The sequence below is a fragment of the Salegentibacter salinarum genome (genome assembly GCF_900168115.1).
Taxonomy (GTDB): domain Bacteria; phylum Bacteroidota; class Bacteroidia; order Flavobacteriales; family Flavobacteriaceae; genus Salegentibacter; species Salegentibacter salinarum.
Genome location: NZ_FUZC01000014.1, coordinates 1 through 83,035 on the forward strand (window position 1 = coordinate 1; position 83,035 = coordinate 83,035).

Consider the following 83,035-nt stretch of genomic DNA (forward strand, 5'->3'; position numbering starts at 1 on the left):
TCTTGTTTCAACCATAGGCTCATACACTGTTTCACCTATGTCTGTGAGATCTCCCGCGGTAAGACATATCACTTTCATTCCATATATCCGCATCATCTACACCCTGATCTCCGTATAGCTTTAGGACTTCGCTTTGTATGGCAAGCTCATCCAGATCAGCTATGCCTTATATGATGTTCGTGTTCCTCGGACCGGAACTTTGCCGCAGGCTTCCTTCAGATTCCACCTCACGATGGACACCCTTGCCTTTGGCTAATGATAGGTAGCTATAAACCCCCATAACGGACTTGCACCGTCAAGTGATATGCCATGCACGGCACACCACTAAAAAACCCGAAGCTTTCACTTCGGGTTTTCACGCACTAATACTACTAAGATGATAGGCTTATCGTAATCGGTCCACAGATTTTACGAGATCTTCGTCCTTTTTAATGGCCTTATTGGCCAAAACAAGAAAAACGATAGAAATGATTGGAAGAAACATCCCAATACCCTTCTCTGAAATATCCATTTCTCCAGGTAAACTTAGCGACCAATAAACAAACACTCCTAGTAAAAAAAAGTTTAATAAAATATTTAGGCGCCCCAATACAAATTGAAGCTTTCTGTTTTTGAACATAAAAATACTCACCAAAGATAATAAAGCTGAAGCAAGAAATGCAATAAAAACCATAAGATAATCTTCTGCAAACATTGCCACACCTTCAGAATTTTCCCAAAGTGAAAATACGAAAATAAGTCCGCCACTTATAATGGCAGCAATAAGTAAATATACTGTTTGTATTCTTTGTAGCATAACTTCTGGTGGAATTCGCGAACAAAAATAAAGATTCTTTTTAGAAATGCTATTTAAAATATTAAAATAAAGTTGTATACTTGCAGGAACATTTCGTAACCAATTCAAAACAGGTTACTTAAGTCTCCAAATTTTTTTCGATTCTTCCTCGAGAAGTTTAACAATCAACCCAAACACAAATTTATTCTTAATTATTCATGTTTGAAATTTCAGAATTAAAAGCTAAAAAGCTGCCTGAGCTGCAGGATATCGCTAAAACTTTAAATGTTCCCAAATTCAGGACTTTAAAAAAACTAGACCTTGTATATCAAATCCTGGACTATCAGGCTGCAAATCCTAAAAAAGCTAAAGAAGCATTAACCGACGATACTAAAAAGGAAGAAACTCCTAAAAGTGACGAGCGCAATAAAACTGCAGAAAAGCCACAGCCTAAGAAAGGCGGGAAAGTAGGAAGCAATAAAAAACCACCAAGGGCTGCTGCAACGGCAGAAACCAAAGAGCCCCGCCCTGCCCCTGCCAGAAAGGAAAATTCTTCTCCTAAAAAAGAAGATACACCGGCAAAAGCCAGGGAGCCTAAAAAGCAGGAACAAAAACCAAGAGAAGACAATAGCAATTCTTCTCACGCAAGTAAAAACAATCCTCGCGATCAGAAAAAAGATACACGTAGCAATAGCAGTAACAAAAGCAATGGAGGCCGCGATGTCGGCAACCGTGACGGACGAAACCGCTACCGTGAACCTGATTATGAGTTTGACGCGATTATAGAAAGTGAAGGTGTACTGGATATTATGCAGGATAACTACGGTTTCCTTAGATCTTCAGACTACAACTACCTTACTTCCCCAGATGATATTTATGTATCCCAGTCACAAATTCGTTTATTCGGATTAAAAACCGGAGATACTGTTTTAGGGCAAATTCGACCTCCAAAAGAAGGCGAAAAATATTTCCCCTTAATCAAAATCAACAAAATTAACGGATTGGATCCGCAGGTAGTGAGAGACCGTGTTTCTTTTGAGCACTTAACTCCGCTTTTCCCTAAGGAAAAATTCAATATTGCTGAAAAGCAAAGCAGCATGTCTACCCGTATTATGGACCTCTTTTCCCCTATTGGAAAAGGCCAACGTGGTATGATTGTTTCCCAGCCTAAAACCGGTAAAACAATGTTGCTTAAGGATATTGCAAACGCAATTGCGGCAAACCATCCTGAAGTTTATCAAATAGTTTTACTAATTGATGAACGTCCTGAAGAGGTTACCGATATGCAACGTAACGTACGTGGTGAGGTAGTAGCTTCTACTTTTGATAAGGAAGCACACGAACACGTGAGAGTTGCCAATATTGTTTTAGAAAAAGCAAAACGTTTGGTAGAATGTGGTCACGATGTGGTAATCCTTCTGGATTCTATTACACGTCTGGCGCGTGCATATAACACGGTACAACCTGCCAGTGGTAAGGTTTTAAGTGGTGGTGTAGATGCCAACGCCCTTCACAAACCAAAACGATTCTTCGGTGCTGCCCGTAATATTGAAAACGGAGGTTCGCTTTCAATTATAGCTACCGCCCTGACCGATACCGGTTCTAAAATGGACGAAGTGATTTTTGAAGAATTTAAAGGAACAGGAAATATGGAACTGCAATTAGACAGAAAAATTGCAAACCGTAGAATTTTCCCTGCAATAGATCTTACTTCTTCAAGTACACGTCGCGACGATCTTTTATTAGACGAAGCTGCACTGCAAAGAATGTGGGTATTGCGTAAATATCTTGCCGATATGAACCCTATTGAAGCCATGGAGTTTATAAACGACAGGATTAAGCAAACTAAAAACAACGAAGAGTTTCTAATCTCGATGAACGGATAAAACCTTTTTTAGTTATAAATATAAAATCCGGAAGCTTTACAGTTTCCGGATTTTTTTATACTGAAATTTTAACTAAATAATCTTTTCGCTCCTCCCCTTATTTCCAAAGGGAGCCCGCCTGAAAGACTAAGTCGGGCAGGGTGGCCGCAGGGGTTGTTTCTATTCTTCTAAATTATTCACCCCTGTATCAACCAACCTGAAATTTTCAACTTTTTTACCTTTTAAATGTTTGTTCCATTTTTCTATTAGTGGGGCTTCCAGTTTTAATTCCCGGTATTCGTCTGGATTCATAATTGGAATGCCCTTTATTATTGGATAAATACGTTTACATTTCTTACAACTTAAAAAACCTTCTATAATTTTTCCTTCAATATCCTTTGAAATTGAAGTGAGTTCCAGGTCATTTTTATCAAAAGGGCAGCATAATTTATCTATTGTGGAAGTTCTCATTTTTTATTTTTTTAAATTCTGAATTATAATTTTCTGCTGAAATTGAAGGATTTTCGGCATTCATTATTCCTGAGATCACCGCAACTCCTTCAAAATCTAATTCTTTAAGTAAGTGCATATTGGAAGGTTTAATTCCTCCCGCCAGGAAAATAGGCATTTCGGTAATTTTCCGGGCTTCCTTAATAATCTCAAAATCTACTAAGTCACAACTATTGGCGGTTGAAGAAGGAAAAATTGAACAAAATGAAATATAATCCAACTTATTGATCGCGGCCCATTTTACAGTCTCAAGGTTATTATTACAGGTTAATCCCATTAAAGCATTTGATGAAATGTTTTTTTTAATCTCTTTGAAATTACTTGGGATCTCATCAAAATGCACCCCATTTGCTTCAGTTTGATTTAAAAGATTCCCGTTATTATTCAGTAAAACCGGAACCTGGTAGTTTTTAAAAATTTTACAGATTTCATTTATAAGCGAAATTTGATTCTCAATATTTTTAAAATTATCCCACACCTGGACCGCGGCAATTTCACTTATATCCACAATCTGCTTTAGTTTGCTTATTAAAACAGTTTTCTCCATTTGCGGATCTACAACGAGGTATACTCCTTCTTTTATTTGTGGCTTTTTTATCATTTCCAACCAGATTTAATCGCGGTAAAAAAGGCTTTCCAGTAAGGATCTTCGGTTTTATATTCTAAACTTTTAATCTTATCAGCCTTAGCGATCTTAACACCCTCTTCTTGAGCTTTAATTACTCCAACGGCTGTGCAATTAATATTTTCCGCTTTTAAACGAGAAATAACTTGTTCTTCTTTTCCCTTTTCACAGGATATTATCATTGAACCCGCGCCTATAATCTCCCTGTAATCCAGTTTAAAAAGTTTACAAACTTCTTTTTGCCACGAAGTTACCGGCAAAGCTTCGTCATAAATAAGGGCGCCTTTACCCGAAGCTTTAACCATTTCATATACTGCCCCAAGCACACCACCTTCAGTAACATCGTGCATAGCGTGAATTTCCGGAAATTTATCCCCGGCTCCTACGGCTGCAAGTCCGTCTTTTAAAGAAGAGGTTTGCCAAAACATTTCACAGCCTGTCTCATAGGTTTGTGGTCCTAATTTGTTTTTTATGGTTTCAGGAAAACTCATCGTTAATAATGCAGAAGAAGAAAGCGCACAGGTTTTGGTTACCAGAATTACATCATTTTCCTCTGCGCCATTAGAAAGAATAATCTCTTTCTTGGGAGCCACGCTAAAAAAAGTTCCCCCGCCCGAAATTGTTGAATTCTGACCTTCTACAAATCCGGTATGTCCACCGGTTATAGCCACTCCAATTTCTTTGCAGAATTGATGAATATAATTCCAGTAAGTTTTAAAATCTTCCCTGGAAAGTGATGCCGGTAAGTTTAGCACCATTTGTGCATATTGGGGTGCAAATCCGGTAGTTGCCATATCGTTGGCCATAAGATGTACCGAAAGCCAGGCAGATTCTTCTAAGCCGAGCGTGGGAATAAGCGACAATGGATCACTTGTGGATATTAAGGCTAAGTTATCTGGTAAATCTACTAATGAAACATCTACCCCAAACCCGGGTTTTGTGCTGACTTCCTTACGAGTATGCCCACAATTTTCCAGGATAAATCCTTCTAATTCTGCTTCGGCTATTTTTCCTAATTTTTCACCCATCATTTTACATCTTTAAATTCTACATACAACCCGAAAAAATCACCATATGGTAATCCCCATTGCTGAACCGGGAACCATTTTGGCAAGCCGGTGCATGACCATTCTATACTATACTCCCGTCCCTGGAGGGCTTCCTCTATGATTTTAGTAAGTTTTTTAGGCGTATAAAAAGTGGCGGTAAGATAAAATGGGTTAGCGCCAAAAATTTCCTGGACCCGCCGACGAACTACTTTGGTAGAATTCCTGTTCATCATTCCCAGGGCTATACCGTATTTTCCAACCCTGGCTGCTTCGCGAATAACTTTTACCGGATCTTTGTAATATTCAAAAGTGGTTATAAAAGCCAGTGAGTCAAAAGTATGATCTTTAAAAGGCATATAGTGAGAATCTGCCATGACAAGATCTCCTTCAAATAAATGTACTGCCTGCGAAAGCATAAGTGGAGAGATATCGCCACCGGTAGCCTCGATTCCTATTTCTTTCCACCATCTTGTGAAGCGCGTGGTCCCACAACCAAACTCTAGCAAGGTTTTTACTCGTATATCTTTAGAAACAAGTTGTTCCATTACCTTTTTCTGCCAGACCTCGGCACGCTTGTAACGGCCTTCGTACCACTGCTCGTAGGTGTCTGTATGTTTGCGGTTAAAAAACCATTCTTCCCTGTTTTGCCAGTTCTGATGATTTACGGGGAGTAATTCAAATCGGCTGCTCTTTTCAATTTCCATCTTTATTTTTTAAAAAAGAAAAACTCCACGCTACCCGGAAAATGCCGAAAACATGGAGTCTTAAAATGGAAATTTTAATCCTGCATCCCTACGTTGGCATTATCCAAATCAGGTTTTCGGGTGTTATCTCAGCCTTGCGGCACCCCGTGCGTGAGTTTATCTGGTTATATTAACTCTTTATATTATTTATTTGACGAATTATCTGAAGGGAAAATACAAAATAAAGCAGGAAGAGGAAAGTTTTTCTCTGTTTGAAAATAATATAATATCCTATATTTTTTCTTCTTATTATCAAGGATGCTACCACCCCTTTTGGAAACGGATGGCAGCCCGTAGGCCGTAAGAGTTTAATTTCGTCAAACTGAACTTGTTTCAGTTTCTAATATTTTACTAATTTTCACAACTTAGATCCTGAAATAAATTCAGGATGACGTAAAAAATTATATGGGACAGCCGGATCAAGCTCTAACCAGGGGCAGGCTTCTCACCCGGTGGTTTTCTTTTCATTCTTTTTATAAAAAAACCAACTTTTCTGTTGAGATTTTCTTTAGAGCGGGAGACCGGGTTCCCCGATATTACGCCCTACCGGCTTCAATCGGGATAAATTTCTCACCCCATGGGTTTCTTTTCTCATTCTCTTCCATAAAAAAACCCCAACTTTTCTGTTGAGGTTTTCCCTAGAGCGGGAGACCGGGTTCGAACCGGCGACATTCAGCTTGGAAGGCTGACGCTCTACCAACTGAGCTACTCCCGCCTGCCCTGCAAATATAAAGTTTAAAGTTTTCAAATTCCAAAGGAAAATTAAAATTTTTCGGCTGTTTAATCCTCTGTAACTTGTATTCAGTAAAAAACCAAACTCAAGCGATAAAATCTTGTTAAATGGGTAATGAAAAAACGAGTGTTCCGACAAATAAATCTTATTTTTAATGCCTAACAGTATATATTTTAAAATAATTTTTTATGAGCAATAAACCCGGTAAAACCCAGGACCTAATAGACGCAAAATTCCTTAAAGAACGTAAAATCTTCCTTTGGGGTGAAGTAAATGATAAATCGGCTAAACATATTATAGACAGGCTTTTATATCTTGATATGGAAGGCGATAAAGAAATCCAGTTTTTTATTAATAGTCCCGGTGGCTATGTAACCGATGGATTTGCAATTTACGATACCATGCAGAGTTTAAATAGCCCTGTTTCTACAATTTGTAGCGGTTTGGCTGCCTCTATGGGTTCCATTTTACTTTCCGGAGGAACCAAAGGCAAAAGATTTATACAACCCCACGGGAAAGTGATGATTCACCAACCTATGGGCGGTGCTCGCGGCCAAGCTTCCAATATTGAAATTCAGGCAAACGAGATCTTAAAAACAAGAGAACTTAGCGCTAAAATTCTTGCAGAAAACTGCGGGCAAACCCAGGAAAAAGTGCTTAAGGATTTTAACCGTGACTACTGGATGGACGCACAGGAATCTCAGGATTACGGAATTGTAGACGGTATTTTTAAGAAATAAAACTATGGATATTAAACACCGAGAAAATGATAGCCGCGGAATGTTTTTCGTGGAGGACGAAAAAGGCATCTATGCAGAATTAACGTATACCAAAAAGCCGGATGATGTTCTTACCATAGATCACACCGAGGTAAGACCGGAACTGGAAGGCCAGGGAATTGCCACAAAGCTTTTGGCGCATAGCGTAGATTTTGCTCGTGAGCATAACTATAAAATAGATCCTTTATGCCCTTTTGCCGAAGTCCAATTTGACCGAAATGAGTCTTACAAAGACGTAAGGGCATAATTCCCCGTTTATCCCCAAAAGACCTATGAACCTGCTTTTTCCTATGAAGTTTTTTAAATTTTTAATGCTTTTTGTTTTTGTTTTTTTTATTTCCTGCGGGGATGACAAAAACAGGGAGCCCGGAATTGAAACTACTAAAGAGGAAGAAGCAGAAGTCATTGAAAAACTCGCTTCAGCCGATTTAATTGCCAAAAAATTTCCGGGGATTTCTAATTCGGTAGGAAATATTGATTTACAGCACGCTAATTTGCTGGATTCTATTTATTCAAAAAGGGATTATACCCCAATCTGGACCGAAAGAGCCCTGCGTGAAGATCTCTACCGAAGCATTGAAAGAGCCACTGAAGACGGCCTGGAACCCGAAGATTATCATTTAACTTATCTACAAAATTCACTCGCTAATTTATCGCAGTTAGATGATGAAGAACTCAGCCTAACCGAAATTATTCTTACCGATGCTTTTTTTGGCCTTGCTTCGGATTATAATTCGGGTAAGTTGAATCCCAAAGAAATTTATAGCATTTGGGGGGTTGAAAATAATATAATTGATCTTCCCGGGCTTTTAAATTATGGAGTTCAGCAGAACAATATCATTGCGGCAATAGATTCAGTTGTTCCTAAACACGAAGTTTATAAAGGACTGAAACGCTCTTTAAAAGAATACCGAAAGCTTGCTGAAAACGGAGAAAATCCCACGATAATTTCCGAAGAAGGGGAAAGTATTAAAGCCGATGAAAAGGATGACCGCATTCCTAATATAAAACGCCGCTTAAAAGAATTGGGATATTGGGATAAAGAGATTGTGGATACTGCAACAGTATACGATGAACCGCTACAAGAAGCGGTAAAGCAATACCAGGAAAAATATGGAATAGAAACAGATGGTGTGATTGGGGGCGGCACAATAAAGACCCTGAATAAAACTTATCAGGATCGCCTGGAACAAATACTCGTAAACCTGGAACGCTGGCGCTGGTATCCTAAAGATTTAGGCGATCAACATATTGTAGTGAATATTGCGAATTACCGGTTACATTTTGTTAGAAATGGAGATACCGTGGCTACGCATCGTACAATGGTTGGTACTGAAGCCCGAAAGACCCCGGTTTTTTCCGATGAAGTAGAACATATAGTTTACAATCCTACCTGGACTATCCCTCCTACTATTAAAAGTAGAGATGTAATTCCTTCAGCAAAAAATGATTCCGATTATATTTCCCGAAAAAACTACAGCATTTTTAATCGCAGCGGACAGCGATTATCTGCACGTGAGGTTGACTGGTCTTCTTCTGAAGTAAAAAGCTATACTTTTAGGCAGGAAGCGGGGCCGGCGAATCCGCTTGGGTTGGTTAAGATTATTTATCCTAATAAATATATGATCTATTTGCACGACACACCTTCAAAATCGCTTTTCAACAAAAATTTACGGGCGCAAAGTTCGGGTTGTGTTAGGGTACAGGATGTTTTAGAGCTGGCAAAAATGTTGCTTAGCGATCAGCCCGAATACGATGATGAAAAGATTAAGAAAATCCTTGATTCCGGTAAAACCACCACTATTAAGATCACACAAAAAGTGAAAGTACATCATCTTTACTGGACGGCCTGGAACGAAAATGGCAGCACCCGTTTTGCAGAAGATATCTACAAAAGAGATGCTGCCATTTATAAATTACTTACTGCGAATTAATTAATTCAGCAGGGAAGAATTATTCAAATAATTATTATCGTTTTTGTGAATATATACTACAGATTCTTCTTTAATAGTATCTATCACATCTTTAGCGATTGTATTTGGTACTGCAGGACAACCGTAGCTTCTTCCTAATCTTCCTAACCTATCTATAAAATTAGGCTCAGCATAATCTGCCCCATGGATTACCACATAACGCTTTCGTGCGTTGCTGTTAAAGCCTTTTTCCATTCCATCGATAAAAAGCGATAATCCGTTTTTACCATAATAAGTTTCAGCGGTAACGTAAAATCCCAGAGAACTTTGCAGGGAATTCACGGTGTTAGAAAATTTGGTTGCAAATTCACCCCCGGTATTCTTTCCGTGGGAAACATAAGTATTAAATAATACTTCTTTAGTTTCCATATTCATAATCCACATACGTTTTTGGGTAGAAGAAAGTCCGAAATCTATCACGGTAAGTATTTTCTTTCCTACTTTTCCTTTTTCTTCAAGTTGGTCATAGCCTTTCATAGCTTTTTCGAAAACAGGCTTTGCAGGAATACTGCTATTGTTGGTAGAGAACTCGCTGTATAGATCAGCGACCTTAGTTTCAAAACTTGTTTTAGTATTATCTTCAAACACCGGCGAAGTGACTGCCGCTATTTCTGAATTTTCAAGGTTGGAATCTAAATTATCTGTAGTTGTAAATGCAAAAGAGAAGGTTAATACAGCAAATACAGTCAGAATTCTATAAATCATACACGTTGTTTTAAATTAATGTTCTGTTAATTTATTCCAAATGTGATGCCAACATACAAAATATTTCGGTTAATTAAATTTTTTAGGCCTGAGAATACAAATTTTAACATTTATAGGCTTATAAATCTAAACTTCAGCATATTATCGTTTCACTTTGGGGTATTTCAAAAACGCAGTATTTATAAAAAAAGTATTCCAGAGTATGGCTAAGAATGTTAAAATTTTAAAATAATTTTTCTGATAGAAGATTTCAACTTTTATGTAAATGAAAAATTAGAGGAAATACTTCAAAAATTGGCTCAGCTTCTATATTTAATAAAAGATTAGGGAGTGTGCATTTAGCATACCACCAATTTGTTTTTATCTTTATGCTCAAATTAACTAATATTATGAATAAGAAAGTTCTACTAATGATTTTAGACGGCTGGGGAATCACGCAAAACCCCGACGTATCAGCTATTGCCAAAGCAAAAACTCCTTTTATGGATAGTATCCTGGAAAAATACCCGCACGCCGAATTGCGCACTGACGGGATGCAGGTTGGACTTCCGGAAGGACAAATGGGAAATAGTGAAGTAGGACATATGAATCTTGGCGCCGGCCGAATTGTTTACCAGGATTTGGTAAAAATAAATATGGCGGTTGAAAAGAACACATTAAAAGACGAGCCTGTTTTAGAAGAGGCTTTTAATTATGCGATAAAGAACAACAAACCCATTCATTTTATGGGGCTTTTAAGTGATGGTGGAGTGCATTCGCACATCAATCATTTAAAAGGATTGCTTTCGGCTGCAGAAGAATTTGGAGTAAAAGAAAAATACGTTCACGCTTTTACCGATGGTCGTGATGTAGACCCACATTCGGGAAAAGGTTTTATTGAAGAAATTGAAGAACATTTGGCAAAAACCAATGGAAAACTTGCTTCAGTTATAGGGCGTTATTTCGCGATGGACCGTGACAAACGCTGGGAAAGAGTTAAAAAAGCATACGATCTTATTGTAAAAGGTGAAGGAGCCAAAAGCACCAATGCTGCTGAAACCATTGCCAAAAGTTACAAAAATAAGGTAAGTGATGAGTTTATTGAACCAATTGTAATGACCAACGAGGCCGGCGAGCCCGTTGCAACTCTAAAAGAGAAGGAAGTTGTTATCTTTTTCAACTTTAGAACTGATAGAGGGCGACAACTTACCCAAGCCTTAACCCAGGACGATTTTCCTGAATATAATATGAAGAAATTACCCTTGTATTATGTAACGGTAACTAAATATGACGATAGTTTTGAGGGTATAAACGTAGTTTTCAAAAAAGATAATATTAAATCTACTTTGGGCGAGGTCCTGGAATATATGGGTAAAAAGCAAATTAGAATTGCTGAAACCGAAAAATATCCCCACGTAACTTTCTTCTTTAGTGGTGGCCGGGAAAAACCATTTAAAGGCGAAAAACGTTTAATGTGCAGTTCTCCAAAAGTAGCCACATACGATCTTCAGCCAGAAATGAGCGCTTTTGAAATTAGGGATAAAATTATTCCTGAACTTAAAGAAGAGTCGGCAGATTTTATTTGTCTGAATTTCGCAAATCCAGATATGGTTGGCCACACCGGAGTTTTTGATGCAGCAGTAAAGGCCGTTGAAACCGTAGATTCCTGTGCTAAAGATGTAGCTGAAGCAGCGTTAGAAAATGATTATTCGGTTTTAATAATTGCAGATCACGGGAATAGTGAGATTATGATTAACGAAGACGGTAGTCCGAACACGGCACATACCACCAGCCCGGTTCCGTTGATTTTACTGGATAAAGACGTAAAGTCTATTAAAAGTGGTAAGTTGGGGAACATCGCACCGACTATCTTAAAGCTAATGGGTATAGATCAGCCGGAAATGATGACTGAGGACCCACTAATTTAATTTTAAAATGGTTAATAAAGTATTATTACTTTTTTTGGGATTTTCAGTAATTTCAGGAGAGGTTTCAGATGAAAAATCTATTATAGAAAATAAAAATTCAGCAGAAATCCTTATAGGTGAATTCACTCAGGCCGATTTGGAAAAAGCACCGCATTCCCGGTGGTTCACTCCCGGTTATGAAAATTACAAGCCTAAAAAAGAAGCTTTAGTAAGTATTAAAAAGAATATTCACGATTATGAAATTCTTCTGTTTATGGGAACCTGGTGTGGTGATAGCCGTTACGAAATCCCAAAGTTTTTTAGGCTTTTAGATGAAGTTGATTTTAATAGAAAAAATCTCAAGAATATTGCTGTAAACCGGGCTAAAAAAGCTCCCGGAGATTTGGATGAAGAATACAAAGTTCATCGTGTTCCTACCATTATTTTTCTGAAAGATGGAAAGGAAGTGAACAGGTTTGTAGAGTATTCTATAGAAAGCCTCGAAGAAGATATCGCTAAAATAGTTGAAGGAAAAGAATACACAGATCCCTATTCTGAATAAAGAGACACTTCCGAAGTTAAAATTCGGTAAATCTTACTAATTTTGCGTTATGCCCCATACTTTAACCATTGCAGTAGATTTTGACGGAACTATTGTAGAAAATAAATTTCCGGAGATAGGGAAACCAAGGCTTTTTGCTTTTGAAACCCTTAAAAAACTTCAGGAGGATGGGCACCGATTGATTTTATGGACATATCGGGCTGAGGATAAACTGGAGGAAGCAGTGAAATTTTGCGAAAAGCGAGGAATTCACTTTTACGCAGTTAACAAAAGTTACCCTGAAGAAGTTTTTGAAGAAAATATTAGTCGTAAGATCCTGGCCGATATTTTTATAGACGATCGCAATATAGGCGGGATGTGGGGTTGGGGAGAGATTTACCAAAGATTGAAAGACAGAGCTATAATTAGAGAAAATAAAAAGCAAAAGAAGAAATTCGGTTTTTTTGGCCGATTTTAAATTCAGTATATGATAATTACCAAAAACCCTGAAGAAATTGAACTGATGCGCGAAAGCGCACTAATCGTGTCTAAAACGCTGGGAATGCTTGCACCCCATATTAAACCCGGCGTAACTACTTTAGAGTTAGATAAAATGGCCGAGGAGTTTATTCGTGATCACGGTGCTGAACCGGGTTTTTTGGGAATGTACGATTTTCCGAACTCACTTTGTATGAGTCCTAATGCGCAGGTAGTACACGGGATTCCTAATGATAAACCTTTAGAAGAAGGCGATATTATCTCTATAGATTGTGGCGCTTTAAAAAACGGATTTTACGGTGATCACGCTTATACTTTTGAAGTTGGCGAGGTAAAAGCGGAAGTCAAAGACCTTTTAAAAGCCACCAAAGAATCGCTTTATGTTGGCATCAGGGAATTTAAAATTGGTAACCGTGTGGGTGATGTAGGTTATGCCATTCAAAAATATACTGAAGATAGAGGCTATGGCGTAGTGAGAGAATTGGTAGGTCACGGATTGGGTGCAAAGATGCACGAAGATCCCGAAATGCCCAACTATGGAAAACGCGGTCGTGGGAAGAAATTTATAGAAGGCATGGTTGTGGCCATTGAACCTATGATAAACCTGGGCACCAGAAGAATAAAGCAATTGCCAGACGGGTGGACCATCTTAACTGCAGATAACAAACCTAGCGCTCATTTTGAACATGATGTAGCCCTAATAGACGGTAAACCACAATTATTATCTACCTTCGGTTATATTTATGAAGCTTTAGGAATTGTGAGTGAGGAAGAAGATGAGTTTAAAGCCCAGGTGTATGGTAAAGAAATTTAGAGGTGAAATTTGGAAAAGACTTCATAAAGAAGAATGGCAGGACCGTTTTGTTTATGATGTTTCCAATTATGGCAGAATAATTAGCTATGTGCAAAATCCTGAAGGGGAATTAATAAATGGCGGTCGCACTAACGGGTACACCAGTTTCTCGCCAAGGCTTCAAAATGGAAAACACAAAGCTTACTACGTTCACCGCATTGTGGCCGAACTTTTTCTTGACAAGAAAGAGGACGATAAATTCGTAATACATAAGAATTTTAAAAAAGACGACAATCGCTTAGAGAATCTTGCCTGGACCACCCAGGAAGAATGGGTAAAACACCAACACAACAGTCCCGGAGTTAAGGAAAATAAGCGCAAAAGAAAATTGAGACGTGTTGTTACTTATTCTAAACTTACCTATGCTCAAGCTGTAATATTAAAAAAGAAACTTTTAGATCCAAAAAGGAAAACCAGGATCAAGGTTTTAGCTAAACAATTTGGAGTTTCGGAAATGCAACTTTACCGAATTAAATCTGGTGAAAACTGGGGCGATATTAAAGTCTGAACCGCGTTAGCAAATTTTAATGAGTAAGCTTTTTAAAGTAGTTTTAAACACCCTTCCAAGACCATTGCTTATCAGGTTAAGTTATTGGGTAAAACCTTTCTTTAAATATGCGTTGCGTGGGAATAAATATTCCGATCCTATTGATGGGAGAAGCTTTTCTAAATTTTTACCTTACGGATATATAAACCAGCGGGAGAATGTACTCTCTCCTTCTACCCTTTCTCTTGAACGGCACCGATTACTCTGGCTATATCTTAAAAATGAAACTGAATTTTTCAGTAAAAATCTTAAGGTATTACATTTTGCTCCTGAACAGGCTTTTTATAAGCGCTTTAAAAAACTAAAAAACCTGGCTTACACTACCACCGATCTTAATTCACCTTTAGCCGATGTAAAGGCTGATATTTGCGATTTACCTTTTGAAGCAAATAAATTCGATTTTATTCTCTGCAACCACGTTTTAGAACATATTCCCGATGATACTAAAGCGATTCAGGAACTATACCGCATTCTAAAACCCGGCGGCACGGCAATTTTGCAAATTCCGCAAGATTTAAACAGGGAACAAACCTTTGAAGATGATTCCATAACCGACCGAAAAGAGCGAGAACGAATTTTTGGCCAATATGACCACGTTAGAATCTACGGCAGGGATTATTTTGAAAAATTACGAAGTGTAGGATTTAAGGTAGAAGAAGTAAATTATACTGAAAATTTATCTCCAGAAGAAATCAACAAATATCGACTGGCTAAAGGGGAAGTGATACCGGTTTGTTATAAATGAAAAAATAAATTTGACTTCAAAAAAAAGAAAAACATTTACTAATCACTAAAATCACCCTTTAGTACTTTTTCAATTGCAAGGTCTGAAAATTTATTATTTGAATAGAAACTTTTATAAAATTTAAACCTTTCCGTGGGATAATTTAATTCGTAATCTACTGGAACCCCTTCTTTTTCGTAAGGACGCCCTTCCCTATCCATATAAACTTCATTAGAGAGACTATATTCCCAGCCAATGGGAAGTTTTTTCCATAATATTTCTGAAAAGATTCCTGCACTTTTCGTACCCAGAATTTCGATATTAGAATACCTAAGGGAACCAAGCGCAAAAATTTCGGCAGCACTAGCGGTTACAGGACTTATTAATAAGTAGATTTTCTTAGGATTCTTTGTTTCTGGTTTTAAAGAAATTTTTTGAGCAGGTGTAAATCCATTTTCAATCCTTGCTTTTATTTTTATTATCTCTTTTTCTTCTGAAACAAAATAGCTTAACAACCTTAAGGCAACCGTTTCATATCCGCCGCCATTAAACCTAAGGTCTACTACCACTGAATCGTTATCTTTTAAATCAATGAGCACCTTTTTCATAATCCGGTTAATCCCGTTAATTTCATCCTGAAACTGCTCCAAAGGTTCTGCTGAGTATTTGCTCAGGTTATAAATACTATCAAATTTAGCGGTGTTTTGATATTCTTTTGGAACGTAATTCGCAAAATCATTCATATCGCTTATTCTTATATAACCAATATTAGAATCTTGCACACTACCCCATTTTATTACCCCGTTATTATAAGAATTTATTTCTTTCAGGTAGATTGAGTCTATTGCGGAAACTATGTGGTCTTTGGTAATTGAGCTTTCAACCGACTTAGATTTTGACTGATTTTCCAAAATTGAATCTGGAATTTCAAGGTTTATATGTCCATCCTTGAATTTTCCTATTATCTCCTGCAGAACTAAAGCAAATTCGCGCTTAGTCTTTAGTTTTTTAACTTTTGGCAAGTAGTTATTATATACTTTTTGCCAGTTTAAATTTCTTTCTTCAAAAAAGGCATAATTTTTATCGAAGGTTTCCCAAAATGCCTTAAAATTGGTTTCGAAAGATTTTTCTTTTTTAGTGTTTCTCCGCCTACATGTTTCCGGTAATTCTTTAGTCCTTTTAAACCTATAATCTACAATCCCTCCCGGATTCAAAATTAAGTGGTCGGCCGTGCTTTTTACAATCTTAAACCTTCCGGTAAATTTCCCCTCTACCAAAGTTGCGCACTCATATTTATCATTATTAAAATAGGAATAAGTAGAATCTTCAATTTTTTAAAATTCTATCGTAACCCTCCTGAATCCACACTGTATTTTTTAAGCTATCGGAAATTTGAGAATAGAGATTTATTCCGGAAAATATGAAAACAAGAAGGCATAATCTTTTAAATAACATCAAAAAGGTTTTAATAAAGACAATTCAAATTATTGTTTGTTACTAATTACTAAGCGGAATGCTAATATTTAGTTGGTAAATTCTATTTCAACTAAATAATAATGTGGAATATTGAATTCTTTACCAAAATTGTCAGGATCTATTTCCGATTGTGCGACCCTGCAATAGGATGCTGATCCGTCCGGGTTTCTATTTGGAGTAATTATGGCTAAAATGTAAAAAGGATGATTCATATTTTCTTCCAGAACTGTTTTAGCTCCAAAGAAATCTTTGGCTACATAATTTCCATTTTTGTCATTAATAGGAAAGTACAATTGTTTGCTCCCAAAACTATTGCCTCTAATCCAGGTTTTAAGATCTTCGTTCCCAATTTTACTTAGAAATTTAAATGATGTTTGCGTAGAATCTATTTTAAAGTAGTCATTGCCCCTTTCATCAAATAAAGTTGTTGTATTTATTAAATCGCCATTCGAAAATTCTTTCATTCTTATCACAAAATACTTCCCCTCAATTGATTTTCCCTGAAAAGAAAATTCAGAATAATTAATATTTTCAAAATCAAATAAGGTTTGTAAATCTGAATCTTCCAGACCATTTTGTATGGAAACATTCACAACATCAGAATTCTCAATAGATTTTGCTTGAGCATTTGTGAGTATAGGAATTAGAAAAATGAGGAGTAAGAGTTGTTTCATAATTTTAAAGTTCTTAATTACTCACCAATATAAGTTTTTACCAATAAATGCTATATAATAGACATAAGGTTTCAGTAAATAACTTGAAAAAGGTGAACTATGAACTGAATGTACAACTATAAATTAATTAAGTACAGGAAGATAAAGCCTTAAAAGCATTTAACGCAAAGCTTGCTCAAAACCGGTAGATGTAAAAACCCTTATACTTTCTTCATCATCGGCATAGATAAAATACACATCTATATTTTCCAGATTTTCGAGCATTTTGAGGGACTTTTCATAACCTAAAGCCATAAAAGCGGTTGCATAAGCATCGGCCAGGGTACAATTTTCAGCGAGAACGGAAGCGCTAAGTAGATCACTTTTTTCGGCTTCGCCCGTTAGTGGGTTTATAGTATGTACAAAGCGTTTTCCGGTTGTGGTGTCTACCCTGAATTTCCTGTAATTCCCGGAAGTTGCCATCGCCCGGTTTTTCAAGGCTAAGACGGTTTGTAAAGTCCGCTCATCCTCAGTTTGCTGAGGATTATCTATAGCAACGTTCCAATTAGATTCCCTTTCTAAATTTTCTCCTTTAGCTACGAGTTCTCCACCCAATTCAATTAGGTAGTTTTCTACATTTTTGGAATCCAAATACTGGGCGATTACATCTATGGTGTAACCTTTGGCAATAGCATTAAAGTCGATATAGATATCAGGATTTTCTTTCTGAATGGTATTAGCCTCAGTTAGTTTTACCTTTTCAAAACCAACCAGTTGTTTTATGGAATCTAACACAGCTTCATCAGGCTCATTTAAAGGCTTATCAGGGCCAAATCCGTATGCATTGACCAAACTACCTACCGTGGGATCAAAATAACCATTGCTTTCCTTAAAAATCTGCTTGGAAAGCTGAAATACTTTTTGGAAATGAATATCCACCTCTATATCCTCATTTCCGGTATTAATTCGGGAAATATCAGAATCATCCTGGTAAGTGCTCATTGAAGTATTGATTACTTCAAAAATAGAATCTAAAGCTTTTTCAGTATTTAAATTTTCAGATGAAAAATATTTTATCTGGTAGGTGGTTCCTAATGCTTTTCCGGTTTTGGTATAAGAATGAGGACCATTATTTTTACAGGAAATACTAAGAAAAACAAGAAGGAATAACACAGAGATTCTTTTCATCTAAATAAGTTATTTACGGCTATTTTTTTTACAGAAGTTGATTCTAAGCTGATTGAGGTAAAAATTTAAATTTCCTGCCATCCTTCATAATTTACCACATATTCTTCGTCGTGCATTACCGGTTTTTCATAATCTGAAGAATTGGCCAGACCTACCCCGGCGTAAAAAGTTCGGGCTTTAAATTTGGTTGCGTGGTCTTTTATAGATCTAAGAAAAGTGAGATCATAATCTTTGGGATTATGCGGATATTCTATTGCCCTAACGATTACAAAATGCAGTTTTTTATCTTTTAAGGCCACGAATTGCGGATCTTTTTTTAGCTCGCTGTTTACTCCAAGAAATTCGTAACCCTGTGCTTCGAGCTCTTTTCCTACAATATTCATTGCAAGATTATGCAGTTCCTGATCGTTTAACTTTGCCATAGTGCAAAAATAAAAAATCCCGCTTTAAAAAGCGGGATTCTATTTTATTAACCTCCAAAATCATCAAACCTGATGTTTTCGGGCGGCATTCCAAAGTCTTCACCCATTTTCTGAACAGCTTTGTTCATTAATGGTGGTCCACAGAAATACAATTCAATGTCTTCCGGCTCTTCGTGATGACTTAAATAATTATCTATTACAACCTGGTGAATAAATCCAACAAAGCCGTCTCCTTCATCGTCAAGGCTTTCCTTCACCTTCCAGTTATCTTCTTCCATTGGTTCAGAAAGCGCTAAGTAAAATTTAAAGTTAGGGAAATCTCTTTCCAAGGCTCTAAAGTGTTCTATATAGAATAATTCTCTTTTAGAACGACCCCCATACCAGTAAGTCACTTTTCTACCCGTTTTAAGGGTACGGAATAAATGGTAAAGGTGAGAACGCATTGGCGCCATACCGGCTCCACCACCTACGTAAAGCATTTCTGCTTCACTATGATTAATGAAGAACTCTCCGTAAGGACCAGATATTGTTACTTTATCCCCTTTTTTTCTTGAGAAAATATAAGAAGAAGCAATACCAGGATTTACATCCATCCAGGTATCTTTGGATCTATCCCATGGCGGAGTTGCAACACGCACGTTAAGCATAATCTCACGCCCTTCAGCAGGGTAAGAAGCCATAGAATAAGCACGCTCTACAGTTTCCGGGTTTTTCATTACCAGTGGACGAAGTTTAAACTTATCCCACTCGGCCTCAAACATATCAGGGACATCGTGTTCTTCAGGGTGAGCAGTGATATCCATATCACTAAATTTAACCTCACACTTAGGAATCTCGATCTGAATATATCCACCGGCCTTATAATCCATATCTTCAGGAATTTCAACTACAAATTCCTTGATAAAGGAGGCAACGTTGTAATTTCTTACTACGGTAGCTTCCCATTTTTTAATTCCGAATACTTCTTCCGGAATGGTGATTTTCATATCTTCTTTCACCTTCACCTGGCAACCTAGTCGCCATCCCTGTGCAATCTCCTTACGGGTAAAGTGAGGCTCCTCTGTAGGAAGAATGGCACCGCCACCTTCTTTTACAATACATTTACACTGTACACAGGTTCCACCACCACCACAGGCAGAAGGTAAAAAGAGTTTATTATCTCCCAGGGTAGAAAGTAAAGTTCCACCGGAACCAACTTCCATATCCCTTTCCCCATTGACGTTTATGGTAACAGGACCAGAAGGCGCTAATTTTGCCTTTGCTCCCAGTAACACAGAAACCAATATAAGTATCAATGCTAAAAATACTACTATACTTGCTATAATAACTGTCATAATCTTTCTTTTGCGATTATAATTTAATTCCCATAAAACTCATAAAACCTAATGCCATAAGTCCGGTGATAATAAATGTTATCCCTAAACCTTTTAATGGGGCTGGCACATTAGAGTATGCTATCTTTTCACGAATAGCTGCAATACCAAGAATTGCAAGGAACCATCCAATTCCACTACCAAACCCGTAGGTGATAGCTTCGGTTATAACTCCAAAATCTTTTTGTTGCATAAATAGCGCACCACCAAGTATAGCACAGTTTACAGCAATAAGCGGTAGGAAAATACCTAATGCACCGTATAATGCAGGAGCAAATTTCTCAACGATCATCTCTACTAATTGAACCATAGATGCAATTACCGCAATAAACATTATAAAGCTTAGGAAGCTAAGGTCTACATCGGCAAATTCGGCACCCAGCCAGGATAAAGCTCCAGGTCTTAAAAGGTAATTATCCAGCAAATAGTTAATAGGCACAGTAATGGTAAGTACAAAGATTACCGCCGCACCTAACCCAACAGCTGTTTTCACGGTTTTTGACACTGCTAAATAGGAACACATTCCCAAGAAGTAGGCAAAAATCATATTTTCTATGAAAATACTTCTAACAAATAAATTTATAAAATCCATAATTTAGTTTTATTTAAGCTGTTGTGCTTTTAGTTCTCTTCTATCAGTTTACGGTTTCTGGCACGTTGCACCCAAATGAGCAAACCAACCACAATAAGTGCCATTGGTGAAAGCAACATTAAACCGTTATTTTCATAACCTAAAGCATATAAACCAGTAGAATCTGCTACAGTTGCTGCTTTATGTCCTAAAACTTCAAATCCGAATAATTTTCCTGATCCTAAAAGCTCACGGAAAAATGCAACGATTATAAGAATTAAACCATATCCTGCAGCGTTTCCTATTCCATCAAGGAAAGACTTGTAAACCCCGTTCCCTAAGGCAAAAGCTTCAAGACGTCCCATTACAATACAGTTGGTAATAATAAGACCAATAAATACCGAAAGCTGTTTACTTACATCGTAAGCGTAAGCCTTAAGAACCTGGTCTACTAAAGCCACAAGGGACGCAACCACTACAAGCTGTACAATAATCCTGATTCGACTTGGGATCAGATTACGCAGCATAGAAACAATAATGTTACTAAATGCCATTACAAATACAACCGCAATTGCCATAACCACTGCGGGTTCTAATTGTACCGTAATTGCCAGTGCCGAACATATACCCAGTACCTGTACGGTAATTGGGTTGTTATCGTCTAAAGGATCTGACAATAATTTTCTATTGCCCTTAGAAAGGAAATGTTCTTTTTCTTCTGAACTGGATAGAAAAAGGATCATTTCTTTCTTTTTGGCTTCTTTCTCTTCTGAAATATTTTTTTTCTCTGTAGCCATAATTACTTTGTTGCAACTTTAATATCTGTTTGCTTTTTGAAGTAAGGCAGATAACGCTGAAGTCTTTCAGAAATCATATCAGAAACCCCGTCTCCGGTAATTGTAGCTCCCGATATTGCATCTACCTGGTTATCGTCTTTATCTGAAGGGTCTATATCACCTTTTACAACCGATACTCCAACAAGATTTCCGCTTTCGTCAAAAATCTTTTCTTCGGCAAAACTTTCTTTAAACCATTCTTTGGTGATTTCTGCACCAAGACCAGGAGTTTCCCCAAGGTGGTCAAAAGTAGCACCTTTAATGGTGTTTACATCATCTTCTAAAGATATGTAGCCAAAGATCGCGTTCCATAACCCGTTACCTCTAAGTGGAACTATATAATAAGTTTCACCCTCGTACTCGGCAATATAAAGGGGGAAGTTTTGCTCTTCATCTTCCCTCTTAATCTCCTTGGCCAAATCTACGGTAAAGGCATCAACACCTTCTCTTTCTTCACCCTGGTAATCAAGGGTTACCGCTTCTGTAATATAACGGTTATAAAGCTCTTCAGCTCCTGCCCTGTCGGTTTCAACACCAATAGTAGCAAGAATACTTTGCATCTTTTCCTGTCGTACGTTTTCCCTTTGAATAGGTTGAAGCGATGTTGCTGTAAAAGCCAATACTGAGGCCACAACAATCACCATAATCACCGCAAAAAGAAACGTATAACCGTTACTATTTGTTTTATTTACTGATTTCTCTTCCATAACTAAACTGTTGTTTTCACCTGTGCGGTGGCGGATTGAATTCTTTTCTTTCTACGCTTAATATTCGACTGAATTACATAGTGATCTATCGTAGGCGCAAAAACGTTCATAAGTAAGATTGCAAGCATTACCCCTTCTGGATATGCCGGGTTAAATACCCTAATCATTACCGATAGAAAACCTATTAAAAATCCGTAGATCCACTTTCCTTTCAATGTTTGTGCTGCCGATACAGGATCCGTAGCCATAAACACGATACCAAAAGCAAGACCTCCTATTATAAGGTGACCATACCATGGGAAGTTTGTAAGATCGTTACCGGTAACTCCCATTGCAGGTAAAGCGTTAAAAATAAGCGCCATTGCAGCGGCTCCTATAAATGCACTTAACATAATTCTCCAGCTTCCTACTTTTGTTAGAATTAAAAGTAAGGCTCCTACAAGTATTAAAAGCGTTGAAGTTTCGGAAACGGAACCCGGAATAATTCCGTAGAACATATCCATCATCCCATAACTTACATTATCTCCTGCTGCCAGTGAACCAAGAATTGTTTCACCGGAGATTGCATCTACATTGCTGGCCTCACTAACCCAAACCTGGTTACCAGACATATAGGTAGGATAAGCAAAAAAGGCAAATGCTCTCGCTGTAAGCGCCGGATTAAGAATATTCATTCCTGTTCCTCCAAAAGCTTCTTTACCAATAAGTACAGCAAATACTACAGATAATGCCAACATCCAAAGTGGAAGGTCTATAGGCATAATCATTGGTATCAATAAACCTGTTACCAGGTAACCTTCGTTAACCTCGTGCCCTCTAAAGATGGCAAAGGCAAACTCAATTCCGAGGCCTACTGCATAAGAAACCACGATCATTGGAATAAATTTCAATGCCCCGTGGCCAAGTGCTTCCCAAAAGGTAAATGCTTCACCTAATTGAGAAAAGTGCTGGTAACCTGCATTCCACATCCCGAAAAGTAAAGCCGGAACAAGTGCAAGTACCACTGTAATCATCGTACGCTTTAAATCTACTGCGTCACGAATATGAGCTCCCTTTTGAGTGGTATGATTTGGAGTAAATAAGAAAGTATCTATGGCGTTAACCGCAGGTGCATACTTTTCATATTTTTTTCCCGGTGCAAAGGGCTCTTTTATTTTATCTAATCTTTGTCTAATCCATTCCATATTCTACTGCTTTTTAACCTACTTCAGTAATCATTAAATCTAAGCCAAGACGAATCACCTCCTGAATTTCAATCTTAGATGTATTCACATATTCTACCAAAGCAAAATCTTCAGGAGATACTTCATAAATTCCAAGATTTTCCATTTTCTCAATATCCCCGGCCATACAGGCTTTAATAAGCTGCATAGGGTAAACATCCATAGGTAAAACTTCTTCCATTTCGCCTGTAACTACAAGAGCCCGCTCTTCACCATTTAAATTGGTTGTAGGCTTAAACTTCTTGTTTGGAAACAAAAAGGATAATGAAGTTCTTGAGTTAGAGTGAATGTTATTATATGTAAAAGGCAACCAACCAAACGCCCTGTAATTATTTCCTTCGGGAATTAGGGTTACTTCGTTAGAAAAGAAGCTTATGTGTTGATCGTAGGCTAACTTAAGTCCCGTAAGCACATTACCTGAAATGATTCGCACATCCTCATCAACTTTATTGATAATATCTGCCACCTCAGCTCCAATTGTAATAGAGAAATACTTACGGTTAGTAGCTTCGCTTCCTGTGACAGCAACGGTTTTATCGGCTATAAATTTTCCGGTTAGGAAAAGGTTACCAATAATAGTTACATCTTCAGGATTCACTGTCCAAACTCTATCTCCCTGATTAATAGGATCTATTTTATGAATTTGAACCCCAACATTTCCTGCCGGGTGCGGTCCTTTTACATTATGAAGTTCTACGCCCTTAATATCTTTTAAATACTGCGCTGAACTTGCATCTACAGCCAGGTGAACTTTACCCGGAGTAAGTTTTTTAAGCGCATCTACTCCTTCCTGAAAGGCTGCTACCTTATCTTTTAAGATAAAGCCCCAATCTGGAGCTAAAGGCGCCGTACTTACTGCAGAAATAAAGATAGCTTTTGGCGTATCTTTTGGATCGGCTACAATATCGTAGGGACGTTGATTAATAAATGCACCACAACCGCTTTCTAAAACGCGTTGTTTTACAGCTTCCGCATCAGAAGAAGCAGCGTCCATTTTTCCAAAATCTCTGTAAGTGTCTTCAGGATCGGCCTCTATAATCACTTCCATGATTTTACGCTTCTCACCACGCTTAATTTCTTTAAGCGTCCCACTAACGGGGCTGGTAAAACGTAATTCATCAGTGTATTTTGAAAAGAAAAGTTCATCACCGGCAAGGACTTTAGCTCCTTCTTTTAAGACCATTTTTGGTACCAAAGCATGAAAATCTGGCGGTTTAATTGCGTAGGTTTTAGACCTTGGAGCTTTTACAAGCTCTTTTTCCGCCTCCCCTTCTAATTTTAGAGATAATCCTCTTTTAATTCGAATGTCTTTTGACATAGGATGGAGTGTATGTTAAAAATATTATGTTTTGAGTCGTGCAAATTTAGGAATTTTAACTGCACTTATCCCAAGAAAACAAAGAATTTTAAGTACTTAAAACTGTTAAAATGAAATGTTAAAAATTGCGGAATAAGATTTGTAAGTACATTTGCGTAGATTCTATTTTAATGAAAAACTATTTTTTATTCTTTCTTTTATCAATTTCCTCGCTAAACCTGGTCGCCCAGGTAGAAGAAACACCACCGCCTAATTATATAAGAAGCGTGCAGCTGTCAGGCAATACACAAAGCAATAAAGGAAATCCCATCTTACAAATGGGAGAGCAGCTAACTTTAAACTTTGATGATATTATTGGTGACGAAGCCGACTATTATTACACTATAGAACATTATAACTACGATTGGACCCCTAACCAACTGGCAAAATCTGAATATTTAATTGGTTTTGATGATATCAGGATTTTTAATTATTCAAACTCCTATAATACGCTACAGCCTTTTTCACATTATGAGCTTAAAATCCCCAACGAAGATACCGGCGGATTTAAGTTAAGCGGAAATTATATGATAAATATCTTTAACGGGGAGAAAGAACTGGTCTTTTCGCGAAAATTTATGATTTACGAAAATATTGCCCGGGTTAAACTAAATCTTAGACGCTCAAGGGACTTGAATTTTATAGATGAAAAACAGGTGGTGAATTTTACCATAGAATCTCCGGACTTGATACTTAAAAATCCGGATAATACGGTAAATGTTCTCATCACTCAGAACCACAATTTAAAGTCCGCAATTAAAAATATTAAACCGCAATATACGGTGGGAAATGACCTGGTTTATCGTTACGATTCTGAAACCGCTTTTTGGGGCGGCAACGAATATATTCAGTTTGATAATAAGGAATTAAGAGCATCTTCAGCAGATATTAGTTCGGTTTCGCTTAATGAACTTTATCACCATTATTTATTTGCAGATCGCACTAGGGCTAATGAACCATATACTTATAATCCCGATATTAACGGGCAATTTGTGATAAGAAGCCTGCCAGCCGCAAATCCTTCAATTGAAGCTGAATATGTTTGGGTTCATTTTAAACTTCAGAATTATTCCGAATTAAACGGAGGCGAAGTACATATTTATGGATGTTTTAATAACTTCACCTTAGATAATAGTACCCAACTTACTTATAACAAAAATACCGATCTTTATGAGGGAGCCAGGTTATTTAAACAAGGCTTCTATAACTATAAGTATGTATTAAAACGCCCAGACGGAACAATTGATGAAGGTTTTTTTAGCGGAAATTTTGACGAAACCGAAAACTCTTACCAGGTTTTGGTTTATTATAGAAGTCCGGGTGCCAGATACGACCGTTTAATTGGCGTAGGTTCCGGAAATTCTACCAGGATTACCAATTAGATTGAGAGACTAAGCAACTCGTTATAAATATGGCAGGTAGCAGATACGATTTAAAATACAGGGGCACTAGGTGTCTTAACTGTGAGCATCCGCTGGATAAGAGTGACAAATATTGTCCTAGCTGCGGGCAGTTAAACAGCACTAAAAAATTAAAATTCGACGATTTTTTTTCAGAATTTTTCTCCGGAATATTTGCCTACGATTCTCGTTTTCACCGCACAGTTCGGGTTTTACTGTTTTCCCCTGGTAAAATTTCTAAAGATTATATACAGGGAAAAAGGATGCGTTATGCGAATCCTTTTAAATTTTACTTAAGCGCTTCTATTATCTTTTTTTTAATCTGGGGCTTTGGGAATTCTTTTGAAAACGTGGAACCCATAGTAGACGATGAAGAAATTGAAAAATTAGTTCAGGATAGTATTACCGGTCCAAATATGATCCCTACACCGGGTGGAAAAGAAATTAATTTAGATTCTTTAATTGTAAATCAACAACGTAACGCCAAAAGATCTTACCGGGAATTATATAAGCCGAATGAAGAATTGGATACTATGAGTTACCTGGATGCGGGAAATGTGAAATTTGATCTTTATTCCAGGTTTTATAAAGAAACTACAATTAGAAATGCTGAAACTGCAATGGACAGTCTTTCGTATCCACAAACCAGTTATAACCACTGGCTCTATAAAAAGGCGGTAGATTGGAATACTTTAAAAGAGAATCCGGGGTTGTTCTTAAATTACTTTATCAATAAACTTCCATTTATCATCTTCTTCTATTTACCGGTTTTCGCACTCTTTATCTGGCTATTATATATTAGACGGCCTTTTAATTATATTGAACATTTAATTTTTACTTTTCACGTACAAACTACCTTTTTTATCCTCTTAAGCCTTGCTTTATTCGTGGATTATTTGTTTCCCGGAAACTGGGCTTTCTTACTTTTCAATTTTATTTTTGCCTTTTATTTATATAAAGCCTTACGTGGATTCTATGCACAGGGTCGTGTTAAAACGGTTGTAAAGTTTGTGCTCTTAAACTTTATATTTTTTATTTTAGCAGGAATCGCATCAATAATTTCAATTTTAGCATCTTTTGCTATATACTAGTATATGATTCAACAAGTTACAAGAGGCATAAAGATTTCGGTTCACACCAATTTTGAAGGTACTTTCTTAAAGAACCTTGGCTCTCGTTTTGCTTTTTCTTATCATATAACAATAGAAAATCAGAGTAACGATTCAGTACAACTAACCTCGCGTTTCTGGAAAATTAAAGATGCCCTAAACCATACCGAAATTGTTCAGGGGGAAGGCGTAATTGGACAAAAACCGGTCTTAAAACCCGGTGAATCCCATACTTACCAGAGCGGTTGTTTGCTTAGTTCTCCGTTTGGCTCTATGAGCGGTTACTATAATATGATAAGCTTTACCTCAACCCGAAAATTCAGGGTTAAGATTCCTACTTTTAAATTAAGCGCTCCATTTGCCTTAAATTAAAGTCTGGGAAATTCTTTTTCACTTATTTTTCCCTGTTCCAGGTCTTCATATTTAAAATTTAATTTACCGGGTAAAAATTCTATCTGGGAAATACTCTTGGTTTTCAGAAATCCACGATCTATAATCAAATCGATCTCCTTATCTCCTTTTCCCGCCGAATGATGAAACTCCCATAAATTTTCAGCTGAAAGATTTTTCTCCTTTTGAAATGTAGAAAACCATTCTTCCCGTAGTTTTTTCATTGCTGAAGTATATAAAGGAGAAGAAGACCATATTTGTGGCTGAACCGGCAATTCTTTAAAATGCTTCTGCGCACCATCCCAAACAAATTCAGCAAAAAATAATTCTGAAGACCAATCGGCTATCACTACTGTGAAGGGTTCTATGTTTTTGAGATTGTAGTTTTCAATTTCGGTTTTAATATCTTCCGCAATTAGCCAGTCCTTTAATACCACGCCCCTGCTTTTTCGATAAGAATCTTCGCGTTTATGAGCTTCAAAACCGCCATTCATCAAACATAAAACCCGTTGTTTTTCACTCACACCAATCCAGCTTCCACCGGCCACGGCATCTTCAGGAAAAAGTAATAAAGTATTTTTTTCGATTTTAAAATCGGGCGGATAGGTTTCCCGCTCTGTAGCTTCGTCTCTATTAGATGTTAAGATAAATCCGTTTGAATTTTTGAGATGAGGCGTGAGACTTATGGTGCACATAAAATTATCTTAATAAAAGTATTGAATTTACAAAAATAGTTAAGCTTTCGTGAATGCGCTTTCATAAGGATTCAAAATCACCTAATTTTTTTACCTTTATACTCACAATAATTAAAAACCAAAAAAAACATACAATAACTATGGGAAAAGGATTTTTTCACGTTCCACAGGCGGTCAACGAGCCGGTAAAAACTTATGCTCCGGGGACCCCGGAAAGGGAAGAAGTTTTACTCACTTATAAAGATCTCTACAACTCCAATATGGAAGTACCACTTTATATTGGATCTGAAGAAATAAAGACAGGAGATACTGCCGATATTCGTCCTCCTCATGATCATAAACATAAGGTAGGAACTTACCACCGTGCCGAGAAGAAGCACGTTCAACAAGCGATAGACGAGGCTTTAAAGGCCAGAGAAAAATGGGCAAAACTGGAATGGGAACAACGTGCTGCGATTTTCTTAAAAGCAGCCGACTTAATTGCAGGGCCTTACAGATCAAGAATTAATGCTGCTACGATGATTGGGCAGTCAAAAAATATATACCAGGCAGAAATTGATTCGGCTTGTGAACTTTGTGACTTTTTACGTTTTAACGTAGAATATATGTCAGATATGTACAATGAACAACCTGAATCTTCTGACGGCAACTGGAACCGAGTAGAATATAGACCATTAGAAGGTTTTGTATACGCAATTACGCCTTTCAACTTTACCGCTATTTCTGGTAACCTTCCTTCCAGTGCAGCCCTTATGGGAAATGTAGCTGTTTGGAAACCCAGTGACAGCCAGATTTTCTCTGCACAGGTGATTATGGAAGTATTCCAGGAAGCCGGTTTACCAGATGGTGTAATTAATATGGTCATGGGAGATCCTGAAATGATCACCAATACCGTGCTTGACAGTCCTGATTTCTCCGGAATTCACTTTACCGGGAGTACAGACGTATTTAAAGGAATTTGGGGTAAGATTGGTAACAACATCAATAAATATAAAACCTACCCAAGAATTGTAGGAGAAACCGGTGGTAAAGACTTTATCGTGGTTCACCCAACATCTAATGCAAAAGAAGTTGCTACTGCAATTTCCCGTGGTGCTTTTGAATACCAGGGACAAAAATGTAGTGCCGCTTCCAGGGTTTACCTCCCAGAAAGCCTTTGGCCAGAAATTAAAGAGTTTGTAAAAACCGATTTGGAATCCTTTAAAATGGGTTCTCCGGAAGACATGTCTAACTTTATAAATGCCGTTATTCACGAAGGAGCATTTGATAAACTAGCAGGCTATATAGACAGGGCTAAAAAAGACAAGAATGCTGAAGTAGTAATTGGAGGAAATTACGATAAATCTGAAGGTTACTTTATTGAACCTACGGTGATTCTTACCTCAGATCCCCACTATACAACAATGGAAACCGAATTATTTGGACCTGTTGTGACCATCTATGTTTATGATGATAAAAACTATAGTGAAGAAAAGTGGAGAGACCTTCTTAAAACTGTAGACAACACCAGTATCTACGGGCTTACAGGAGCAGTTTTCTCTGGAGATCGTTATATGGCTGCACTCGCAACCGATTTATTACAAAATGCGGCTGGTAACTTCTATATAAACGACAAACCTACCGGCGCAGTAGTTGGGCAGCAACCTTTTGGTGGCGCACGCGGTAGCGGTACTAATGATAAAGCCGGTTCTAAAATGAACCTACTAAGGTGGGCATCAGTTAGATTAATTAAAGAAACTTTTGTACCAGCAAAAGATTACAGATACCCATTTTTGGGAGAATAATTTTGTAAAAATATAATTTCAAAAAGCCGCGTAATGAAAATTGCGCGGCTTTTTTATTTATTAATTTTCTGCAGGTCTCTTCTATACTTCTTCCTTATTTTCATCTCCTTACCACTGGCTAATTTTTCAGTACTTTATTAATTCCTGGGAGAATTAAAAAGATGGAAACGCTTCAGGAAAACACCTCCACTGCCCTACACTCCACGAGTAAACGGGCACCTTAGGGCTACCAATGATACCTGGACTCATATTGAGGTTTGATGTCCCAAACCGCACCGGAATTCCAGGAGTACCTATTTATCGCACACCCCTCTAAATCCAGACTTCAGAGGACGGTATGGGGCAGCCGACAGGGTCAGTACTTCTCCAAAATAAAATATCTTCATTCTTAATCTTGTAGGTGGCAGAGTAGGAAACTAATACGGTTGTATTATGAAATAAGAAAGTCTTTTCTTACAAATGAAACCATTCATCCTGTACAATAGGCATTTTATCTGATTTTTAGCGTTTTAAGCTAAAATTCTGACTTAATTTCTTGTTAAGATAGTTTTTTTATATGTAATTTTACCCTTCGTAACATTTAAGTTGCCTATGGGTAAAATTACTCCCCGGTATTTATTAATAATTCTTATTTACGGCTTGTTTATTCACTCCGCAAATTCCCTGTTTGCCAATACCACCTATAGGCCTGAAAAACCTGTTATAATAGATAAAACTTCAAATGAATTTTTTTTTATTGGGTTCTATTTAAATGCAGCACCATCCATTACCGCTCCTGATGATAAAACAGTGGACAGTAATCCTGGACAATGTTACGCTTTAAATGTAAATTTAGGTTCTCCCCAGACAAGTGGTGGAGGAAACGTTACTAATGATGCCCCAAACCAATTTCCATTAGGTAACACTACCGTCACCTGGACTATAACCAATGAAGAAGGGACTGCTACCGACAGTCAACTGGTCACTATTACTGATAATGAAAAACCAAGTATTTCCAGTAACGGAAACAGGGAAGTTAATCAAGACCCGGGGGAATGTGGCGCCATAGTTTCCGTTGAAGCTAGTGCAAATGACAACTGTTCAGTAAATAATCCCACAGGCACACGAAGTGATGGTCAAAACTTAAACGCACTGTATCCGGTTGGAACAACTACCATAACCTGGGAGGTAACTGATGAAAATGGAAATGAGGCTGAGACGGTTACTCAAACTGTTACCGTAATAGATAATAAAAAACCGATTATTTCTCATAATGGCAACAAAGAGGTTAATAATGACCCGGGGGAATGTGGCGCCTTAGTTTCAGTTGAAGCTAGTGCAAATGACAACTGTTCAGTAAATAATCCCACAGGCACACGGAGTGATGGTCAAAACTTAAACGCACTGTATCCGGTTGGAACAACTACCATAACCTGGGAGGTAACTGATGAAAATGGAAATGAGGCTGAGACGGTTACTCAAACTGTTACAGTAGCTGATAATGAAGCTCCTACAGCACCAGTCTTACAAGATTTGGAATGGACCTGCGCTACAACAATTACAGATTACCCCACGACTACCGATAATTGCGATACAGAAATTACTGGAACTACCAGTGATCCCCTGGAATTGGACTCTTATGGAGAATACACAATAATCTGGACTTTTACTGATTCATCTGAAAATTCGGTAACTGCTGAACAAATAATTTCCATTCCAGAACCTACTGTGGAAATTCCGGTGATCAATGGTAACGAATATTGCAATACAGAACAAGTCCCCGGTATCACATTTACAGGAAATAATCTACCAAATAAAAAATACGAATGGTTTTACGAAACCGATAATAATGCAAATATAGGCCTGGCTTCTAGCGGAACTGACGAGATTCCAGAGTTTACAGCAACCAACAATACGAGCAGTCCCATAGAAGTAAAATTCACTGTAATTCCATTTGGAAGAAATTGCGAAGGAGAAGAAAATTATTTTTTTATTACTATTAACCCTACTCCCACCATTACTACACCCAACGATATTGAAATTTGCGAGGGTGAAACCGTCAATACTATTGATCTTTCCGGTTTTTCGGTAACTGGAAGTACCGTGGAATGGTCTAATGATAATCCCAATATAGGTCTCGGCACTTCGGGTACAGGAAATATCAACTCATTTACAGCAAATAATAATACTAACGAGCCGCAAATAGCAACGATTTCATTAGTCCCTTCAGCCAATAACTGTGTGGGCGAAGTACAAACATTTACAATAGAAGTTAAACCAAAACCTGAATTAGAAAACCCTGTAATTCCCGAACTTTGCAACGGAGAACCCACTCAAGAAATAGAATTGACGGGGGATGTTCCAGGACTCACATTTGATATTTCCGGAGGTTCTTCTGTGGGGCTTTCCAACCGAACAAACGTGACCGAGATTCCGATTTTTACACCGGTAAACAATTCAGACATTCTAGTAAACACTACCATTACCATCACACCAAAAGCGGACGGTTGTATAGGAGTACCGGTTCAAATCCCGGTAACTGTAAAACCAAGTCCGTTGGTAGACGCTTCATTTAGCAATCAAATCTGCTCAGGAGAAACAACGGATATTTCATTGTCGAGTCCGGTAGCAAATACAGGGTTCACCTGGACGGTTGATGCCCCGCCAGGTATCGAAGGAGCAGCAAATGGAAGTTTACAAGGGGAAGGAACGATAGAACACGAACTTATTAATACCACTTCTCAGCCCCAAAAAGTAACCTACAGAATTACTCCGGAAGCAGACGAATGTACAGGATCCACCATCCCTGTGGCTATTACTGTAAATCCAATGCCTGATTTTGAAATTACTGATCCAGAACCGGGATGTTCTCCTATTGAAATAGATCTTACAGCGTCAGAAATCACAGCCGGTTCCTCTTCCGGTTTGACATTTACTTACTGGAATAATGAAGCCGCAACTGACGAGTTTGAAAATCCTACCTCTGCCGGGGCGGGCACCTATTACATTAAAGCTACCACGAATAATAGTTGTTCTGTGGTAAAGTCGGTGACTGTGGTTGAAAACCAAACACCTGAATTAACCAGTCCACTTCAAGCACCTGGTTTTTGTTCTGAAACTGCTTTTGAATATGAATTTTCCAGTACTGTTCCAGATACTGAATTTAACTGGACAAGAGAAAACATAGCAGGAATTTCTACCTCTGGCAATAGTGATTCCGGGTCCATAAATGAAGTTCTAGTAAATGAAACTACAAATCCAATTGAAGTTGTTTATGAAGTGACTTTAATAAGTCCTGAAGGCTGTAGTAACCAGCAGGAAATAACAACTATTGTAACCCCAACCCCCCTTCTGACAAGTACTCTTACTCCAGAAGGAATTTGCAGTGGTATTAATTTCAATTATAATCCAACCAGTGAAACTGGAGGAACCGTATTTTCCTGGACAAGAGAGAGGGTAGACGGGATCTCCAACCCTCCAGCAAATGGAACGGGACCCATTAATGAAATATTAGAAAACACCACTACTCAACCTATTGGTGTTACTTACACCTATACACTTGCCTCAAATAATTGCGAAAACCCTGATGAATATAATGTTAATGTTGTAGTTACTCCATCTCCCGACACTCAAGTTCAGGTTTCAACAGCTGGCGAGAACAATAAACAAAATGAAATAGAAATTTGTTCCGGCACCAATGTAGATTTATTTTCGACTACTTCATTCGTTGATAACACCTCTCTACCATTCGAATTATTTAGATCCAATTTTAACAATGGGAACCAGGGATGGGAGACAAATCCCAGCGGCGGAAGTTCAAGATGGCAACTTACCAATTCTGGGACAGAGGCCTACACCTATGAATGCGAATGGTGGGAAGAATATTTTTACGGCTGCCAGGATGAAAGGATAGATTTCCAATCTAACTCCAATGATCAATTTTTCTTAGTAAACAGTCATGATTCTAATGATGATTTTAACAATATAAGCCTCACAAGCCCGGTATTTAATACCCAGGGATATAATACTTTAAATTTATCGTTCTGGCACCATTACAGGGATGGGGGAGCCAGTCGGTGGAATCAACGAGATATAGGATTACTGGAATACAGGTATGAAAATAGTAACGGAAGCTGGACGAATTGGCAGAATATTGATACATACACCTCAACGGAAGGCAATGCCGATAATTTCGTGCAGAGAAATTACAATATTGATAATTTAATTAACCGTAATGCTGTACAAATTCGGTTTAGATATGACAATGCCAGTGATGACTGGTATTGGGCGATTGATAATGTTTTAGTTACAGGAGATGGAATTTCAACTTCTCCGGAAGTAGAATGGACCTCTGACGTGAGCGATTGGACTTCTAATGAAGTAAACCCTACTAACGTGTCCACAGCACAAACCACTACTTACACCGCTACTTATATTAATCCTGAGACCGGGTGCCCGGGAAGTGCATCAGTAAAAGTAACTGTACGGGAACCACTTCAACCTAGAATCATAGCGGATTATTGTTTGTTTGCAGAATCAAACAGAATTAGATTATCCTCAGACCAGGAATTCGACAGTTACAGATGGGAATCAGCAGGAGAAAGACTCTCGAGTAATTCCTCTATAGATATTAGTTTAGCCCGAACCTACACTTTATATGTAACCAAGGATGGTTGTGAAGCTTCAACCTCCATTACTCCTAATGAAAATTTAGTTCCCAATGGTGACTTTGACAACCCCGACTACCCCCTACCCTACTCTGAATCAACAAATTACGGGGAACGTGATATTCTAAGTAATGGAGATGTATTATTCTCCACCCTGTACGATTTTAAAGTTAACCCCAATGACAACCAGAACACATGGGGAGCACTGGGTCCGGAAGGAACAATGGCTGTTGGTGATAACGCCAATGATTACCACTCCAATTTTAACGGCCGGGGCCACGGTGGACAGGGTAATTTTTTAATTGTAAATGGCGATAGATCTATCGGAAACATAGTTTGGGAATCGCATACATTTGAGATCACACCAGATACCGATTACTATTTTAGTGCCTGGACTTCGAATGTAAACCCCGCAAGTCCAGCCAGGCTGAGGCTTCAAGTATTAGTGCCCGGCAATAACACTCCTGAAGTTGAAAGTACCCTGGGAGACCTAACCAATGAGCCAGTAGGGAATTGGATTAACTTCTATAACCCTGAATTGTGGAATTCTGGCAATAATACAGAGGTAGTTCTAAGAATAATAAATGAAAATCCTACAGCAGGCGGAAATGATTTTGGAATTGACGATATTTCATTTTCTGCCTTTCGATCTTTTGATTTTGAGTTTACTCCAGAAAACAATGGTGCGATTTGCGAAAACGAAACTTTAGAATTAGCAGCAAACCTGGATGGCGGTCGTTTCCCAATAACATTTAACTGGACGGGACCGAATGGTTTTAGCAGATCAAAAACCATTTCTGAAGAAAGTGAGCGTGTTGCGGCAGATACAATTCGCATCCCGAACGCTACCGCGGAAATGGCTGGGGAATATTCCTTACAAATTACCGATTTCTATGGCTGTAACCTGGAATCTAAAACCACATCAGTAGAAGTAATTGAAAAAGCTGTGGTTTTCGCAGGAGATGATGTAGAAATTTGTTCTAATAATCCTGTTATAGATCTCTCTTCAGCTTCAATAACGCATCCAAGTATAGATTCAGGCTTTTGGAGCACCGCAGAAGGAGATAATTCAGGGTTTACAGATCCTAATACACTTAATACTACTTATCATCCTAGTGAAGAGGAAATTGCTGCCGGCGAAATAGAATTAATACTAACTTCCAATGAAGATGCCGGGGCCGTTTGTGAAACTGTAACCGACACTATAAATATTATTTTCAATATTAGTCCGGAACTGGAACTCGTTGCGCAAGATGTAAACTGTTTTGAAGGAGATAATGGTAAAATAGAAGTTAATATAATTGAAAATACCGGCACGGCTCCGTTTACTTTCGAATGGAGTGATGGCCAAACCGGAAGAATCGCAGAAAACCTGGTTGCCGGAGAATACTATGCCGATATAACCGACGCAAAAGGATGTACTGTAAGAACAGAAACTTATACCATCCGGCAACCTGAAGAACTGATTGTTGGTTCTCCTATTGGATTAGAAGAGGCTTCCTGTTTTGATGAATTTGGAGCTGTAGTTTCAATACCAGTAAGCGGCGGACTTTTTGCTGAAGAAACGATTGAACCTGAAAACATTCCCTACGTCCTTGAAATACTTGATGCTGACGGAAATCAAATTAATTTAGCGCAGGAACAGATAAATTATGATATCGCCACAGAACGTTTTATTATTTCAGGATTGCAAGGTGGAAAAGGATACACCTTCCTGGTAAGTTCCAGTGAAAATTGCGCTGCTGAAGTAAAAACATTTACCACCCTTACTCCTCCTGAAATAAATGCCGGGGAAGTTCCTGAAATTTCCGAATGTGGAATAAAAACACTTTGGCTGGCCGCCTCTCCTATAGATCCTGAAATAGGCACCGGCTCCTGGTCTTATAATAATGGAGAGACAGTCTTACTTGGGGACCCGGATAATCCGAATACCAGTTTTACAGGTCAACCGGGACAAACATACACCCTTAGCTGGAGTGTTTCTTCTGTTACAAATGAAAGCTGTAGTGTGACCGATGAAATTGAGATCACCTTCCCTCCTTCCTGTAGTCAGTTAAATTTTGATGGAATTGACGATTTTGTAGATTTAGGAGATCATTATAATATTAATTCGAGCTTTTCTATTGAAGCCTGGGTAAAACCACATTCAACATCCCGCACCAAAACTATACTTTCTAAAAGATCTGCCACCAATTTAAACTCAGGTTACGATTTATTCCTAAACAACGGCTCACCTACATTTCAGGTTAACAATACAAGTGTTGTAGCCAGAAGTAAAATCAATACAGATCGTTGGTATCATATCGCTGCAGTTTATAGCCAGGGCTCAGCCCTTAAAATTTATGTTGATGGTATTGAAATTCAAACAAACACCACTAATATTCCCCAATCAGTAGGAGCAACTGATACTCCTACACTAATTGGGGCGACCTATGCCCCGGATGAATCTATAGAAAGCAAAGATCACTTTGAAGGTTATATTGAAGAAGTCAGGCTTTGGAATACGGCAATTCCAATCGACCAAATAAGATTTTTTATGAACCAACGTCTTGAAAAAGATGGTACAAATGTGAGTGGGACCGTATTAACTAACAATCTGAACCTTCCAAATGCCCCGGAAACGATTGAATGGAGTAGTTTAGTTGGTTATTATCAGCTTCTTGCGCAGAATGATCTTATTAGCGATGGCTTCACGGATAATCTCGGAAGTACAGGTGGAACAGCCAATGGATTACTAAAAAATATACAGGAAATGCAGGAAAACACCGCTCCCCTTCCATATATTCTTTATACAAGCGGCCAGGAGTGGTTTAATAAAACAACCTGGAAATTACCTGCACAAATTGATGGACAGAATATAAGGGAAAGAGATGTTTGGGATGCACCGAGCAGCCCGGGAATTAATAATAGTCCAATAAACTGGAATATCGTAAAGCTTTCTAAAGATATAGAAAACCCGGCTACTCAAAATAACCACAATAATATAAGCCTACTGGGTTTAATTTCTGAAAATGGAACTCTCAATATGAAAGGTGAAAATAATATGGGGGGAAGCCAAACCGGATTTGGAACCGGGAATGCTTTAACCATTACACATTACCTGGAGCTTGACGGGTATATAGATCTCAATGGCGAATCGCAGTTAATACAAACAGAAGGAAGCGAAATTAGTGGTTCTGGTAGCCTGGAACGAGACCAGCAAGGGACAGCAAGTAGTTATAATTATAACTACTGGAGTTCTCCAGTAGTACCAACTTCTAATAGCCCAAACTACAAAGTTAACCAAGTGATGAAAGACGGTTCTACTGTAGGTACCAAAGACTTTCAAAATATCAATTTTAAATGGCCCCATACGCATGCTGACGGGCAGAAAGCAAATCCTATTAAAATTAGTGATTACTGGATAAATGCTTTCAGAGCCAGAAAAGCAAACGAGTATAGCCAGTGGGAACAAATTGGAAGCTACACTGCCTTAAAACCTGGTGAAGGATATACCATGAAAGGTACAACCGGAGAGGCACGAATAATTGATCTTCAAAATTATACATTCACCGGTTTTCCCAATAACGGCACTATTGAAGTTAGCGAGATTAAAGCGGGTCAAAATTATCTTTTGGGAAATCCTTATCCTTCTGCAATAAGTGTAGAAGAATTTATACTGGATAATATTAAAGACAGCGGAGGTCGCAATAACAAAAATCTTTTAAACGGAGCCGTCTATTTTTGGGATCATTTCGGGGGGCAAACTCATTACCTGTCACAGTATGTTGGAGGCTACGCTGTGAGAAATTTAATCGATGGAGTTTCGGCCATTTCCAATGATTCCAGGATCAATGATTCGGGGGCCCAAAGTACTAAAAAGGCCGGGCCTTATATTCCGGTAGGCCAGGGATTTTTTGTAAACACTACCCTGGATGCACAGGCCGAAGATATTGATGAGTTTGGGTCGGGAACAATTGTTTTTAAAAATAGCCAGCGTTCTTTTGTAATGGAGCGAGGACAAAGTTCTTCCTTCTTTCTAAAACCAAGCGATAATACAAAAAACAATAAAAATGTTGAAGAAAAAAGCGAAGATGGCCGATATAAAATAAGATTGAAGTTTAATTCTCCTACCGGCTATCATCGAGAAATATTAGTGGGTGCAGATGCAAGAACTAGCCAGGACTTTGATCTGGGCTTCGATGCACCCTTAATAGATAAAGGCAAAGAAGATATGTATTGGGTGATTGGCGAAAGAAATTATGTAATCCAGGGAGTTCCTCATTTCAACCTCGATCAAAAGTTACCCTTGGGTATTAAAATTGCCGAAGAAAAAGAGTTCAGTATAGAAATTGGGGAACTTCATAATCTTCCTGATATTATAGAAATTTATTTGCATAACAATATTGACAGCACGTATCACGATTTACGAAAAGAAGCTTTTAAAGCCACACTACCCGTGGGAGAATACAAGGATTTATATGAGATTGTTTTTCAGGATATAACCACCATTCGAAAAGACAAAGAACCCGGGGAAGGACCTGTTGATTTTTACTATTCAATGGAAAACAGGGAATTTGTAATTAACAACCCCGAATTTCATAAAATTGAACATATAAATGTTTACAATATTGCCGGCCAGTTGGTAGATCAGCATTTTGGAATACCCGACATTAAAGAGATTCATATTCCGCAGGAAAAATCTTTGAGTTCAGCAGTGTATATAGTGAAAATCTTTACCAGTGCAGGAGATTATGCCAAGAAGGTAATTATTCGTAAGGACTAAGATTCATCCTTAAATTCCCGAACTACCTTTTAATAACCGAATTTCCTCTCAAAGTTAATCCCAGTTTTTTTAAAAGACCTGCGCATTAGTATGGTCTACCCCAAACGTGCTCCCTCGTTAAAGACACAGAAGTATTATAGTCCTTGCGCTTCATTTATTTTGGGAGCTTTCCCTTACCAAATACAGAAATTCCGCCTTAATTTATTTCTAAAAATGATCCTAAAAATTTCAGTAGAAAGGTGATAGTTAGAGGAAAATATCATTTCAAAAAAAGAAGGTTTTTTCCTACAATTTGGTTTATTACGCTCTAAAAAATAGCCTTTCATCTGATATATAGGGTTTTATATCTCCAATTTTGGCTTGAATTCCTGTTAATATAGATTTATTATATGTATTTTTACCTTCTGTACTAATACAGTAGCCTATGGGTAAAATTACTCCCCGGTTTTTTTTAATAGCACTTATTTCTGGATGGTTCTTACTTTCCGGAAATTCACTATTGGCTAATATCTCCTATGGGCCCGAAAAACCTGTTTTAAAAGAAAAGCAGCAAAAGAATTTATTTTTCGTCGGTTTTTTATTAGAGCTTGCTCCCTCTATTACTTTATCAAAAAATACTCCTGCCACTTGTAGCAATGCCCAGGATGGCGCATTAAATATTGATGTTTCTGGTGGTGTTTCCCCCTATTCCTATTCCTGGAGTGGTCCAAATAATTTTTCGAGTACAAGCCAGGGAATTACCGGTCTCGCATCCGGAAGTTATACCGTAACGGTAACCGATAGTAATAAGGATACGGCTACTAAAAGTTTTACGGTTGAATTTGAAGACTCTGAAGCTCCTACCGTTAATTTTAGAAATATTACCGTTGAATTAGCATTGAGCGGGTCTGTTTCAATCCAAGCGAGCGATATTAACAACGGCTCTTCAGATAACTGCGGAATTGACCAGATTTCGATAAATAAAACAAATTTTAGCTGTACTGATGTTGGAGATAATACTGTTACACTAAGTGTAACTGATGTGAACGGAAATACAGCTACAGGGAACGCTACCGTTACCGTTCAGGACAATATTGCTCCTAATGTTAGCACGCAGAACATAACAGTTCAATTGGATGAAAACGGCACTGCAAACATCACCCCAGACCAAATAGACAATGGCTCTACTGATGCCTGCGGAATTCAATCAACTTCACTGGATATTTCCACATTTGATTGTACTAATATCGGTGCTAATACTGTTACTCTTTCAGTAACCGATAATAACAATAATACTTCGACAAAAACAGCCACCGTCACTGTAGAAGATAATATTGCCCCTCAGGTAATTACGCAAAATATAACTGTGCAACTTGATGAAAACGGTACGACCAGCATCACCCCAGATCAAATAGACAATGGATCTACTGATGCCTGCGGAATTCAATCAACTTCACTGGATATTTCCACATTTGATTGTTCTAATATCGGCGCGAATACTGTTACTCTTTCCGTAATCGATAATAATAACAATACTGCCACAAAAACTGCCAGCGTCACTGTTGAAGATAATGTAGCCCCTCAGGTAGTTACACAAAATATAACTGTGCAACTTGATGAAAACGGTACGGCCAGTATAACCGCAGCTCAAATAGACAACGGTTCTACTGATGCCTGCGGAATTGATTCCAGTTCTCTGGATGTTTCCACATTTGATTGTTCTCATATCGGTGCGAATACCATTACACTTTCAGTAACCGACATTCACAATAATACGGCCTCAAATACAGCTACTATAACTGTAGAAGATAAGATAAAGCCTGTTTTACCAACAGTCAACGATATTACCTGGGGCTGTGAATATACTGTGGAAACTCCGGTTGCACTAGATAATTGTGGAGGTGAGATTACCGCAGAAGCGAACAGGTCTACCATTTTTGCTGAATCCGGTACAATTATATGGACTTTTACTGACACATCAGGAAATACAGATAGCATAGAACAAAATGTTACCATTAATCAGATAGAATTAAATGTTAAGGTTGATGATATTTTATGTAACGGGTTTGCTTCTGGCGAAGCCCAGGCTATCGTTACCGGTGGAGTTGGAGAAATCATCTATGACTGGGGAGAATTAGGAAACGGGGCAGCCAAAGACGGGTTAAGTCCGGGCACCTATTCAGTTACAGCTACCGATGTGAATGGATGTTCGGCAACCAAAGAATTTACCATTACTGAGCCAGAGAGTTTTATTGAAACAACCAGTATCAATATCAATGAAGGATGTTTTGAGGAAAACAACGCCTCTATAACTGTTGAAGCTCAGGGAGGAACAGGGCAGTTAACTTATAATTGGAGTAATGGCCAAACGGGAGCCGCTATTAATAACGTAAATAATACGTCAGCTTCCAATAATCTTATTTTAACTATTACCGATGAAAATGGATGTTCTATTGAAGAAACCATTACAGTTTATCCTCCGGAAGAATTAGTAATCACCAATATTGTTGATACTGAAACTAATACTTTTGGTTCTGCTACCGGAACTGCCACTGCCATTATTGAAGGTGGAACAGCTAATTTTGAATTTTTATGGTCTGATGGCCAAACAGGTCAAACTGCAAAGAATCTTGCTGCGGGAACATATAGCGTTATAGTAACTGATGCAAACGGATGTACCGATGAAGAGACCATTACCATTATAGACCCGTTAGAAGCGAGTATGATTCCCACTTCAAAATGTTTAAGTGATGCGGGCGGATTAAGAACTTCAACTTTTGAACTTGACTCTGTTCAGGGAGGAATTGCACCTTATAATTATAAGTGGGATTTTGCCGGGGAAACTGTAGAATTTGGTGATACCAACAATCAAACCGAAGGTCCCGGAGTACACGTAGTCAATTATTTAGAAGGAGGAGTATATCCTGTTTCTCTTACAGTTACAGATTCTGCGGGGAATGAATACACTGAAATATTTAATCATTATGTAGGGGAATGTTTTGAACCTTGTGGCCAAACTGGAAATTTAGATTTCGAATTGGATACATTTTATATAGGAAAAGAGGACAGCAGCCCACTTACTGGTGCCGAATGCCAGTCTTATACCGGAAAGCGTTATATATATCTTCGTATAGAACAAAATGCAAATGCCTATAATCCTTCAGTAGAATTTATTTATTCAATATCCCAGGGTGGGGAATTTATCTCTGAAGAAAGAATAACGGGATGTATAGATATTGGTGATGAAAAAATACCCGAATTATTGCGAATTGGAGAAGTGCAAAACTGGTCTTGCGGAAATGCTATCACCCTGGAAAGCTTTTACATGGATTGGACCAATAATCACAAAAAAGCCTGTGGGGACGTACGCCAGAGAATGTGTGTTTCAACCAACGAGAACGATGAAATTCACTTCCCTTTATCTGCACGAATAGAGAAAATAAACAATTTTTGTCACGGGGATGAAAAAGGAGCAATAGAAATAATACCCACGGGAGGGGTTGGAACCTACCACTACGAAATACAAAATACCCTAACCGGAGATATTTATGGTCCTAAAGACACACGAAAATTCGAGGGTCTACCGGCCGGAACTTACAAAGCAATGGTTCATGACGACAATGAATCATATACCGTAAATAATATTATAATTACTCAACCAGAAAATCCGCTTTTACTGGAGGAAATTGACCAGACACCATTAGTTTGTTTTGGGGGTAGTAATGCTACAGCTACCGTAGAAGCTTCAGGTGGTACAGCTCCATACACTATAGTTTGGGATCATATTAGTCAAACTTCAACTGAAACAACGGGAACCGCTAACAATCTTTCTGCAGGCGCTTACACAGTAAATGTTGTTGATGCTAATGGGTGTGAATTTACTACCGAAGTAACTATAGCCCAGCCTGAAGAATTAATTGCCAATGCAGGAAGTGATCAGGTTTTAGAATGTGGTGTAAACCAGGTGAATTTAGGAGGAGTTTTTGAAGGCTATATCAATCCAAGAACCGAAGAAGAAGAATTTGGAACCTGGCGAATTATAAACGGCCCCTCGGGAGCTGTAATTTCAGACCCAAATAATCCCGAAAGTCTTTTCACTATTACCACAACAGGAACTTACACCCTGGAATGGACAATTCCCTGCGGAAGTACCGATAGAGTTAAAATAATTTTCAGTAACTGCAGCACTATAGATTTTGATGGCGTAGACGATTATATAGATTTTGGTAATAACCTAAATCTCCCTTCCGGGTTTACTTTAGAAGCCTGGGTAAAACAAGATCCAAGCGCTGGCACCACGAGAAAAACTATTCTTTCAAAAAGGGATAATAATAATCCTGCCGCGGGGGGATACGATTTAATTATTGAAAATAATACCCCTACATTTAGATGGAATAATGAAACTATTTCTTCAACTCATCAAATTGATTCTGACCGCTGGTATCACATCGCGGTAATTCAGGGTGGAAATGATGCCGGAATCTATATAGATGGTATCAAAACAGGTGAAACTGCACCGGGGATCCCCACCAGTACCGATAACAGGTTTTTAATTGGGGCTATGCATGACAGTACTTTAGAACCGCTTCCCACGCACTTTTTCCACGGGTGGATTGAAGAAGTAAGGGTTTGGAATACTTCCTTAGATCAGGCTCAACTCCAATTTATGATGAACCAACGCATTACTGATAATAATGCGACCAATGTAAAAGGTGAAATTGTCCCTTTAAATGTTCCTAATAACCTTGAATGGGCAAATCTCACGGGATATTATAGACTTATAACTTCTGAAGCTACAAACGGTATCACCAAAAACAAAATACCCAATGGCATTGACGGTCGATTAAAAAATATTCAAAGCACCCAGCAGAATACTGCCCCCCTTCCATATATCGCTACGGGTGGGGATTGGTGGAACATTAACTCCTGGAAGCAGCCCCAGGTATGGGACACTCCCAACAGCACAGGCGTAAATGGTGAGAAAATTAACTGGAATATAGCCCGGTTAGACGGCAAGACTTTAACCAATGCTGCAACTACCGATAATTCAAATAGCATAACTTTACTAGGACTTTTAGATGATGGAGGTTCTTTAATCATGGATGGAACCAACCAAACTTCCGGCAATGAATTACACATTAGTCATTATCTCGAACTAAACGGGCATATAGATCTTAATGGCGAATCACAACTAGTACAACCCGAAAACAGCCAGATTATCGGTTCCGGAAGCCTGGAACGCGATCAACAAGGTACTGCAAGTAGTTTCAATTATAATTACTGGAGTTCTCCAGTAATTTCAGATCCTGCAAATACTACTTACAAGGTTAACCGGGTTATGAAAGATGGATCTACCTTAGGTACCAATAAATTTCAAAATATCAACTTTAAGTGGCCTCATACCCACGCTGATGGCCCCAAAGCGAATCCTATTAAAATAAGTGACTACTGGATTAATGCTTTTAGAGCCAGGCAAGCCAATGAATATAGCCAGTGGGAACAAATTGGAAGTTATACAGCTTTAAAGCCCGGCGAAGGGTATACAATGAAAGGAACCGAAAATATAGATATTGCCGAAGGAAAACTTCAGAATTATACATTTAATGGCTTTCCAAATAACGGGATAATAGAAGTCAGTGAAATTAAATCGGGACAAAATTACCTTCTGGGTAATCCTTACCCGTCTGCCATTAGTGTTGAAGAATTCATCTTAGACAATATTAGAGAAGGTGAAGGCCGTAACGATAAAAACCTTTTAAACGGAGCCGTTTATTTTTGGGATCATTTTGCGGGTAAAACTCATTATCTTTCACAGTATGTTGGAGGATACGCGGTGCGAAATTTAATAGATGGGGTTCCTGCCATTTCTAACGACTCCAGGATCAATGCTTCGGGTGCTGAAAGCAACAAACGTCCCGGCGCCTATATCCCGGTAGCTCAAGGGTTTTTTGTAAATACCACACAAGATTCTCAAGCAGGAAGTTTTGGTAGTTTTGATACAGGAAATATCATCTTTAAAAACAGTCAACGTTATTACAAAACCGAAATTGAACGAGAAATTTCATTTTTTCTACAAGCTCGAGACAATTCAAAATCTAAGCAGGAGACAGAAGGAAAAAGCGAAGATGGACGATATAAAATAAGGTTGTTGTTCCGTTCTCCTACCGGTTATCACCGGGAACTTCTTGTTGGCGCAGACGCCAGAAGCAGTCAGGGCTTTGATCTTGGCTTTGATGCCCCATTAATTGATAAAGGTCCTGAAGATATGTATTGGGTTGTAGGGGAAGGCAAATATGTTATACAGGGTGTGCCCCACTTTAATCTGGACCAGGTGCTCCCTTTAGGCTTTAAGATTGCCGAAGAAAAAGAATTCAGTATAGAAATCGGGGAGCTGGAAAACCTACCGGAAATCACCGAAATTTATTTACGGGATAATAGCGATAGCACCTATCACGATTTACGGAAAGAAGCTTATAAAGCTACTTTACCTGCAGGTGAATACCAGGAATTATATGAAATTGTATTTCAGGACATCACCTCGACCCGGGAAGATAAAGAACCCGGCGAAGGCCCCATTGATTACTTCTATTCCATGGAAGAAAGAGAATTTGTTATCAGTAACCCGGAACTTTATGAAATTGAACACATAAATATTTACAATATCGCAGGTCAATTGGTAGATCAACATTTTGGAATACCAGACATTAAAGAAATCCATATTCTGCAGAAAAAATCTTTAAGCTCGGGTGTTTATATTGTAAAGGTTTACACCAGTGCAGGCGATTATGCTAAAAAAGTAATTATTAGAAAAGATTAAGGCTTATATTTTAAAGGAAGATAAACCACTTTTTTAGTGTCATAGAATTCTTCGTCGAAATAATCACGGAGTTCATAAATTCTCGCTTTCGGATAATCGCGAAGTTCTACGGTGAGATCTCCGCCTTTAAGGTAAAGAATTCCGTTTTTGAGTTCGTGCTGACTTTTCTTCGCAATTTTTCCTTTGGTCCAATGCACAAAAGTAGGCATCGCTGCCACTGCCCTGCTTACTATAAAATCGTAATTTCCTGAAATTTCCTCTACCCTGGCATTGGTGGTTTTAACATTGGTAAGCTGCAAACCTTCTACCACTTCATTTACCACTTTCATCTTTTTTCCTATAGAATCTACTAAATGAAAATTGGTTTCAGGAAATAATATAGCCAATGGAATTCCAGGGAAACCGCCGCCTGTTCCTACATCTAAAATATTTGCTCCCGGATTAAATTGTTGAATTTTTGCAATTCCCAGCGAGTGTAAAACATGCCTGAGATAAATTTCATCTATATCCTTACGGGAGACCACGTTAATTTTAAGATTCCAGTCTTTGTAAAGCGATTCCATTTGCGCGAATTTCGCGTATTGGTCATCGGTTAAATCGGGGAAATATTTCTTTATTAAATCCAAAGTTTTCACAATTTCCACAAAAATACATAATTTGGTGCTGAATTTGCAGCGTATATTAATACGGTATAGATTATAGATTAACTATTTAAATATTTTACCTTTACCGCTTACAAAAATTACATGGAAAACATTCAAAATCATATTAAATTCTCCAGAAAGGATTCCACAAAATTCTTTAGAATCCTCAATAAAAGAGTAAACAGTTACTTTAAGGATAACAACATTAAAAAAACCGGAAACTGGAAACTGCATCTTAAAGCAGTAGCTATGTTTTCTTTGTTTTTAACCCCATACTTTTTAATTCTCACCCTTGATATTTCCCAGTGGTGGATGCTACTCCTTACTGTAGTAATGGGCGCCGGAATGGCAGGAGTAGGAATGAATATTATGCACGATGGTAACCACGGCTCTTATTCTTCTAAAAAGTGGGTAAATAAATTTATGGGTGGCACTATTTACGTTCTTGCCGGGAATGTTTATAACTGGCAGGTCCAACACAACGTTTTACACCATACCTACACCAATATCCACGGTCACGATGAAGATTTAGACGCCGGAAGGATTATTAGGTTTTCTGAACACGCTAAATGGTACAGCTTTCATCGCTTTCAGCATTATTATTCCGTTTTTTTATATGGTTTATTAACTTTCAACTGGGCTTTAACTACAGATTTTAAACAAACCAGGAATTATCTGAAGCGAAAACTTTCTTACGGAAAAATGCCAAATCCGGTAAAGCAATGGAGTATTATCGCGATCACTAAACTTATTTACGTATCAATCTGGATCGTAATTCCAATGCTTATTTTATCGGTTTCCTGGTGGAAAATTCTAATAGGCTTTTTCGTGATGCATTATACCGCAGGTTTAATTCTTAGTATTGTATTTCAGTTAGCCCACGTAGTAAAAGAAACCGAAATGCCTTTGCCGGATGACACAGGATCTATGAAAAACACCTGGGCAATTCACCAGCTGTTTACTACGGTTAATTTTTCGACAAAAAATAAAATAGTAAACTGGTTTACCGGCGGATTAAACCACCAGGTAGAACATCATATTTTTCCGAATATCAGTCATATTCACTACACCAAAATAGCAAAAATAGTTAAGGAAACTGCTGCAGAATGCAACCTTCCTTACCACGAATACAAAACCACACGCGCAGCAATAATTGCCCATTTTAAACATTTAAAAGAAATGGGTGCGAAACCTGCAATTTCGTAAATTTTCCTGGGGGCGAGTCCCTCAAAATTGAGATTAGGAAAGTAAATTCGTATTCCAAATGTGAGAAACTTTTCCGGTCTCACTAAGTGAGTAATTAATTAGTAACCAATTAAAGAATGCAAGAACAATTATCCAACCGAATTAACAACTTAGCGACTTCCCAAACTTTAGCTATGGCTGCAAAAGCGCGTGAACTTAGAGCCGAAGGGAAAGACATTATTGGGTTAAGCCTGGGAGAACCAGATTTTAATACCCCAGATTTTATTAAAGAAGCCGCGATACAGGCCATTAACGACAATTATAATTCTTACACTCCCGTAGACGGTTATGTGGAATTAAAAGATGCCATCATCAAGAAATTTAAGCGGGATAACAACCTCACTTATAATCATTCTCAGATTGTAGTTTCTACAGGTGCCAAACAATCTTTGGCTAATGTGGCTATGGTTTTATTAAATCCCGGTGATGAAGTTATTCTCCCCTGCCCATACTGGGTAAGCTATGCTGAAATAGTGAAGCTTGCTGAAGGTGTACCGGTAGAAGTTCCAACTTCGGTTGAAACAGATTTTAAAATGACTCCTGAGCAACTGGAAGCCGCTATCACACCAAAGACTAAAATGATTTGGTACAGCTCTCCCTGCAATCCCAGCGGAATGGTTTATAGCAAAGAAGAATTAAGAGGTCTTGCCGATGTGCTTAAAAAGCATCCCGATATTATTATTGTAAGTGATGAAATTTACGAACATATCAATTTCGTAGGGGGTCATGCTTCTATGGCACAATTTGAAGATATGTACGATCGTGTAGTTACCGTAAACGGTGTTTCTAAAGCTTTTGCAATGACGGGCTGGAGAATTGGTTATATAGGGGCACCGGCCTGGATTGCCCGTGCTACCAATAAAATGCAGGGCCAAATCACCAGTGGTGCTAACTGTATTGCCCAACGTGCGGTAATTACAGCTTTGGAAGCTCCCGTGAGCAAGATTAGCTATATGGTAGATACCTTTAAATCAAGGAGAAAGCTTATTATAGATCTTTTAAACGGAATTGAAGGTTTTGTTACTACAGAGCCCGAAGGTGCTTTTTATGTTTTCCCAAATATTTCTCATTTCTTCGGAAAAACAATTAAGGGCCATAAGATTGAAAATGCTACAGATTTCTCTATGTTTTTATTAGAAGAAGCACTTGTAGCCACCGTAACCGGTGATGCTTTTGGAAATCCAGATTGTATAAGAATTTCTTACGCTGCCAGTGAAGACCAGATTGAAGAAGCAATGAAGCGAATAAAGTCAGCTTTATCTGAAGCATAGATTTTTCAGCTTATAAAATTATATTTTTTAAAATCCTGATGCGGTTTAAAAACCTATCAGGATTTTTTTATGGACTATAAATTACTCATGAATAAACAATTTGTCTAATTCTTAAAGAACTAAATCGTACTGTCAAGAAGAAAGTTTCCTTATGCCAAAAAATGTTAAAGCCAGTTGAGAGGAAAGCGATGATTGTATATCAATCATCCAACTTATTCTTAATTTAATAATCTTGTTTTTTAACTAATTCACTTTAGATACGGATTTCGGTTGTGATTAAAAAAAAATTCACCGCAATTTTTAACAACCCAGAGCGTAACAAATAATAAAAAACTGCGCCCTATACCTGTTGATCTTTTGAAGATTTAATCTAATAAAACCTTTCTTTTTTTCTTTATTTTAATTTTAATATCATTAAAAACTTTCGATGAAATATTTTTTATTTATTGCTGCAATGCTTTTGTCGGTTTTCGGCGTTAAAGCACAAAATGAACAAATAAATCCATACCAGAAAAACAACGAAATAAAAATTGACGTAATCCAACCCTTACTTAGTGGATCAGTTGAAGCAGTTTACGAAAGGAATTTCAATCATAAATCATCCTTGGGAATTTCGGGAGTCTATTTGTTTACTGAGAAAATAGATGATGATATGAATTATTCCCTCACACCATATTACAGAAGGTATTTTGGGAAAAAATATGCCGCAGGTTTTTTTCTGGAAGGATTTGGAATGTTCAGTTCAATTGACGGCAAAAAAGTCTATGATACTGAGGAGCGGCTAACATTTACTGAGGGCTCTGATGTATATGATTTATCCCTTGGGATAGGATTAGGAAGTAAATGGATCACCAAAAGCGGATTTATTGTTGAAGCTAACTTTGGGTTTGGAAAACAACTTTTTAATGCTGAAAAAACGGATCACAATCAGGTTATTCGCTATGGGATTAAATTAGGTTATCGATTTTAAAATATATGTATAGAGAGAGTAGAATAAATAATTATTAAATAAAACTTGAAATGAAAAACAGTAAATTTTCAAAAATATTCGTAGGGTTATTTTTATCTATTGGTATTGCCTCTTGCAGTAATGATGATGAAGTGTCTACTATACAACCTTCAACCAGCTTAATTGAAATGGAGGCAGAAGGTGGTGAAACAGCAATATCTTTTACTAACGGTGATTGGCAAATCGCAGAGGTCATCAACCATAATAGTAATTATAGTATTCAAGGAAACATCTATTCACAAGACGGGGAAGTGATAAGGGTAAATTCAGTGTTATCTTTAGAAGATCAGGGCAAAATCGAAGCTTTGTGGGATATTAAAGGTTTTGTAATTACCAGAGATACTCCTTCTTCGCTTGAAATTATGTTAAAAGAAAACAGTTCGAGTGAAGAATTTGGTTTTACCGTAGTGCTAAATTCAGGAGAAGAGGTCAAAGAGATTGATGTATTTCAGAAAAAATCCCAGGGATACCGGTTTGATAGCATCGCATACACTTTAAAAGAAGATGATGGTGATTCTCTTTTTGTTAGAAAGGGAACAACTTACACATTCAATGTACTGGAATCCCAGGAAATTTCAATTTCCCCATATGGAGGGGTTGATATTCATAATCAATCGCATTTTAAAAGCCCTCAAGACGATGCATTTATTTGGTTAAAGAATGATTCTTTAATGGTTGAAGTTCCCACAGACATTTATCAAAATGAAATTTATTTTAATGGCGATGAAAGGTTGTATAGTGAGTACTCTTCGATAAATCCACACGGTTTCGAAGAAATGAAATCAGTTTCTATTCCGGCTGGTGAGTCTGAATTTTTCGTTAAACAGGAGTGGCGAAAGCGCAAGGTTTCTTATAGACTTAGCTTAATTAACAATAGAACCGGGGAAGAAAAAATTATAGAAGGTAGTTGGATTGAGATTGCTCCTACAGGCGGATATTCGATACATTGGGAAGATTAAAATCAAGATCGTCCACTGTTTTTATAGTAAGGTCGGAATGCATTTAACAAAAACCAATGAACAATAATCTTCTTAAAGTGGGAGACCAATATATTGTAACTGATTGGAAGGGAAATGTAAAAACCATCATTGAAACTATGGAAGTTGAAAAAGTTCTTTATAAAAAAATTACGGCAGAATTTGCTGAGATGGAAGGCAAAGCAGATAAGTCTTTAAACTACTGGAAAAAGTCCACGAAGCTTACTACAAAAGAGAAATGGAACCTCACGGAAGGGTTTTCGATGAAATATGATTATTCTCTGGTAATACTTCCAATATATTTAAATAATGAATAAAAGTAAATACATACTAAAAGAAATAGAACAGAGCGATATAAATAATATTCATAAAGGATTATCCAATTCTGAAATAACAGAATTTTATGATGTTCATTTTTCAACATTAGAGGAAACAGAAGAACAAATGGAATGGTATCAAAATTTAAAGAAAGAAGGTACGGGAATTTGGTGGGGAATTTATGATAAAAAAGATAATGAATTTTGTGGTGCTGGAGGTTTTAATGGTTTGGATAAGAACCACCAAAAAGCTGAAATTGGCTTATGGTTATTAAAAGAATATTGGGGGAAAGAAATTTTTAAAGAAGTAATGCCACAACTATTTGAACAAGGTTTTAAAAACTTAAATTTAAATAGAATAGAAGGTTATGTAGTAAGTAAAAACACAAAATGCAAAAGCGCTTTAGAGAAAATTAACTTTCAATATGAGGGTACGATGCGAGAATGTGAAATTAAAAACGGAGAAAAAATAAGCGTAGATTTTTATTCAGTTTTAAAAAGTGAATGGGAATAAATACCCTCTACAACAAAATAACCCCAATTACGGCGGATTCAACTAAGTCCGCATCCACTCGGATTTGCTATAGCCTGTACCTAAACGAAAATTAACGCATAGGATCCCGTAACTGATTGTTATACGTATCCCTTGGCAGAAAGTAAAATTAAAACTCAATTATTAATTTGAACGATAAATCGTCGCATGAATAAAATCCTTTTAATCTTATTTTTTTTAATAAGTGCATTTAGCTATTCTCAATCTAATATTAAAGGCAAAGTAATAGATGCAGAAACTAAATCAGAATTACCTTACGCCAATATTGGAATCCAAGGAACAAATATTGGCACCGTTTCGGATAAAAAGGGAGATTTTAATCTTAATTTAAAGAAAAACCTAAGGCCATATGATACTTTACAGTTTTCATTTCTTGGATATAAAACGAATTTAATTCAAATATCTTCTTTACTAAATAAAGAAAATGTAGTGGAAATGATACCACAATCAGATCAACTCACCGAAGTTATTATTCCGAGTAAAAAACCAAAAGAAAAAACAATAGGAAGAAGCCATATTGGTACGGGAACATTATGGTTTAATTTTTATAGTGCAGGTGAAGTACAAGATGACAAATTGGGTACAGAAGCAGGGATGAAATTTAATTTGAACGGTGACTATAGGCTGAAAAGTTTAAATTTTTATGTTGGAAGTAATCAATATAATTCTGTAAAGTTTAGGTTAAATATCTATAGATTAGCTAATAATGAGCCCACTGAATTACTTAATAGAGAAGACATTATTTTTGATGTTGGAGATATTCAGTCAGATTGGTTTAAAGTTGATTTAGATACTTATAATATTTATTTAAAAGAAGAATTAGGTAGTTTCGCCGTTACTATTCAATGGTTAGAAAGTATAAAGAAAGCTCCAGATAGTAAGTTTTTCGCGATTCCTTTAGGTATTAATCCTTTGGATACAAAATATTTTAGGGAAAAAGGAATGTCTACATGGGAATCATCAAATCATAATTTGAGCTTTTATTTGGAAGTTGATCGTTATTGAAAAGGTGTTTCCATTGATGAGAAGTAAATCTAATGGACAAAACACTGTTATCGCGGAATACCAAATTACTGATTAGTACTAAACTATAGATCTAACTGAATTTCTTAGTATTTTTTCGAGAAATAAGGTAAAAATCACTGTATTTTTCGAAATTTTACTAAAGTTGAGTTTAAGCGAATTTATAAAAGAGCGATTGTCCTTCGAGAAATATACTTTTACCTGGAATGAATTAGTTGAAAGCACATCCGGTAAATCGGAATCCTTGATATGTAATGATCTCTAATATGTCGTGGGAAATGGTGATATTGTTTTTTAAGGGCATAAGTTTTAAATGATTATTCCGCCCAGATATTCCTAGTAGGACGATCGCCTAGTGCTACTTTTAAAACACGCATCCTTTTTTCCTTAAATCTAAATTAGAATCACCTATTCCTCCAGAAAAATGGAGTTAACAGGATTAGAACCGTAAAGAGTTCTAACCTTCCTATGAGCATTAAAAATGCGCACCACCATTTACCAATAGGTGGAAGAATGTCAAAATTATTCACCGGCCCTAATGCGCCAAAGGCAGGGCCGATATTCCCAAGGGAAGAGGCTGCACCACCAATAGCTGTTTCAAAATCAAGCCCCAGGCCTCCCAGAACCACAGAGCCAATAATAAAAGAAAGCATATAAAGAATAAAAAAGCCAAGAATATTAAAGGTTACACCTTTTCCAATAGATTTTCCGTTAAATCGTACCGGAAGGATTGCGTTGGGGTGTAAAGCACGTTTAAATTCTATCCCACCGTTTCTAATCATTATAATGTGACGCATCACTTTAACCCCACCCGAAGTTGACCCGGCAGAGCCCCCCAAAAAGAACATACCGAAGAAGAGAATAGTAAGAAAGGGGGTCCACATAGTATAATCGGCGGTAACAAAACCTGTGGTAGTTATAATCGCTAAAACCTGGAAAAGAGCGTGTCTAAACGCACTTTCAGCATCTCCCCAAACCATGGGGTGGTCTATTTGTGAAAGCGCAACATCGGCTTCAAAATAAATAAATGCAGAAGCTACTACTGTGAATATTGCTATAAAAAAGAAATACCATTTAAATTCATCGTCGTGCAGTACTTTTTGAACCCGACCTTTAAAACTGTAATAACTTAAAACGAAATTGGTCCCTGCTAAAAACATAAAAAGCATGATGATATACTGAATAATAGGCCTGTCGTTCCAATAAGCTACACTAATATTTTTTGTTGAAAAGCCGCCGGTAGAAAGTGTACTTAAAGAATGGTTTATTGCATCAAAAAAGCTCATTCCAGCTACTTTCAGCAAAATTGTTTCAGCAACGGTATAGCTCACGTAGATTAACCAAAGACGCTTGGCGGTATCGGTAATTCTGGGCTTTAACTTATCGGCACTTGGCCCAGGCGCTTCAGCAGCAAACAGCTGCATCCCTCCTATTCCCAGTAAAGGTAAAATTGCAATGGCTAAGACTATAATTCCCATCCCGCCAATCCAATGGGTTAAACTTCGCCAGAAAAGGATTCCTTTAGGAATAGATTCAATATCATTTAAAACCGACGCCCCCGTGGTGGTATACCCAGACATGGTTTCAAAAAAAGCATCGGTAAATGCAGGGATAGATTCGCTTAAAACGTAAGGCAATGTTCCGCTTAAAGCCATAAAAATCCAGCCAAAGGTTACAATTATATAACCTTCCCGTTTTTTCACTTCCTTGCGGTGGCCCCTGGTAGTAAACATTAGTAACACTCCAAGAAAAAGGGTGGTAAAAGCAGCTGCAAGAATATGCACCGTGACCCCATCTTCATAAAACCAGCTCACTAACACCGCCAAAAGCATAAAACCACCGTTGCATAAAAGCAACAGCCCCATAACGTGCAGAATAATCTGGTGATTAAGTCTTGGCATTAGAGAAAGAGTTTTTCAACCTTTTTAATAGATCTTGGCAAGCAACACACCACAATACGATCTCCCCGGGTGATGGTAAAATCTCCCAGGGCAATAATTCCCTCGCCATCTCTTATGATTCCTCCAATAATTGCCGATCTTGGGAAATCAAGATTCTTAATTTTCTTATTGCAAACCTGTGAATTTGGTTTCACAATAAATTCAAGTAACTCGGCATTCATGTTATTGATCTTGGTCATTGCCACCACTTCCCCTTTTCTCACATATCTAAAAATATTATTTGCGGCAAGAAGTTTTTTATTGATCAAAGTATCAATCCCAATGGAATGACTTAGCTGGTAATAATCCATATTCTCTACCAAAGAGATTGTTTTTTTTACACTCTTGGATTTCGCAACCAGGCAGGACATAATGTTGGTTTCAGAATTACCCGTCACGGCAATAAATGCATCCATATCATGCACATTTTCTTCTTCCAGTAATTCTACGTTTCTACCGTCGCCATGAATGATTAGCGCATTGGGGAGTTCATCGGCAAGATCGTAAGCTTTCTCTTTATCGCTCTCTACCAGTTTTACGTGAAAGTTATTTCTGCAAAGGTCCCTCGCTGTTTTTTTACCAATTTTACTTCCGCCCAAAATCATTACATTTTTTATGGCATGTTTGGTTTTACCGGTAAGTTTATAAAGGTTTTCCACGCCGCTTTTAAGCGTAATAAAATTTACCTGGTCTCCTTCTTTAAATTGAGTATCACCACGTGGAATAAGAGTATATTGAGTACCATAACGCTGTATAGCGATTGGCACAAAATTGAGATCGGGGAAAATATTGGCTGCTTCTTTTACCGTTTTACCTACAAACAAAGCATTTCGGGACAGGCTGAGGCCTATCATTGTTAAAGCGCCGTTTTCAAATTCATAGCTATCGTTAAATGCCGACTGATTCAGCAATAAAGCAATTTCTCTTGCCGCTAGGGCTTCAGGAGAAATTAATTCGTCTATTCCAAAACTGGTAAAACCTATCTCCTCTTTATTTTCAAGAAATTCGGTATTAGAAATACGGGCAATGGTTCTTTTAGCTCCCAATTGTTTTGCCAGTACACAACAGGTAATATTAGTAGCTTCGCTGGAAGTCACGCTTATAAGCATATCTACATGCTTGACCTGTGCATCTTTTAAAATTGAAATTGAGGTTGCATCTCCTTTTATTGTTCTAATATCTAGATGCGTATCAGCATAAGTAAGATTATCCCGGCTGGTATCAATAAGTGTGATATCCTGGGACTCAAAAGAAAGCAATTTTGCCAAATGAAAGCCGACTTCACCTGCTCCGGCAATAATTATCTTCATATAACAGCTTGAAATTGAAAAGAAGAACAAAGGTACAGTATTTTAGACAAACCCAAAACCAAAGCATAGATCAACAAATTCTAAAAGTTTCAACCTCAATTATTTCATATCGTGTATCTTTGACCCAAAATTGTTATTATGAGTAAAAAGGTTACTCCTTATCAGGACTCCGGTCTTAATAAGAAAAAACAGGTGGAACAGATGTTTGATAAAATATCTGGTAATTACGACGGGCTAAATCGGGTAATCTCTATGGGAACCGATGTTAAATGGCGCAAAAAGGTAATTGCACTGGTTAAAGCCCAGCAGCCAAAATCCGTTTTAGATATTGCCACGGGTACGGGAGACCTTGCCATACAAATGGCAGATATTAATGCTGAAAAAATAGTTGGTCTTGATCTTTCGGAAGGCATGCTGAAAGTAGGCCGAAAGAAAATTGCGGCAAAACAGTTAACCGATAAAATTGAAATGGTCCAGGGAGACTCTGAAGCATTACCTTTTGAAAATAACTCTTTTGATGCCATAACCGTCGCCTTTGGTGTTCGTAATTTTGAAAATTTAGAAAAAGGATTATCTGAAATTCAAAGGGTTCTAAAACCCGGCGGAATTTTTGTAGTTTTGGAGACTTCTGTCCCTACCAGATTTCCGTTCAAACAAGGTTATAAATTATACTCCGGCTATATGTTGCCCCTCATTGGGCGGGTATTTTCTAAAGACCGCGAAGCTTACTCCTACTTAAGTAAAAGTGCCGCTGCATTTCCTTATGGAGAAACTTTCAACAATATTTTAAAGAAAACGGGGTTTATAGATGTAGAAGACAAACCTCAAACATTTGGGGTTGCCACCATTTACACGGCTTCAAAATAAAACTATGAAGAAATTTTTTGTTATTGTCTTACTTTTTTGCGTTCAGTTTGGTTATGCGCAAATTTTTGGAGGAGACAAAATTATAAACAACGAGAACTTTGATAAGCAACGTTGGTCCTGGGGCTACTACCTGGGATTTAATACCTACGATTTTAAATTTAAATATAATGATGAAATAACTTCTAACGGGAACGATCTCATCATTGAAAAAACTATGGGCTTCAATGTTGGTCTGGTCGGTAATTTACGACTTAACAATAATTTAGACCTTCGTCTTGAACCGGGAGTTACGTTTAATACCCGTAATTTCAGACCTCCCTACAGTCAGGATATCGAAGAAGTAAATTCTACTTATGTCCATATACCATTACTGTTAAAATTTTCAGCCGATAGGCATAATAACTTTAAGCCTTTTGTAGTTGGCGGTTTATCTACATCTATAAATCTCTCAAGTAACGAAAATAACCCAGATGTAGATACGCGTTTAAAAACCAACAACTATCATTATGAAGTGGGACTGGGAATAGATCTTTATCTCTATTATTTTAAATTTTCCCCTTCTATTAGAGGAGTTTTTACTATAAATAATGAAATGGTGGAAACTCAATATCAGGTTGTAGATGCCATGCGTTCACAAGCCGTGTTCCTTAATTTTACATTTCAATAGAATAACAATACATTTCTAAAAGAATTAGCGTGTAAAATCCTTACGCTTAAATTCACTTAAAAGAATTGCGGTGGCGGTTGCCACGTTTAGGCTTTCGGTTTCTTTAAGTTCCCCAAAACGCGGAATGCTTATCTTCTTTTGTATTAATTCTTCGATTTCAGCTGATATCCCATTGGCTTCATTACCCATTACCAGGATGGCTTTTTCTTCGGTTTTACTTTTATAAATATTCTCCCCTTCCATAAAAGCACCATATACCGGTAGTTCAGAATTTTCAAGAAAAGTTTTTAAATCGCAGTACGAAATATTCACCCTGGCCAAAGATCCCATCGTGGCCTGCACCACTTTCGGGTTAAAACAATCTACCGAATCCTGAGAACAAACCAGGTTTGTTATTCCGAACCAATCGCAAAGCCTAATAATGGTTCCTAAATTTCCGGGATCGCGAACACCATCTAAAGCAAGTGTGAGAATGTTTTCCCTACTAATTTTTTCTTCCGGAATTTCAAACAATGCCAAAGCAGTCTGCGGAGTTTTAAGAAAACTGATCTTCTTAAGTTCGCGCTCCTCAATTTTCTGAATTTCATCAGGTTTAAGCCCAAAATCTGCATCTAAAGTAAAGAGCCGGTTTAGTTTAAAGTTCGAATTTATAAGCTCGTTAATTAGCTTAAAACCTTCGGCCACAAAAAGTCCGTGTTTATAACGGTATTTTTTTTGTGCAAGACTGGTTATTAACTTAATTTGGCTTTTACTAACCATACAAAAAATGTAATTTTGATCTCTTAAAAATGTGTGTTTGAATCGGCATTTCGCAAAAATATCATTATTTTTTTTAAGCCTGCTTTTTTTAATTTCCTGTAATGCCGTTAAACGCGTAGAGGGTAATGATAAATTGCTCACTGAGAATGAAATTTTCGTTAACGACGAAAAGATCAAAGAGGCACGTATTTACAATCAACTTTACCAGGAACCCAACACCAGTTTCCTGGGGATACCGCTAAGACTTCATTTTTACAATCTCGCCAGGCCAGATATTGATTCTATTTTAAGTGAAAAATACCTGGAAAATGAAAGCAAGAAAAATACCCTGGTAGATATCCTTTCTTACAAGCAATTTGAGAAATTTCTGCATTCGCGAAAATCTTTTAATGAGTGGATAAAAAGAACCGGTGAAGAACCGGTTATTGTAAGCGAAGAAGAAACCCGGAAATCGGTTAATCGCCTTAACTCCTGGTACTGGAACAACGGCTGGTTTAATGTAGAAACCGATTACGAGATTATTCCTTCAGAAAACAAAAAAAAACGCGCCCGTGTTGAATATGAAGTAAGCACCGGGGAAGCATATCATTTAGACTCTATCACCACAAATATTGCTTCAAGAGTTATAGATTCTTTATACGAACTTCATAAAAATGAATCTGTTATTCAGGAAGGCGTTCAATACAGAACCCTGGACATTAATGAAGAACGAGACCGCTTAACTTCTCTTTTTAGAAATAACGGGATTTATAATTTTGACCAGGAATATATAAGCTTTGATGCTGATACTATTAATACCGGCGGAAAAGTTAATACTACTGTAATTATAAAAAACCGATTTGCTTCTGAAGAAGATACCACCTCACGGGTACCTTTTAAAATTCACGAAATTAGTAAGGTTAATATTTTTACCGATTATAAATACGCCAATAGAAACCAGCCGTTAACCGATAGTGTTACTACCGACGAAGGCTATATGCTTTATAGTTTTGACGAACTGCGTTATAAACCCGAAGCCATAACCGATGCTGTTTTTATCAGACCCGGAAACACTTATAGCGATCTTTCCCGTTCCAGAACTTATAATCGTTTAAACTCCTTACGGGTTTTTAAATATCCAAACGTACAATTTACACCAGACCCCGCCGATTCTACCCGAACCGACTTGGTGGCTAATATTTTTCTAACTCCGCAGCCGAAATATTCGCTGGGCTTTGATTTTGATGTTTCCCAAAGTAATATTCAAAAATTCGGAATTGGTTTTGGAGGTTCCCTTTTAATCAGAAATGTTTTTCGGGGTGCCGAGAATTTTGAAATTTCCGGCCGCGGAAGTATAGGTTCTTCTACAGATGCTGCAATAAGCGGAAATGACGATCGCTTTTTTGATATTTCAGAAGTTGGAGCCGATCTCAAGCTTACTTTTCCGCGTATATTCCTGCCAATTAATACTGATAAATTTATTCCCAAATATATGCAGCCTTTTACTTCACTGAGTTTAGGGGTGAGCACACAAAATAATATTGGTCTGGATAAAAGAAACCTTTCAGGGATTATGAATTATAGGTGGAACCCTTCCCGCCAGCTCTCTAATCGTGTAGATCTTTTGAATATTCAATATGTAAGAAATTTAAATATTGATAATTATTTTAATGTTTACCGAAATTCGTACAACGACCTTAACGAGATTATCCAGTCCGGAAGTATAGTTACAGACCCTGATTATTTAAATGAAGAAGGCCTGCTAAGAATCCCAACAGGCGCCGAAAGTTTTATCCGGGATGTTTCTAATAACACCGGAGGCACAACAGGCCTAGATGAAGATCAAATTCAGTTAGTAAATAATATTGGCGAAAGAAAAACTCGTTTAACAGAGAACAACCTCATTTTCGCATCTAATTACACCTACCTGTGGAATACTAAAAAGAATCTTTACGATCAGGAATTTACCCGCTTTCGCTTTAAAGTTGAAACAGCCGGGAATGTACTTTCTGCAGTTTCCTCTTTGGCCGGTTTTGAGAAGAACGAGAACGGAAATTATGATGTTCTGGGTGTAAACTTCTCTCAATATATTAAAACCGAACTCGATTTTATAAAGCACTGGGATATGGGGCAGAGTAATATCTTAGCTTTTCGGGCTTTTGGCGGAGTGGCCATTCCCTATGGCAACGCCAATAGTATCCCATTTGTTAGAAGTTTCTTTGGCGGCGGTCCTAACGATAATAGGGCGTGGCGTGCTTATGACCTTGGCCCCGGCAGCAGCGGTGGCCGTAACGAATTTAACGAAGCTAATATGAAGTTAGCTTTCAATTTGGAATACCGCTACAATCTTTTTGGAGCTTTAAATTCAGCGGTTTTTGTAGATGTTGGTAACATCTGGAACGTACTGGATATCGTTGAAGATGAAGATGCTACTTTTGAATCTTTTTCCGATCTTAAAAATATTGCCGTAGGCTCCGGTTTTGGACTTAGATACGATTTTAACTTCTTTGTACTACGGTTTGATATTGGCTTTAAAACCTACGACCCTGCCCAGCCGGACGACAAACGCTGGTTTAGAAATTACAACTTTAACCACGCGGTATATAATGTAGGGATCAATTATCCTTTCTAAGCCAACATATTTTCTTATTTTTGCTTTTCTAATTCAACTAAAATTATGAGTCACAACATTAAACCAGGCGTAGCCACAGGAAAAGAAGTACAGGAAATATTTAATTATGCCAAGGAAAAGGGATTTGCCCTTCCGGCAGTAAATATTATAGGCTCCAGTAGTGCAAATGCAGTAATGGAAACCGCCGCAGAACTAAATTCACCCGTAATTATTCAATTCTCAAATGGAGGTGCACAGTTTAACGCTGGAAAGGGACTTTCTAACGATGGTGAAAAAGCCGCTGTTGCAGGTGCCGTTGCAGGTGCAAAACACATTCACGAACTTGCTGAAGCTTATGGTGCTGTAGTAATTCTACATACTGACCATTGTGCAAAAAAATTGCTTCCATGGATAGACGGTATGCTAGATGCCAGTGAAAAACATTATGAGCAATTTGGAAAACCACTTTACAGCTCGCATATGATAGATCTTTCTGAAGAACCTCTAGAAGAAAATATAGAGATCTGCAAGAAGTATCTTGAAAGAATGAGCAAAATGGGAATGACCCTTGAAATTGAACTTGGGGTTACAGGTGGTGAAGAAGACGGTGTAGATAATACTGATATTGATTCTTCCAAATTATACACGCAGCCAGAAGAGGTTGCTTATGCTTACGAAGAATTAAGCAAAGTAAGTGACCAATTCACAATCGCTGCCGCTTTTGGTAACGTACACGGGGTTTACAAACCAGGTAACGTAAAACTTACCCCGGTAATTCTTAAAAACTCTCAGGAGCATATCACTAAGAAATACGGTGTAGAAGAAAATCATATAGACTTTGTATTCCACGGTGGTAGTGGTTCTACAGTTGAAGAAATTCGCGAAGGAATTGGTTATGGGGTAATTAAAATGAACATTGATACCGATCTTCAATACGCATATCTCGAAGGAATTCGTGACTATATGGGCAGTAAAAAAGATTATCTTGCAGCGCAAATTGGTAATCCAGAAGGAGATGATGTACCAAATAAAAAACATTACGATCCAAGAAAATGGCTACGTGAAGGAGAACTTACATTTAAAGCCCGACTTAAAAAGGCTTTTGAAGATCTAAACAACGTAAATACTTTATAAATCTAATTTTATAACAGCTGGAATTTTTTAGAATTCCGGCTGTTTTTATTTTAAGTAAAACTTTCGGTTTATTCCCTATATAGATAAACTGAAACCTGAAACCTGAAAATAAATGGCTTGGTTTAAAAGAACACAAAAAGGAATTCAAACCCCAACCGAACACAAAAAAGATGTTCCCAAGGGACTTTGGTACAAATCACCTACCGGAAAAATTGTAGATGCAGAGCAGCTGGAAAGCAATTTTTATGTGAGTCCCGAAGACGGCTACCACGTAAGAATTGGTAGTAAAGAATATTTTAAAATCCTTTTTGATGATAATGAATTCAAAGAATTGGATAAGGATATGACTTCCAAAGATCCTTTGGATTTTAAGGATACCAAAAAATACAGTGATCGTTTAAAAGCAGCCCAGGAAAAAACCGATCTTAAAGACGCAGTACGTACTGCGGTTGGAAAATCTAAAGGAAAAGAACTGGTAATTGCGTGTATGGATTTTAGATTTATTGGGGGTTCAATGGGATCTGTTGTTGGTGAAAAAATTGCCCGCGCAGCAGATTATGCTATAAAGAATCAACTTCCTTTAATGGTTATTTCTAAATCCGGTGGTGCAAGAATGCAGGAAGCAGCTTTATCTTTAATGCAGTTGGCAAAAACTTCGGTGAGGTTAGCACAGCTTGCAGAAGCCCGTCTTCCCTATATCTCTCTGGCTACTGATCCCACCACGGGAGGGACCACAGCTTCTTTTGCAATGTTAGGTGATATTAATATTTCTGAACCCGGTGCCTTAATTGGTTTTGCCGGCCCAAGGGTAGTAAAAGATACCACCGGGAAAGACCTGCCAAAAGATTTTCAAACTTCAGAATTTCTTAAGGAAAAAGGCTTTTTAGATTTCATAACACAACGGTCTGAGCTTAAGAATAAAGTGAACCTTTATTTGGATCTTATTCAAAATCAACCGGTAAGAGCTTAAAATAAAATAGAAAAAGATATTCTATAAATAGGTAATTATTTAGAAAGTAGTATCTTTGCCGCCTGACAGAAAAACTGTCAATACATAAAAATCATTAAAATTAATATTGGAATGTATTTAGCCAAAGAAAGAAAAGAAGAAATTTTTGAGAAGCACGGAAAGAGCAAAACCGACACCGGTTCTGCTGAAGGACAAATTGCTTTGTTCACCTACCGAATCTCTCACCTTTCTGATCACTTAAAAAAGAATCGTAAAGACTACAACTCAGAGCGTTCTTTGGTAATGTTGGTTGGTAAAAGAAGGAGCTTACTTGATTACTTAATGAAGAAAGATATTATGAGATATCGTGCTATCGTAAAAGAATTAGGATTAAGAAAATAAATTTCAAAAGGGGGCTTTACGCCCCCTTTTTTTATATAATAGTAAGTTGTAAATTACTTGAAATCCCAAATATTATTGGGAATAAATCTCACTTAGTGAGGAAAATTGTCGCTCAACGAGAGTAGTTTTTCATTGGTCTACACAACACACAACAACACAACTCCCGGCCGTCCGGTATAGGCGGAGACCATTGTATAACAAAAGATCTGGTGAAGTTATTCAGATCATTAGAAGAATTCAAAATTATTATGATTCCACAAACATTTAAAGAGGTTATCGATTTAGGAGATGGAAGAGAAATCTCCCTCGAAACCGGAAAATTAGCAAAACAGGCTCACGGGTCGGTTGTTGTTCAAATGGGCAACGCTATGTTGCTTTGTACTGTAGTGTCTTCTTACAAAGAAAGCACGATGGATTTCTTTCCATTAACAGTAGATTACCGAGAAAAATTCGCCGCTGCAGGACGTTATCCTGGAGGTTTCTTTAAAAGAGAAGCAAGACCAAGCGACGGTGAAGTATTAACTATGAGAATTGTAGACCGCGTGTTGCGTCCGCTATTCCCATCAGATTACAGAACTGAAACTCAGGTAATGATCCAGTTGATGTCTCATGATGAGGAAGTAATGCCAGATGCTTTGGCAGGACTTGCCGCTTCTGCAGCTATTCAACTTTCAGACATTCCTTTTGAAACCGCTATTTCTGAAGCCCGTGTGGGTAGAGTTAATGGTGAATTCATCATTAACCCAAGCCGCAGCCAGTTGGCAGAGTCAGACATCGATATGATTATTGGTGCTTCTTCCGATTCTGTAATGATGGTTGAAGGTGAGATGAAAGAGATTTCAGAAGAAGAGATGGCAGATGCTATTCAATTCGCACACGAGCATATCAAAAAACAAGTTGAAGCGCAGTTGCGTTTGGCTGAAGCTTTTGGTAAAAAACCGGTACGAGAATATGCTGTAACTCCGGAAAATGAAGACTTTGAAAAAAGGGTTCACGATGCAGCTTACGATAAAATTTACGAAATCGCTAAAGGCGGTCACAGTAAAAAAGAACGTAGCGAAGCATTTTCAGCAGTAAAAGAAGAAGTTTTAGCTTTATTTTCTGAAGAGGAATTGGAAGAAAGTGAAAAGCAAATTAAAAAATACTACAGCAAAACCGAAAAAGAAGCGGTAAGAGAACTTACCCTTGCAGAAGGTATTCGTCTTGATGGTAGAAAAACCGACGAGATTAGACCTATCTGGTGTGAAACCGATTATTTACCATCGGTACACGGTTCGGCAATCTTTACCCGTGGGGAAACCCAGGCACTGGCAACGGTTACTTTGGGAACTTCCCGAGAAGCCAACACCATAGATATGCCAACCCACCAGGGCGAAGAGACTTTCTATTTACATTATAATTTCCCTCCATTCTGTACAGGAGAAGCTTACCCGATTAGGGGAACTTCAAGACGTGAGATTGGACACGGAAACCTTGCACAACGTGCATTAAAAGGAATGATTCCTGAAAACAACCCTTACACAGTACGTATTGTTTCTGAGGTATTGGAATCTAACGGATCTTCTTCTATGGCAACGGTTTGCGCCGGAACTATGGCAATGATGGATGCCGGGATTAAAATGAAGAAACCGGTTTCCGGGATCGCGATGGGATTGATTTCTGACGGTGAGCGTCACGCTGTACTTTCAGATATCCTTGGTGATGAAGATCACCTGGGAGATATGGACTTTAAAGTAACCGGAACGGCTGACGGGATTACCGCCTGCCAGATGGATATTAAAGTAAAAGGACTTCCTTACGAGATTTTAGTAAAAGCACTAAAACAAGCTCGTGCAGGGAGGCTTCATATTCTTGAAAAACTTACTGAGACTATTTCTGAGCCAAACGAAAATGTAAAAGCTCACGCTCCAAAAATCATCACCAGAAGAATTCCTAATGAATTCATCGGTGCACTTATTGGACCTGGAGGAAAAGTAATTCAGGAACTTCAGAAAACTACAGGAACAGAAATCGTGATCAACGAAGATCCTGTAACCGAAGAAGGTATTGTTGAAATTCTTGGAACTAAACAGGAAGGAATTGATAAAGTTCTTGCTAAAATTGAATCTATCACTTTCAAACCTGAAAAGGGAAGTGTTTACGAAGTAAAAGTAATCAAGGTGCTTGATTTTGGAGCTGTGGTAGAATATCTTGATGCTCCCGGCAACGAGGTTTTACTTCATATTTCCGAACTGGCTTGGGAACGCACCGATAATGTTACCGATATTCTTAATGTTGGTGATGTAATTGATGTGAAATACTTTGGTGTAGATCCTAAAACCCGTAAGGAAAAAGTTTCTAGAAAAGCTTTGCTTGACAAACCGGAAGGTTACCAGGCGCGTCCGCCAAGAGACAATGATCGTAATGACAGAGGTCGTGATAATCGTGGTTCTCGTGACAACCGTGGCCGTGATGACCGTGGCCGTGATGACCGCAGAGGAAGAGACAACAGAGATCGTAAAGACAACGACTAAACAGTCTTAAGCTTATAAATTGAAAGAGGTTGCCTTAAAAAGCAACCTCTTTTTTTATTATCATTTTTGATATTTATTATTTTTTTGTAATGAAAGCTTAAATTGTATTTAAGACCCATGAGCAGCTTATCATTTCGAACGTCTCCGGTTAGAGGTCTCATTCTCAATTTCGCTGTCAAACTCCTTTTTTCCTGTTTTTCTAAACATTCCCGGAATAAGCCAAATTACATCTTCCGATAATCAGGAAAGTATCTGCTTATGGTCGCTTTTTTCAAAACCATCAATATATTTTTCTACGATCATCTTATTTTCAGACATAGTAGTGTGCTATTTATTCAGGATTAATAATAAATCATCCAGATGTTCAAGGGTTGAGATCATTCCTTCCTTCACTCCACTGTTTCCAGGTCTTTCAATGAGTTATATTTGATAAGTGTTTCCTCCAGGGCATTTTCTTCGAAATCTTTAAAATTTACCTGCCATTCAGAACGTGGCATTTCAGGATTTAATTTGCCCGTTGAATCACAAAATCCATCCAATGCCCTGTAAAAATCAATCGGGCTAATTTGTAAATAATCCATTCGACTCCAATATTCCGTCCCATTGGGTTCTACCATGGCGTAAATCCAATGACCACCCTCTTTAAAATCCATTGATTTGGTTTTTGTAGTTAGTGGCTTTGGGGAAAACCATTGATCGAGTAATTCACTTTTGGTATAACAATCCCAAACCAACTGCCTATTAGCGGCAAACTCTCTTTCAACGGTAATCGCGTTATTTTTCTTATCAACTATAAATTCAAAATGTAATTTCTTCATTTCTTATAATTTTAAGATGTTTGAGTTCTACTGCATTAAAGCAAAATATTTCTGTTTATTTTCATACAAAATCCAAAGGAATACCGCCCAGATAAGTATTGCCATTACAAGGCCCTCAGGGGCTACAAAAATATGCGTAAGCAAAATACCTACCATAACCGGAAAAATCACTAATGCCCCCAATGCTCTTGTTTTAGGAAAGAGGATAAGTATTGCGCCTAAAATTTCAGCAGAAGCGATTAACGGCATCAACCAGATTATTTCCATTAGGGCCTCATTATCTCTGGATATTGGTTGGGGAAGATCCTCCGGTACCGGCATATAATTAAAAAACTTATTCAATCCACCGTTTAGGAATAATAAGCCGAGAAGTACGGACAGGATATTCAATATTTTTCCTCTCATTTTATGGAGTATTTAAATTAGATAATACTTTATCCAGGTTTTCCAGAGCCATGGAGAAACCTTCTTTAAAGCCCATCTGAATCACCATTTCGAGATCAGCCTTACTTTCGTGCTGAAGCGTGATATCAACGGTGGTAGTTCCATTTTCTTCTGAAAAAATATTCGTCCAGGAAGAATTTGGCTTGCCATAAGTATCATTACCCTCTTCATCACAAAAGGCGTCCAACCAGGAGATAGATTTTAGGTGTGCAATCTTTTTGTAATCTGCCTTACACCAGTCTTTTTCATTCGTGGGACTAACCATTGCGTAAAGCCACCGGCCACCTTCTTCAAAATTCAAAGATTTGGTCTCTATATGATAGGGTTTGGGCGCCCACCATTTATCGAGTAATTCAGGATCGGTCCATGCCTGCCATACCTGCTTAAGATTAGCATCAAACTCGCGTTTGATATGAATACTATTGTTTGCCTTGTTAACCGTAAATTCCAAAGAAGCATTTTTATTCATTTTCTTTCATTTTTAGGGTTGCTAATACATCATCCAATTGGTTAAACCTGGTTTCCCAAATTTTTCGAAATTGTTCTAACCACTGGTCTATTTCTTTCATTTTTTCTACCTCAAGTTCATAGTAGATCTCCCGCCCTTGGTGCTCTTTTTTTACTACCTCACACTCCTGTAAAATCCTTAAGTGTTTGGAAACTGCCTGCCTGGAAGTATCAAAATGCTCGGCAATGGCATTGGGAGTAAGGGCCTGGACGGCTATTAAGGCAATTATTGCCCTTCGGGTTGGATCTGCTACGGCTTGAAATATATCTCTTCTCATTTAATTAAGTTAGGAAACCTTTTGGTTGCTAATATATACGCAACTATTCGGTTTCACAAATTATCAAAGATTTTTTTTTGGATAAATAGAATTTTAAAGGTTACTTATTTAGAACCCAATAATTCATTAAAAAATAAGTTACTGAACTGACTTAAGAAGCCAATAACTACCTACTATTAAGCTATCTTTTTTTACAATTTCGTAATAAATACATTCTTGAAGTTTTGGATACTGCTTAAGCTTAGGATGTTTAAAATTTCCCTTTTTCACCATACCAATTTTTTTCATCACATTTTCTGATCTGGTATTATTCTTAGTACAGGTTGCTATAAGCCTTTCAATTTTTAAAGTATTAAATGCCCAATCAATACATTTTTTTGCGCCTTCAGTTGCATATCCCTTCCCCCACGTACTTCTTTTTAGCCGCCATCCAATATCTACTGCAGGTGTGAAATCTGATTTATATTCCTGAAGGGCCAAACCTATAAAGCCTATAAATTCTCTGGTTTCCAGAACTTCAGTGGCAAAATAACAATACCCGTTTTTCTCGAAGTGTTCCTTAAGCCGACATAAAAAATCTGTTGATTCTTTCTCTGTCAACGGTTTTGGAAAATGTTCCATTACTTCTCTATCAGCATTCAATTCAGTGAATTCTTTTAGGTCGGTATCTACCCAATTTCGAAAACCAAGTCTACTGGATTTAAAAAGGTAACTTTTTTTCAACTATAAAATTTTGAGCAGAACTATATTTCCTGTCTTAGATTTAAATAATTTATTTTTCGTTTAGCCTGGCCTGTTCTTTAACCAGTTTTTTTATTTCTGCCGACGGAATGTTTTGATCAAACTTAATTTGGATAGTCTTCTTACCCGTTTTATATCCTTTTTCTTTCAGTATTTCACGCATTTCAGTGGTCAACGTATCTATACCAAAACTTACGTGTTTTTTAGCCAGTGAAAACCCGGCAAGGATACCATGATATTTATAGATAGGAACATTCCAGCTTATTCCACCTTCCGCATCCGGAACAGTAGTTTCAATGAGTTTTTTAAGCCTTAGCATAATCCGCTGTGATTCCTCAGTGGCAGCATTTATAAATTCGTGAACAGTTGTGGGTTTAAAATCTTTCATCTTACTGCTGAATTAGTTTTCTACCCAGTGGTCTAAAGTACCAGGATATAATCGTAAGCACCAATAACAGTATGGGACCAAAAAAGGTGATGATTTCATCTCCAACCATTAAATGCGAAATAGCAGCCCCCGTCATTACAAAAAAGAATCCGGCATAGGCCCATTCTTTTATAAGTGGTGCTTTAGGGATAAGAATAACGATAGTCCCTAAGATTTTCCATACGCCAAGTATATATAGTAAGTAAGCTGGGTAACCTAAGGAATTCATACTTGCTACTTCTTCTTCCATTTTGATTAATTGGACAATACCTGTGGAAAGCATCCCCAAAGCCAGCCAGATGGTGGCAATCCAGTAAATGATTTTGCTTTGTTTTGTTGCGGTCATAACTATTAATTTATTTTGTTTAAAACATCCTCTAACCTGCTATGGGCCATTTCAAGGCCTATAGCAAAAGGTTTCTTTAATAATTCATTTCTTATTTCAGCCGATTTAAAAATGATGTGCATCGTTAAAATACTTTTCTCACCTGTAATAGCATTAAAATTTAAAAATTCCAGTTGCGGGGGAAGTGAAAACACATCCATTTCAAAAGTTCTAACAATCATTTCATTCGGTATTAAGCTGTGAAATGCACCTTTCCCGCTAAACATTAAATCTCCTGTGGGACTCCGTGTTTCAAAATGATATTTTCCATATTCTTTGAATTCAAAGTCTATTAAATTCGTCCCCATCCATTTTTCGAACAACTCTTTATCTTTATAAGCTGTAAAAAGAGATTCGACGGGCAAGCTGAATTCTCGGGTTATTATTAGCTCCTGTTTTCCTTCTTCGGCTTTTATTTTTGTTTTTTGTTCCATGAGTTATTAGGATTCTGATTGATGGTTTTTCATTAAATTTTCCAATTTATCGAAACGATCATCCCACATTTTTCGGAAAGGCTCGATAAATTCGGCTATTTCTTTCATTCCTTCCGGATTTAAGTGATAGTAAATTTCCCTGCCATTTTGCTCCCGTTTCAATAGTTCACACTCAGTAAGAATTTGTATGTGTTTGGAAATAGTTTGCCTGGAATAATCAAAATTTTCGGCAATGGCAGTCGGTGTCAAAGCCTGAAGCGCTACTAAAGATATGATCGTTCTTCTGGTTGGATCGGCTATAGCTTGAAATACATCTCTTCTTAATTTCATTATGCAGTTATTTGACTGCAAATATAATCGCAATTATTTAGTTACGGAATATTTTTCGGTAAATAGTGAGAACGTGTTTTAATATTTTCAGGAATGGGAGAATTCATTTTTGTATTTACATTTATAACTTATATCCAATAAAGGAGAAGTTATAATTATGATTATAATTATAGAGTTTTAAATTCTTTGTTTCAATTTAACTTGCAGCTTAGGCCTTTAAACTTTGCCCTTAAAACCCCATAAACCTAATGATTTACGTTTATGTATTTTAAAAAAAGGTTTACTCAATAATCGCAAGCGAACGGACCTAAAAGACATAGGTTTGTATCAGATAAATTTGATACTCAATGTCCAAAGATAAATACGTTTTCGTTTAGTTGCTCTTAGTTCTTAATCGGAGCAAATTCAGTCGTATTGTAAAGAATTTTAACTGTTGGAATCAACTGCTTGCTTTCTAATGGTGAAAGTTTAAGCGGTTTGAAAACAAGCTCAAATAGCTCATTTTAAAAAATTCTTTCGCATCAAAAATTAGAAGTTTAGCCGTATTAGATCTTCCATTGATCCTTTTCTAAGATTTCTTGGAAACATTGACTTTTCTTCTCTGTACAATCGATAATCCTATTTTACCAAGTTCCATAAGCCTGCGTCTTATTCCAGGAAATTCTGTTTCTTTCTAAAATAAAAGTTTCCAGTTCAGAAATTTATTCTAATATTGCCAAGATTTTCGGTTACAATTACTTTCAGGGTATTGTATTAAAAGGGAATCAGGTGTAAATCCTGAACAGTTCCCGCTGCTGTAAATCCCTTCCGGAATTTCCGGAAAAAATCTTTTTATAAAAAACCACTGTCTTTAAGGATGGGAAGGATTTAAAAAGAGGGATAAGTCAGAAGACCTGCCATCAATCAGAAAAAAACAAAGCTTTCGGGAGTTATTGCTTTGGGTAGATCTTCTATTCTAATTATTCCCCTATCTGTTTTGTTTTGTAAATAAGTTAATCCTAATTATTAACCTTAATACAAATCAAATGCAAACATTAACTATCAAACTAGTATTCTTAATCGGAGGAATTCTCCTCCTTGTCTCATGTAGCAAAGATGATGATTCCCAAGCTATTCCTATGGAATTTACCGAACTCCAGTACCAAAAGGATTATGAGCTATTACCTGGTGACACCCTGAATATCTCACCTTCACTTTCGAATGTTGCTGAAGATGTAAATTATCTTTGGACCCTAAATGGGATAGATATAGGATCCACCCAAAATCTCAGTTATACTGCCCAGGAACCCGGAACATTCAGCCTTGAATTTAAGGCTATGGCATATAATCATTCTCTTATACGCACCTATAGGGTATCTGTGATTGATCCTTATGATCTGTACTCTCGACCAAAAACGCAATCCAGTAGTGAATTTATTTCTGAAATTATCGAATACAAACCAGCACCGGGTCAATACATCAATAAAAATTTCGGAAGCACAGAGGCTGCCGAAAGTATTATTGGAGGAAAAACAAATATCCTGTCTCTTGGCGCCTGGGGTGGTTATGTAGAATTTAGCTTTGACCATACTATTGAAAACCGGGAAGAGGACAAGGATTTTGTTATTTACGGAAATGCTATGAATGGTCATTCTGAACCTGGAATTGTACAGGTTTCATTTGATGAAAATGGTAATGGATTGCCAGACGACACCTGGTATGAATTGGCAGGAAGTGCGCACCAGGAAGAAGAAACCTTACTTGACTATGAAGTAACCTATAACAATCCTGGAACCCATGCTAATGTTCCCTGGACTGATAACCGGGAGACACAGGATAGTATCCTTGTGAATTCTTTCAATACACAAAATTATTATCCACTTTTCATCCAGGAGGAGAAAGCGGTTAGTTTTAACGGCACCCGGGTTTATCCTGTAATAAACCAGGAAGGTTTTGTTTCAGTGGACGCCCTGGAATGGGGTTATGTTGACAATTTTGATGAAAACTACGACACCTATGGTGGGAATGCCATGGAAATAGACTGGGCTGTTGATGATCAAATGAATGCTGTAAAACTCAGAGGTATTGATTTTGTACGGGTTTATACCGGCGCTCTGGGAAATGCCGGCTGGCTTGGAGAAATTTCTACAGAAATTAAAGGAGCTTCCGATCTTTCGATGGTAGAATAATCATCTTGTTAAAAGGGCAAAATATATCGTATCCTGAATAACTAGGTAGGATAGGTTTTGCCTTATTACGAACTCCCAATATTTCTCCATCTTTTAGCGGAACATAATTTTATCAATAAAAAACGCTCCTTAATAATGTTAAGTTAGCTTTACTCTATTTCCCTCTTTCTATTTTACTATAAAAATGACAGAAAAAAACTACTATTAAATTATTGATTATTAGATAAAAGGAAAATAAATCCGCCAGAATTCAGACTACAATAAAGCTCCATATCAAAATCTATAAAAAATAATTAAGGTTTTTTGTAACATTTCGACTACTCCTTGCGTATAAACTAATACAAGAGCTATTCATAATTAAAATCCAAGGAGACGATAGATGAGACAACTTAAAATTACGAAGCAGGTAACAAACCGTGAAACTGCTTCGCTAGATAAGTATTTGCAAGAAATTGGTAAAGTTGATTTAATTACTGCCGATGAAGAGGTAGAATTAGCACAACGAATTAAAGCGGGTGATGACCGTGCATTGGAAAAATTAACCAAAGCAAATTTACGTTTTGTGGTGTCGGTAGCAAAACAATATCAAAATCAGGGGTTAACCCTACCCGACCTTATTAACGAAGGAAACTTAGGATTGATTAAAGCTGCGAAACGTTTTGACGAAACACGTGGTTTTAAATTTATATCCTATGCGGTATGGTGGATTCGCCAGTCTATTCTTCAGGCTTTGGCCGAGCAATCTCGTATTGTTCGTTTACCACTGAATAAAATTGGATCTATTAACAAGATCAACAAAACTTTTGCCTTTTTAGAGCAATCTCATGAGCGCCCACCAAGTGCTGAAGAAATTGCAAAAGAGCTTGATATGACGATTAATGACGTCAAGGAATCTATGAAGAATTCTGGCCGTCACGTCTCTATGGATGCTCCTTTAGTGGAAGGTGAAGATTCTAACCTTTACGATGTACTTCGTTCCGGTGAATCTCCAAATCCAGACAAAGAGCTTTTACACGAGTCTCTTAGAACTGAAATTGAGCGTGCCTTAGAAACCTTAACTCCGCGTGAAGCAGATGTTATTCGTTTGTACTTTGGTCTTGGTGACCAGCACCCAATGACGCTTGAAGAAATTGGTGAAACTTTTGATCTCACAAGAGAAAGAGTTAGACAAATTAAAGAAAAAGCAATCAGAAGGTTGAAACATACCTCCAGAAGCAAAATCCTAAAAACCTATTTAGGATAAGATATTTAAGATGACAACAGTTAATGCCGGCGACGGCCGGCTAACATAACTGTTCGTTTTTTGATTGATGAATGACCCCGGCGTGATGAACCGGGGTTTTTTCGTTTATAGACGCAACCCTTTATACAAACCTGCATCTTATAAGAAATACCTCCTAATGAAGTTAATTTATAAACTTTTAATTCTAGTTACAGTTTTATCTGCCTGCGAGACAGATGATGTCATTGAACGCAAGAGCGGATCAGTTCCACGAATGGACTGTATAGACATTGAAGAAGAACGCGGAATAATAGCTGAATATAAAAATGAAAACAGTTTTATCCTCGCGCCAGATGAAAATTGCCCGATATATAGAATTGATGACTTTTTATGGGCTTGTAATTTACCCAAGGAATTTCAAAAAGACAGTTTAAAGGTTAGCTTTAGCGGTTACTTATATGAGTCTTTAGAAAATGCAGATGTATGTGCAGAAACCTTTGAGCTTACCGAGATAGAAATTCGCCAATAAAAATCCGCTTTATAATATAGTATCCCAAGGCAGAATCTCGAAAAAAAAATTTAACACAAGCTAATCTTTTGTTAACCCCAAGGCGCTTTTATCCTTTCATATTCAATTTCTAAGTATCTTAAATTCTCAGTTTTAAAAAATTGAGAAGATGAAGGATGAAGGCAAAACTTTAATTGCGGGTGCTTCTGGAGCCCTGGGTACCGAAATCATAAATTTACTAACAACGGAAGGAAAAGATATACGAGCCCTAACCCGCTCTGATAAAGGCGTTTCAAAACTTTCAAAGTATACCGATGATGTGTGGAAAGGTGATGCAGCTAAAGACCAGGAAGGGATTAGGGGCATTACTAAAAATATTACCACAGTAATTTCTGCACTTGGAAAAAGTGTAAGTCTTTTTACACCTTCCCAGGAATCTTTTATGGAAAGTGATTTTAGAGCAAATAGAAATCTCCTGAAAGATGCTGTTAAAAACGGGGTGAAGCGTTTTATATATGTTTCAATTATGGGCGCAGATTCGTCAAAAGATTTCAGCATAGCCCGCGCCCATAAAATGTTTGAAAAAGAATTAAAAAGTTCGGGGATAGCATATACAATTGTAAGGCCAGCAGGCTTCTATTCTGGCCTAAATGATCTCGCTATAATGGCCAAACGCAAAGTCATTCCTTTAATTGGCTCGGGAGAAGCACAAACTAACAGTATTCATCATAAAGATCTCGCAAAAGTTGTGGTTTCCTTTTTAAACGATGGTCCAGAAATCGCAGAGGTAGGTGGCCCAAATATTCACACCAGGCGTGAAATGGCCGAAATGATAAAAGAAATTGTTGGGGGCGAAATTATTGAAATACCTGAACCTATGGCCAAAATAAGCGCCAGCCTGGGATTACCAAAAATATTCAGTGAAGGAATTAATGATAAACTGGATTATTTTACCTTTATTACTACCAACGATATGATTGGGGAGTCTAATGGAAAAATTTCCTTCAGGGAGTATCTTGGAAATCTTGACCTTAAAAAAATCACTTAATGTCTTTAAGCTACGATGCTATAATTATCGGAAGCGGTTCTAATGGAATTTCAGCCGCGATATATTTGCAACAAAAAGGATTGAAAACTGCCATTTTTGAACAGGCAGCTAATCCCGGCGGCTCCACCCGAACCCAGGAATTAACCTTACCGGGATTTAAGCATGATGTGGGCTCAGCCATTTTGCCCATGGGGTTTGGATCACCGTTTTTAAGAAGTTTACCTCTAGAGGAACACGGCCTGGAATGGATATTTCCTGAAATTCCATACGCCCATCCCTTTAGTGATGGGAGCGCACACGCTTGTTATACCGATATCAGGAAAACAGCAGTCCAATTAGGTGATGATGAAGCTTCCTATTTCAATTTATTTGAACCCCTTGTTAAAGACTGGGAAAAATTAGAAAATGACCTGCTAGGCCCTTTAGGAATTCCGCAGCATCCGCTGGATTTTATGAAATTTGGTTTAAAGGCACTACCATCGGCTAAATTACTGGCCAAACATTATTTTAAAAATGAAAAGTCGAGAATATTCTTTTACGGCTCTGCTGCACATTCTACCTTACCGCTAAATAGCCTCGCTTCAGCATCGTTCGGACTTGTATTAAGTACTATGGCGCATAAATATAACTGGCCATTCCCCAAAGGTGGGGCGCAAAACTTTATCAATAGTATGCTAAGCTACTATACTTCCATTGGCGGCGAACTACACCTTGAAAAGAATATAACTCAGCTGGATGAACTTCCGGAATCTAAAACATATTTATTCGATTTAACCCCGAAGCAGTTATTAAAAATTAAAGGAACCGATTTTCCCGGTCTTTATCGCAAAAGAATGGATTCTTTTAAATATGGGGCCGGAGTCTTTAAAGTAGATTGGGCACTTAGTGAACCTATTCCTTTCACCAATGAAAAATGCCGGAAAGCGGGCACGGTGCATATTGGATTTTCGGAAGAAGAAATGGAGAATTCAGAACAAAGTATACATCAAAAAAATATGACGCAAACTCCGTATGTTCTGGTTGCACAGCATAGTATTTTTGATAACACAAGGGCTCCGGAAGGTCAGCACACGGCCTGGGCTTATTGTCATGTCCCCAATGCTAATACAGAAGATTTTTCTAAAATAATTGAAGATCAAATAGAGCGGGCCGCACCAGGATTTAAAGATTGTATCTTAAAGAAATCTACTATGAATTCTGCTCAATTAAATGCCTTTAATCCTAATATAATCGGTGGTGATATAAACGGTGGAAAACAGGATATTACCCAGCTTTTTACCAGGCCGATCGCAAAAATGTCTCCTTACTCCACTCCTAACCCAAGGATTTATATTTGTTCATCCTCTACACCTCCCGGTGGTGGCGTGCACGGTATGTGCGGTTTTAATGCAGCCCGGGCAGTAGAAAAAGATCATTTTTAACCCACTCAGCTATTTAAATATTATTGAAAAATCAGTCTTTTCCTTAATTTTTTATATAAACTTTCACTGTATAGAATATCAAGCCTACTTAATTTCCGCTATTTTTGAGTTCAACAACTCTTAAACAATATGCGCTACGCAATAAGTTATGTAAGTACCGCTAACCCGGCACTTTCAGAAACTGAGATACAGGAAGCTTTAGATTTTAGTAAAGACTGGAATAACAATCACAATATCACCGGGATTCTTTTATACTCACAGGGAAATTTTTTCCAGGTGCTTGAAGGGGAAGAACAACTTTTAAAAGATCTGATTGATAGGATAAAAACTGATGAACGCCATCAGAATGTTATAACCATTTTTCAAAAAAGTATTCCGAATACTCAGTTTGATGGTTACCAGGCCGATTTTATTTCTTTAAACGACAGGTATAACGACGAAAATTTTGACACCTATCTTGCTCAAATTAGTCTGTTGAATCCTTCAATTCAAAGTTCGGTAAAGTACATCTTAAATAAATTTACAGAAGGCATCAAATAAGTATAATCTTGTTATTTTTGTGTGCACACTTACAGCATAATACTTATGACAACAAAACTTATTGCCCCATCTATTCTTGCTGCCGATTTCGGGAATCTTCAGCGTGATATTGAAATGGTTAACAAAAGTGAGGCCGACTGGTTTCATATTGATATCATGGATGGCGTTTTTGTACCGAATATTTCTTACGGAATGCCGGTACTGCAGGCTATTACCAAACATGCCGAAAAAACGATTGATGTTCACCTCATGATCGTTGATCCCGATAGGTATATCAAGGAATTTGCAAAACTGGGAGCCGATAACCTTACCGTTCATTACGAAGCCTGCACACATTTACACCGTACGCTACAGGCAATAAAAGCTGAAGGTATGCAAGCGGGAGTAGCGATAAATCCGCATACAAGTGTAGATCTATTGAAAGATGTGATTCAGGATATCGACATAGTATGTATAATGAGTGTAAATCCTGGTTTTGGCGGACAAAGTTTTATTGAGAATACCTACCATAAAATTCAGCGTTTAAAGGAGCTTATTGTAACACATAATGCTTCTACTTTAATTGAAATTGATGGTGGCGTAACTAATGAAAATGCTTCTCAACTAATAAAAGCCGGTGCCGATGTTTTAGTGGCCGGGAGCTATGTTTTTAAAGCTGAAGATCAACTGGAAACCATAAAAGACTTAAGACAACTTGCAAACTCCTAAGAATACTTACGATGTTATAATTATTGGCGGTGGGCCAATTGGTATTGCCTGCGCCCTGGAAGCCGAAAAGAAAAATCTTTCTTATCTCATCCTGGAAAAAGGCTGCCTGGTAAATTCGTTGTACCACTACCCTACCAATATGACATTCTTTTCTACTTCAGAAAAACTGGAGTTGAATGGAATTCCGTTTATCAGTAATAATCCAAAGCCCAGAAAAGCTGAAGCTCTGGAGTATTACCGAAGGATAGCGACTTCAAATGAACTTAACATCAATTTATTTGAAAAGGTTACTGGAGTAGAATCTAAAGACAATTTTCATAAAGTAAGTACGACAAAAAACAATTACACCGCTAAAAATGTAGTGGTTGCCACAGGATTCTATGATATCCCGAATTACCTGAATATTCCCGGGGAAGATTTGCCAAAAGTGGCTCATTATTACGGCGATCCTCATTATTATGCCACTTTAAAAACCATAGTAGTGGGCGCCAGCAATTCTGCTGTAGATGCTGCTTTAGAGATATATAGAAAAGGCGGCGAAGTTACTATGATCGTCAGAAAAGAAGAAATTGGAAGAAGAGTGAAATACTGGGTACGCCCCGATATTGATAACCGAATTAAAGAAGGAAATATCAAAGCGCTTTTCAACGCTAAGCTAAAGGAAATACGAGAAACCGAAGTGGTTATCGAGACTCCCGATGGAGAACAAACCCTGGAAAACGATTTTGTGTTGATGCTCACCGGATATCGCCCAAACTTTGAATTTCTAAAAAAGATGGGTATTAAATTATCTGATGACGGCAGAAAAATTCCGCAATATGACCAGGAAACCATGGAAACTAATGTCCAGGGAATCTATCTTGCAGGAGTTATCTGTGGTGGTGTAGAAACCCATAAATGGTTTATAGAAAACTCCAGGGTACACGCCAAAATGATCATGGGAGATTTAGCCAAAAAATTTGAAGCTTAAAGATTTATTTCTATCAATATAGAATCAAGAATATCTCGAAACTTCAATTTGGCTATATCTGACCAAATTATTTTTTGTTAGCCATTCTTTCATTTCATTAATTACAGATTCATTGCTTGAAAACTGACCGTTTTTTATTTGTTTTCTACCTATTGTAATTGCATCTTTTTGCTCAGAGGATAATTGAAATAATTCCTGTTCGGATGCATCAAATATAGTCTGAAGAGCTTTTAAGAAGTTTAAATCTTTGGAATCCTTAATTCTTGAAATCAAGGTGTTTTTTATTTGAGCAGTCATATCCATTTCAATCCAATTTTTGCCTTTTATGAATAGTAGTGATTTTTGTTCAATGCTCTAATTTTTGAGTATGAGTTTTTATGTTTGCTAATATCCCGGGGTGAGTAGATATTAAGAACCTCTATCCACAGAATTACAAAAAATTACAGCTGAGTAAATAAAAAAATATAGCTTAAAAAAATTATTTAAGACTTACAAGGGGTACTTAGCCGATTGGATACATCGTAACATTTGTCAGCTTAATTTCCCGACCAATTTTCTAGCGTATTTTCCCAAATACCATTTAATCCGCCACGGTTTTGTTGTTCATTTTGTATTTAGCCATTCTTTTTGCATTTAGCTTTTAATTCCTCAAGATTTTTTTTCGGGTCGAAATCGTGATCAATTTCGCTATCAATTCCTTCTTGAATAGCATTTCTTAGCGCAATTACTTTACTTTCCTCATTTTCTAAAAGTCGAAGGCCATCTCTCATTACTTAACTTACATTTTTATATCGCCCTGCAGAAGCTTGGGTTTGTACAAACTGGTCAAATAATTCCCAGCGATATTGATGGATGTTTCATTTATTCAAATTTCAATGCGTTGTATTCCTGGATTGCTTGCTTAACGGTTTCCAATAGGTCTGTAAAACTTGGGCTGTCTTCTGGAATCATATTGGTTTGCATCGTTTTATAATCGTCTTCCCAAGCTTTTATAAAATCGTCTGGTGGAATAATGTTTAAGTTTGGTGGATATAATGTATTATAATCTACGCCACGCATTCCATTAAATCTTTCTCTGTGCTCAATAATGGAAACTATTAATTCTTGGCCGTAGGCTTTGTCTTTATGTTCGCTATTGTAGATTTTTGTAATATCGTACAAATGCCTGCTTAATCGTTCTACACGTATTTTATAATTAGGCTTTTTAAACTCTTCGTGCAACAAAAATAGTTTCTCTAAATAAGTACGCTCTGGATTTACACAGAGTACAGTTATGGGCGAATCGGCAAATGGACGACTAGGAAATTGTTCACCTACAAATGATATGATTTTGCAATTTGTAAAGGGGTCTTTTAATGCGCGACTGCCCAATTCTACCTTTACTCTTGGTAAAACATATTCTGAATGTTCTGTAACCGCAGGATAATAGATTAAAATAGATACTGGGTCTTGGTCGCTATCACCTAAATTTTCAAAATCGAAAGTAACGTTTGTATAGCCCTTTTCTGCGAATGCTTTTTGTAAGGCTTCATAAAATGTAGTGGTAACAAACTCAAAAGATTTTTCTCTCAATTTTTTTACTTGCGATTTGCTAATCAAACCACCAGCAAAACCTAAATATTCTCTGTTTAGGGCTAAATCTATATCTTCAGAAAAGCGGTTGATTAACTGCCACGCTTTACTTAATGACGTACCGCCTTTGAATAATAAATGTTCGGCAAACTCTAATTGAGAAAAGATAATATCAAGGGTTTGTACTACCCACCAATCTTTTTCTAGAGCATATACAGGCAAGCCTTTTTGTTGCGCTACCGCAGTAAAAATCTCTGCCTTTTCTGCATCTTTTAATTTATAAAACTCTTGGGCTGCCATTTACAATGCTTTTGCCATTATTTCTGCTATCCATTGTGGTGCTAACCAAATGTCGTGTTTTAAATTTTGCTTATCTTCTTTTAATAATAAGCTTTGTATTTTTTCTAATTCTTGGGGCGTAGCCTTGTCCTTACCAATATCTTTTAAAGCTTGTACCACCAATTTGCTTATCTCGCCTTTTAGCGCCAAATTTTTAGGTGTTGTTTTTTTAAACTGTATGGTGCGCTTGCCAATTTGGATGGTTCTGGGTGAACCATCTGTTAAGTACACAATGCGTAATGGCACTTGGGTAGATAAGCCCAAAGCGTTTTGCGCTTGTGCTCCTGTAGGTAATAAACGTGCCTTATCTCTTTTAGCAATAGCAATAGCTACTTCTTCAGCATCTGGCAATACGTCTTGATTAAGCAACTTACTAAATGTTGGTTTAGCATAAATACCTCTTGCTAAACGACTTATTTTTTTTGCTTTTACCAAACGATGCAGTGCGGTATGTACTGCGCCATTGCTACCGAGGCCTAAAAAATCTTCTATAAACAGAATTGCACCAGGCTTGTTATCATTTACTTGTTCTGTAACTTTATCATCTACACTTCGCATAACACAAATATAATATTTTGTAATTTAATTAAAAATATTTGCGAGTTATTTATGCTATGAAACTTACAGATATGTACTCTTTAATAATAAAACGCACCGTGTGTTTGTAATACTATTTGTGTATGCGTCCGTCTAAGTGCATCCTTTCTGAGAATTCGATGATCATTCCTTTTTTGCTATAGTGCATTAATCTTTTACAGGACAGTCTTGATTCATTATATTCAATTGAGTAGGAAGATAGGGATTAATTCCCTATCTGTCCTCTCACACCACGCGTACGTACGGTTCTCGTATACGGCGGTTCCTTGCTTTGGCATCCTTTGGATGTGTGGATGTTGTTTTCAGTTATCCCGTTGGGTGATCATCACTCTTACCTATTCTTCGGATTCCGTCCTATTCTTATGGTAAGGAGTCTCTGTTTTGAGCATCTGATAATTTAAAACCATTAGGTAACATTCATTTACTATCCGACTGCAAGGTTTGACCCTTCGTCATCCTTCGAGACTTCCGTCTTACCTTTATCAGGAGACGGCTCGTAGAGTGGCTACTATGGTCGCTGCTGACTTCTCACGGCAAGCTTTACTCCGTGCTTCCAAAAAAAAACGGCTGCACGTCCACGAGACCTCCCCGGGTAAGAACAATAACTTTCATCCCATATACCTGCTGCATTTACCCCAGAGACCCCGTGCAGTAACGGACTTTGATTTGTTATGCAATCTCATCCGGTCTCCATAGGCCTTATATGCAGTTTCTGTTCGTCAGGCCGGGAATTTGCTCCAGGCTTCCTTCAGATTCCACCTCGCAGTGGACACCCTTGCCTTTTGCTAACACTTCCTACTGCCAAGCGTGTTCGGGACTTGCACCCTATAGTTATTGCCCATGCCGGGCACAATCGGGTAGAAAGGTAAGGATTATTTCCCTACCTGTCCTCCCACACCACCCAGCATACGGTTCCGTACTGGGCGGTTCCCTAATTTACGTTCTAACTTTAAGGTAATAGTCCAGAAGAGAAGTGTAACCAGCCTGTCTCAGTCTGTGGATGGTAATAGTCCTTTTGAGGATAAAGCTGTTAGCTGTATGCCAGTAGCTTTTCCTCGTGTTGGCATATTCCCACGCTTTCCACTTGTTCAGGCCAAGCTTGATAAGCATCTTTCCTTTCGTGCGGATGCGTTTCCATTGTTTCCAGATACACATCCTTAGACGTCGACGGTACCAGCGATCTATGTTTCTCAGCAGGCTTTTTATATCTG

Annotated in this window: 73 protein-coding genes, 1 tRNA gene and 2 riboswitches; of the genes, 38 read left to right on the top strand and 36 right to left on the bottom strand. The window is 37.6% G+C overall.

Annotated features, from left to right (window positions below; translation table 11 throughout):
• Window positions 1-385: 385 nt before the first annotated feature.
• A complete protein-coding gene (locus tag B5X53_RS15045) occupies window positions 386-796 on the bottom strand; it encodes a DUF4293 domain-containing protein (protein WP_079714127.1) in 411 nt (136 codons plus the stop codon).
• Between the two features lie 197 nt (window positions 797-993).
• On the opposite strand from B5X53_RS15045, the gene rho reads away from it, so the two are divergent.
• The gene (rho, locus tag B5X53_RS15050; RefSeq protein ID WP_079714062.1) at window positions 994-2,661 is read left to right on the top strand and encodes a transcription termination factor Rho; all 1,668 of its coding nucleotides are present in this window, start codon (window positions 994-996) and stop codon (window positions 2,659-2,661) included.
• A gap of 159 nt (window positions 2,662-2,820) precedes the next feature.
• On the opposite strand, the gene B5X53_RS15055 is transcribed toward rho, so the two are convergent.
• The 5 genes from B5X53_RS15055 to B5X53_RS15080 all read right to left on the bottom strand — a co-directional run bounded on the left by B5X53_RS15055 (window position 2,821) and on the right by B5X53_RS15080 (window position 6,282).
• Window positions 2,821-3,111 (bottom strand): Trm112 family protein, encoded by a 291-nt coding sequence (locus B5X53_RS15055; RefSeq protein WP_079714063.1) that lies wholly within the window; start codon window positions 3,109-3,111, stop codon window positions 2,821-2,823.
• On the bottom strand, window positions 3,089-3,751 hold the full coding sequence (locus tag B5X53_RS15060) for a thiamine phosphate synthase (RefSeq protein WP_079714064.1): 663 nt from the start codon (window positions 3,749-3,751) through the stop codon (window positions 3,089-3,091). The genes B5X53_RS15055 and B5X53_RS15060 overlap by 23 nt, the downstream gene beginning before the upstream one ends.
• Complete coding sequence (locus B5X53_RS15065) at window positions 3,748-4,806, bottom strand: AIR synthase family protein (RefSeq protein WP_232764118.1); 1,059 nt, start codon at window positions 4,804-4,806, stop codon at window positions 3,748-3,750. Before B5X53_RS15065 ends, B5X53_RS15060 begins: the two co-directional genes overlap by 4 nt.
• Window positions 4,803-5,528, bottom strand: coding sequence for a class I SAM-dependent methyltransferase (locus tag B5X53_RS15070; protein WP_079714065.1), 726 nt, complete (start codon window positions 5,526-5,528; stop codon window positions 4,803-4,805). Before B5X53_RS15070 ends, B5X53_RS15065 begins: the two co-directional genes overlap by 4 nt.
• A 68-nt stretch (window positions 5,529-5,596) precedes the next feature.
• Window positions 5,597-5,685, bottom strand: a riboswitch (TPP riboswitch).
• 524 nt (window positions 5,686-6,209) lie between these two features.
• Window positions 6,210-6,282: transfer RNA gene (locus tag B5X53_RS15080), tRNA-Gly, on the bottom strand.
• A 206-nt stretch (window positions 6,283-6,488) separates the two neighbouring features.
• Between B5X53_RS15080 and B5X53_RS15085 the strand changes: the two genes are divergently transcribed.
• Genes B5X53_RS15085 through B5X53_RS15095 form a run of 3 tightly spaced genes read left to right on the top strand, consistent with a single transcriptional unit; the run spans window position 6,489 to window position 9,013 of the window.
• Entirely contained in the window at window positions 6,489-7,040 is a 552-nt protein-coding gene (locus tag B5X53_RS15085; RefSeq protein WP_079714067.1) for a ClpP family protease, read from the top strand.
• A 4-nt stretch (window positions 7,041-7,044) separates the two neighbouring features.
• The gene (locus B5X53_RS15090; protein ID WP_079714068.1) at window positions 7,045-7,326 is read left to right on the top strand and encodes a GNAT family N-acetyltransferase; all 282 of its coding nucleotides are present in this window, start codon (window positions 7,045-7,047) and stop codon (window positions 7,324-7,326) included.
• A 43-nt stretch (window positions 7,327-7,369) separates the two neighbouring features.
• A complete protein-coding gene (locus B5X53_RS15095) occupies window positions 7,370-9,013 on the top strand; it encodes a L,D-transpeptidase family protein (protein ID WP_159447910.1) in 1,644 nt (547 codons plus the stop codon).
• Here B5X53_RS15095 and B5X53_RS15100 read toward each other — a convergent pair whose 3' ends face one another.
• Window positions 9,014-9,757, bottom strand: a complete 744-nt coding sequence (locus B5X53_RS15100; RefSeq protein ID WP_079714070.1) for a murein L,D-transpeptidase catalytic domain family protein — start codon at window positions 9,755-9,757, stop codon at window positions 9,014-9,016.
• Window positions 9,758-10,146: 389 nt separating this feature from the next.
• On the opposite strand from B5X53_RS15100, the gene gpmI reads away from it, so the two are divergent.
• From gpmI to B5X53_RS15130, 6 genes are read left to right on the top strand one after another with little or no spacing between them, the layout of a single operon-like run.
• Window positions 10,147-11,664 carry a 2,3-bisphosphoglycerate-independent phosphoglycerate mutase gene (gpmI, locus tag B5X53_RS15105; RefSeq protein ID WP_079714071.1) on the top strand — a complete coding sequence of 506 codons (1,518 nt, stop codon included), beginning with the start codon at window positions 10,147-10,149 and terminating at the stop codon, window positions 11,662-11,664.
• A gap of 7 nt (window positions 11,665-11,671) precedes the next feature.
• Window positions 11,672-12,205 (top strand): TlpA family protein disulfide reductase, encoded by a 534-nt coding sequence (locus B5X53_RS15110; protein ID WP_079714072.1) that lies wholly within the window; start codon window positions 11,672-11,674, stop codon window positions 12,203-12,205.
• Window positions 12,206-12,254: 49 nt separating this feature from the next.
• On the top strand, window positions 12,255-12,662 hold the full coding sequence (locus B5X53_RS15115) for a BT0820 family HAD-type phosphatase (RefSeq protein ID WP_079714073.1): 408 nt from the start codon (window positions 12,255-12,257) through the stop codon (window positions 12,660-12,662).
• Between the two features lie 9 nt (window positions 12,663-12,671).
• Window positions 12,672-13,496: a type I methionyl aminopeptidase gene (gene map, locus B5X53_RS15120; RefSeq protein ID WP_079714074.1), complete on the top strand. Its 825-nt coding sequence runs from the start codon at window positions 12,672-12,674 to the stop codon at window positions 13,494-13,496.
• Window positions 13,480-14,043 (top strand): HNH endonuclease signature motif containing protein, encoded by a 564-nt coding sequence (locus B5X53_RS15125; RefSeq protein WP_079714075.1) that lies wholly within the window; start codon window positions 13,480-13,482, stop codon window positions 14,041-14,043. The genes map and B5X53_RS15125 overlap by 17 nt, the downstream gene beginning before the upstream one ends.
• 19 nt (window positions 14,044-14,062) lie before the next feature.
• Window positions 14,063-14,827, top strand: a complete 765-nt coding sequence (locus B5X53_RS15130) for a class I SAM-dependent methyltransferase (protein WP_079714076.1) — start codon at window positions 14,063-14,065, stop codon at window positions 14,825-14,827.
• Between the two features lie 38 nt (window positions 14,828-14,865).
• On the opposite strand, the gene B5X53_RS15135 is transcribed toward B5X53_RS15130, so the two are convergent.
• The 10 genes from B5X53_RS15135 to B5X53_RS15180 form a co-directional block, all read right to left on the bottom strand.
• Window positions 14,866-16,083, bottom strand: coding sequence for a S41 family peptidase (locus tag B5X53_RS15135; protein WP_079714077.1), 1,218 nt, complete (start codon window positions 16,081-16,083; stop codon window positions 14,866-14,868).
• A gap of 246 nt (window positions 16,084-16,329) precedes the next feature.
• Window positions 16,330-16,956 carry a hypothetical protein gene (locus tag B5X53_RS15140; RefSeq protein ID WP_079714078.1) on the bottom strand — a complete coding sequence of 209 codons (627 nt, stop codon included), beginning with the start codon at window positions 16,954-16,956 and terminating at the stop codon, window positions 16,330-16,332.
• 159 nt (window positions 16,957-17,115) lie between these two features.
• Entirely contained in the window at window positions 17,116-18,123 is a 1,008-nt protein-coding gene (locus tag B5X53_RS15145) for an FAD:protein FMN transferase (RefSeq protein WP_079714079.1), read from the bottom strand.
• Between the two features lie 65 nt (window positions 18,124-18,188).
• Window positions 18,189-18,545 (bottom strand): Na(+)-translocating NADH-quinone reductase subunit F, encoded by a 357-nt coding sequence (locus B5X53_RS15150; RefSeq protein WP_079714080.1) that lies wholly within the window; start codon window positions 18,543-18,545, stop codon window positions 18,189-18,191.
• A gap of 47 nt (window positions 18,546-18,592) precedes the next feature.
• On the bottom strand, window positions 18,593-19,879 hold the full coding sequence (gene nqrF, locus B5X53_RS15155) for an NADH:ubiquinone reductase (Na(+)-transporting) subunit F (protein ID WP_079714081.1): 1,287 nt from the start codon (window positions 19,877-19,879) through the stop codon (window positions 18,593-18,595).
• A gap of 16 nt (window positions 19,880-19,895) precedes the next feature.
• A complete protein-coding gene (gene nqrE / locus B5X53_RS15160) occupies window positions 19,896-20,510 on the bottom strand; it encodes an NADH:ubiquinone reductase (Na(+)-transporting) subunit E (protein WP_075324656.1) in 615 nt (204 codons plus the stop codon).
• A 29-nt stretch (window positions 20,511-20,539) separates the two neighbouring features.
• Window positions 20,540-21,286: an NADH:ubiquinone reductase (Na(+)-transporting) subunit D gene (locus B5X53_RS15165; RefSeq protein WP_079714082.1), complete on the bottom strand. Its 747-nt coding sequence runs from the start codon at window positions 21,284-21,286 to the stop codon at window positions 20,540-20,542.
• Between the two features lie 2 nt (window positions 21,287-21,288).
• Window positions 21,289-22,032, bottom strand: a complete 744-nt coding sequence (locus B5X53_RS15170; protein ID WP_079714083.1) for a Na(+)-translocating NADH-quinone reductase subunit C — start codon at window positions 22,030-22,032, stop codon at window positions 21,289-21,291.
• Between the two features lie 2 nt (window positions 22,033-22,034).
• Entirely contained in the window at window positions 22,035-23,216 is a 1,182-nt protein-coding gene (locus B5X53_RS15175; RefSeq protein WP_079714084.1) for an NADH:ubiquinone reductase (Na(+)-transporting) subunit B, read from the bottom strand.
• Between the two features lie 13 nt (window positions 23,217-23,229).
• Window positions 23,230-24,573, bottom strand: a complete 1,344-nt coding sequence (locus tag B5X53_RS15180) for a Na(+)-translocating NADH-quinone reductase subunit A (RefSeq protein ID WP_079714085.1) — start codon at window positions 24,571-24,573, stop codon at window positions 23,230-23,232.
• 170 nt (window positions 24,574-24,743) lie between these two features.
• Here B5X53_RS15180 and B5X53_RS15185 point away from each other — a divergent pair, with 170 nt between their 5' ends.
• The 3 genes from B5X53_RS15185 to apaG are packed head-to-tail and all read left to right on the top strand — an operon-like array spanning window position 24,744 to window position 27,493.
• A complete protein-coding gene (locus B5X53_RS15185; RefSeq protein WP_079714086.1) occupies window positions 24,744-25,994 on the top strand; it encodes a type IX secretion system plug protein in 1,251 nt (416 codons plus the stop codon).
• Window positions 25,995-26,023: 29 nt separating this feature from the next.
• Window positions 26,024-27,103: a DUF3667 domain-containing protein gene (locus B5X53_RS15190; RefSeq protein ID WP_079714087.1), complete on the top strand. Its 1,080-nt coding sequence runs from the start codon at window positions 26,024-26,026 to the stop codon at window positions 27,101-27,103.
• Between the two features lie 3 nt (window positions 27,104-27,106).
• On the top strand, window positions 27,107-27,493 hold the full coding sequence (gene apaG, locus B5X53_RS15195) for a Co2+/Mg2+ efflux protein ApaG (RefSeq protein WP_079714088.1): 387 nt from the start codon (window positions 27,107-27,109) through the stop codon (window positions 27,491-27,493).
• On the opposite strand, the gene B5X53_RS15200 is transcribed toward apaG, so the two are convergent.
• Window positions 27,490-28,206, bottom strand: coding sequence for an NRDE family protein (locus tag B5X53_RS15200; protein WP_079714089.1), 717 nt, complete (start codon window positions 28,204-28,206; stop codon window positions 27,490-27,492). The two genes, apaG and B5X53_RS15200, sit on opposite strands and share 4 nt — an antisense overlap.
• Window positions 28,207-28,346: 140 nt before the next feature.
• Between B5X53_RS15200 and pruA the strand changes: the two genes are divergently transcribed.
• The 3 genes from pruA to B5X53_RS15215 all read left to right on the top strand — a co-directional run bounded on the left by pruA (window position 28,347) and on the right by B5X53_RS15215 (window position 46,197).
• A complete protein-coding gene (gene pruA, locus B5X53_RS15205; RefSeq protein WP_079714129.1) occupies window positions 28,347-29,990 on the top strand; it encodes an L-glutamate gamma-semialdehyde dehydrogenase in 1,644 nt (547 codons plus the stop codon).
• A 591-nt stretch (window positions 29,991-30,581) separates the two neighbouring features.
• Window positions 30,582-39,401: a PKD-like domain-containing protein gene (locus B5X53_RS15210; protein ID WP_079714090.1), complete on the top strand. Its 8,820-nt coding sequence runs from the start codon at window positions 30,582-30,584 to the stop codon at window positions 39,399-39,401.
• Window positions 39,402-39,825: 424 nt separating this feature from the next.
• Window positions 39,826-46,197 carry a LamG-like jellyroll fold domain-containing protein gene (locus B5X53_RS15215; protein WP_079714091.1) on the top strand — a complete coding sequence of 2,124 codons (6,372 nt, stop codon included), beginning with the start codon at window positions 39,826-39,828 and terminating at the stop codon, window positions 46,195-46,197.
• Here the strand turns inward: B5X53_RS15215 and rsmG are convergent.
• Window positions 46,194-46,823, bottom strand: coding sequence for a 16S rRNA (guanine(527)-N(7))-methyltransferase RsmG (gene rsmG, locus B5X53_RS15220; RefSeq protein ID WP_079714092.1), 630 nt, complete (start codon window positions 46,821-46,823; stop codon window positions 46,194-46,196). The genes B5X53_RS15215 and rsmG overlap by 4 nt on opposite strands.
• Before the next feature lie 120 nt (window positions 46,824-46,943).
• On the opposite strand from rsmG, the gene B5X53_RS15225 reads away from it, so the two are divergent.
• From B5X53_RS15225 to B5X53_RS15255, 7 genes are all read left to right on the top strand, one after another.
• Window positions 46,944-48,047 carry a fatty acid desaturase family protein gene (locus B5X53_RS15225; protein ID WP_079714093.1) on the top strand — a complete coding sequence of 368 codons (1,104 nt, stop codon included), beginning with the start codon at window positions 46,944-46,946 and terminating at the stop codon, window positions 48,045-48,047.
• A gap of 116 nt (window positions 48,048-48,163) precedes the next feature.
• Window positions 48,164-49,357: a pyridoxal phosphate-dependent aminotransferase gene (locus tag B5X53_RS15230; RefSeq protein ID WP_079714094.1), complete on the top strand. Its 1,194-nt coding sequence runs from the start codon at window positions 48,164-48,166 to the stop codon at window positions 49,355-49,357.
• Window positions 49,358-49,784: 427 nt separating this feature from the next.
• On the top strand, window positions 49,785-50,327 hold the full coding sequence (locus B5X53_RS15235) for a DUF3575 domain-containing protein (RefSeq protein ID WP_079714095.1): 543 nt from the start codon (window positions 49,785-49,787) through the stop codon (window positions 50,325-50,327).
• Between the two features lie 50 nt (window positions 50,328-50,377).
• Window positions 50,378-51,325 carry a hypothetical protein gene (locus B5X53_RS15240; RefSeq protein ID WP_079714096.1) on the top strand — a complete coding sequence of 316 codons (948 nt, stop codon included), beginning with the start codon at window positions 50,378-50,380 and terminating at the stop codon, window positions 51,323-51,325.
• Between the two features lie 56 nt (window positions 51,326-51,381).
• Entirely contained in the window at window positions 51,382-51,660 is a 279-nt protein-coding gene (locus B5X53_RS15245; RefSeq protein WP_232764099.1) for an ASCH domain-containing protein, read from the top strand.
• Window positions 51,653-52,174, top strand: coding sequence for a GNAT family N-acetyltransferase (locus tag B5X53_RS15250; protein WP_079714097.1), 522 nt, complete (start codon window positions 51,653-51,655; stop codon window positions 52,172-52,174). Before B5X53_RS15245 ends, B5X53_RS15250 begins: the two co-directional genes overlap by 8 nt.
• Window positions 52,175-52,360: 186 nt before the next feature.
• Complete coding sequence (locus tag B5X53_RS15255; RefSeq protein WP_079714098.1) at window positions 52,361-53,218, top strand: carboxypeptidase-like regulatory domain-containing protein; 858 nt, start codon at window positions 52,361-52,363, stop codon at window positions 53,216-53,218.
• 422 nt (window positions 53,219-53,640) lie between these two features.
• Here B5X53_RS15255 and B5X53_RS15260 read toward each other — a convergent pair whose 3' ends face one another.
• Both B5X53_RS15260 and trkA read right to left on the bottom strand, forming a co-directional pair.
• A complete protein-coding gene (locus B5X53_RS15260) occupies window positions 53,641-55,137 on the bottom strand; it encodes a TrkH family potassium uptake protein (protein ID WP_079714099.1) in 1,497 nt (498 codons plus the stop codon).
• A complete protein-coding gene (gene trkA, locus B5X53_RS15265) occupies window positions 55,137-56,486 on the bottom strand; it encodes a Trk system potassium transporter TrkA (RefSeq protein WP_079714100.1) in 1,350 nt (449 codons plus the stop codon). The genes B5X53_RS15260 and trkA overlap by 1 nt, the downstream gene beginning before the upstream one ends.
• 138 nt (window positions 56,487-56,624) lie before the next feature.
• Here trkA and ubiE point away from each other — a divergent pair, with 138 nt between their 5' ends.
• A complete protein-coding gene (gene ubiE, locus B5X53_RS15270) occupies window positions 56,625-57,353 on the top strand; it encodes a bifunctional demethylmenaquinone methyltransferase/2-methoxy-6-polyprenyl-1,4-benzoquinol methylase UbiE (RefSeq protein WP_079714101.1) in 729 nt (242 codons plus the stop codon).
• Between the two features lie 4 nt (window positions 57,354-57,357).
• On the top strand, window positions 57,358-58,020 hold the full coding sequence (porT, locus tag B5X53_RS15275) for a type IX secretion/gliding motility protein PorT/SprT (RefSeq protein ID WP_079714102.1): 663 nt from the start codon (window positions 57,358-57,360) through the stop codon (window positions 58,018-58,020).
• Between the two features lie 24 nt (window positions 58,021-58,044).
• On the opposite strand, the gene B5X53_RS15280 is transcribed toward porT, so the two are convergent.
• Window positions 58,045-58,779: an RNA methyltransferase gene (locus tag B5X53_RS15280; RefSeq protein WP_079714103.1), complete on the bottom strand. Its 735-nt coding sequence runs from the start codon at window positions 58,777-58,779 to the stop codon at window positions 58,045-58,047.
• 31 nt (window positions 58,780-58,810) lie between these two features.
• Between B5X53_RS15280 and tamL the strand changes: the two genes are divergently transcribed.
• The 5 genes from tamL (at window position 58,811) to B5X53_RS15305 (ending at window position 66,367) form a co-directional block, all read left to right on the top strand.
• Window positions 58,811-61,390, top strand: a complete 2,580-nt coding sequence (tamL, locus tag B5X53_RS15285) for a translocation and assembly module lipoprotein TamL (protein ID WP_455430928.1) — start codon at window positions 58,811-58,813, stop codon at window positions 61,388-61,390.
• 45 nt (window positions 61,391-61,435) lie between these two features.
• Entirely contained in the window at window positions 61,436-62,503 is a 1,068-nt protein-coding gene (fbaA, locus tag B5X53_RS15290) for a class II fructose-bisphosphate aldolase (RefSeq protein WP_079714105.1), read from the top strand.
• A gap of 112 nt (window positions 62,504-62,615) precedes the next feature.
• Window positions 62,616-63,473: an acetyl-CoA carboxylase, carboxyltransferase subunit beta gene (gene accD / locus B5X53_RS15295; RefSeq protein ID WP_079714106.1), complete on the top strand. Its 858-nt coding sequence runs from the start codon at window positions 62,616-62,618 to the stop codon at window positions 63,471-63,473.
• 111 nt (window positions 63,474-63,584) lie between these two features.
• On the top strand, window positions 63,585-63,854 hold the full coding sequence (gene rpsO / locus B5X53_RS15300; RefSeq protein WP_037315875.1) for a 30S ribosomal protein S15: 270 nt from the start codon (window positions 63,585-63,587) through the stop codon (window positions 63,852-63,854).
• A 248-nt stretch (window positions 63,855-64,102) separates the two neighbouring features.
• Entirely contained in the window at window positions 64,103-66,367 is a 2,265-nt protein-coding gene (locus B5X53_RS15305; protein WP_079714107.1) for a polyribonucleotide nucleotidyltransferase, read from the top strand.
• Between the two features lie 389 nt (window positions 66,368-66,756).
• Here the strand turns inward: B5X53_RS15305 and B5X53_RS15310 are convergent, their stop codons facing one another.
• The 9 genes from B5X53_RS15310 to B5X53_RS15350 form a co-directional block, all read right to left on the bottom strand.
• A complete protein-coding gene (locus B5X53_RS15310; RefSeq protein ID WP_232764098.1) occupies window positions 66,757-67,185 on the bottom strand; it encodes an SRPBCC family protein in 429 nt (142 codons plus the stop codon).
• Between the two features lie 27 nt (window positions 67,186-67,212).
• Window positions 67,213-67,590 (bottom strand): DoxX family membrane protein, encoded by a 378-nt coding sequence (locus B5X53_RS15315; protein ID WP_079714108.1) that lies wholly within the window; start codon window positions 67,588-67,590, stop codon window positions 67,213-67,215.
• 1 nt (window position 67,591) lies between these two features.
• A complete protein-coding gene (locus tag B5X53_RS15320) occupies window positions 67,592-68,098 on the bottom strand; it encodes an SRPBCC family protein (protein ID WP_079714109.1) in 507 nt (168 codons plus the stop codon).
• On the bottom strand, window positions 68,091-68,414 hold the full coding sequence (locus tag B5X53_RS15325) for an ArsR/SmtB family transcription factor (protein ID WP_079714110.1): 324 nt from the start codon (window positions 68,412-68,414) through the stop codon (window positions 68,091-68,093). Before B5X53_RS15325 ends, B5X53_RS15320 begins: the two co-directional genes overlap by 8 nt.
• 138 nt (window positions 68,415-68,552) lie before the next feature.
• Complete coding sequence (locus B5X53_RS15330) at window positions 68,553-69,137, bottom strand: GNAT family N-acetyltransferase (RefSeq protein WP_079714111.1); 585 nt, start codon at window positions 69,135-69,137, stop codon at window positions 68,553-68,555.
• A 49-nt stretch (window positions 69,138-69,186) separates the two neighbouring features.
• A complete protein-coding gene (locus tag B5X53_RS15335; RefSeq protein WP_079714112.1) occupies window positions 69,187-69,543 on the bottom strand; it encodes an iron chaperone in 357 nt (118 codons plus the stop codon).
• A gap of 1 nt (window position 69,544) precedes the next feature.
• Window positions 69,545-69,928: a DoxX family protein gene (locus tag B5X53_RS15340; RefSeq protein ID WP_079714113.1), complete on the bottom strand. Its 384-nt coding sequence runs from the start codon at window positions 69,926-69,928 to the stop codon at window positions 69,545-69,547.
• Window positions 69,929-69,933: 5 nt separating this feature from the next.
• Window positions 69,934-70,401: an SRPBCC domain-containing protein gene (locus B5X53_RS15345; RefSeq protein ID WP_079714114.1), complete on the bottom strand. Its 468-nt coding sequence runs from the start codon at window positions 70,399-70,401 to the stop codon at window positions 69,934-69,936.
• A 6-nt stretch (window positions 70,402-70,407) separates the two neighbouring features.
• Window positions 70,408-70,731 carry an ArsR/SmtB family transcription factor gene (locus B5X53_RS15350; protein ID WP_079714115.1) on the bottom strand — a complete coding sequence of 108 codons (324 nt, stop codon included), beginning with the start codon at window positions 70,729-70,731 and terminating at the stop codon, window positions 70,408-70,410.
• Window positions 70,732-71,439: 708 nt separating this feature from the next.
• Window positions 71,440-71,646, top strand: a riboswitch (cobalamin riboswitch).
• Window positions 71,647-71,756: 110 nt separating this feature from the next.
• Between B5X53_RS15350 and B5X53_RS15355 the strand changes: the two genes are divergently transcribed.
• The 8 genes from B5X53_RS15355 to B5X53_RS15390 all read left to right on the top strand — a co-directional run bounded on the left by B5X53_RS15355 (window position 71,757) and on the right by B5X53_RS15390 (window position 79,316).
• Entirely contained in the window at window positions 71,757-72,899 is a 1,143-nt protein-coding gene (locus tag B5X53_RS15355) for a PKD-like domain-containing protein (protein WP_079714116.1), read from the top strand.
• 379 nt (window positions 72,900-73,278) lie between these two features.
• Window positions 73,279-74,142, top strand: a complete 864-nt coding sequence (locus tag B5X53_RS15360) for a sigma-70 family RNA polymerase sigma factor (protein WP_011708302.1) — start codon at window positions 73,279-73,281, stop codon at window positions 74,140-74,142.
• A 157-nt stretch (window positions 74,143-74,299) separates the two neighbouring features.
• Window positions 74,300-74,650, top strand: a complete 351-nt coding sequence (locus tag B5X53_RS15365; protein WP_101023063.1) for a hypothetical protein — start codon at window positions 74,300-74,302, stop codon at window positions 74,648-74,650.
• Between the two features lie 148 nt (window positions 74,651-74,798).
• Entirely contained in the window at window positions 74,799-75,677 is an 879-nt protein-coding gene (locus B5X53_RS15370; protein WP_079714118.1) for an SDR family oxidoreductase, read from the top strand.
• Window positions 75,677-77,098: a phytoene desaturase family protein gene (locus tag B5X53_RS15375; RefSeq protein ID WP_079714119.1), complete on the top strand. Its 1,422-nt coding sequence runs from the start codon at window positions 75,677-75,679 to the stop codon at window positions 77,096-77,098. Before B5X53_RS15370 ends, B5X53_RS15375 begins: the two co-directional genes overlap by 1 nt.
• Before the next feature lie 129 nt (window positions 77,099-77,227).
• Complete coding sequence (locus B5X53_RS15380) at window positions 77,228-77,638, top strand: BLUF domain-containing protein (protein WP_079714120.1); 411 nt, start codon at window positions 77,228-77,230, stop codon at window positions 77,636-77,638.
• Window positions 77,639-77,683: 45 nt separating this feature from the next.
• Entirely contained in the window at window positions 77,684-78,346 is a 663-nt protein-coding gene (rpe, locus tag B5X53_RS15385) for a ribulose-phosphate 3-epimerase (protein ID WP_079714121.1), read from the top strand.
• Entirely contained in the window at window positions 78,333-79,316 is a 984-nt protein-coding gene (locus B5X53_RS15390; protein WP_079714122.1) for a YpdA family putative bacillithiol disulfide reductase, read from the top strand. The genes rpe and B5X53_RS15390 overlap by 14 nt, the downstream gene beginning before the upstream one ends.
• Before the next feature lie 24 nt (window positions 79,317-79,340).
• On the opposite strand, the gene B5X53_RS15395 is transcribed toward B5X53_RS15390, so the two are convergent.
• From B5X53_RS15395 to B5X53_RS19390, 5 genes are all read right to left on the bottom strand, one after another.
• The gene (locus tag B5X53_RS15395) at window positions 79,341-79,619 is read right to left on the bottom strand and encodes a hypothetical protein (protein ID WP_079714123.1); all 279 of its coding nucleotides are present in this window, start codon (window positions 79,617-79,619) and stop codon (window positions 79,341-79,343) included.
• Window positions 79,620-79,930: 311 nt separating this feature from the next.
• Entirely contained in the window at window positions 79,931-80,086 is a 156-nt protein-coding gene (locus B5X53_RS19675) for a ribbon-helix-helix domain-containing protein (protein WP_198550746.1), read from the bottom strand.
• Between the two features lie 91 nt (window positions 80,087-80,177).
• Window positions 80,178-81,188: a nucleotidyl transferase AbiEii/AbiGii toxin family protein gene (locus tag B5X53_RS15405; RefSeq protein WP_079714124.1), complete on the bottom strand. Its 1,011-nt coding sequence runs from the start codon at window positions 81,186-81,188 to the stop codon at window positions 80,178-80,180.
• Window positions 81,189-81,785, bottom strand: a complete 597-nt coding sequence (locus B5X53_RS15410; protein ID WP_079714125.1) for a DUF6088 family protein — start codon at window positions 81,783-81,785, stop codon at window positions 81,189-81,191.
• A 1,069-nt stretch (window positions 81,786-82,854) separates the two neighbouring features.
• Window positions 82,855-83,035: hypothetical protein (locus B5X53_RS19390; RefSeq protein ID WP_234999248.1), on the bottom strand; the 181-nt coding region annotated here is incomplete at its 5' end.

What these genes read in the sequence shown, in the direction of transcription:
- B5X53_RS15045 (WP_079714127.1), bottom strand. Translation starts at nt 796, where the DNA reads ATGCTACAAAGAATACAAACAGTATATTTACTTATTGCTGCCATTATA.
- rho (WP_079714062.1), top strand. Translation starts at nt 994, where the DNA reads ATGTTTGAAATTTCAGAATTAAAAGCTAAAAAGCTGCCTGAGCTGCAG.
- B5X53_RS15055 (WP_079714063.1), bottom strand. Translation starts at nt 3,111, where the DNA reads ATGAGAACTTCCACAATAGATAAATTATGCTGCCCTTTTGATAAAAAT.
- B5X53_RS15060 (WP_079714064.1), bottom strand. Translation starts at nt 3,751, where the DNA reads ATGATAAAAAAGCCACAAATAAAAGAAGGAGTATACCTCGTTGTAGAT.
- B5X53_RS15065 (WP_232764118.1), bottom strand. Translation starts at nt 4,806, where the DNA reads ATGATGGGTGAAAAATTAGGAAAAATAGCCGAAGCAGAATTAGAAGGA.
- B5X53_RS15070 (WP_079714065.1), bottom strand. Translation starts at nt 5,528, where the DNA reads ATGGAAATTGAAAAGAGCAGCCGATTTGAATTACTCCCCGTAAATCAT.
- B5X53_RS15085 (WP_079714067.1), top strand. Translation starts at nt 6,489, where the DNA reads ATGAGCAATAAACCCGGTAAAACCCAGGACCTAATAGACGCAAAATTC.
- B5X53_RS15090 (WP_079714068.1), top strand. Translation starts at nt 7,045, where the DNA reads ATGGATATTAAACACCGAGAAAATGATAGCCGCGGAATGTTTTTCGTG.
- B5X53_RS15095 (WP_159447910.1), top strand. Translation starts at nt 7,370, where the DNA reads ATGAAGTTTTTTAAATTTTTAATGCTTTTTGTTTTTGTTTTTTTTATT.
- B5X53_RS15100 (WP_079714070.1), bottom strand. Translation starts at nt 9,757, where the DNA reads ATGATTTATAGAATTCTGACTGTATTTGCTGTATTAACCTTCTCTTTT.
- gpmI (WP_079714071.1), top strand. Translation starts at nt 10,147, where the DNA reads ATGAATAAGAAAGTTCTACTAATGATTTTAGACGGCTGGGGAATCACG.
- B5X53_RS15110 (WP_079714072.1), top strand. Translation starts at nt 11,672, where the DNA reads ATGGTTAATAAAGTATTATTACTTTTTTTGGGATTTTCAGTAATTTCA.
- B5X53_RS15115 (WP_079714073.1), top strand. Translation starts at nt 12,255, where the DNA reads ATGCCCCATACTTTAACCATTGCAGTAGATTTTGACGGAACTATTGTA.
- map (WP_079714074.1), top strand. Translation starts at nt 12,672, where the DNA reads ATGATAATTACCAAAAACCCTGAAGAAATTGAACTGATGCGCGAAAGC.
- B5X53_RS15125 (WP_079714075.1), top strand. Translation starts at nt 13,480, where the DNA reads ATGGTAAAGAAATTTAGAGGTGAAATTTGGAAAAGACTTCATAAAGAA.
- B5X53_RS15130 (WP_079714076.1), top strand. Translation starts at nt 14,063, where the DNA reads ATGAGTAAGCTTTTTAAAGTAGTTTTAAACACCCTTCCAAGACCATTG.
- B5X53_RS15140 (WP_079714078.1), bottom strand. Translation starts at nt 16,956, where the DNA reads ATGAAACAACTCTTACTCCTCATTTTTCTAATTCCTATACTCACAAAT.
- B5X53_RS15145 (WP_079714079.1), bottom strand. Translation starts at nt 18,123, where the DNA reads ATGAAAAGAATCTCTGTGTTATTCCTTCTTGTTTTTCTTAGTATTTCC.
- B5X53_RS15150 (WP_079714080.1), bottom strand. Translation starts at nt 18,545, where the DNA reads ATGGCAAAGTTAAACGATCAGGAACTGCATAATCTTGCAATGAATATT.
- nqrF (WP_079714081.1), bottom strand. Translation starts at nt 19,879, where the DNA reads ATGACAGTTATTATAGCAAGTATAGTAGTATTTTTAGCATTGATACTT.
- nqrE (WP_075324656.1), bottom strand. Translation starts at nt 20,510, where the DNA reads ATGGATTTTATAAATTTATTTGTTAGAAGTATTTTCATAGAAAATATG.
- B5X53_RS15165 (WP_079714082.1), bottom strand. Translation starts at nt 21,286, where the DNA reads ATGGCTACAGAGAAAAAAAATATTTCAGAAGAGAAAGAAGCCAAAAAG.
- B5X53_RS15170 (WP_079714083.1), bottom strand. Translation starts at nt 22,032, where the DNA reads ATGGAAGAGAAATCAGTAAATAAAACAAATAGTAACGGTTATACGTTT.
- B5X53_RS15175 (WP_079714084.1), bottom strand. Translation starts at nt 23,216, where the DNA reads ATGGAATGGATTAGACAAAGATTAGATAAAATAAAAGAGCCCTTTGCA.
- B5X53_RS15180 (WP_079714085.1), bottom strand. Translation starts at nt 24,573, where the DNA reads ATGTCAAAAGACATTCGAATTAAAAGAGGATTATCTCTAAAATTAGAA.
- B5X53_RS15185 (WP_079714086.1), top strand. Translation starts at nt 24,744, where the DNA reads ATGAAAAACTATTTTTTATTCTTTCTTTTATCAATTTCCTCGCTAAAC.
- B5X53_RS15190 (WP_079714087.1), top strand. Translation starts at nt 26,024, where the DNA reads ATGGCAGGTAGCAGATACGATTTAAAATACAGGGGCACTAGGTGTCTT.
- apaG (WP_079714088.1), top strand. Translation starts at nt 27,107, where the DNA reads ATGATTCAACAAGTTACAAGAGGCATAAAGATTTCGGTTCACACCAAT.
- B5X53_RS15200 (WP_079714089.1), bottom strand. Translation starts at nt 28,206, where the DNA reads ATGTGCACCATAAGTCTCACGCCTCATCTCAAAAATTCAAACGGATTT.
- pruA (WP_079714129.1), top strand. Translation starts at nt 28,347, where the DNA reads ATGGGAAAAGGATTTTTTCACGTTCCACAGGCGGTCAACGAGCCGGTA.
- B5X53_RS15210 (WP_079714090.1), top strand. Translation starts at nt 30,582, where the DNA reads ATGGGTAAAATTACTCCCCGGTATTTATTAATAATTCTTATTTACGGC.
- B5X53_RS15215 (WP_079714091.1), top strand. Translation starts at nt 39,826, where the DNA reads ATGGGTAAAATTACTCCCCGGTTTTTTTTAATAGCACTTATTTCTGGA.
- B5X53_RS15225 (WP_079714093.1), top strand. Translation starts at nt 46,944, where the DNA reads ATGGAAAACATTCAAAATCATATTAAATTCTCCAGAAAGGATTCCACA.
- B5X53_RS15230 (WP_079714094.1), top strand. Translation starts at nt 48,164, where the DNA reads ATGCAAGAACAATTATCCAACCGAATTAACAACTTAGCGACTTCCCAA.
- B5X53_RS15235 (WP_079714095.1), top strand. Translation starts at nt 49,785, where the DNA reads ATGAAATATTTTTTATTTATTGCTGCAATGCTTTTGTCGGTTTTCGGC.
- B5X53_RS15240 (WP_079714096.1), top strand. Translation starts at nt 50,378, where the DNA reads ATGAAAAACAGTAAATTTTCAAAAATATTCGTAGGGTTATTTTTATCT.
- B5X53_RS15245 (WP_232764099.1), top strand. Translation starts at nt 51,382, where the DNA reads ATGAACAATAATCTTCTTAAAGTGGGAGACCAATATATTGTAACTGAT.
- B5X53_RS15250 (WP_079714097.1), top strand. Translation starts at nt 51,653, where the DNA reads ATGAATAAAAGTAAATACATACTAAAAGAAATAGAACAGAGCGATATA.
- B5X53_RS15255 (WP_079714098.1), top strand. Translation starts at nt 52,361, where the DNA reads ATGAATAAAATCCTTTTAATCTTATTTTTTTTAATAAGTGCATTTAGC.
- B5X53_RS15260 (WP_079714099.1), bottom strand. Translation starts at nt 55,137, where the DNA reads ATGCCAAGACTTAATCACCAGATTATTCTGCACGTTATGGGGCTGTTG.
- trkA (WP_079714100.1), bottom strand. Translation starts at nt 56,486, where the DNA reads ATGAAGATAATTATTGCCGGAGCAGGTGAAGTCGGCTTTCATTTGGCA.
- ubiE (WP_079714101.1), top strand. Translation starts at nt 56,625, where the DNA reads ATGAGTAAAAAGGTTACTCCTTATCAGGACTCCGGTCTTAATAAGAAA.
- porT (WP_079714102.1), top strand. Translation starts at nt 57,358, where the DNA reads ATGAAGAAATTTTTTGTTATTGTCTTACTTTTTTGCGTTCAGTTTGGT.
- B5X53_RS15280 (WP_079714103.1), bottom strand. Translation starts at nt 58,779, where the DNA reads ATGGTTAGTAAAAGCCAAATTAAGTTAATAACCAGTCTTGCACAAAAA.
- fbaA (WP_079714105.1), top strand. Translation starts at nt 61,436, where the DNA reads ATGAGTCACAACATTAAACCAGGCGTAGCCACAGGAAAAGAAGTACAG.
- accD (WP_079714106.1), top strand. Translation starts at nt 62,616, where the DNA reads ATGGCTTGGTTTAAAAGAACACAAAAAGGAATTCAAACCCCAACCGAA.
- rpsO (WP_037315875.1), top strand. Translation starts at nt 63,585, where the DNA reads ATGTATTTAGCCAAAGAAAGAAAAGAAGAAATTTTTGAGAAGCACGGA.
- B5X53_RS15305 (WP_079714107.1), top strand. Translation starts at nt 64,103, where the DNA reads ATGATTCCACAAACATTTAAAGAGGTTATCGATTTAGGAGATGGAAGA.
- B5X53_RS15310 (WP_232764098.1), bottom strand. Translation starts at nt 67,185, where the DNA reads ATGAAGAAATTACATTTTGAATTTATAGTTGATAAGAAAAATAACGCG.
- B5X53_RS15315 (WP_079714108.1), bottom strand. Translation starts at nt 67,590, where the DNA reads ATGAGAGGAAAAATATTGAATATCCTGTCCGTACTTCTCGGCTTATTA.
- B5X53_RS15320 (WP_079714109.1), bottom strand. Translation starts at nt 68,098, where the DNA reads ATGAATAAAAATGCTTCTTTGGAATTTACGGTTAACAAGGCAAACAAT.
- B5X53_RS15325 (WP_079714110.1), bottom strand. Translation starts at nt 68,414, where the DNA reads ATGAGAAGAGATATATTTCAAGCCGTAGCAGATCCAACCCGAAGGGCA.
- B5X53_RS15335 (WP_079714112.1), bottom strand. Translation starts at nt 69,543, where the DNA reads ATGAAAGATTTTAAACCCACAACTGTTCACGAATTTATAAATGCTGCC.
- B5X53_RS15340 (WP_079714113.1), bottom strand. Translation starts at nt 69,928, where the DNA reads ATGACCGCAACAAAACAAAGCAAAATCATTTACTGGATTGCCACCATC.
- B5X53_RS15345 (WP_079714114.1), bottom strand. Translation starts at nt 70,401, where the DNA reads ATGGAACAAAAAACAAAAATAAAAGCCGAAGAAGGAAAACAGGAGCTA.
- B5X53_RS15350 (WP_079714115.1), bottom strand. Translation starts at nt 70,731, where the DNA reads ATGAAATTAAGAAGAGATGTATTTCAAGCTATAGCCGATCCAACCAGA.
- B5X53_RS15355 (WP_079714116.1), top strand. Translation starts at nt 71,757, where the DNA reads ATGCAAACATTAACTATCAAACTAGTATTCTTAATCGGAGGAATTCTC.
- B5X53_RS15360 (WP_011708302.1), top strand. Translation starts at nt 73,279, where the DNA reads ATGAGACAACTTAAAATTACGAAGCAGGTAACAAACCGTGAAACTGCT.
- B5X53_RS15365 (WP_101023063.1), top strand. Translation starts at nt 74,300, where the DNA reads ATGAAGTTAATTTATAAACTTTTAATTCTAGTTACAGTTTTATCTGCC.
- B5X53_RS15370 (WP_079714118.1), top strand. Translation starts at nt 74,799, where the DNA reads ATGAAGGATGAAGGCAAAACTTTAATTGCGGGTGCTTCTGGAGCCCTG.
- B5X53_RS15375 (WP_079714119.1), top strand. Translation starts at nt 75,677, where the DNA reads ATGTCTTTAAGCTACGATGCTATAATTATCGGAAGCGGTTCTAATGGA.
- B5X53_RS15380 (WP_079714120.1), top strand. Translation starts at nt 77,228, where the DNA reads ATGCGCTACGCAATAAGTTATGTAAGTACCGCTAACCCGGCACTTTCA.
- rpe (WP_079714121.1), top strand. Translation starts at nt 77,684, where the DNA reads ATGACAACAAAACTTATTGCCCCATCTATTCTTGCTGCCGATTTCGGG.
- B5X53_RS15395 (WP_079714123.1), bottom strand. Translation starts at nt 79,619, where the DNA reads ATGGATATGACTGCTCAAATAAAAAACACCTTGATTTCAAGAATTAAG.
- B5X53_RS19675 (WP_198550746.1), bottom strand. Translation starts at nt 80,086, where the DNA reads ATGAGAGATGGCCTTCGACTTTTAGAAAATGAGGAAAGTAAAGTAATT.
- B5X53_RS15405 (WP_079714124.1), bottom strand. Translation starts at nt 81,188, where the DNA reads ATGGCAGCCCAAGAGTTTTATAAATTAAAAGATGCAGAAAAGGCAGAG.
- B5X53_RS15410 (WP_079714125.1), bottom strand. Translation starts at nt 81,785, where the DNA reads ATGCGAAGTGTAGATGATAAAGTTACAGAACAAGTAAATGATAACAAG.